Here is a 115,343-nt window from a genome sequence, read left to right on the forward strand (position 1 = left end):
CTCCAGAACGATCGATTCGATGCCGCTCAAATGCAGCAGATGTGATAGCAGCAGGCCCGCTGGGCCGGCGCCGATAATGGCTACCTGGGTACGCATGATGTCTCCGATATGGTGTTAGTGTGCCGCCATCGTAGCGCCGGGCCATCGCAAAAAAAATGGATGAAACGGCATAAAACTTGTACTATTTCGACACCCATCCACTTCCATCGGCGTCCGCCTCCATGACCCGCAACGCAAAACCGGCACCGCCAGACGTCCCGCAGTTCGCCCTGTACGGCGAGCAAACACGGGTGGAAAACGCCGAATTCGTGCATATCGAGCTGATAGAAACCCGCAGCCGCGTGCACCATTGGCACATCGAAAAGCACACCCACGCCGGCCTGTTTCAGGTACTTTTCCTCTACGGCGGCGAAGTGCGCGCCAGTGTCGACGGCGCCCTCTGGGAGTGCCGCGCGCCGGCCGTCATCACGCTGCATCCATCGGTGGTGCACGGCTTCGACTTCTCGGCCGAGGCGCATGGTTATGTGCTGACGGTGGACCAGAACGTGGTGTTCGCGGTGGCGGAGAACCACGGCGACCTGTATTCCCCGCTGTTCGTCGAACCGCTGATGATCGACCTGTCCGGCCAGCCGGAGCTGCGCGCGCGCCTGGAGTCACTGCTGCAAAACCTGCTGACGGAAGCGGCCTGGCCGCAATATGGCCACACGCTGATGCTGGAATGGCTGGCGCGCAGCGCCTTGCTGCTGCTGGTGCGCTTGCACGCCGAGCGGCGCCTGGCCGACCAGTCGGGACGCAGCGACTTCGAATTATTCAGCCGCTTCCGCGCCGAGGTGGAACGGCGCTACAAGGAACAATGGCAAATCAGCCAGTATGCCGAAGCCTTAAGGGCCACGCCGACGCGGCTCAATCGCCTGTGCCTCAAGCTGTCCGGCAAATCGGCGTTCGACATCACGCAGGACCGGCTGATGCTGGAGGCTTGCCGCAAGCTGACCTATCTGCCGTCCAGCATCGCCAGCATCGCCTACGAGCTGGGGTTCCAGGACCCGGCCTACTTCAGCCGCCTTTTCAAGAAGCGCATGGGCCGGACGCCGAAGGAATTCCGCGCCGGTTGATTCAAGCTTCGCCGCCGTCGAACACCACGCGGTTGCGGCCCTGCGCCTTGGCGCGGTACAGGGCGGCGTCGGCCTGGCCGATCAGTTCCAATGGCGTCAGCGGCTTGGCCGGATCGAATTCCTTCACGCCGAAGCTGGCCGTGACGTCGATGGCCTTGCCGTCGCCGATCGGCACCGGCGCTGCTTCGATCACGCGGCGCAGGCGCTCAAGCTGCGCCTTGCCGCGCGCCTGGTCGAGCTCCGGCAACAGCAGCAGGAACTCCTCGCCGCCATAACGTCCCACCAGATCGCTGGACCGCACCGCGCCACCGAGACGCGCCACCACCTCGCGCAGCACACTGTCGCCGGCCAGGTGGCCGTGGGTGTCGTTGATGCGCTTGAAGTGGTCCAGATCCAGCAGCACCACTAGGAAGGGCCGCCGCAGCTGGCTGGCGCGCAGCACCTCCTGCTCCAGGTATTCCATCATCGCGGCCCGGTTCCATGCCTTGGTCAGGCCGTCCTGCATGGCGCGCAGCCGCAGCGCATCCTGCGACTTCTCCAGCTCCCTCGTGCGTTCGCTCACCAGTTCCCGCACCAGTTTCTCCATCCGCGCCGTCCTGCGGGTCAGCGCGCGTATGCGGTAGCGATGGAAGGCCAGAACCGCGCCCGCCAGGGCCAGTGCGCACAACGCGTAGAACGTCGTGGTCCGCCACCAGGGCGGGGTGACTGTGAAGCCGATCTCGCGCAGCGCCGGCATTGCCCCCGTCTCCACATCCGTGATCCCGAACTGTAGGCGATAGCGTCCAGGCGCCAGCGACGCATAGCGGATATCGGGTGCCGAAGATTGAGACCATCCCTGCTCCAGCCCCTCCAACCGGTAGCGGAAGCGCAGTCCGGCGCGATGCTGGTATGTGAGACTGGCCAGGCTGAAATTGAGCGCCTCGTCGCTCCAACGCAAGGACGCGCCGTCCTGCAAGGCGATGTACTGGCCGCCGCGCATGACATTCTCCAGCACCGCGTCCACCGCCGGCAGCTGGAACAGGCGCTCAGGATGCAGAATATGTGAGACGCCGTTGCTGGTGGCGATCCACATCGAGCCGTCTGCGTCTTCATAAAATCCACGCCCGTTCACGTCACTCCAGACCAGGCCATCGTCCTGGTCCAGCCGCCGCAAGCGCTCGCCGTTGCGCACCACGATGCCCGCGTCGGTGCCCATCCACAGCCATCCACGCCGATCCATGTGCAAGGCCATGAGGGACAGCCCCGGCAAAGGCGCCGCCAGCCGCAGTTCGATCCCGCGCTTGCCGGGCGTCGCCCGCCATAAGCCGGTGCCCGAACTGCCTATCCAGAACGTGCCATCGGCCGCGCAGGCGATCGTCGAAAACGAGTCCGTGCCATCCGCCTCCAGCAGCTTGTGGCGTTCCCAGTGCCGCCCGTCATGGTGCAGCAAGAGATGCTCGCTGATGAACCACAAGTCGCCGTTGGCGCTTTGACAGCTGCTGTTGATGGATTCATCGGTCAGATCGCCCAAGGCGGCCGAACCGGGCGCCAGGTGTGGCTGGCCACCCAGCTCGGGATGCTCAAGCAGGTACACGCCGTTGCTGGTGCCGATCCAGAGCGCGCCATCGCGGTCCATGCGCAGGTGCAGGATGGGCGGCAGCGTCGCCACCTGAACCTCGGCGCCGGTCACCGGATCATGCCGGAACAGCAGGCCGAGATAGGTTCCCGCCCAGACCTTGCCGCTGTGGTCCACCGCCTGATCCGCCCACTGGTGATCGGCATGCGCGGCGATCGGGCGCAGCGCGCCCTGCTCCAGCAACGCCGGGCCGGATCGCGAGCCCACATGCATGCGTCCCTGCCCGTCGCGCGCGAACGACAGCACGACATCGTCCTGCAAGCCTTGGGCCGAGCTCCAGTTTTCCCATTGGCCGTAGCCGCGCCATTGAACCAATCCCCGGCCGCGCGTGCCGAGCCACAGGCCGCCGTCGCGGTCCACCAGCGTGGCGTTGACGCCGCCCGCGCTCTGCAAGCCGTTACCTGGACCGAAGAACTCCCAACGGCCGTCGCGCCAACGCGCCAGGCCGGTGTCGGTATTGGTGAACACAGCTCCCGCGCCATCATCGCCCAGCGCCGACAATTGGGAAGCCTTGTGCATCACGTCACTGGGCGGCGCGCGGTCGATAAACCGGGTGGCGCCAGGCGGCAGCGCGATGACGCGAAGTTCGCTTCGCGCCCAAAGCGTGCCGTCGGCGGCCGGCAGGATGGTCCTCCAATAATCGACAGGCACGCCGGCCGCCTCGCCCCAGACGGTGACGCCTGCAGCATTGGCGCGGCACACCGATCCGCCGCAGCCTAGCCAAAGGCCACCGCTATCCACAGCGACGCTGCTGATATCCTCCAGCTTGGGCTGGTCCTTGAGCTGGCGCGCTGAAAAATAAGGTTCGATGACAGCGCCACCCGGCCTGTCCGTGAGCCGGTACAGGTGCCGCGCGCTGACGAACAACAGCGCGCCATCGCGCGCCGTCGCGAACATCTGGCCGGGCCAGATCGACAGGTGCTTGCCCTGGTACTGCAGCGGCACCAGGCGTTCGCCCACCCGCCGGTACAAGCCTTCGCCAGTCCCCACCCACAGCTGGTCGCCTTGCGCCAGCAGCGCCGTGATCCCGGTTTGCTGTAATCCCTGATCCCGACCGTAACGCTCGAACCGCGCGCCGTTATAGCGGAACAGGCCATTCTCGGTGCCCAGCCAGAGGTAGCCCGCGCGGTCCTGCGCCAGCGCCATCACGCTCAGGTTCCCCAGGCCGTCCTGCTGGGTGAAGTACCGCAGCGGCAATTGCTGCGCGTGGGCCACGGCGACGCACACCACACAGGCAGCCAGCAGGCGAACAAACAAGCGGGCCAGCATTAGGGGATTCCAACGATTCGATATCATTTAGACATGTGTCGAGTGTGACGAGGCCGCTAATCGGGTCAGTATTGCCGATTTACAATGACTATGCAACCGTACCGCCTTACAACAGCGCGTTCAACTCCACCTGCATCTTGATCAGCGCCGGCAGGCAGCGCTCCACCATCTCCTCGCGCGGCATGCGGCCGGCGTGGACGCTGATGTTCATCGCCGCCACCACGTCGCCGCGAAAATTCTTGAGCGGGACTGCGATGGTGCGCAGGCCAAGTTCCAGCTCCTGGTCCACCAGCGCGTAGCCTTGCGCGCGGGCGCGTGCGATCTCCAGCGCCAGGCGCTCCTTGCTGACGATGGTGTGCTCGGTGATGCGCTCGGGCTGCGCGCGTTCCAGGAAGGCGTCGATCTGCGGCTGCGGCAGGTGCGCCAGCAGCACGCGGCCGTTGGCGGTGCAGTAGGCCGGCACGCGGGTGCCCGGCTGCAGCGTGACCGACACCAGCTGCCCGGCGCTGACGGCGGCCACGCACACCAGCTGGTCGTGATCGAGCACGCCGGCCGATGCCGCCTCGCCCAGCGCGTAGGCCAGCCGGTACAGCAAGGGCTGGACGATGCGCGGCAGCCGCGCCGAATGCAGGTACGATTGGCCCAGCCGCAGCACCATCGGCGTCAGCGCGAACAGCTTGTTCTCGTGCCGCATATAGCCCAGGTGCGTGAGCGTGATCAGGTAGCGGCGCGCGGCGGCGCGGGTCAGGCCGGTGCGCTCTGCCACCTCGGCGATGCTCAGGCGACTGCGCTCCTGGTCGAAGGCGGCGATCACCAGCAGGCCTTTTTCAAGGCCGGCCACCATGTCGCGTGCGGCGGGTGCGTCGTTTTCAGAGGTCATAAACGAGAAAATTGGCGATTTGTGCGAGTATCGCACAAAATGGGCGCATAGCGAATATCACCCGACGGCGGCGTATTGTGACGCTTGGGCGCTTTCCCTAACATGGTTGGCACACAAACCAGAACAACCAACAGGAGGCCCGTCTTGAAATTCGATGCCATTCCGTCCGGCGTCTACCCGGAACTGATCTACCCCTCGTACAAGTCCACGCTCAAGCGCGGGCCCGCCCAGCCGCTGCTGCGCATCCGCGCCGGCCTGCCGGTGGAGGACAACCTGGTCCCGTCGCCGCGCATCCTGCTGCCCAACGATATGGACCTGACGGCGCACGGCCACGGCGCGCCGCTGGGCGAGAAGATCGTCGTCACCGGCCGCGTGGTGGACGAAGACGGCAAGCCGGTTCGCAATTCGCTGCTGGAGGTCTGGCAGTGCAACGCCGCGGGCCGCTACTGGCACAAGAAGGACCAGCACGACGCGCCGCTCGATCCCAACTTCTACGGCATCGGCAAGATGATGACCGACGACGATGGCCGCTACCGCTTCATCACCATCAAGCCCGGTCCCTACCCGTGGGGGAATCACGACAAGGCCTGGCGCCCGGCGCACATACACTTTTCCCTGTTCGGCAACGTGTACGCGCAGCGCCTGGTCACGCAGATGTACTTCCCCAACGATCCGCTGTTCGCCTACGATCCGATCTTCCAGAGCATCCCGGACTTGGACGCGCGCCAGCGCCTGATTTCCCGTTTCAGCCTGGAGTACACCGACAGCGACAAGATGCTGGGCTATGAATTCGATATCGTGCTGCGCGGCCGCGACGCCACGCCGATGGGCATTTAAAGGAGCAAGCGTATGAGCCAAATTACCACGTCCCAAACCATCGGACCATTTTCGCACGCAGCCTGGCAGTGGGCGGTTGATGCCAGTGCCGCCGCCACGCTGGAAACCAGCGCCCCCACCATCACCATCAGCGGCACGATCTACGACGGCGACGGCACGCCGATCAACGACGCGCAGATCGAAGCCTGGCAGCCGGAAGCCGCCGGCGCCGAAGCCGCCCAGGCGCTGCCTGGTTTCCGCCGCGTGCCCAGCGGAGAAAAGGGAGAATTCAGCCTGCGGCTGTCGCAATGCGCGGCGCCCATGAGCGGCGCCCCGGCCACCTTCATCACCGTGTTCGCGCGCGGGCTGGTCAAGCACCAGTTCACCGCCGTGTTCCTGGAGGACGACAGCGGCCTGGCGCAATCGGAGATACTGGCGCAGGTGCCGGCCGAACGCCGCGCCACGCTGGTCGCCCGCAAAACCGCGCCGGGGGTCTATCATTGGGACATCTGGATGCAGTCCGACAAAGAGACCGCATTCTTCGACTATGTCTGACCTGCCAGCGGAGTTCAATTGAGCGTATCCATCTTCGACAGTTTCCTCACCACGCCGGACATGATCGCCGTCTTTGACGACGCCGCGATCGTGCAGGCCATGCTGCGCTTCGAACAGGCGCTGGCCGAAGCGCAGGCCAGGCAAGGCATGCTGCCGGCGCAGTCGGCGCGTGCCATCGCCGGCGTCTGCAACGCGCAGCTGTACGACATACCGGCCATCGTCAACGCCGGGCGCCGCGCCGGCAGCCTAGCCATTCCGCTGGTGCGCGAGCTGACGCGGACCGTGGCGCTGTACGACGCCGAGGCGGCGGCCCGCGTCCATTGGGGCAGCACCAGCCAGGACGTGATCGACACGGCCATGGTGCTCGCCACGCGCGACGCATTGCAGCTGCTGGACGACGGCCTGCACGACCTGACCGGCCATCTGCTGCAACTGGCGGACCGGCATGTCGCCACGCCGGTGCTGGCGCGCACGCTGATGCAACCGGCGCAGGTAAGCAGCTTCGGTTTCAAAGTGGCCGGCTGGCTGGCGCCGCTGGTGCGCGCCCGCGCGCGTCTGCGCGAATGCGCCGCCCGCGCGTTGCAGCTGCAACTGGGTGGCGCGGTGGGCACCTTGTCCGTGATGGGCGAGCATGGCGCGGCTGTGGCGGCGCTGGTGGCCTCGGACCTCGGCCTGAAAGTGGCCGATGCGGCCTGGCACACGCAGCGCGACGAGTGGGTGCGCCTGGGATTGGAAGTCGCGGTCCTCACCGGAAGCCTGGGCAAGATCGCCACCGACATCAGCCTGATGGCGCAAGGCGAAATCGCCGAACTGGCCGAACCGTCCGGCAATGGACGCGGTGGCTCCTCCGCCATGCCGCACAAGCGCAATCCGGTATCGGCCATGATCGCGCTGGCCGCCGCCACCCGCACGCCGCAGCACGCGGCCGCGCTACTGGCAAGCATGGGGCAACAGCATGAACGTGGCCTGGGTAACTGGCAGGCCGAACTCGCCGAATGGCCCACGCTGTTCCTCAGCGCGCACGGCGCGCTGCAGGCGCTCAACGACGCCCTCGCCGGCCTGAACGTCGACCCGGCGCGCATGCTGCGCAATATCGACGCCTTGCAGGGATTGGTGTTCGCCGAGGCGGCATCCGCCTGGCTGGCCGCCAGCATCGGCCGCCCAGCCGCCCACAGCCTGCTGGAAGCAATGAGCGCCGAGGCGCTAGCCAGCGGACACAATCTGGCCGACCTGCTGGCCGACGCGGTTCGGGCCGACGACCAATTGCGCAAGCAGGTCGACCCGGCCGCGTTGGCGACACTGTTCGATCCCGCCACCGCAGCGCTGCCGGCCCAGCGGCTGGCACAGCATCAGCTGCAAAGCCTGCGCGAGCAGATCGCGGCTTTGAACTCCACCCCATTTCATCACAGGACATCCGCATGAGCTTCGACCCCATCGACCACGATTTCGAACGTGGACTGAACAACCGCCGCGCCATCCTCGGCGACGCCTGGGTGGACAAGTCCCTAGCAAACGCCAACAGCTTCAACGCCGAGTTCCAGAACATGATCACGCGCTTTGCGTGGAACGACATCTGGGGCCGTCCTGGCCTGGAACAGAAGACCCGCCGCGCGATGGTCCTCGCCACCACCATCGCCCTGGGCCGCTGGGAGGAATTCGAGCTGCACGTGCGCGCCGCGCTGCTGGGCGACGCGGCAAACCGCCTGTCGCCGGACGAATTGAAGGAAGTGCTGATGCAGTCGGCGATCTACGCCGGCGTTCCCGCCGCCAACACCGCCTTCGGCCACGCGATGGCGATCCTGCGCGAAGTCGGCCCGCAAATCGGCTACACGCTGGAGCCGGCCGCCCCGGCCGCTACCAGCCATCCCGGCATCGGCCGCGAGGGCCGCAGCGCCGGCCAACCCTCGTTGCACTACACGGTACGCGAACCACGCAGCGGCAAGGCCCCACGCCATACGGTGGTACTGAGCCACGCCCTCGGCTGCGACCTGACCATGTGGGACAGCCTCGCCAACCAGCTGGCCGCCGACTGCCGCGTAATCGCCTACGATCATCGCGGCCACGGCGCCTCGTCCGCGCCGCAAGGCTTGTACAGCATGGCCGATCTGGCCGACGACGCCGCAGCCCTGCTGCGCGAACTAGATACCGGCCCGATGGTGTGGATAGGCTTGTCGATGGGCGGAATGGTCGGCCAGGAGCTGGCGCTGCGCCATCCTTCGCTGGTGCGCGCCCTGGTGCTGGGCAACACCACCTCCCGCTATCCCGAGGCGGCGCGCGAGGCATGGCAGCAGCGCATCGCCACCGTGCGCGAACATGGCATCGAGGTCATCGCCGATGCGGTGATGGGCCGCTACTTCCACGACGCCTTCCGCGCCGAGCACGCAGCCACTGTGGCGCGCTTCCGCCGCCGCCTGCTCAGCACAGACAGCACCGGCTACATCGGCTGCTGCAACGCGGTTGGCACTGTGGACACGACGGACCGGCTGGGCGCCATCGCCGTGCCCACGTTGTTGATCGCCGGTGAGTTGGACCAGGGCACGCCGGTCGCCATGTCGCAAATCGTGCAGCAAGCCATACCCGGTGCGGCGCTGGTCGTGCTGCCGGAGGCGTCGCATCTCGGCGCGGTTGAACAGCCGGCGCTGTTCGCGGCGGCGGTCACAGGCTTCCTGGCTGGCTTGTAAACGCGTTACACGCCCGGATCGCGCACCTTGTCGGTCTGGTCGAACTCGATGTTGAAGTAAGAGCCCGCGCTGGCTTCGGCCTTGCGGATGTACACGGTCTGCACGATGTCGCGCGTGGCGGCGTCGATGCTGACCGGGCCGCGCACGCTGTTCCACGCCATGCCCTTCATCGCCGCCAGCAGCTTGTCGCCGTCGCTGTCGCCGTTGGTCTGCTTGAGCGCCTGGTACAGCAGGTGCATGCCATCATACGCGCCGACCGAATGGAAGTTGGGCCGCATGCCGGGATTGGCCTTGCCGAATGCTTCCACATATGCCTTGTTCTCCGCCGACGGATGCGCCGCCGAGTAATGGTGGCTGCTGACCACACCGGCGGCGGCCTGGCCGATGCTCGCCATCAGGTCATCGTCCAGCACATCGCCAGTGCAGATCAGCCGTATGCCGGCGGCGGCCAGCCCGCGTTCGGTGAACTGCTTGAGCACCGCCGCGCCCTCGCCCGACGGCACGAACACGAACAACGCGTCCGGCTTCAAGTCCCGCACCCGCGCCAGGAATGGCGCGTAGTCCGGATTGCGCAGCGGCGCGCGCAGGCTGTCTGCCACCTTGCCGCCACCTTCGAGCAGGCCTTTGACGAACACCTTTTCCGCATCCAGCCCCGGGCCATAATCGCTGACCAGCGTCACCGCAGTCTTGATCTTGTTTTTGGATGCCCAATGCGCCATTGGCGCCGTCACCTGCGCCAGCGTGAAGCCGGTGCGCACGATGTACGGTGACCGCTGCGGCACAGCCGACGCGGCGGCGGCCATCACGATCATCGGCACCTTGGCTTGGGTAGCGACCGGCGCGGCGGCGAAGGCCAGCGGCGTGAGGCCGAAGCCGGCCAGCACCTGCACCTTGTCGCGCGAGACCAGCTCCTGCGCCAGCCGCTTGGTCACGTCCGGCGCCACGCCGCCGTCGTCCTTGAGAATAATCTCGATCGGACGCCCGGCCACGCTGGCGCCGTTCTGACGCATGTACAACTTGACCGCCGCCTCGATCTGGCGGCCGGTGGACGCGAAGGGGCCGGACATCGGCACGATCAGGCCGACCTTCAGCGACTCGGCGGCGCGGGAGAAAGTCGGCAGCGCTCCCGCAGACAAGGCGGCGGCACCCAACAGCAGGTGGCGGCGTCGGTGGTTGATACGGTCTGGCATGGTGTCTCCTCTTTTTTATAAGTCCAGCAGCAGCGTGGGGGTCTTGGAACGGGAACAGCAAGGGGTGAACTGGTCATTGGCGGCTTGCTCCGACTCTTCGAGATACAGGTCGCGGTGATCCGGCACGCCGTCCAGCACGCGCGTCAGGCAAGTGCCGCACACGCCCTGCTCGCACGAGGCGGGAATGAACACGCCGGCATCGTTCAACACGCGCAGCACGGTGGTGCCGGCCGGGATGGCGTACACCTTGCCGCTGGAGGCCAGCTTCACCTCGAACGGCTGGTCGCCATCGGCAGCCGGTGCGGCGGAGGCGCCGAAGTATTCAAGATGCAGTTGATCTTGCGGCCAGTCCTGCGCCTTGGCCGCTGCCTTGACGTGGTCGATGAACCCGGCGGGGCCGCACAGGTAGATGTGGGTCTTGCGGTCCAGTTGCGCCAGCAGCGCGGGGAGGTCCAGCTTCTGCGCGGCGTCGCCACTGTCGTAATGAAAGTGTACCTGCGCCGCGAACGGTGCGTCGGCGATCCGCTGGCGGAACGCGGTGCGCTCGGGCGAACGCGCGCAGTAGTGCATCTGGAACGCCGCGCCGCGCGCCGATAGCGCCTCCGCCATCGCCAGGATCGGCGTAACGCCGATGCCGCCCGCCAGCAGCAGGCTCTGTTCAGCGTCGGCCAGCGGGAAGTGATTTTTCGGTTCGCTGATTTGCAGCGTGGCGCCGGCCCGCACGTCGTCGTGCATGCCCTTCGAGCCGCCGCGCGACGACGGATCGCGCAGCACGCCGATCAGGTAGCGGTGACGTTCATGCGGCGGATTGCACAGCGAGTACTGCCGCACCAGACCCGGGCCGACATGCACGTCGATATGCGCGCCCGCCGTGAAAGCCGGCAGCTCGGCGCCGTCGACGCTGACCAGTTCATAGCTGCAGATATCCTCGGCCTCCGCATGCCGGCGCTCGATACGGACTTGCAGCAAGCCGCCGCTCATGCGCCCTGCTCCTTCTCCATCCACTGGTCCAGAATGCGGCGCGATTGCACGCCGCCGGCGTCGATGTTCAGCATCAGCAGCTTGCGCTCCGGATGACGCAGGATGTTGGCCTGCTGGAGCTCCAGCATCTCGCGGTCCTCGCCGAAGATCTTGCCCTGGCCGGTGCGGATGGAGTCCGTCAGTTCCTTGTCATCCGGCTTGAAGTTGCGGGCCATGCCCCAGAAGTACCAGTGCGAAGTCTCGGTTTCCGGCGTGATGAAATCGACCACGATGCTGGACGCCTTGTGCTCCGGCGCCGCGTCGTAGCCACCCTTGCCCGCGTGGGCCACGCCCACTTCGATCATCACATGGCTCGGTGGCGTGAAGCGGCAGATCTGCCAGCGGTCCACCGGCACGTCGTCCGCCAGGCCATTGCCGCGCAACGCGGCGCGCCAGAACGGCGGCGCCATGATGTTCTCCATGTAGCGGCTCGTGACCACCTGCTCGCCCTCGACCCTTGTGTTGACGGGCGCTTCGTCGATCTCCTTTTGGCCGATGCTCGACGCATGCACATAGGTTTCGTGCGTCAGGTCCATCAGGTTGTCGATCATCAGCCGGTATTCGCAGTTGATGTGATACAGGCCGCCGCCGTAGGCCCAAGCCGGATTGTCCGCCCATTCCAGATGATGGATCAAGGCCGGATCGGCCAGTTCATGGTCGCCGGTCCAGACCCAGATAAATCCGTAGCGTTCCTCCACCGGATAACTGCGGATGCATGGGAAGCCGCGCACGCGCTGACCCGGCATGCTGATCACCTTTCCGTCGCAGCCCATCTCCAGGCCGTGGTAGCCGCACACCAGCTGGCCGTCGCGCACAAAGCCCAGCGACAGCGGCGCGCCGCGGTGCGGGCAGAAGTCCTCCACCGCCGCGACCTTTCCTTCAGCGCCGCGATAGAACACGATCTTCTCGCCGCAGATCTGGCGCCCCAGCGGCTTAGTCTCGATTTCGTCCGGGCTACAGGCTACATACCAGGTATTTTTAGGGTACATCGCGTCTCCTTGTTTTGGTTATCATTCAGTGTACTGAATGCTGTAGAGTATAGTCCGTAAACCGGCGATGTAAACAGCCGGGATGAATTCTTTTTGCAGAGACCACGCCATGCCAGAAACAGAGAGTCAACTGACCAGCCTATTCGAACATCCGGGCCACTTGCTGCGGCGCGCGCAGCAAATCTCGGTGTCGATTTTTTACGATGAAATGGGCAGCGAGCTGACGCCGGTGCAGTACGCGATGCTGCGCAATCTTGAGAGCCACGGAGGCATCGACCAAGTGTCGCTGTCGGCCATCAGCGGCATCGATACTTCCACCGGCGCCACCGTCTGCGCGCGCCTGGAGGAAAAAGGCCTGCTGACGCGCACCGTGATTCCGACCAACCGCCGCCAGCGCGCCCTCACCATCACCGGCGCGGGCGAACAGCTGCTGAACGATTTGATCCCCGGCTCCCAGCGCTTGCGCCGCCGTTTGCTGGCGCCGTTGACCGGTGCGGAGCAGCTGCAGTTCATGGCGCTGCTGACCAAGCTTGTGCAGGAAAACAACGAGCAAAGCCGGGCGCCGTTGAGCAGCGCCTCACCCGCAACGCGCGAGGAAGGCTGAGAAAACATAGTGTGCGGTTGCCGCACAAAGGTATTTTAATCGCACACGGTTCAAGTATCATGGGATTGGCCGCCCGTCGTTCGGGTGGACCGATAACCACAACAGGAGACCCCATGAAACGCTATGCCATCGCAGGCCTGACCGCCATGCTGCTTATACCCGCCCTGCCCGCGCTCGCGCAAAACGCCGCCAGGACAGCCGCCACCGAACTCGCGGAAAAAGCGGTAGCCACCATCCAGAAAGTCGGCGTGGAGCAGGCCTGCAAACAGTTCGCCGATCCCAAGGCCGGCTACATCCAGGGCGACGTGTATGTCGTGGTGCAGGACATGCAATGCAAGATGGTGTGCCATCCGCTGCTGCCGAAAATGAACGGCAAGGACATGACCGAATTGAAGGACTCCAACGGCAAATACTTCACCCAGGAGATGAAGAAGGTCGCCCTATCCGGCAAGCCGGGATGGGTCGACTATGTCTGGCCCAACCCGACCTCCAAGGCGCTGGAACCCAAGTCCGCCTATATCCAGAGGGCGGATGAAAAATACATGGTCAGCGTCGGCATCTACGATAAAAAGTAAGCTGGCGCGCCAGCCGCGCGCGCGGTAAGCTGGTGGCGGCACCGCAGAATGCCGCTACCATCACAACAGGAGACGTCGTCATGAAACGTTACGCTATCGCCGGCCTGACCGCCGCGCTACTGGCCCCCGCCCTGCCCGTCCTCGCGCAAACCGCCACCAAGGCCGACGCCATCGCCCTGGTGGACAAGGCCGTGGCCAACATACAGAAAAAAGGGATAGAGCAGGCCTGCAAGGACTTCGCCGATCCCAAGGGTGGCTTTATACAAGGCGACTTGTATGTGTTCGTGCAGGATGCGCAGATGATGATGGTCTGCCACGCCGCCACGCCCAAGATGAACGGCAAGGACATGTCCCAGCTGAAGGACGCCAACGGCAAAAAGTTCGTGCAGGAGATGCGGGAAGTGGCGCAGTCGAAGAAACCCGGCTGGGTCGATTACGTCTGGGTCAATCCCGTCACCAAGGCGCTGGAGGACAAGACCTCCTATATCCGCCAGGCCGAGGATAAGTACACCGTCGGCGCAGGCATCTACAAGCCTAAATAAGCCGCCGCCTCAGGCCACGGCGACCAGGCGATCGAGCTTGTCGCCGTCGGCCAGCAGGCTGGCGCTGTCCGAGTCGTGCACGATGCGGCCGCGATCGAGCACGATGGCGCGCTGCGTCAGCGACAACGCCAGCCGCGCATGCTGCTCGACCACGATCACCGACATGCCCTCCTCCTTCACCAGCCGCCGTATCACCTTTACCAGCTCCTGCACGATGATGGGCGCCAGGCCTTCCATTGGCTCGTCCAACAGCAGGATGCGCGGATTGGTCATCAGCGCGCGGGCGATCGCCACCATCTGCTGCTCGCCGCCGGACAGCTGGTTGCCCATGTTGGTGCGGCGTTCAGCCAGCCGCGGGAAAATCTCGTAGATCTTCTGCAGGTTCCAGCGGCCGGGCCGCGCCACCACGGTCAGATGCTCCTCCACCGTCAGCGACGGGAACATATGCCGCTCCTGCGGCACCCAGCCCAGGCCCGCGCGCGAGCGCCGGTGCGTGGGCATGCGCGCGATGTCGCTGCCGGCCCAGCGGATGCCGCCGCCGTGCAGCCGCGTCAATCCCATCAGCGTCACCAGCAGGCTGGTTTTGCCGACGCCATTGCGGCCCAACAGCGCCAGACTGTCGCCTTCATTCAGCGCGAACGACACATCTTCCAGCACGATGGACTCGCCGTAACCGGCGGTGACTTTATCGAGCGCCAGCAATTCAGCCATGTTCGGCCTCCCCCAGATAAACTTCCTTCACACGCGGGTCGGCCGCGATCTCCGCCGGCGTACCCTCGGTCAGCACCTTGCCGCCAACGAGCACCGTGATGCGGTCGGCGAAGCGGAACACCAGTCCCATATCGTGTTCGATGAACAGCACCGTGACGTCGCGCGGCAGCTGCGCCAACACTTCGAACAGCTCCTTGCTCTCCGCTTGCGGAATGCCGGCCGCCGGTTCGTCCAGCAGCAGGATGCGCGGCTTGGTCGCCAGCGCCAGGGCGATTTCCACCAGCCGCTGCTTACCGTAAGCCATGCTGCGCGTTACGCTGTTGGCCTGGTCGGTCAGCTTGAGCGTGGCCAGCAAGGCCATCGCCTCGTCGATCACGTCGGCGTGTTTGGCGACCGTCTTGTACCACACCGATTGCAGGCCGCGCCGCTCGCACACCGCCAGCGCCACCGATTCCAACACCGTCATCCCGGCGAACAGGGTGTTGAGCTGGAAGGTGCGCGTCATGCCGCGCCGTACGCGCTGGTGCTGCGGCAGATGCGTGATGTCCTCGCCGCCCAGGTAGACCTTGCCGCTGCTGGGCATGAAGCCGCCCGTCAGCAGGTTGATGAAGGTGGTCTTGCCTGCGCCATTGGGGCCGATCAGCGCGTGGCGCGCGCCCGGCTCGAAAGTCAGGCTTACATCGCTGTTGGCGACGAATGGGCCCCAGCGCTTGGTCAAGCCTTCCGTGCGCAGTGTAATGTCCTGGCTCATGCCTGCTCCTTCCGTTTGAAACGCGACGCCAATTTTTCCAGGCCGCCCAGGATGCCGCCGCGCGCGAACAGCACGATCACCATCAGCAGCAGGCCGATATAAAACTGCCAGTAGGCCGGATTGAGGCCGGCGATGTAATCCTGCGCCAGCATGAACACGGCAGCGCCGACCAAGGCTCCGTACAAGCGACCCGTCCCGCCCAGCACCAGCATGATCAGCAACTCGGCCGAACGCGGGAAGCCCAGCGAATCGAGGCCGACGAACTGCGTCGTCTGCGCCAGCAGCGCGCCCGCCAGGCCGGCCACGGTGGCGGCCAGCGTGAATACGGCCACCAGGCGGCGGTTGACGTTCACGCCCAACGCCGGCATGCGCCGCACGCCTTCGCGAATGCCGACCAGGCTCAAACCGAACGGCGACTTCACCACCCGGCGCAGCACCACGAACACGATGAACAGCACGGCGAAGCTGTAGCAGAAAGCCACGTTGCCGTTCAAATCGAATTCGAAGGCGCCGAACAATTTACCGACCACCATGCCGGACAAGCCGTCCACGCCGCCGGTGAGGAAGGACGCCTTGTTGGCCGCCTCGAACAGCATCAGGCCTATGCCCAGCGTGACCATCAGGCGAGTCAGGTCCTGGCCGCGCACCACCAGGAAGGAGACGACGAAGCCGAACAGCCCCGCCACCACGGCGCCGGCCAGCAGGCCGCTGAATGGTTCGCTCCAGCCGTGCACCGACAGCAGCCCGGCGGTGTAGGCGCCCAGCCCGAAGAAGGCCGCGTGGCCCAGCGAGACGATGCCGGCATAGCCCAGCATCAGGTCCAGCGACAATGCGAACAGGCCGATGATCATGATCTGGCTGATCAGGACCAGATAGCCGGGGAAGGCGAAGTACGCGGCCACCGGCAGCAGCCAGAAGGCGATTTCCAGCGGCGACCAGCGGTCGTGCGGCAAACGGAGTTGGCTCATGCTCTGCACCTTGTTGACGGCGGCGGGCGCCGGTTTGACTTCCACTTCAGCGAAGGCGTTCATGCTTTCCTCCTGATCAGGCCAGCGGGGAACAGGATCAACAGCACCACCATCAACCCGTAGATGACGAAGGCGCCGACCTGCGGCACGTAGTATTTGCCGGCCACGTCGAACACGCCAAGGATCACTGCCGCCAGCAGCGGCCCCTTGATGGTGCCCGCACCGCCCACAGCAACGACCAGCAGGAAATAGACCATATATTTGATCGGGAAGGTCGGGTCCAGGCCCAGCACGTCGATGCCCAATCCGCCGCCCAGGCCAGCCAGGCCGGAACCCAGCGCGAAGGTCAGGCTGAACACCAGGCCCACGTTGATGCCCAGGCCTGCGGATGCGGTCTGGTTGTCCACCGAGGCGCGGATCTGCGCGCCGAAGCGGGTACGCTCGATCAGCAGGCCCAGTGCCACCGTGACCAGCACCACCACACCAATCAGGAACAGGCGATAAGCGCCCACCTCAAGACCAAACAACGGCACCTGCCCGCGCAGCCAGTCCGGCAGCGTCACCGGCTGCTGCGAGGGGCCGAACAGCCACGTCGCACCAGCCACCGACATGAAAGTCAGTCCGATCGAGAACAGCACCTGGTCCAGGTGACTAGCGCGGTACAGGCGGCGGTACAGCAGCCGCTCAAGCACCAATCCAGCAGCGGCCGAAGCCAGGAAGGCCAGCGGCAGCGACGCCAGGAACGGTACGCCGAGGCGCGACAGCACCGTCACGCTGACGTAGCCGCCCAACATGGCAAAGGCGCCGTGGGCCAGGTTAATGAAGTTCATCATGCCCATCGTGACCGACAGGCCGACACTGATGAGGAACAGCAAACTGCCGTAGGCGATGCCGTCGAACAGAACGCCGGCGAAGTTGGCTAGCATGTCCGCCTCCTCGTTTGAATAGTTTTATACATTTTTTTGTCTCCACTACTTCTCTACAAACTACATTGAATCACACTCTTTCGATGATCATCGCGATGCCCTGCCCCACGCCGATGCACATTGTGCACAGCGCATACCGGCCGCCGCTGCGATGCAGCTGGTAAGTCGCCGTGGTGACCAGGCGCGCGCCGCTCATGCCCAGCGGATGGCCCAGCGCGATGGCGCCGCCGTTGGGATTGACGCGCGCATCGTCGTCGCGCAGGCCAAGCTGGCGCAGCACCGCCAATCCCTGTGCGGCAAACGCTTCATTCAGTTCGATCACGTCCATCTGCTCCAGCGTCAGGCCGGTCTGGCGCAGCAGCTTTTGCACGGCGGGCACCGGGCCCATGCCCATCACACGGGGCGCCACACCGGCCGTCGCCATGCCGACGATGCGGGCCAGCGGCTCGAGGCCATGGCGTCCGGCCGCGTCGCCGCTGGCGATCAACAGCGCGCAGGCCCCGTCGTTGATGCCGGAGGCGTTGCCGGCGGTGACGCTGCCCTCGGGCCGCACCACGCCTTTCAGTTTGGCCAGCGCTTCGATGGTGGTGGCGCGTGGATGCTCGTCCTGCTTGAACAGCACCGGCTCCTCGCCCGCGGAGCGGCGGCTTTGCGGCAGCGTGACCGGCACGATCTCGCGCTCGAAGATGCCTTCGGCGATGGCGATCGCGGTCTTGTTCTGGCTTGCCAGCGCAAACGCATCCTGGTCGGCGCGGCTGATGCCGTAATCCTGCGCGACGTTTTCCGCAGTCTCCGGCATGGTCTCCACGCCGTAGGCTTCCTTCAACGCCTCGTTGATGAAGCGCCAGCCCATGGTGGTGTCCTGCAGCGATGCGTTGCGGCTGAACGCCGCATCGGGCTTGCCCATCACGAAAGGCGCGCGCGTCATCGATTCCACGCCGCCGGCGATCATCAGGCAGGCGTCGCCGGCCTGGATCGCGCGCGCCGCCGTGCCGATGGCGTCCATGCCCGAGCCGCACAGGCGGTTGACGGTGGAACCCGGAACGTCCTGCGGCAGCCCGGCCAGCAGCGCCGACATGCGCGCCACATTGCGATTGTCCTCGCCGGCCTGGTTGGCGCAGCCGTAGATCACATCGTCCACTTCCTCCCACTGCACACCGGGATTACGGCGCATCAGTTCACGTAGAGGCACGGCGCCCAGGTCGTCGGCGCGCACGTCCTTCAAGGCGCCGCCGTAGCGGCCTATCGGGGTGCGAACCGCATCGCAGATATATGCTTCGTTCATCTCGTACTCTCCTATTTCAACCGCAGCAAAGGCGCGCCCGTGGCGGCCTGCAGTTCTTCAAAACTCAAGCCCGGTGCCATCTCGCGCACGGCCAGGCCTTCCGGGGTCACGTCCAGCACGGCCAGGTCGGTGTAGATGCGGTTGACGCAGGCCACGCCGGTCAGCGGATAGCTGCACTGGCTGACGATCTTGCTGTCGCCGTTCTTGGTCTGGTGCTCCATCATCACGAACACCTGCTTGGCGCCTATCGCCAGGTCCATGGCGCCGCCAACGGCCGGTATCGCGTCCGGCGCGCCGGTGTGCCAGTTGGCCAGGTCGCCGTTGGCCGCCACCTGGAAGGCGCCCAGCACGCAGACGTCCAGGTGCCCGCCGCGCATCATGGCGAAGGAGTCGCCGTGGTGGAAGTAGGCGCCGCCCGTCAGCAGCGTGACCGGCTGCTTGCCGGCGTTGATCAGGTCTTCGTCCTCCTCGCCGGGCGCCGGGGCCGGGCCCATGCCGAGCAGGCCGTTCTCGCTATGCAGGAAGACTTCACGTTCGGCCGGCAGGTGGTCGGCCACCTTGGTCGGCAGGCCGATGCCCAGGTTGACGTAGGCGCCCTCGGGAATATCCTGCGCCACGCGGGCGGCCATCTGGTCGCGGGTGTATTTGCTGGTCATGCCGATTCCTTCACTACGCGCTGGACAAAAATGCCGGGGGTGACGATCACCTCGGGATCGAGCTCGCCCAGCGCCACCACCTGCTGTACCTGGGCGATGGTGGTCTTGGCGGCCATCGCCATGATGGGACCGAAGTTGCGGGCGGTCTTGCGGTACACCAGGTTGCCCCAGCGGTCGCCGCGCAGCGCCTTGATCAGCGCGAAGTCGGCGTGGATGGGCGACTCCAGCACGTAGTGGCGCCCGTCGATCAGGCGCGTCTCCTTGCCCTCGGCCAGCAGCGTGCCGTAGCCGGTGGGCGAGAAGAAGCCGCCGATGCCGGCGCCGGCGGCGCGTATGCGTTCGGCCAGGTTGCCCTGCGGGGTCAGTTCCAGTTCGATCTCGCCGGCGTGGTACAACGCGTCGAAGTGATGGGAGTCGGTCTGGCGCGGGAAGGAGCAGATGATCTTGCGCACCCGCTTGGCCTTGAGCAGCGCGGCCAGCCCGGTCTCGCCGTTGCCGGCGTTGTTGTTGACGATGGTGAGTTCGCGCGCGCCCTGCGCGATCAGCGCGTCGATCAGCGCGGACGGCATGCCGGCGTTGCCGAAGCCGCCGATCATGACCGTCGCGCCGTCGTGGATGTCAGCCACGGCGCGCTCCAGTGATGCAAATGTTTTATCGATCATATGCCTGCCTTTTCGTTTCGGTGTGCGATAATCGAACTAATGATTGATCACCGCACATCCAGTGTAGCAACGTAAACGCGGCACGGTCAACAAAAAAACACCTATCGAACGCGCCGCCTGCATTAAAATCACGCCATGTCCAAGACCACCAAACCCAAAACCCGCGTCGCCGAGGCCGAGCCGGAGCGCGAACCGAGCATCTCCGAACAGATCGACGCGCTGACCGATCCCAGTTTCATGACCTCGCTGGCGCGCGGCCTGGCCGTGGTGCGCGCCTTCAGCGATTCGCGCAAGCCGCAGACCATCGCCAACATCAGCCAGAAAACCGGCATCCCGCGCGCAGCCGTGCGGCGCTGCCTGCACACGCTGCGCGAGCTGGGATATGTGGATGCGGAGTTGAACAATTTTTCGCTGCGCCCGAAAGTACTCACGCTGGGTTATTCCTACCTGTCGTCGACGCCGTTGACGGTATCGGCCCAGCCCTACCTGAACAACATCAGCCGCGCCCTGAACGAATCGAGTTCGCTGGCGGTGCTGGATGACGACGAGGTGCTCTACGTGGCGCGTGCCGCCACATCGCGGGTGATGTCGGTGGCGCTGAACACCGGCAGCCGCCTGCCCGCCTACTGCACCTCGCTGGGCCGGGTGATGCTGGCGCACCTGCCGCCGGCGGAGCTGGACCAGTACCTGGCCCGCACCGCGCTGCGGCCGATGACGGAAAACACGGTGGTCAACCAGAAGCGCCTGCGCGAGATCCTGGCCGGCGTGCGCCAGGCCGGCTACGCCATCAACGACGAGGAGCTGGAGCTGGGCTTGCGCTCCATCGCCGTGCCGGTGCGCGGCGCCTCCGGCACGGTGCTGGCGGCGCTCAACGTTGGCGCGCAGGCTTCGCGCGTCAGCGTCAAGCAGTTGGAAAAAGAGTTCCTGCCCGTGCTGCTGCGCGGCGCACAGGAACTCTCGATACTGCTGCCTTAGAAGCTATGGCGCAGGCCGGCCATGACGCCGTTCTGCGTCAGGCCCGCGCCCACGGTGCCGCCGGCGTCCAGCGCCACGGCCGACGTGCCGGAGTTCTTCATGCGGCCCAAGGCGCCATACACGGCGGTGCGCTTGGACAGGTAGTAGGTCAAGCGGGCCACCACCATGTCGACGTCCGAGCTGCTGTTCTTGGTGTCGCGGCGCGCCACCTGTACATCCAGCGTGGAGAACGGCGTCACCGGATAGCTCACACCCAGGAAGTACAGATCCGATTCGGTCAGGCCGGTGACCGCGCGCGTGGTGCGGTCGACGATACCGGCGCCGATCTTGCCCGCACCGACCTTGGCGTAACCGTTGACGGTGATGCGCTTGTCGCTGTTGTCGCTGCTGGTGAGGCCACCGGCCGCGCCGACGTTACCGTACATGATGTCGTAGGAAGTGTTCAGTCCATAATCCGTAGTCTCGTAGCCTATCAAGCCGGTGATCTGGCGGCAGGCCTTGGAGTTGCCGGCCACTTCACCTGGGCAGCCCGTGGCGGCCGGACCGCCAGCAGCCGACGCATCGCGCCCGGTGCTGTAGGTGGCGCCCACCACGAAGTTGTTGAAGTTACCGAGGTAGCCGATGGCGTTGTCGCTGCGGGCGTTAGGCAGGTAGGGATCGATGCTGCCGATCGCGAACAGGTTAGGTCCCAGCACGTCCGCCTTCTGTCCGGCGATGTAGGTCATGTTGATCTGGCGGCCCAGCGTCACCGTACCGAAAGAGCCCTTCAATCCCACCGATGCCTGGCGACCGAACAGGCGATTGCCCTGTCCCATGTTACCGGTGTCCATCGACAGGCCCATCTCCAGCGTGAACACCGCCTGCAGGCCGTCGCCCAGGTCCTCGCTGCCGCGGAAGCCCAAGCGCGACGGGAAAGAGCCCGTCAGCGAAGGCATCTTGGTGATGCTGGCGCCGGCGGCGTTGGCGTTGGTCGTATAAACCAGCCCTGTATCTACAAGGCCGTACACCGTGACACTGCTTTGCGCCATGGCGCCGGATGCGCTGACCCCAGCCAGCAGCGCCGCAGCGCATCGGATTGCGTTCTTCATTCCAGTCTCCTGTTATCTGACAGTCGTTATTTTTAAGATGTGCGATAATCGAACATTAGGTTGTTAATCGCACATAGATTAGATACTATGCACGAAGCGCTGCGCTGTCAACAAGCGCCGCGTGGCAGAATTGAAGCCATCGCCGCCGTCACACCGCGCGCCGCGCCATTCTTCATAGAGAAAACAGAACGACACAGGAGACCAGCATGACGATTAAAAAATTTGTAGCAATTGCGACACTCGCCGCCGGCGCGTGGTCCGCGATGCCGTTGGCGCAGGCCGAAGACACCATCAAGGTCGGCGTGATCGCCGCCTTCTCCGGCCCCTTCGCCGACTACGGCAAGCAGATGGAGGGCGGCATCAAGGCGTGGATGGCGCAGAACGGCGCCAGCGTGGGCGGGAAGAAGATCGAAATCATCTACAAGGACACTACCGGTCCTTCGCCGGAAATCGCCAAGCGTCTCGCGCAGGAGCTGGTGGTGCGCGACAAGGTGGACTTCCTGGCCGGCTTCGGCCTGACGCCGGAAGCGCTGGCGGTGGCGCCCATCGCCGAGCAGGCGAAGAAGCCGATGATCATCATGAACGCAGCCACCTCGGTCATCACCACCAAGTCCAACTACATCGCGCGTTTTTCGATGACGCTGCCGCAGGTCTCCGCGCCGATGGCGACGTGGGCGGCCAAAAACAACATCAAGAAGGTGGTGACGCTGGTGGCGGACTATGGCCCCGGCATCGACGCCGAAGCCGCGTTCAAGAATGAACTGGTCAAGGGCGGTGGCGCGGTGACGGAAGCGATCCGCGTCCCGCTGCGCAATCCGGAGTTCGCGCCTTACATCCAGCGCATCAAGGACGCCAAGCCGGACGCGGTGTTCATCTTCGTGCCGGCCGGCGAACAAGGCATCGCCTTCATGAAAGGCTACCGCGAACGCGGCCTGGCGGCGGCGGGCATCAAGGTCATCGCCACCGGCGACCTGACCGACGACCACGTGCTGCCAGCCATGGGCGACGCCACGCTGGGTGTGATCACCACCTTCCACTATTCGGCCGCGCACAAGTCGCCGGAGAACGCCGCCTTCCTGAAGAGCTTTGAGTCGGCCAATCCAGGCGCGGGACGTCCAAACTTCATGGCCGTGGCGGCGTATGACGGCATGGCTGCGATCTACGAGGTGACGCGCAAATTGAACGGCAAGATCGACGGCGACCAGGCCATGGCCATCCTGAAGACCATGAAGCTCAATAGTCCACGCGGCCCGATCAGCATCGATCCGCAGACGCGCGACATCGTGCAGACGGTCTACGTGCGCAGGGTCGAAAAGGTCGGCAGCGAATTCTATAACGTCGAATTCGACCAGTTCACCAACCAGAAAGACCCGGGCAAGTAAGCCGTCCACCCTTCTATTTGCAGCTGAAGTTGGCGGCGTCCTCGATGCTGCCGCTGCCGTTGTACTTCGCCACCTGAGGATATGGGCACAGTGGCCGCGTGCGCGTCGCCGACCACGATGCCGGCACGTCGGCGTTGGCGCCGCCGGCGTTGCCCGGTCCACGCGCACTCGCCACCACGCGTTCCGGCGCCTGCCCTTTCTCGACCCAGTTCACCAGAGGCGTCAGCATGTCGAATTGGTCGGTGGCCGGGCCGCCGGAACAATGGTTCATACCTGGCACCTGGTAGTAACGCGCGAAGGCGGAAGCGTCGCCGCCGTTCGCGGTTCGCAGGTTGTCATACCATGCCTTGGTGTCGTCGCTGGAGAAGATAGGGTCGCTGGTGCCATGGTACAGCATCATCTTGGCGCCACGGTTCTTCACGGTGCTGTAGTCGGTCAGGTGCGGTGGCAGCATGAAGGACATCGCGCTTTCCGTGTAGGTGCCGTCGGTCGCCGCGACTTGCGTCAGCAAGGTGTCGATGCTGGACGTCAGCGCGAAGGTGGCGCCGTTGAAGGTGGCCGGATTCACCGGCGGTACCTTCCAGATCATCGCCACCGCGCCGGAATCCAGCTGCAGGGGGCTGAAGAACTTCCAGAACGCCCAGTTGCCGGTGCCCAGGCCTGCGTCGTACGGGAAGCTTGAGTAGAACTTGGTCTTGCTGCTGGTGACCGCACCCGTGAACAGCTGCCCGATCGATGTCTTCTGCGCCGCGCTGAGACAGGTCCCGTCGCGGCCTTGCGCGCCGCAGGACGGTACATCGCGATCCAGGTTGAATGCGGCCTGGCAGGCGCTCGTATCCTGCACTAGTCCATCCTTGGCGCCGTCGAGCGCATCGCATTTATCCAGCACCGCGTTCGATACCAGCGCGCGTTCGGCTGCCGTGAAGCCGGTCGACAGGTCGCCCGGCGTGCTTGCCAGCGCGGCGTAGGCCTGGCCGCCGGCGATATTGGCGATGGCCGCCAGCGGCAAGCGGAAGCCCGGATCGCCGACCAGATAGCCGTCGAACTGCTCGCCGTAGCGGGCCGCCGCCACCATCGTATGACGGCCGCCGTTGGAGCAGCCGCCGAAGTAGGAACGGTCAGGCCCCTTGCCATAGGCGGTCTGGATCACGCTCTTCGCCATCGGCGCCAGTTTGCCCGAGGCCTGGTAGCCGTAGTCCAGGCGCGCCTGCGGATCAAGGCCGAACAGCGGCGTCGCCGCGCCGTGGCCCGCGTCGGAGCTGATCACGGCGAAGCCCTGGTTCAGCGCATTGTCCAACTGCCCGCCACCGCCCACGTCGCCCGTCGCCGTGACGACAGCGCCGTCAAGGCCGCCGTTGGCCTGGTAGAAGAAGCGGCCGTTCCAGTCCACCGGCAGCCGCATCTCGAAGCCGATCGCATAGCTTTGCCCGTCGACCGTGCCGGTGCGCTGGAACATCGAGCCCTTCACCAGGCAGTGCGCGGGCACCGGCTTGCCGGCCACCGTCAGCACGCCGGCGGCCACCGAGGCCGCGCTGGCGATGGTCGTGTTGGGGTAGGAGATGCGGCTGGCCAGGTCGGTGCAGGAGCCGAGCTTACCGGCGCTGGCCGCTGTCAGCTGCGGCAGGGACACGGCTCCATCGGACTTGCTGCCACCGTCGCCACCGCAGGCGCTCAGCGTCACAGCCGACAGGCAAAGCGCCGCCAGCGGCGCGCCCTTCAAGACACGTCGTTCGATCTTCATGAGATATCTCCTTAGTTGGGGCTGACGTCGCGCAACACTGCGATCGGTTCGTTCACCAGTTTGCCGTTGACCTTCTTCACTTCGCGGATGTACATGTTCTGCACGATGTCGCGCGTGGCGGGGTCGATGCTGATCGGCCCGCGCGGGCTGTCGCGCTTCATGCCGGCCAGCGTCTGCATGGCCTTGTCGCCGGTGACGGCGCCACCCAACTTGCGGATGGTCTCGTAGATCATGCCCATGGTGTCGTAGGCCGCCACCGTGACGAAGGTGGCGGGCGGCCGGGTTGGATTGGCCTGTGCGTAGGCTTTCAGGAAGGCCTTGTTGACGTCATTGTCCAGGGTTGGCGCGTAGTTCAGCACCGTCACCGCGCCCAGCGCGCGATCGCCCAATGCTTCCAGCGTCGGCGTCTCGCTGGTCATGTCGCCTACGCCGAGGAACTTGATGCCCGCCTTGTCCAGGCCCTTGTCGCTGAAGGCTTTCAGCAGGCCGATGCCGTCCTCCACGCCGGGCGCGAAGAAGAACAGCGCATCCGGTTTTTCATCCTTGATGCGCTGGATGAACGGGGAGTAGTCGGGATTCGCGAGCGGCGCCCGCGCCGAGCCAACAACCTTGCCGCCGCCGGCGTTGAACTCCTTGGTGAAGCGCGCCTCCGCATCCAGCCCGGTGCTGTAGTCGCTGACCAGCGTGTAGACCTTGCCGATCTTGTTCTTCGCCGTCCAGGCGCCGAACGGCCCGGTCATCTGGTGCATCGTCATACTGGTGCGCAGCATGTACGGCGACTTGGCGGTGATGCCGTTGGTGACGGCGTTCATCACGATCATCGGCATCTTGGCCTGGGTGGCGATGGGCGCCACCGCCATGGCGCTAGGCGTCAGCGAGAAGCCGATCAGGAAGCTCACGCGTTCGCGCGTGATCAGCTCCTGCGCCGCCCGTTTGGACTGGTCGACATTGGTGCCGCCGTCGTCGCGGTAGATGATCTCGATCTTCCGGCCGGCCACCTGGTCGCCGAATTGCTGCATATAGGTCTTGATGCCGTCCTCGAACGGCTTGCCGGTATTGGCAAACGGCCCGGTGAGCGCGGCGATGACGCCGATGCGAATCGGCTCCTGGGCTTGGGCATGGGCTTGGGCGGCGGCCAATGCGGTAAACAGCACGGCGGTAATCACACTGCGTTTCATCGTGTCTCCTCGATGGATGGTGTTGAGATAATTAGTTATGTTTTATAATGATTATAGACTATACGCATTTTCAAGAGATTGCAAGCATCGGGATGGCCCGGAACGCGCATCTTTGCTAGAATCCGAACATGACAACGCAGCCCAAGAAAAAGAAGATTGAACTCATCGACGCCGTCCAGGAGGCGGCCGAGCAGCCGCTGGACCAGCGTGTGCTACAGGATCTGGTGGGCTATAACTGCCGGCGGGCCTACATCCGCATCATGCCGCTGTTCGAGAAGCGCATGGCGAAGTACGAGCTGCGGCCGGTCGATTTCAGCGTACTCAGTCTGCTCAAGGCCAATCCCAACATCAACCAGAAGCGCTTGTCGGCGGCGGTGAACGTGTCGCCGCCCAACCTTGCCATCCTGCTCGACAAGCTGCAGGACCGTGGGCTGCTGCTGCGCCAACGCAGTCCGCTGGACCGGCGCTCGCAAACGCTGGTGCTCACGCCCGCAGGCCTGAGCATGTGCACCAAGGCGGAAAAGACCGCCAGCGAACTGGAAGTGGATGCGACGGCCAGGCTGACCGACGCCGAGCGCGCGCAGCTCATCGAGCTGCTGCAGAAGATCTACCTGGAGTGAGCGGGCGTCAGCCCTGCTGCAGCTTCTTCATGCGGTAGGAAAGCTGCGGCCGCGTCAGGCCCAGCATGCGCGCCGCCGCCGACAGGTTGCCGTCCGCGCGCTTCACCGCCGCCAGTATCAGCGTGCTTTCCAGATGGTCCAGCGACCAGTTCTGCTCCTGGCCTTGTTCCGCGGCCTGCTGCCGAAGCATCCCGGGCAGCACGTCCAGCAAGGCGCCTGCGGGCTCAGTCGGCGCATCATGGCTGGTCAGGCGTCCGGTCTGCGCCAGCGAGAAGTATGAGGTCTGCGATTCCTCGCCACTGGTGAACAGGTGCGGCAGATCGATAGGACCATCCTCGTCGGCGTAGATCACTCCCCGCTCCACCAGGTTTTGCAGCTCGCGGATATTCCCCGGGAAGTGGTAATTGAGCAGCGCATCGACCGCGCGCGCCGTGAAACCGGTCACGCGGCGCTGGTGCTTTTGCCCGTAGTGGCGCATGAAGTAACCCATCAACAGCGGGATGTCGTCGCGCCGGTCGCGCAGCGGCGGCAGGCGGATGGGGAACACGTTCAGGCGGAAGAACAGGTCTTCGCGGAAGCGTCCCTGCCGGATCTCCTCGCGCAGATCGACATTGGTGGCCGCCACCAGCCGCACGTCCACCTTCACGCTGCGCACGCCCCCTACCCGTTCGATCTCGCCCTCCTGCAGGGCGCGCAGCAGCTTCCCTTGTGCCACCAGGCTAAGCGTGCCTATCTCGTCGAGGAACAGCGTGCCTCCGGAAGCGCGCTCGAAGCGGCCGGGCCGCGACTGGCTGGCGCCGGTGAAAGCTCCGCGCTCCACGCCAAACAGCTCGGACTCGATCAGCGTCTCCGGAATCGCCGCGCAGTTCACGGCCACGAAAGGCTGCTCCTTGCGGGCGCCGATCTGGTGCAGCATATACGCGAACAGCTCCTTGCCCACGCCCGATTCGCCGGTGAACAGCACCGTGGCGGCGGTCGGCGCCACGCGCTTGAGCATGTGGCAGGCCGCGTTGAAGGCCGACGACACGCCGACCATTTCCTTCTCGCCGTACGCTCGTCCATCGTCACCGGGCAGCGGCGCCGCCTGCTGATGCTGGCCCGGACCGCCGTAGGCCGTGGTGCTGACGAACGATTCCGCGTTCAGGAAGCGCAGGTCTTCCTCCACATTGTCCCACTCGTCGGCCGGCTTGCCGATCAGGCGGCAATGCTTGTGGCCCATCGACGTGCATTCGATTTCGCGGTAGATGGTCAGCCGTCCGATCATCGCGCTGGTGTAGCCGATGGCGTAGCCGGTCTGCATCCAGCACGCTGGCTCGGTGCCGATGCCGAAATCGGCCGCGTGCACCTCGGCCTCGCTGGAATGGTGCCACAGGAATTCACCGTGGTAGGTACCGCGTTCGAAGTCAAATTCGAAATGCAGCGGCTCCACCTTGACCGCGCCCTCCAGCGAATGCATGCGCGGACCTGCAGCGAACAGCGAACCCGGTTCGGCATCCGGCCAACGTTCGCGCAACAGCTGCGCGTCGCGCGCGCCGGCCGAATAGCCGACCCTCGTGAGCAGGCCGCGCGTGCGTTCGGGGCCTATGCTCTCCAACAGTTCGCGCCGCAGCGCGCCGAGCGAGGTGATATGCAGCAGCTGCATGCGCTGGCCATTGAGCCAGATGCGGCCATCGCCGGGCGAGAAGTGCAGGCTTTGCGTCAGGTCGTCCAGCGTGGGCGCGGCGCCAGCCTTCAGGTGCTGGCTGTCTCCATGCTGCAGCATCTTGCCGCTGACGCGCGACATCTCCGCCAGCGATACGCGAGGGGGTTTGCTCATGTCTCCACTTTCATCGTCTTTTACCAAATCATACATCGGCAGTTCTCCCATTTGATCATTTCATCAATCGCCGGCGTCTCTTCTTTTTTGCTGCACTGCGCTGCGCGCGGCCTTTCAAAACAGGCGCTGCGCCCAGCGAATGCACCGCATGGTGCGCCGCAATAGCGACGCCGCTCGGCGAGCTGGCACACAACTTGTAATAGCTAAGGCAAGAGCGGCAAGCAGACCTTCATGCAACTAGCGTGCTAACAGCGTGCATCGAGGCTGACTTCCCCACCACCCATCATTCAAAGGAGACAGCATGACCAACGCGAATGCGCTTTTACGTCCATCGATCTGGCAAGGCCGAATCTTCACCGGCGACTGGATCGCCAGCCATGGCGGCGTCCACACTTTCACTGAACCGGCGACGGGCGAACAACTGGGCCGCACCGGCCTGGCCGACGCCGACGACGTGGCGCGCTCCGCCACGCAGGCCCGCGCCGCGCAGGCCGCGTGGGCCGCCAGCGACTACAAGGAGCGCGCCGCTATCTTCCGCCGCGCCGCAGCCGTCATCGCCGAACACCACGACGAACTGGCGACATGGATCGTGCGCGAGACCGGCGCGATCCGCCCCAAGGCCGACCTGGAACTGCGCGAAGCCAGCGCCCACCTGCAGGAAGCCGCCTCCATGCTCACCCAGCCCAAGGGCCAGCTGCTGGCCTCCGCCAGCGGCCAGATGAGCATCGCCCGGCGCATGCCGCACGGCGTGGTCGGCGTGATCTCCCCGTTCAACTTCCCGCTGATCCTGTCGATCCGCTCGATCGCGCCGGCGCTGGCCACCGGTAACGCCGTGGTCCACAAGCCGGACCTGCAGACGCCCATCAGCGGCGGCGTGCTGATCGCCCGCATCTTCGAGGAAGCCGGCCTGCCCAAGGGCGTACTGCATGTGCTGCCCGGCGCCGCCGAGGCGGGACAGGCGATGTGCAGCCATCCCGACATCGCCATGATCGCCTTTACCGGATCGACCGCCGTGGGCCGCAGCATCGGCGAACTGGCGGGCCGCAACTTGAAGAAGATGTCACTGGAACTGGGCGGAAAAAACTCGCTGATCATCCTCGACGACGCAGATCCCGACATCGCCGCCGCCAACGTGGCATGGGGCGCCTACCTGCACCAAGGGCAGATCTGCATGGCCTCCGGCCGCATCCTGCTCCAGCGCGGCATCGCCGCAGCCGTCATCGAACGTCTGGTGGCCAAGGCCGGCCAGCTGCCGGTGGGCGATCCGATGAGCGGCAAGGTGGCGCTTGGACCGCTGATCAACGCCCGCCAGGTGCAGCGCGTGCACAGCATCGTGCAGGACAGCGTGGCCGCCGGCGCCACCCTGCTGGCCGGCGGCACCTATGAAAACCAGTTTTACCAGCCGACCGTGCTGACCGGCGTGCGCCCCGGCATGCGCTGCTTCGAGGAAGAGCTGTTCGGCCCCGTGGCCTCGGTCACCGTATTCGACACCGACCAGGAAGCCATCGCGCTGGCCTCCGCCACCAGCGGCTGCCTGGCGCTGGGCGTGATCACGCCGACGCTGGCGCGCGCCATGTTCATCGTCGACCGCGTACCGGCCGGCCACGCCCACATCAACGACCAGACGGTGCTGGCCGAAGCGCACGCGCCATTCGGCGGCGGCGGCACCTCGGGCAACGGCGGCCGCCACGGCGGCAGCGCCGACTGGGACGAGTTCACCCAATGGCAGTGGCTCACGGTGAAGACCGAAGCGCCGCGCTATCCCTTCTAACGACAACAAGGAGACCATATGAAGTTACGTAACAAGACCATCGTCGTCACCGGCGCAGCATCCGGCATCGGCGCCGAAGTGGCACGCCTGGCGCGCTTCGAAGGCGCCACCGTGATCGGCATGGACCGCACCGAGCCTGGCCTGACGCTGGACGGTTTCATCTCCGTCGACCTGGGCCTGACCGCCAGCATCGACGCCGCCGTCGCCCAGCTGCCGCAGCGCGTGGACGCGCTATGCAATATCGCCGGCGTGCCCGGCACCGCCGATCCCGCGCTGCTGGCACGGGTCAACTACCTCGGCCTGCGCCACTTGACCGAGGCCGTGCTGCCCCGTATGCCGGCCGGCGGCTCCATCGTCAACGTCGCCTCCATCCTGGGCGCGGAATGGCCGGAGCGGCTGGAGCTGCACAAACAGCTGGCCGCCGTACGCGGCTTCACCGAAGGCCAGGCATGGCTGGACGCGCATCCCGTCCCGGCGGAGACCTGCTACCAGTACTTCAAGGAGGCGCTGATCGTCTGGACCTATGCCCAGTCGCAGAAGTGGTTCATGCAGCACTCGGTACGCATGAACAGCGTGGCGCCGGGCCCGGTCTTCACGCCCATCCTGGGCGACTTCGTCTCCATGCTCGGCGAGGAGCGCGTGCAGCGCGACGCCCACCGCATGAAGCGCCCCGCCTACGCCGACGAAGTGGCCGCCGCCATCAGCTTCCTGTGCAGCGACGAATCGCGCTGGATCAGCGGCATCAACCTGCCCGTGGACGGAGGACTGGCCTCGACCTTTATCTGATGTCCGCATCCGCCCGGCCGCGCGTGAGCGGCCATACAACTATAACGAGGAGATAAACCATGCAAGCGAACAACCGCCTGAGTCCAACCCTGTTGGCATTGGCCGTGGCGGCCGCACTGCCGGCCGCCCACGCATATGAATTCGAGACCGCCAACCCCGAACTCAAGATCAGCTGGAACAACACCTTCAAGTACAGCGGCGCCTACCGCCTCAAGGACGCCGACGCGCGCCTGCTGGCGGGCGGCTATCCGGCATCCGGCCCCGCCGACTTCACCGGCTATAACATCGACGACGGCAACCAGAACTTCCGCCGCAAAGGCATCGTCTCCAGCCGCATCGACTGGCTGTCCGAGTTCGACGCCGGCACCCGCAACCTCGGCATGCGCATTAGCGCCGCCGCCTGGTACGACGCCTCCTACAACCGCAGCAACGACAACGCTTCCTACACCAGCAACGCCGCCACGCTCACCGGCAAGGCCGGCAACGAGTTCACCGACGGCACCCGCCTGCTCCACGGCCGCAACGCCGAGCTGCTCGACGCCTTCGTCTTCGCCAAGGGTTCTCTGGGCGAACTGCCCGGAACCGTGCGCGTGGGCCGCCACACGCTGCAATACGGTGAGAGCCTGTTCTTCGGCGCGAACGGCATCGCCAACGCGCAGGGACCGGTCGACCTGGTCAAGCTGCTCAGCGTTCCGGGCGCGCAGTTCAAGGAGATCCTGCGGCCGGTCAACCAGGTATCGGGCCAGCTGCAGGTGCTGCCGAATGTGTCGATCGGCGGCTACTACCAGTTCGAGTGGCGCCCCACGCAGATACCCGGCGTCGGCAGCTACCTAAGCTCCTACGACGCGGCGGGCGCCGGCAGCAGCGCCTTCCTCGTCGCGCCGACCAACAGCGGCGCGCCAGCCTTCTACACGCAGCCGGACATGAAGGCCAGGAACTCCGGCCAGGGCGGCGTGCAGGTCAAGTTCGCGCCTGCCGGCTCGGATGTCGAATACGGCTTCTACGCGGCGCGCTACCACGACAAGACGCCCTACTTCTACCTGGGCTTCGCGCCCGGCTTCCCGCCAGGCGCACCATCCACCGTGCGGGCCGTATACGCGGAAGGCATCCGCACCTTCGGCGCCAGCGCCAGCACCGTGCTGCTGGGCGCGAACGTGGCGGCCGAGGTTTCGGTGCGCCGCAATACACCGCTGGTCAGCGACCCGACGCCCAACTTCCTGTCGCGCGCCGGTGCCGGCGTCTTTGTCGATAACAGCGGCAATCCGGCCTACGCGGTCGGTAATACGGCCCACGTCAACCTGTCCGCGATCTATGTGATGCCGACCAACCCGTTCTTCCAGGGCGCCTCGCTGCTGGGCGAACTGGCCTGGAACCGCGCCACCAGCGTCACCTGGCAAGGCTCGCTCGATCCCAACACCACGCGCGACGCCACCTCGGCACGGATCATCTTCGAACCGTCCTACTACCAGGTGATCGATGGGCTCGACCTGTCGGTCCCCATCGGCGTGGGCTACAACATCGACGGCCGTTCGCGCGCCGTGTTCAACTTCAACGGCGGCAGCTCGCACGGGGGCGACTTCAATATCGGCGTCAACGCCACCTACCACCAGGACTGGAAGTTCGGCATCAGCTACGTGCGCTTCCTCGGCGGCAGCGGCACCTTCCTGAAGAATAATCCGGCCACCAACACGCCCATCCTGAGCTACGCCCAGTCGCTGGCGGACCGCGATTACATCTCCTTCAACATCAAACGCGCATTCTAAGGACAAAACTATAATGAAGACGACCCTGACTTTCGCCGCCGCCGCGCTGTCGCTGGCCTTCGCCCTGCCGCACGCCGGCGCCGCAGTCACCGCCGACGAAGCGGCCAAGCTGCACTCCACCCTGACCCCGCTGGGCGCCGAAAAGGCCGGCAACAAGGACGGCACGATTCCGGCCTGGGACGGCGTCTACGCCAAGGTGCCCGCCGGCTTCAAGCCCGGCGACTTCCGCGCCGATCCCTTCGCCGCCGAGAAGCCGACGCTGGCCATCACCGGCAAGAACGTCGACCAGTACGCGGCCAAGCTGTCCGCCGCCACCGTGGCGCTGCTGAAGAAGTATCCGGCCTACCGCATCGACGTGTATCCGACCCACCGCACCGGTGGCGCGCCGGCCTGGGTGTATGAGAACACCTTCAAGAACGCCACCCGCGCCAAATCCATCGACGGCGGCTTCGGGGTGGAAGGCGCGTTCGGCGGCATCCCGTTCCCGATTCCGAAGACCGGTTACGAGGCCATGATGAACCACCGGCTGGCGTGGACCGGCGAGACCACCGTGTTCCCGCTGCGGACCACCATCGTCACGCCGGACGGCAAGCGCGCCACCGCCACCGAGGCTGAACAGACCATCATGCGGCCTTACTACTTCAAGGACGGCAGCCTGGAAAAATTCGACGGCATCTACCAGTTCGGCCGCCTGATCACGCGCGCGCCGGCGTCCAAGGCCGGCGAAGGCATCCTGGTCCACGACGGCATCAGCGACGCGCAGCCGCGCGCCATCTGGCAGTACCTGGTGGGCCAGCGCCGCGTGCGGCGTGCTCCGTCCGTGTCCTACGACACGCCGGACTCGGTCACCTCCGGCATCGGCCTGTTCGACGAAGCGTTCATGCTGTTCGGTCCTATCGACCACCATGAGCTCAAGTTGATCGGCAAGAAGGAGATGTACATCCCGTATAACAACAACCGCGCCGCATCCGCCAAGATCAGCGACCTGGTTGGGCCGCAGTTCCTCAATCCCGACCTGGTGCGGTGGGAGCTGCATCGCGTGTGGGAAGTGGAAGCTAGTCTGATGCCGGGCAAACGCCACGTCGTCACCAAGCGCCGCTACTACCTGGACGAAGACACCTGGCAAATCATCATGGTGGACGGCTACGACGCGCAAGGCCAGATCTGGCGCGGCAACTACACGTTGACGCTGCTGGCGCCGGACGTGCCGGCCGTGGTGGGCAATGTCATGTGGGGCACGTACAACGTGCAGACCGGCGCGTACCTGCTGAACGAGGCTTCCAACGACCTCGCCACGCAGTACAAGACCATCCCGCGTCTGCCGGCCAGCTATTTCGGTCCCGAGGAACTGGCCAACCAAGGGTCGCGTTAAGTGAAGGGGCGTTCGATGAACATTCTGAATCCAAGCGCGGCCCGACGCGCGGCGCTGGCGGCGATGTTTGCCTCGTCGTGCGCGCTGGCGCCGGCCGTCAACGCTGCCGCAGCGGACGCCAATGGCGTTAGTGCCGCAGCTGCCGGCGCAGCTCGCGCCAATGCCACGGCAGCCGCTCCGGTAGCGCTGACGCAACCGGCCTTGGTCACGCCCAAGGCGCTGAACGCGGCCATGCTGGCCATCGCCGCCGCCGGACAGCGGCTCGTGGCGGCCGGCGAGCGGGGAACCATCCTGTATTCGGACGATGCCGGCGTCACCTGGCGCCAGGCCAGCGTGCCGGTCGGCGTCAGCCTGACGGCATTGCAGTTCGTCGACGCCAAGCAGGGATGGGCGGTCGGCCATCAGGGCGTGGTGCTGCACAGCGTCGATGGCGGCGCCACGTGGAGCAAGCAGCTGGACGGCATCCAGGCCGCTGCGCTGGCGTTGCGGGCAGCGGCCGATGTCGCCGGCCCTGAGCAGGCCCGCGCCTTGGCCGACGCCCAGCATCTGGTCGACGATGGGCCGGACAAGCCCTTCCTCGACCTGTACTTCGACAGCCCGCGCAGCGGCTATGTGCTGGGCGCCTACAACCTGTTGTTCAAGACCGTCGACGGCGGCGCCACTTGGCAACCGTGGCAACAGCACGTCGCCAATCCCAAGGGCCTGCACCTGTACGGCATGCGCGGCGCCGGCGGTGCGCTGTATCTCGTCGGCGAACAGGGGCTGCTGCTGCGCTCCACCGACCAGGGAGCCAGCTTCAACGCCCTCGCCACGCCGTACAAGGGCAGCTATTTCGGCCTGCTGGCCGCACGCGGCGGTGCACTGCTGGCCTACGGCTTGCGCGGAAACGCCTACTGGTCCGGCGACCAGGGCGCCAGCTGGAGCAAGGTTGAAACGGGCGTCCAGGCCTCGCTGGCCGGCGGCGCCGAACTGGCCGACGGCACACTGGTGCTGGTCAGCCAGGGCGGCGACGTGCTGCTCAGCCGCGACCAGGGCCGCAGCTTCGCCGCGCAAGCCGGCGGCGCACTGCCGCCCGCCCTGCCGCTGGCCGCTGTCGCGCAGGCCCGCGATGGCGCGCTGGTCGTGGCCGGGCTGCGCGGCCTGCGCCGGGTTACCTCGCCGGCCGCGCCGCGCTAGCGCCCTTCCCCTACATACGAATATGGCTGGAACATCATGCACACAGATCAAGACTTAGAACGACAGCCGGTGGTACAACGGCTGGAGGATTTCGACACCGGCTCGGGCAACCTTGGAGAACGCGCGCTGTTCAACCACCGGCCGCTGGTCATCCTGCTTTGCCTGCTGGCGACCATCCTGCTGGGCTACCAGGCCACGCGCATCAAGCTCAATGCCAGCTTCGAGAAGATGATCCCCAGCGCCCATCCCTACGTGGTCAACTACCTGGCCAACAAGGCCGACCTGAATGGGCTGGGCAACTCGGTGCGCATCGCCGTCGAAGCGGGCGGCGGCACCATCTACGACCGCGCCTACCTCGACACCCTGCAACGCCTGAACGATGAACTGTTCCTGCTGCCCGGCGTGGACCGTCCCTTCATGAAATCGCTGTGGACGCCCAGCACACGCTGGGCCGCCGTGACCGAGGAAGGCCTGGACGGCGGCACCGTCATCCCGGACGGCTACGACGGCTCCGCCGCCAGCCTGGCCCAGTTGCGTGCCAACGTCGCCCGCTCTGGCGAGATCGGCCAGCTGGTGGCGGCGGACTTCAAGTCCAGCATCGTCTTCGTGCCGCTGCTGGAGCAGAATCCGCAGACCGGCCAGGCGCTCGACTACGGTGCGCTGTCGGAACGGCTGGAACAGATCCGCGCCAAGTACCAGAAGGAAGGCGTACGCATACACATCACCGGTTTCGCCAAAATCGTCGGCGACCTGATCGAAGGCCTGCAGCAGGTGTTGATGTTCTTCCTGCTGGCGATCACCATCGCCGGCGGTGTGCTGTTCTGGTACACGCGCTGCTGGCGCAGCACCACGCTGGTGGTGGTCTGCTCGCTGATCGCGGTGCTGTGGCAGTGCGGCCTGCTGGCCACCCTGCACTACGAACTCGATCCGTATTCGGTGCTGGTGCCGTTCCTGGTGTTCGCCATCGGCATGAGCCACGGCGCCCAGAAAATGAACGGCATCATGCAGGACGTGGGCCGTGGTACGCACCGCGTGGTGGCGGCGCGCTACACCTTCCGCCGCCTGTTCGCGGCCGGCCTCACCGCGCTGCTGTGCGACGCGGTCGGCTTCGCGGTGCTGGTCAGCATTCGCATCAAGGTGATCCAGGATCTCGCCATCATCGCCAGCATCGGCGTGGCGGTGCTGATCTTCACCAACCTGGTGCTGCTGCCAGTGCTGCTGTCCTACACCGGCGTGAGCGCCAAGGCCGCCGCGCGCAGCCTGCAGGCCGACAGCGGCGAAGGCTCCGCCCAGCCCTGGCTGTGGGTCTTCCTCGACCGATTCACCCAGCGCCGCTGGGCCGCCATTACGGTAGCCGCCAGCGTGCTGCTGGGCAGCCTGGGCTACCTGTACAGCCTTAATCTGAAGGTGGGCGACCTCGATCCCGGCGCGCCGGAACTGCGCGCCGATTCGCGCTACAACCGCGACAACGGCTTCATGGTCGCCAACTATGCGGCCAGCTCCGACATCCTGGTAGTGATGATCAAGACCGCGCCCGACCAGTGCACTCGTTACGCCACGCTGGCCAGCGTGGACGCGCTGGCGTGGCAGCTGGAGCAGCTGCCCGGCGTCGACTCGACCAACTCGATGGCGGCGCTGAGCAAGCTCGCCACCACCGGCTACAACGAAGGCAACTTCAAATGGTATGACCTGATCCCCAACGCCGGCGCGCTGGGCGCGGTGCAGACCCGCGCGCCGCGTGAACTGTTCAACCAGAGCTGCTCGCTGCTGTCGCTATACGTCTACCTGAAGGACCACAAAGCCGCCACACTGACCCGCGTGGTCGACGCGGTCGAAGCCTTCGCCGCCGCCAACAACACGCCGGAAGTACAGTTCCAGCTGGCCGCCGGCAGCGCCGGCATTGAGGCCGCGACCAACATCGTCGTCAAGCAGGCCATGCACGACATGCTGTTCTGGGTCTACGGCGCGGTGATCCTGCTGTGCTACGCCACCTTCCGCAGCTGGCGCGCGGTGGTGGTGGCCATCCTGCCGCTGGTGCTCACCTCCATCCTGTGCGAAGTGTTGATGGTGGTGCTGGGCATGGGCGTCAAGGTGGCCACGCTGCCGGTGATCGCGCTCGGCGTGGGCATCGGCGTGGACTACGCGCTGTATGTGCTCAGCGTGATGCTGACCCGCATGCGGGCGGGCGCCAGCCTGTCCGACGCCTACCTGCACGCACTGCGCTTCACCGGCCGCGTGGTGATCCTGACCGGCGTGACGCTGGCCGTGGCGGTCGCCACCTGGCTGTTCTCGCCGATCAAATTCCAGGCCGACATGGGCATCCTGCTGGCCTTCATGTTCCTTTGGAATATGGTGGGCGCGCTGGTGCTGGTGCCGGCGCTGGCGCACTTCCTGATGCCGCAGAAGACCGCGCACAACGAAGCGCCGCAGCCCGACGCCGCGACGCCCGCCGCCGACTCCCTGCGCCAGACCGCGCTGGGCGACGTAGTCGGCATCGCGGACCGCCACCAGACCCACGCCTGGCTGGGCATCCCCTTCGCCCAACCGCCGGTCGGTCCGCTGCGCTGGAAGGCGCCGCGTCCGCCGCAGCCCTGGAAGGGGGTACGCGAAGCGCTGGCCTTCGGCCGCCCGGCGCTGCAACTGGGCGGCGTCACGCTCGAACTGCCGCCGGCGGTATGGGGCGAAGTGGCAGGCTCCGAGAACTGCCTTACGCTGAACGTGTTCGCGCCGCAGCTGACGCCTGAACAGGCGCGGGCCGCCGCGCTGCCGGTGATGTTCTGGATCCACGGCGGCGCCAACACCGCCGGCACCGCCGCCACCTACACCACGCTGCGCAACCTGGCCGGCCAGGATAAGGTGATCGTGGTCTCGGCCAATTACCGGCTCGGCATCCTCGGCTGGTTCAGCCTCGAAGAGCTGGCGCAAGGCGACGATACTCCCGCCGACCGCTCCGGCAATTTCGGCACGCTGGATCTGGTCGCGGCGTTGCAATGGGTGCGCGATCACATCGCGGCCTTCGGCGGCGATCCCGGTAACGTCACGGTATTCGGCGAATCGGCCGGCGGCCTGAATGCATACACCCTGCTGGCCAGCCCCCTCGCCAAGGGCCTGTTCCACCGCGCCATCCTGCAATCGCCGCTGGCGGTCAGCTACTCGCCGGCGCAGGCCCGCAACTACACGGACGACGCCCAAGCCGGCCACGCCCTCAGCTCGCGCGAGCTGCTGTGCCGATGGCTGCAGCGCGACGGCCGCGCCGCCGACCGCGATGCCGCGAAGGCGCTGATCGCGTCCATGCCGGCCGCCGACATCAACGCCTACGTGCGCGGCCTGTCCGCCGACGCATTGCTGGCGCCCATCACACCCGGTGCGCTCAGCTTCTACGACGCGCCCTGCGTGATCCAGGACGGCCACGTGCTGCCGGCCATGCCGCTAGCCGAGGTGTTCGCCGACCGTAGCCGCTACAACGCGGTGCCGGTCATCATCGGCACCAACCGCGACGAATACAAGCTGTTCATGTCCAACAATCCCGACTACGTGCGCATGCTGTTCGGCCAAATACCGTTGATGCGCGACCGCGCCCGCTATCAGCGCCACGCCGCCTACATGTCCGCCTTGTGGCAGGCCGCCGGCGCGCTGGAGCCGGCCAGCGCGATGGTGGCCTCGGGCCACCGCGACGTCTGGACCTACCGCTTCGACTGGGACGAGCAGCCCGCAGTGCCGTTCATCGCGCCGCGCGTGCTGCTGGGCGCCGCGCACGTGCTGGACGTGGCCTTCGTATTCCGCGACCTCGAAGGCGAATTCGATCCGTTCCGCTCCTTCACCGCCGCCAACCTGCCCGGCCGCAAGGAAGTCTCCGACGCCATGGCCGGCTACTGGACCCACTTCGCCCGCCACGGCGCCCCGGGCACCGGCCCGGCCGGCGCGCTGCCCGTATGGCAGCGCTGGAACGGCGACGCCAGCGCCCAACGCCTGATGGTGTTCGACACCAGCGCCGACGGCGGCACCCGCATGGTGGTCCACGAAAACAGCCTGGCCAAGCTGAAGGCCGCGCTGGAACGCGATCCCGCCCTTCGCGGCGATCCGCGCGAACGCTGTGAACTATACGGCCGCATGTTCCTGTGGTCGATCTTCGGTGGCTTCGAAACCCCGCACGCGCTGGAGGCCTACGGCCGCACCCACGGCTACACCGGCCCGACCGGCCAGCTGCGTCCCAGCTACTGGCCATGAGCATGAGCGCCAGCAAAGGCTTCTTCCAGGCCTACGACGACTTGTGGCTGATCGACGGCCTGCGCACGCCGATGGCCGACTACTGCGGCGCCTTCAGCCACATCTCGCCGACGGACCTCGGCATCAAGGCCGCACGCGCGGTGCTGCGGCGCAGCGGCGTGCCGGCCGCCGACATCGACTCCGTCATCAGCGGCAGCATGGCGCCGGGCGACTGCCACCAGTACATGCTGGCGCGTCATATCGGCCTGTACGCGGGCGTGCCGCTGACCGTGCCGGCGCTGAACGTGCAGCGCATCTGCGGCACCGGCTTCGAATTGTTCCGCCAGGCCGGCGACCAGATCGCGCTGGGGTACGCGGACACCGTGCTGGTGGTCGGCACCGAATCGATGACGCGCAACCCGATCGCCGCCTTCGGCCACCGCGCCGGCTTCAAGCTGGGCGCGCAGGTCGGCTTCGAGGACTTCCTGTGGGAGGCGCTGACCGATCCCGCCCCCGGCATCACCATGCCGCAGACCGCCGAGAACCTGGCGCGCCAATACGGCATCACCCGCGCGGAGGTGGATAAATTCGCCGCGCTGTCCCACGCCCGCGCGCTCGACGCCAGGAACGCCGGCTTCCACGCCGGCGAGACCGTCGCCATCGCCAACGAGACCTTCACCCTGGACGGCTATGCCGACCGCCGCATCCTGTTAAGCGGCGCGCTGACCGAACTGTCGCAAGACACCCATCCGCGCATCTCGCCACCGTCGGTGCTGGCCACCCTGCGCCCGCTGTATCCGCACGGCGTGCAGACCGGCGGCAACAGCTGCGCCCTGGCCGACGGCGCGGCGGCGGCCATCGTCAGCTCGGGCGCCTACGCGATGGCCGGCGGGCACCGGCCGCAGGCGCGCATCGTGGCCGCTGCGGTGGTCGGCGTGCCGCCGGAGGTGATGGGCATAGGTCCCGTGCCGGCGATCCGGCTGCTGCTCGACCGCTGCGGCCTGGGTGTGCCGCAAATCGGCCTATTTGAAATCAACGAAGCGCAGAGCGCGCAGATCATCGCGGTGGAGCGGGAGCTGAAACTGGACCGGGACCGCCTCAACGTCCACGGCGGCGCGATCGCGCTGGGCCACCCGCTGGCGGCGACCGGCGTGCGCCTGACGATCACGCTGGCGCGCGCGCTCGACCTGCGGCGCCAGCGCTACGGCGTGGCGGCGGCCTGCATCGGTGGCGGCCAAGGCATCGCCCTGCTGCTGGAAAATCCGCGCTGGCGGCAGTTACAGAACGATGGCGCTCAATGAACGCAGCAGCAGCCGCAATTGCGCATGCAGCTCGCCGCGCTGGTCCGGCCCCAGTTCGGCCAGCATGGCGCGCTCCAGTTCCGCCACGGCCGCATCGCCCTGGCGCAGCAAGGCGCTGCCCTCCGCGCTCAGGCGCAGATGGATGATGCGGCCGTGATTGGCGTCGGCCTGGCGTTCGATCCAGCCGCGCGCCTCCATCGCCTTGACCATCTCGTTGGCCGACTGCGGCGAGATCATCGAGCGCTCGGCCAGCTGCGCGTTGGACAGCTGCTGTTGCGTGTCCAGCACCGACAGCGCCGTGTACTGCGCGGCCGTCATGCCCAGCAATCCGAGGCTGTCGCGCAGGCGCCGGCTCAGCACATGGTCGATGCGGCCGATCAGGTAGGCGATGCCGCTGGGTTTATCGTGCGCGGCGGCGGGCGGTTGTTTTTTCATCGTGGTCCAGGTGTTCAAAAAAAGCGTTCGAAAAGCGCTTGCATTACAGGCCAAGCAGCATATATTATAAGACACGTATCAGGCAACCTGATATTAACCTAACATAGAGTGAGACCGAAATGAGCCAATACGACAAGCGCTGGACCACCGTCAAAGTCGACATCACCGGCGGCATCGCCTGGGTGACGCTGAACCGTCCGGAAAAGCGCAACGCCATGAGCCCGACGCTGAACCGCGAAATGATCGACGTGCTGGAGACCCTGGAGCAGGATCCGGAAGCCGAAGTGCTGGTGCTGACCGGCGCCGGCGACAGCTGGACCGCCGGCATGGACCTGAAGGAGTACTTCCGCGAGAACGACGGCAAGCCGGAGATCTACCAGGAGAAGCTGCGCCGCGATTGCTCGCAATGGCAATGGAAGCTGCTGCGCATGTACAGCAAGCCGACCATCGCCATGGTCAACGGCTGGTGCTTCGGTGGCGCCTTCTCGCCGCTGGTGGCCTGCGACCTGGCCATCTCCGCCGACGAAGCGGTGTACGGCCTCTCGGAGATCAACTGGGGCATCCCGCCGGGTAACCTGGTCAGCAAGGCGGTCGCCGACACCATGGGCCACCGTCAGGCGCTACACTACATCATGACCGGCGACACCTTCACCGGCAAGGAAGCGGCGGCCATGGGCCTGGTGAACAAGAGCGTGCCGCTGGCGCAGCTGCGCGAAGCCACCATCGAACTGGCCGGGAAGCTGCTGGCGAAATCGCCGACGGTGCTGCGCATCGCCAAGAACGGTTTCAAACGCTGCCGCGAACTGACCTGGGAGCAGAATGAGGACTACCTGTACGCCAAAGTCGACCAGTCCAACTACCGCGACCCGGAAAAAGGCCGCGCCCAGGGCCTCAAGCAGTTCCTGGACGATAAGACCATCAAACCAGGCCTGCAGACCTACAAGCGCGCATAAGACGCACACCGCAGCCGACGCCACAAAATAACACAGGAGATACGCCATGCTTGAAGCCCGTTTGCTGATCGGAGGCCTGGACCAGGCCTCATCCACCGGCGCCACTTACCAGCGCCTCAACCCGGCCACCGGCGACACCGCCTCGGTGGCCGCCGCCGCCACGCTGGACGACGCCGATGCCGCCGTCGCCGCCGCGCACGCGGCCTTCCCCGGCTGGTCCGCCACCGCGCCCAACGAACGCCGCCGCCTGCTGCTCAAGGCGGCCGACTGCCTGCAGGCGCGCGCGCCCGAGTTCATCGCGGCCGGCGTGGCCGAAGCGGGCGGCGTGGCCGGATGGTACGGCTTCAATGTGATGCTGGCGTCCTCCATGCTGCGCGAGGCGGCATCGCTCACCACCCAGATCGCCGGCGAGGTGATTCCGTCCGACGTGCCGGGCCTGATGGCCATGGGCATGCGCCAGGCCTGCGGCGTGGTGCTCGGCATCGCGCCGTGGAACGCGCCGGTGATCCTCGGCACGCGCGCCATCGCCACGCCCCTGGCCTGCGGCAACACGGTGGTGCTCAAGTCGTCCGAGATCTGCCCCGCCCTGCACCGCCTGATCGGCAAGGTGTTCGAGGATGCAGGCTTCCCGGCCGGCGTGGTCAACGTGATCAGCAACGCGCCGCAGGACGCCGCCGCCGTGGTGGCGCGCCTGATCGCCAATCCGGCCGTCAAGCGCATCAACTTCACCGGCTCCACCAAGGTGGGGCGCATCATCGCCCAGCAGGCGGCCCAGTATCTGAAGCCGGTGGTACTGGAATTGGGCGGCAAGAATCCGCTGCTGGTGCTGGACGATGCCGACCTCGATGAGGCGGTGCAAGCCGCGGCCTTCGGCTCCTTCTTCAACCAGGGCCAGATCTGCATGTCCACCGACCGCATCATCGTCGACAACAAGGTGGCCGACGCCTTCGTCGAAAAACTGCGCGTCAAGACCGCCGGCCTGCGCGCCGGCAAACCGGGCGAGGAAGGCGCGGTATTGGGCGGCATGGTCGATGCCTCGGCCGCCGGCCGCGTGGCCGGCATGATCGCCGACGCCGAAGCCAAGGGCGCGAAGCTGGTCTGCGGCAGCGCGGACCGCGACGGCAACGTGCTGCAAGCGGCCATCATCGACCACATCACGCCGGACATGGCGGTGTACCAGGAAGAGTCGTTCGGTCCCATCGTCGGCATCATCCGCGTCGACGGCGACGAAGCGGCGCTGGCCGAGGCCAACGCCAGCGAATACGGCCTGTCCGCCGCCATCTTCAGCCGCGACATCGGCCGCGCCATGGCGCTGGCGCGCCGCGTGGAATCGGGCATCTGCCACATCAATAGCTCCACCGTGGCCGACGAGGCGCAGATGCCGTTCGGCGGCGTCAAGGCCAGCGGCTACGGGCGCTTCGGCGGCAAGGCCGGCATCGCCGAATTCACCGACCTGCGCTGGATCACCATCCAGAGCGGCCACCGCCACTACCCGGTGTGATGGGGGAGCACGCGATGACGCAGCTCCCAATCCACTCCGCGCTGGACCTGTCGCGCTATCGCCCGGTGCGCGTCGGCGGCGCGCCGGTGCGGATCGAGGCCGGCGCCGACGGCGCCTGGCGCCTGGCGTCGCAGGAAACGCTGGACGCCTACCCCGACCGCCTCACCGATCGACTGGTGAGCGGCGCCGAGCGCCACCCGGACCGCACGCTGGTGGCGCAGCGCGGCGCCGACGGCGCCTGGCAGCGCATCAGCTACCGCGAGATGCTGGAACAGGCGCGCGCCGTCGGCCAGGCCTTGCTGGACCGGGGCCTGTCCGCAGAACGTCCGCTGATGATCCTGTCCGGGAACGACCTGCAGCACCTGCAGCTGGCGCTGGGCGCGCTGTACGCCGGCGTGCCGTATTGCCCGGTGTCGCCGGCCGCCTCCGGCCCCCACGCCGACCTCACCAAGCTGACCCACTTCGTGCGCCACCTGACGCCCGGCATGGTCTACGCCTCCGACGGCGCGGCCTGCGCGACGGCGCTGGCGATCACCGTGCCGGACGACGTGGAAATCGTCACCAGCCACGGGGACGCCGGCCGCGCCAGCACGCCGCTGGCGCAGCTGCTGGCGACCGTGCCGCGCACGGTGGACGCGGCCAACGCCGCCATCGGCCCGCACAGCATCGCCAAGTTCCTGTTCACGTCCGGTTCGACCAAGCTGCCCAAGGCCGTCACCACCACGCAGCGCATGTTGTGCGCCAACCAGCAGATGCTGCTGCAAACCTTCCCGGCCTTTGGCGACAAGCCGCCGGTGCTACTGGACTGGCTGCCGTGGAGCCACACCTTCGGCGGCAGCCATAACGTCGGCATCGCGCTGTACAACGGCGGCAGCTACTACATCGACGACGGCAAGCCCACCGCGCGCGACTTCGCCGCCACGGTGCGCAACCTGAAGGACATCGCGCCGACGGTGTTCTTCAACGTGCCCAAAGGCTGGGAGCTGCTCACCGCCGCGCTGGAGGCAGACCCGGAGCTGTGCCGCCACTTCTTCTCGCAGATGGAGCTGTTCTTCTTCGCCGGCGCCGGCCTGTCGCAGGCGGCGTGGGATGCGCTGGAGCGGGTCAGCGAGAACCGCTGCGGCCAGCGCATCCGCATCATGGCAGGCCTGGGCATGACCGAGACCGCGCCGTCGTGCACCTTCACCACCGGACCGGTGATGATGGCCGGTTATGTCGGGCTGCCGGCGCCGGCCTGCGAGGTCAAGCTGGTGCAAGTGGACGGCAAGTACGAGGCGCGCTTCCGCGGCCCGCACGTCATGCCCGGCTACTGGCGCGCGCAGCAAGCCACAGCCGAAGCCTTCGACGAGGAAGGCTACTACCGCAGCGGCGACGCGGTGCGCTTTGTCGATCCGGCGCGGCCGGAACTGGGCTTGATGTTCGACGGCCGCATCGCCGAGGACTTCAAGCTAAGCAGCGGCACCTTCGTCAGCGTGGGGCCGTTGCGGGCAAGGGTCATCAGCACCGGCGCGCCCTACATCCAGGACGTGGTGGTGGCCGGCATCGACCGCGACGCCATAGGTTTGCTGGTGTTCCCGCGCATGGACCAGTGCCAGATGCTGTCAGGGCTGGGCGAGGATGCAAGCGCCGCAGCCATCCTGTCCAGCGCTCCGGTGCGGCGCCACTTCCAGCAGTTGCTGGCGCAGTTGAACGCACTGGCCACGGGATCGGCCTCGCGCGTCGACCGCTTGCTGCTGTTGGAAGAAGCGCCGTCGGTGACGGCCGGCGAGCAGACCGACAAGGGCTCGATCAACCAGCGTGTGGTGCTGGAGCGGCGCGCCGCGCTGGTGGCGGCGATGTACGACGGCACCCACGCCGGCGTGCTAATCGCCGGCTGAACGCCCCCGCCGTAAAGGCTATTTGCCTTTGTAGATGCCGGCTTCGAGAATGATGTCGCCTTCCTTGACGAAGTAGGTCGACTTCTTCTCGATCTCGCCGGTGTTCGGGTTGTTGTAGCGGTAGTCCACCCAACCCTTGCCCTTGGCCTTGGCCTGGTCGATGATCTCCTTGCGGAACAGCTTTCCGTCGGCGTCGGGCAGCACGACCATGTTCTTGCCAACCAGCTTGGGGTTGGTGGGATGGGCAAGTTGGGTGCCGTCCAGCGCGCGCACCGTCAGGTAGGTGTGTTCGGTGACGAACTCGGGATTCTTGTTGTTGACTTCCTTGATCAGGGCGTCCTTGCCATTCTTTTGCAGGTAGGCGGCGCCCTTGTCCACCATCGCGACGGCGGCGGCGGATGCGTCGGCGGCAAGCGCCGGCACGGAGCTTAACGCGGTGGCTGACAGCAGCACCGCCAATATGGTATTTTTCATAATCTTACCCAGTCTCCGAAATTGGTCGAGCGCCGCTACATTGGCGGCAACACAACTATAGCAGTTCGACGCCACCCTCCGCAGACCACCCCGCTACGTGATTTCCCTTATTGGCGAATGCTTAACGCAGCCGCTCCAGCATCACATTGGCGCCGTGGACAAACCATATCGTGCCAGCCCTTGCGCAGCTGGCGCGGGCCATCCGCGCCTACCGCGAGCGAATCAGCTTTCGGCCTTGCGCGGCGGTTGGATGCAACGTTATTTCGGGTTCTCAAACTTGCCGCCTTCCGTCAGCTTCGCCATCGGCTTCGTGTTCGTCTCGTCCATGCAGATGTAGTTCCTGTTGAGGTGGCCCCCCTGGATCTGATCGACGATTTTGCCGTCCACGATGGAAAGGAAGACGCCCGTGCGGAATAATAGCGATCCAAGTCCAACGGCAGCTTGCTCAGCTTATACCCGGCAACCATTTTAGTCGCGGCGACATCAGCCGCGCCGGCGCTTGCGCCCAGCATCGACACGCCGATAAACAGGCACGCTTTTAAAAATCTCATTGTCATTTCCCTGGTGCTCGGCGTTATAAACATTGTTCATATTATATGATGCGGCCGCTTGTTTAGTTAAACAAATGAAACTGGCCCCTCCCGGGCAGCTGCCCCTGCCCCGCCCCGGCCAGCTGTGATTAAATCAGCACTTCATCGATTCTGGGACCGCCGTATGCATATCTCCACCGCCCTGCTGCTCGCGCTGGTTGCGCCGCTTGCCTGCGCCACCGACCTGAGCGTGCGCTCGCCCGATGGCGCCGTTATCGTCACCGTCAGCGACGACCGCGCCCATCCGAGCTACCGGGTCAGCTATCGCGGCAAGGACATCATCAACCATTCCCGCCTGGGCCTGGTGTTCAAGGACCAGCCATCGTTCGGCGACGGCTACCAGATCGTCGCCAGCGCGCCGGCCGCCGCCGATACGGAATGGACCCAGCCCTGGGGCGAGCGCAAGCTGGTGCATGACAAGCACAATGAACTGCGCGTCGACTTCGCCGCCAAGGATGCAACGGCCGGCCGCTTCACCGTGCGCTTCCGGGTGTTCGACGACGGCATCGGCTTCCGCTACGAGGCGCCCAAGCAGGCCGGCTTTGAACAGGCCGAGATCGTCGACGAATCGACCGAATTCAACCTGCCCGATGTCGACACCACCCGCGCCTGGTGGATCCCTGCGCGCGCCTGGCGCAGCCTGGAATACCTGTACCGCAGCACGTCGCTGCGCGACGCCGCGCACGTCGAGACGCCGTTCACGATGCGCACGGCCTCCGGCGTCCACCTGAGCATCCACGAGGCGGCGCTGACCGACTACGCGTCGATGACCCTGGCGCAGCAACGCGACGGCGTCTTCAAGGCCGACCTGACGCCTTGGTACGACGGCATCAAGGTCAAGACTCACGGCGAGTTCAAGTCGCCCTGGCGCACCGTGCAGATCTCGCCCGACGCGCCCGGCCTGCTCAACTCCGACCTGATCCTCAACCTGAACGAGCCGAACAAGCTGGGCGATGTCTCCTGGGTCAAGCCGGGCAAGTACATCGGCATCTGGTGGGCCATGCACCTGTGGCAGAAGACCTGGTCGTCCGGTCCCAAGCACGGCGCCACCACCGAGGAGACCAAGCGCTATATGGACTTCGCCGCCAGGTACGGCTTCTCCGGCGTGCTGGTCGAGGGCTGGAACGTGGGCTGGGACGGCGAATGGCCGGACAACGGCGACCTGTTCAAGTTCACCCAGCCCTACCCCGACTTCGACATGAAGGCGGTGGCCGCCTATGCCAAGAAAACCGGCGTGCAGCTGATCGGCCACCACGAGACCTCGGGCGCGGTCAGCCACTACGCCAGCCAGATGGGCGCCGCCTACGACTACTACCGCGACAACGGCGTCACCCAGGTGAAGACCGGCTACGTGGCCGACAACGCCAGGATCAAACGCATCGACGCGCAGGGACGCGTGCGCTACGAGTGGCACGACGGCCAGTTCATGGTCGGCGAATACCTGCGCTCGGTCGAGGAAGCGGCCAAGCGCCACATCAGCATCGACACCCACGAGCCGGTCAAGGACACCGGCCTGCGCCGCACCTACCCCAACTGGATCACCCGCGAAGGCGCGCGCGGCCAGGAGTACAACGCCTGGGGCTTCCCGCCCAATCCGCCCGAGCACACGGCCATCCTGCCGTTCACGCGCATGCTGTCCGGGCCGTTCGACTACACGCCGGGCATCTTCAACCTGAAGCCGAACGGCGAGCAATCCGAGAACCGCGTGCGCTCGACGCTGGCCAAGGAGCTGGCGCTGTACGTGGTGCTGTACAGCCCGATCCAGATGGCGGCCGACCTGCCGGAAAACTACGAGGCGCGGCGCGACGCCTTCCAGTTCATCGTCGACGTGCCGACCGACTGGGAGCAGAGCCGCGCCATCGCCGGCGAGGTCGGCCAGTACGTGGCGATGGCGCGCCAGCAGCGCGGCGGCGCGGACTGGTTCCTCGGTGCGCTCAGCAACGAGAAGCCTCGCTCGCTCTCGCTCAAGCTGGATTTCCTGGCGCCGCACAAGCGCTACCAGGCGCAGATCTACCGCGACGGCGCGTACGCCGACTGGGAAAGCAATCCCTACGACATCGTCATCGAACAGCGCGAGGTCGGCCGCGACGATGTGCTGCCGCTGTGGCTGGCGCCGGGCGGCGGCGCGGCGGTGCGCTTCAAGGCACTCGACTGAACACACATAACAATAATTTTTGGAGACACACATGAAGAACAAGATTTACGGCATCCTCGCCGGCGCGGCGTTTTGCCTGGGCACCCAGGCAGCGCCAGCGCCGGTCAACACCTTCATCGGCACGCAGGACGACGGCAACACCTTCCCCGGCGCGTCGGCGCCGTTCGGCATGCTGCAGGTGAGCCCGATCGGCGAGCACTACGCCGGCTGGCACTACACCGATCCCAAGATCCGCGGCTTCGGCCACTTCTTCCTGTCCGGCGCGGGCTGCTGGGAACAGGGCGGCCAGCTGTCGGTGCTGCCTGTCACCGGCAGCATCGGCAAGGGCGGCACCTTCGACACCAGCAAGGCCGACAGCTTCGATCACAAACGCTACGCATCCGAGTACACGCACGACGGCGAGGTGGGCGACGCCGGCTACTTCAAGGTCAAGCTGACCAGCTACGGCGGCATCACCGCCGAAACCACCGCCCTCACCCGCGCCGCCGCCGAGCGCTACACCTTCGCGCCCGGCACCGCGCAAGGCCACGTCCTGGTCAACCTGGGCCAGGCCAACGAGCGCCATTCCGTGGTCGGCAGCAGCCTGCGCGTGGTGGACGATCACAGCGTCGAAGGCAAGATCGTCACGCGCAGCTTCTGCGGCGGCGCGCAGTACGCCACCTGGTTCCGCATGGAGTTCGACCATCCCTTCACCGCGCATGGCATCTGGAACGAGACCGGCGGCACGCCCGGCTCGCGCCAGCCCAGCCTGCAAGGCGACAGCCGCCCGCACGGCGCCTGGTTCACCTTCGACGTCAAGGACAAGCAGGCGGTGACGGCCATCAGCGCCATCTCGCACGTGGACGCCGACGGCGCCCGCCGCAACCTGCTCGCCGACGCCTACGCGCAAGGCGCGCCGCGCAGCTTCGACAGCATGCGCGAGCAGGCGCAGCAGGCGTGGCAGAAGGAACTCAAGTCGGTCAACATCGAGGGCGCCGACCAGAACCAGCGCACCGTGTTCTACACCGCGCTGTACCATGCGCTGCTGCAGCCGCTGACCGGCAACGACGTTGACGGCCGCTATCGTGGCTACGACGACCGCATCCACTCGGCCGGCAATGCCACCTACTACGAATTCTTCTCGTTGTGGGACACCTACCGCGCGCAGAACCAGCTGATCGCGCTGCTGCGTCCCGAGCGCGCGCGCGACATCGCCGATTCGGTGCTGAAGATCCGTGAGCAAGGCGGCTGGCTGCCGCGCTGGGGCTACGCCAATTTCGAATCGAACGTGATGACGGGCGACCCGGTCACGCCGTTCCTGGTCGACCTGTGGCGCTACGGCGCGCTCAAGGGCCGCGAGCAGCAAGCCTACGCGGCGCTGCGCGAGAACGCTTTCGGCGTGCCGCCGTTCGGCAGCCGCAGCGAGGGCCGCGCCGGCAACCCGAGTTATCTGAGCAAGGGCTACGTGCAGTACGACCTGTCGTTCCGCGCCAAGGGCATGGATGTCGATCCGCACCACGGCGGCTCGGCCACGATGGAATACGCGCAGGCCGACGGCGCGCTGGCCTTCATGGCCGAGGCGCTGGGCAAGAAGGCCGACGCGGCGCTGCTGCGCCAGCGCGCCGGCAACTGGCGCAACGTGTGGGACAACACGGCGCAGGACAAGCAGTTGGGCTTCCAGGGCTTCCCGCGCGCGAAGACCGCCGACGGCCAGTGGTACACCGAGCTTGACGGCAGCTATACGCCGCGCGCCGAGCACGGCTTCCACGAGGGCACGGCCTGGCAATACCAGTGGCTGGTGCAGCAGGATGTGGGCGGCATGGTCAAGGCTATGGGCGGACGCGAGCAGACCGCGCGCCGGCTGGACGCCTTCTTCGCCTACGACGCGCTGCGCGCCGATCCGTTCCAGGCGGTGCGCAAGGAATGGGTGATGGGCGCGTACAACTACTACAACCAGTTCCGCTACAACCCGAACAACGAGCCCGACCTGCACGCGCCATGGATGTACACGCTGGTTGGCCAGCCGTGGAAGACCAGCGCCGTGCTGCGCGCGGCCGAAACGCTGTTCAGCAACGCGCCGAACGGCGTGACCGGCAACGACGACCTGGGCACGATGTCGGCGTGGTATGTGTTCAGCGCGCTGGGCATCTATCCATCGACGCCGGGCAGCGGCCGCTTCCTGCTGCATGAGCCGAAGTTCGCCAGGGCCCAGGTCGACCTGGGCAACGGCAAGCAACTCCTCATCGAGAAGGATGGGCCGGCCGCATCGTCCTCTTTCGTCACGCAGCTGAGCTGGAACGCCAAGCCGCACGACAAGGTCTGGCTGGACTGGGAGCAGTTGCAACGTGGCGGACAGCTGCGCATGCAATTGTCCACCGATCCGGCCGCCGCACACTGGGGCAGCAGCCCCGCCAGCGTGCCGCCTGACGCAAACTGATCACACGTGGCGCCGGCCTCGAAAAAACGATTGCGGTCCGTTGTCTTTTTTATTATTGTCATAAAAGCCAATACATAAAAAAGGAGCGCCATGATCCCCGCCGCCACGCTCGATCCCGCCGTCGACCTTGCCCGTTCAAAGTCCCGCACCGCGCGGGTGGATGCGTCCAAGGGCGGCATGCTGGGGGCCTTGCAGAATTGGGAAACCAACTCTCCCAATTTCGGCGCCAACCGCCGGGCCGATGGCCTGGCACCCATCGACACCGCCTGCGCGACGTTGAAGCTGAACTGGCGCCGCCAGGGCGGCGCGGGGATGGGGACCAACGATGCGACCACGACGACCCTGCTGAACGCCTGCGCGCAATGGCTGGCCGACCGCAAGATACTCTGCATGCGCGTCACCGGCTGGCGCGAGAAGGCCATCACGGAACTGTATTGGCAGGTGGCGTGGGCGTACGTCAGCGACCGCTATGTGCAGGATGCCCTGGCTCTGCTCGGGACCAACAACGCCGCGGGCGCCGTCACGTCCATCATCGCGCCGACAGCGGCGCACGCGCCGGGCGGCAATCCCTACGATTTCCTGAACAGCGGCTACGCGCACCAGACGGTTACCAGCCTCAACACCACGCTGGTGCGCGGCGATATGCGCAGCCCGGTGACCATCCTGGCCCAGGGCGGACTGATGCCGCAGCATTTGCTCAACCGCTGGGAGTACATTCCCTTCTTCGACGGCAGCACCGGCGGCGATACTCCGGGCCTGACCACCGACCGGCATTTGGCGATCAACGCGGTGGGCGGGGCAAAGGGATTGGGCTACCATCTCGATGATACGATGGACGCCTGGGTGGCAACGCTGGGGCGCGGCGATGCGCGCGGCTTCGTCTATGAATTGGGCAATCTGCCGGGGGCCACGAGTTGCATGCGGGTCCAGGAACAGGTACCGGGCCGCGAAGTGATCTTCCTCGCCATCCCGCATGCGATGATTTCCCAGTGGTGGGTCGTACATGGCGATAACACGACATCGGGGCCGTTCCCCTTCCCCGCGCCGGCCGTTCCGCCGCCAAATCCCGGCGGGCCGTCACAGCGCTACCACCTGGCCTGACCGGGCCCGCAAGACCCCGAGGCATTCTTGTTGGCCTGCTCTCCCCCTGCGTTTATAGCAAGTCAGAAGTCTAGGCTAACGGGCCTGGCCACCTGGTGTGTGGTAAAAAAGCGAATTTAGTAAACGATTTATCTAAATAACACTGTTTTTCTTTTGGCAAACGCCTCTTCCTTATGTGAGACTAATGTTCCCCCTGCAGCTGTCATCCAGCCGCAAGGGCGTAGCCGTCAACCACGACCGTCTAACGTCTTAGGAGCATACAAGTGAAATTAAAAGAAAAACAAGCAGTTCTCTCTGTCCGTCTGGCGCTTGGCGCGCTGGCGGGCGCCACCTTGCTGGCAGGCACCGCCCAGGCACAAATCGCCACCAGCGGCAATACCGGCGCTGAGCCGACCAAGGTCTTCATCACCGGCTCCAACATCGCCCGCATCGCCGGCGAAGGCGCGACCCCGGTGGGCGTCGTCACCCGCGCCCAGATCGACCGCAGCGGCGCCACCACCGTGGTGGAACTGCTCAGCAAGTTGCCGTCGATCGGCGTTCAACTGGACGGCAACAATAAAAGTTCCTTCGCCGGCGGCGCCGCCTCCGTCGGACTGCGCGGCCTCGACCCCAAATACACGCTGATCCTGCTCAACGGCCGCCGCCTGGCCAACTACGGCTTCGCCGATGGCGCGGAAAACAGCTTCGTCGACCTGAACAGCCTGCCGCTGGCGGCACTGGAATCGGTCGAGATCCTGCGCGACGGCGCGTCCGCCATCTACGGCTCGGACGCGGTGGCCGGCGTGATCAACTTCAAGACCCGCAACAACTACCAGGGCCTGGAAGTGGCGGGCAAGCTGGGCGCCAATGAGCAGGGCGACGGCTCGACCGGCAACATCAGCGCCACCAAGGGCTGGGGCGACATCGACCAGGACGGCTACAACGTGCTGATGTCGCTGGATGCGCTCAAGCGCAACTCGCTGCGCGCCAGCAAGCATTCGGCGCTGGCTTCGCACGACTACACCAAATACGGCGGCACCGACAAACGGCCGACCACGGCGTTCCAGGGCTATGTGCGCGACTACGACAACGGCGAGCCAGGCTATGCCATTCCGGGCTGCCTGGGCACGGTCGGCATCGCCAGCACGGGCGACCAGGTCTGCTTCACCAATCCGGAAGAAATCCTGACGCCCGCCATCTCGCGCATCGGCGTCTCGACCATCATCACCAAACGCCTGGGCGGCGGCGACGAGTTGTTTGCCGAGCTGGCTTTGAACCGCAACAAGTCGAGCTATCAGCAAGGCTATCCGCGCTTCAGCACCCAATTCCTGGCGCCGACCGACGGCACCACCAACCCCGGCGTGCTGGGCCTGCCCGGCCCGACCACCGACACCAACGGCTTCACGCCCGGCGACCGCCTGCAGGTGTTCCACGATATTACCGAGGTGGGCCATCAAATGCAGACCATCACCAACACCACCGCGCGCGTGGTGGCCGGCTGGCGCGGCAAGGTGCGCGGCTGGGACAGCGAGTTCGCCGTCAACCTGAACCAGAGCAAGCTGGTGGACGACACCACCAATGGCGTGCTGAAGGACGTGTCGACCGATTTGCTGGGCAAGGGCATCATGGGCACGGGCGGCTATGATCCGTTCAAGCCGGTCAATCCGCTCGACCTGGTGCAGTCGATGATGCACACCATCCACCACACCGCCACCTCCCGCCTGGGCACGGCGGACTGGAAGATGAGCACGCCGGAATTGTTCAAGCTGCAGGACCGTCCGGTCGGCTTCGCGTGGGGCGCGCAGGCCAGCCACGAGTCGATCAACGACGTCCCCGACGGGCAAACCCTGGCCGACAACATCGTCGACTACGGCACCACCGGCAGCGTGGCATCGCGCAACCTGTACTCGGTGTACGGCGAGCTGGCGGTGCCGCTGATGGCCAACCTGGACGCGCAAGTGGCCGCGCGCGCCGACCATTACAGCGACTTCGGCAACAGCTACAACCCCAAGCTGGCGCTGGCCTGGCGTCCGTCCGACAAGATCCTGGTGCGCGGTTCGGCCACCACCTCGTTCAAGGCCCCAACCCTGCCGGAAATCGGCGCCACCACCACCGGCTACGCCAGCGTGGCGGACTGGGCCCGCTGCGGTCCGCTGGGCTACGTGGGCGCGCAGTGCGCCTACAGCCCGCGCCAGTACCTGAAGGGCAATCCGGATCTGAAAGCGGAAAAGGCCAAGAACTATTCGGCCGGCATCGTGCTGCAGCCGACGAAGGAACTGATGGTGTCCCTGGATTGGTATGGCATCGATCAGCGCGACACGATTCAGCCGCTGGATCCGCAATACGTGCTGGACCACGAAGACAGCATTCCAGGCTACGCCGCACTGGTCGGCCGCGATCCGCGCAATCCGGCGCTGGAAGCGACCCATCCGGGCTTGAACAAGGGCCGCATCAAGAGCATCACCACGCCCTACAACAACGTCGGCAAGACCAAGATCTCCGGCTTCGACCTGAGCCTGAAATACGACCTGTCGCTGGGCGCGTACGGCAAGCTGCGCTTCGACGAGGCGCTCAACCGCACGCAGAAGTTCGACCAGAGCATCACGCCGAACGACGCGCCGGTCAGCCGCCTGGACAGCATCTATCATCCGCGCTGGGCCAACACGTTCAGCACCTCGTACGAGTACGGCATCCACCTGCTGACGTTGACGGCACGCACCCATGCCGGCACGCTCAACATCGACGATCCGACGCACGCCCAGGATCCGGCCGTCACCAACGCACGCATTCCTTCGTACACCGCCTGGGATATGAACTACAGCGTGAAGGCCAGCCCCAAGCTGACCGTGAACGTCGGCATCAACAACGTGTTCGACAAGGCCCTGATCTACGCCAACACGCCTAACTTCAACGACCGCGTGCAGGCCCTGGACGATGCCGTTGGCCGTTATATCTACGTGAACGCCCGTTACACGTTCTGATGTAACAAGCAGTTCCGCCGGACCGCGCCGCGCAACCCGCGGCGCCGGTCCGGCGTCACCGCGGCGCGCGCATGCCGGCTACAACTGACATGCGCTGTAGCCGTGCTCGTCCTCGAACAAGCAGCTCTTGCGCACGTACTTCGTGTCGACCAGGTTCAGGATGCGCGTGGTCTCGCCGTCCAGCTTGGCGATGCGCTCGACCAGCACCGCCTTGCCATCGACCTTGGCGTCCACCGCATACAGGTTCGGCGAAGCCCAGTCCGCAAAGGCCAGCTTGTAGCCGCCTTTCGGCTGCGACAGCATGACAAAATACACCGCTCCCTGATTGGCCGACAGGGCCTGGCAATAATAGCGGTCCGAGATGATGTAGTCCTTCACGCCGTCGCCGTTCAGGTCGCGGTGATCGGCCATCAGCGCCTGCCCCACCGTCTTCCGGCCATAGCCGTGCTGCTTGAAGCAAGCGGCCCCGTCGTCCAACCCATTCGCCTCCTGGCATGCGGACTTGTCGCCGAGCTGCGTCGACACCAGCTGTGCCGAGCAAGCATTGAGCGCATTGCCAAGCTCCGCTCCCGTCTTCGGCCATTGCTTGAGCTGCGCCAGCAGGGCCTGCGCCACCGGCTCCGGCACATAGTCCGGCTCGTTGGACTTGACCACCCGGACCTTCCCGATATTCCGCTCAGGGCCGCTGACGGCCAGCGGCTCCAGCTTCGCGATGCGGATATCCTCGGCGGCGACCTGCGGGGTCTCGGGCGTGCAAGCGGGCAGCAGCATCGAGCTTGCCAGGCCCAGGAGAATGGCGGGTGTGCCGTACTGTTTCATTTATTGGTCCTGAAAATGGATGACCGGCGCACGTCCCGGCGGTGAAATCATACTCATGGTCGGTGATTTTCATAATTGCGGTTGCACGGCGGCTCTGCAATGATGAAGCGCCCAAAATACCGGGATCAAAAGTATAACAAAGGAGATCACATCATGCGTTCATGGATACTGGCTTTGCTGCTCGTGGCCTCGGTCGGCGCCGGCGCTCAGGGCAATGTCGTCACCCTCTGGCCGAACGGCTTCCCCGGCCCGCATCCGCAGCTGGGCCCGGAGCGGCTGGACGACGAGCGGATCAGCAACGTCAGCGTCCCCACGCTGACCGTGTATCCGGCGTCCTACGACCGGCCGGCGCACACCGCCGTCATCATCTGCCCCGGTGGCGGCTATGAGATCCTGTCCTTCACCCGCGAGGGCCACCAGTACGCGCAGTGGCTGTCCAACCTGGGCATCACCGCCTTCGTGCTCAAGTCGCGCCTGTCCGGCTACGGCCACCCCGCGCCATTGCAGGACGTGCTGCGCGCGATCCGCCTGGTGCGCTCGCAGGCCGCGCAATACGGCGTGGCGCCGGACCGCATCGGCGTCATGGGCAGCTCGGCCGGCGGACACCTGGCCGCCAGCGCCTCCACCCTGTACAACCTGCCGGCCGGCCGCGGCGGCGACGCGCTCGACGCCGTCAGCGCGCGCCCGGACTTCGCGATGCTGATGTATCCGGTCATCTCGATGGAAGCGGGAGTCACGCACGCCGGCTCGCGCCGCGCCCTGCTCGGCACGTCGCCGTCCGCCGAGCTGGTGCGGCAGATGTCGCTCGAGCAGCAGGTCAACGCGCAGACCCCGCCGACGCTGCTGATGCATTCCCAGGACGACGGCGCGGTGCCGGTCGATAACAGCATCCTGTACTTCCAGGCCCTGACCCGCGCCCACGTGCCGGCCGAGATGATGCTGTTCGAGCACGGCGGCCACGGCATGGGCATGCGCGCAGGCCAGGGCACGGCGTCCAACTGGCCGCGCCGCGCCGAAGAGTGGCTGCGCGACCGCAAACTGATTCCATAACCATCCATGTACAACAATTCAGGAGACAACATGACTATGCATCACCGGCGCAAGACCCTGGCCGCCTCGATTTCCCTGATCGCGCTCGGCGCCGCCGCGTCGGCCCAGGCCGCGCCGATCGCCACGCTGGACCGCAACGGCGCCTGGGTCTCGGTCGAGGCCTACGGTCCGAACGTGGTCCGCGTCACGCTGGCCGCCGACAAGGCCGAGGCGCTGAAACCCGGCGGCTACGGCATCCTGGCCGGCGGCGCCGACAACACCGGCTTCCGCCACACCGGCGGCAAGGACGGCGACACCTTCAGCTCGTCCGCGCTGACCCTGCACGTGGCGCCGGCGCCCGCGCCGCATGTGCCGTCCATGAGCGAGAAGTATTTCGCCTCGACGCTGGCGCCGGTCGCGCTGCAGGTCAAAAACGCCAAGGGCGAAGTGGTGCTCGACATGACCGGCTGGGACATGGCGCCGCAAACCGTCAACACCGAGAAGACCTACCAGGCCAGCGCCACGTTCAGCGCGCCGGCCGACGAGCATTACTACGGCATGGGCCAGAACCAGGAATCGATGGGGCCGCTGGACCTGCGCGGCCGCGTCGTCGACTGCAAGCACTGGTACGACGCGCCGGCCGGCGAGACCGTGTGCGTGCCGTTCATGGTGTCGTCCAAGGGTTACGGCATCGTCTGGGACAATCCGTCGCCGACGCGCTTCATCGCCGGCATCAACGGCCGCACCGCGTTCCAGTCCAGCGTGGGCGAGCGCGTCAGCTTCTTCGTCATCACCGGCAACACGCCGGAGGAACTGTATTCCGGCTATGCGCGCGTGACCGGCAAGACGCCGATCCCGCCGAAGGCCGCGTTCGGCCTGATCCAGTCCAAGGCGCGCTACGAGAGCCAGCAGGAAGTGCTGCGCGTGGCCAACACCTACCGCCAGAAGAAATACCCGCTCGACATCATGGTGGTGGACTGGTTCTACTGGACCCGCATGGGCCAGCTGGACATCGATCCGGCGCAGTTCCCCGACCCGGACGCCATGAACAAGGAGCTGCACGGCCTCGGCATGCAGTCCATCATTTCGTTCTGGCCGCGCTTTGAGTCGTCGGGCCGCTACTTCAACGAGCTCGACGCGAAGGGCTACTTCCTCAAGGACAAGGACGGCAAGACCGTCGACGGCCTGCCGTCCCGCTCGGACCGCACCGGCGCGCTGATCGACTCGACCAACCCGGCGGCGCGCAAATGGTTCTGGGAACACGCGCGCGACAACGTGCTGTCGCACGGCTTCGATTACCCATGGCTGGACGAGACCGAACCCGACCTGGTACCGGACGGCTACTTCTATTCGATCGGCTCCGGCGACCGCTACCACAACGTCTACCCGCTGATGCACGTCGAAGGCTTTGCCGACAATATGCGCGCGTGGAAGCCGAACAAGCGCGCGCTGGTCCTGTCGCGCGCCGCCTACCTGGGCTCGCAGCGCACCGGCGCGCTGTTCTGGTCGTCCGACATCAATCCCTCGTGGGAAGCGCTGACGCGCCAGATCCCGACCGGCCTGAACATGACGGCCTCCGGCATCGCCTACTGGGGCAACGACATCGGCGGCTGGCAGTGGCTGCCGCAGTCGACCAAGGCCACCAAGGCGCCGCTGCTGGACCCGGCCGGCGGCACCGACACGGTCGGCCAGAACCACGACTATCCTGAACTGTTCACGCGCTGGTTCCAGTACGGCACCTTCCTGCCGACCTTGCGCGTGCACGGCGACCGCAAGCACACGGAACTGTGGGAATTCGGCACCCAGGCCGAGCCCATCCTGGCGCGCTACGACCGCCTGCGCTACCAGCTGCTGCCCTACATCTACAGCCAGGCCAAGGCCACCTACGACAGCGGCGCACCGTTCATGCGGCCGCTGTGGATGGACTTCCCGAACGATCCGAAGGTGGCCGACATCGGCACGCAGTACATGTTCGGGCCGGCGTTCCTGGTCGCGCCAGTGACCGAGCAGGGCCAGACGCAGAAGGATGTCTACCTGCCGGCCGGCGCCGACTGGTACAACTTCTGGACCAACGAGAAGCTGGCGGGCGGCAGCTGGGTCAAGGTGGCGGCGCCGATCGACCAGATCCCGGTGTTCGTGCGGGCCGGCGCCATCGTGCCGCTGGGCTCGGACATCCAGTCGACCGCCGAGCGCCAGCACGTCGCCGAGATCCGGGTCTATCCCGGCAAGGATGGCGACTTCGCGCTGTATGACGACGACGGCGTGTCCTACGATTATGAAAAAGGCAAGGGAACGACGGTCCGGCTGCACTGGAACGACGCTACCGGCCGCCTGAACGCCAGCGGCGACGGCGAAGTGGCCCGCAAGGCGCCGAGCCTGGTCAAAGTCGCAGGAAAATAAGCGCAAAAACGAATCTGCCCCCACCCAAACAGTATAGCTGCATGCAAAAGTGGTATTGGAAATTATAGGTGGAAATCGCCTAAGATCATCCATTGGCAGATTCATCAATAAAATGGGCACGGCCGCAGCTTGGGCCGTCAATCCGGAGACAATCTTTTTCGCGAGTACCGCATGAGCACTTTTTCCACCTTGGACGTGACCGTCTTTCTTGTATATTTTGTCCTGGTCGCTGGCTACGGCATCTGGGTCTACCGGCGCAAGCAGGCCGGCTCCGGCCTCGCCTCGCATGACTACTTCCTGGCCGAAGGCTCGCTGACCTGGTGGGCCATCGGCGCTTCGCTGATCGCCTCCAACATCTCGGCCGAGCAGTTCATCGGCATGAGCGGCTCCGGCTTCCGCATCGGCATGGCCATCGCGGTCTACGAGCTGATGGCCGCCGCCACGCTCGTCATCGTGGCCGTGTTCTTCATGCCGGTCTATTTGAAGAACCGCATCTACACGATGCCGCAATTCCTCGAACAACGCTACGGCAAGGCGGTCGCCACCACCATGGCGCTGTTCTGGCTGGGCCTGTACGTGGTGGTCAACCTGACCTCGATCCTGTACCTGGGCGCGCTGGCGATCAGCAGCCTGTCCGGCATCGCCCTGCTGCCTTGCATGCTGTTCCTGGCCGTGTTCGCCGCCATCATCACGCTGGGCGGCATGAAGGTCATCGGCTACACCGACGTGGTGCAGGTCACCTGCCTGGTGGTCGGCGGCCTGGTCACGACCTGGCTGGCACTGGACATGGTCGCCGCGCTGGGCAACAAGCACGGCGCGCTGCAGGGCTTCTCCGAACTGTACAACCACGCCCGCGGCCACTTCGACATGGTCCTCAAGCGCGACAACCCGAACTACATGGACCTGCCAGGCCTGTCGGTCCTGCTGGGCGGCATGTGGATCGTCAACCTGAACTACTGGGGCTGCAACCAGTACATCACCCAACGCGCACTGGGCGCCGACCTGCCGACCGCCCGCAAGGGTCTGCTGTTCGCGGCTTTCCTGAAGCTGCTGATGCCGGTCATCGTGGTGCTGCCAGGTATCGCCGCTTACGCACTGGACAAGTCCGGTGCGCTGGGCGACGCCATGAAGGTCGGCGGTGAAGTCAATCCCGACCGCGCCTACCCTATCCTGCTGGGCCTGCTGCCTTCGGGCTTGAAGGGCATCGCGTTCGCCGCGCTGACCGCCGCCGTGGTCGCTTCGCTGGCTGGTAAGGCCAATAGTATCGCCACCATCTTCACGCTGGACATCTACAAGAAAGCCTTCAACAAGGGCGCCAGCGAGCAACGCATGGTGTGGATCGGCCGCGTGAGCGTGGTTGTGGCAATGGCGCTGGCCGTGCTGATCGCGCCGATGCTGGGCATCGACAAGAAAGGCGGCTTCCAGTACATCCAGGAATACACCGGCTTCGTTTCGCCCGGCATCCTGGCCATGTTCCTGATGGGCTTCTTCTGGAAGAAAACCACCTCCGGCGCGGCCATGTTCGCCACGCTGGGTGGCCTGGCCGGTTCGATCCTGCTGAAGTTCCTGCCGACGATGATGGACCTGTCCTTCCTGGCGCCGATCGGCTTCTCCAAGGACAACGGCACCGGCGTGTTCGAGATCCCGTTCCTGGACCGCATGTTCATCGTGTTCTGGGTGGTCATCGCCGGCATGGTCGTGATGAGCAAGATGGCCGACGCCAAGCGCGACAACGTCAAGCACATGAACATCGACACCTCGCTGTTCCGCGTCGATGGCGCCTTCGCGCTGGGTTCGGCTGTGATCGGCATCGCACTGACGACGATCTACAGCCTCTGGTGGTAATCGCGGCTCAACGTCCTCGCCCGGCGTAAGCCGGCGGCGGGGAGCAATAAAAAAGGTTCATCCCGGTATTCCGCGATGAGCCTTTTTTTATTGGCCGCATCTCAGGCATGTGCATGTCGGGTCCGCTAATCGCCGCTAACGAATACAGGCCGAAAAAATTAGTTGCGATTAGCATTCAGCCGGGCATTTTTAGTACGAGATAGCGCCGTGTAGTACAGGTTAGCAGTGGTTAGCAGCGCTTAGTAAAACCCGATTTTAGAGAGCCCCCCCATGCCTACCTCCCCGCCCGCAGCGGCCATCCCCGCCAAACCCGGAAATCCTTGAACAACCATAAAAAAGGGCGCCCGCTGCGTTTGCAGCGAGCGCCCTTTTTATCGTCCGGCGATTAACGCGATGCCTTGCGCAACGGCTTGCCGTTCACGTCGTAGACCGCGGCATCCAGGTGAATCACGGTGCTCACTGCCTTGCCGTCCGCAGCGCTGGCCGCCAGGGTCAGCTTGTAATCGCCCTTGGCGACTTTCCACGTCTTCGATGCCGAGTCATACATCGCCAGCAGGCGCGGATCGACGGTTACGGAAGCCTGCACGCCGGCACCCGGCTGAACTTCGACCTTCTGGAAGCCGGCCAGGCGCTTCGGCGCTTCCCAGCGGCCGGTCAGCGGCGACACGTAGACCTGGGCCACCTGCTTGCCGGCCACCTTGCCGGTATTCTTCACCGTGAACGAAGCGCTAACCACGCCGCCCTTGACGCTGGCGGCCAGGTCCGAGAAGGCGAACTCGGTGTAGGACAAGCCATGACCGAACGGGAACAGCGGCGTCAGGCCCTTCAGGTCGAACCACTTGTAGCCGACCGCGGCGCCTTCGCTATAGTTGACGTCGAAGCGGCGGTCCGCCACTTCAGGGAAGCCGTCCAGCGCCGGGCGCGGCAATTGCGATTCCGACGCCGGGAAGGTCGCCGGCAAACGGCCCGACGGATTGACTTCGCCGACCAGCACGCCGGCGATCGCTTCGCCGCCGTCGCTGCCGGGATACCACGCCTCCAACACCGCCGACACCTTCGGCAGCCAAGGCATGGTCACCGGGCCACCGGTTTCCAGCACCACGACGGTGTTGGCGTTGGCCTCGGCCACCGTGGCGATCAGCTCGTCCTGCTTGTCGGTCAGCGACAGGTTCGGCATGTCGAAGCCCTCGCCCGCCCACTGGGTGGCGAACACCAGCACCACATCGCTCTCGCGCGCCAGCTTGGCGGCGGCGGCGCGGTCGCTGCCGTCGGCGTAGGCCACCGTTGCCGATGGCAGGCGGGCCTTGATGGCCTTCAACGGCGACGACGGATACACCATCACCGGGCCAGGCCAGGTCTTGGGCAGCAATTCAGGCGCGGCATTGCCGCCGGCCGGATACACCAGCGACGAACCGCCGCCAGCCAGCACGCCACGGTCGGCATAACCACCGATCACCGCAATCTTCTTGACCGAACGGCTCAGCGGCAAGGCGCCGGCGCTGTTTTTCAGCAGCACCATGCCCTCCTGGGCATCCTTGCGCGACACGGCCGCATGCGCTTTGAAGTCGATCGTTTCGGGCTTCGACGCCACCGGATGATCCACCACGCCATGCTCGAACATCGCGTGGAGGATGCGGCGCACCATGTCGTCCAGGCGGGACTGCGGCACCCAGCCATTCAACACGGCTTCCTTCAACGGCGGACCGAAATAGTCGGCCAGGTCGAAAGGCATGCCCGATTGCTGGTCCAGCCCGGCGTTGGCGGCCGGCACCGTGCTGTGCGTCGCGCCCCAGTCCGACATCACCCAGCCCTTGAAGCCCCAGTCCTTCTTCAGCACCTCGTTGAGCAGGTAGCTGTTCTCGCACGCATACACGCCGTTGACGCGGTTATACGAGCACATCACCGAGCCGGGATTGCCTTCCTCGTTGGCGATCTGCAGCGCCAGCAGGTCCGACATGCGGGCCGAGCGGTCGTCGATCTTGACGTTGAGCGTGGTGCGGTTGGTTTCCTGGTCGTTCAGCGCGTAGTGCTTGAGGGTGGACACGATGCGGTTCGACTGGATGCCCTTGATCTGCGCGCCGACGATCTTGCCGGCCAACAGAGGATCCTCGCCGGCGTATTCGAAGTTGCGGCCATTGCGCGGCTCGCGCATCAGGTTGACGCCGCCAGCCAGCAGCACGTTGAAGCCGTAGCTGCGCGCTTCCGAACCGATCATGGCGCCGCCCGCGTAGGCGGTGTTCAGATCCCAGGTGGCGGCCGTGTTCAGGCCGGACGGCAGCGCCGTGCCGGGGCGCGCATCCGGGCCGCCCTGGCTGGCCACGCCCACGCCCGCGTCGGTTTCCCACAGGTTGGGAATACCCAGGCGCGGCACGCCGTAGATGAAGCCCGCCGACTGCTTGTACGACGCCGCCGGACGCGTGGTCTTTTTCGATTCCATGTCGGCGCCCAGGTAGCCGTAGACCAGCTTGAGCTTCTCGTCCATGGTCATCGCCGCCACCGCCAGACGGGCGCGCTCCTCCGCGCCCAGCTGGGCGTTCATCCACGGCATGGACGCGGGTGCGGCCACTTCCCCGGCCGCGCCGGTTTGCGCACCGACGCTGCCGCAGCACAATGCCACGGCGGCCGACAGCAGGCTGATTTTTGTCTTCAATTTCATTGGGTCTCCATCACTTTCTTAAAGGTTCGCGGGCGATTGTGCCTGTGGGGCACAGACCGGGCAATTACGAAAATGACGAAACTTCGGAACAATATTCCGCAACACCTCCTTGTTGAAAGAATACGCCCAAGGTAATATACAGTATACGATTTCGGGATGATGGCAAATCATGAACCATACGGACACGCTCAAGGAAAGCTTCCGGCGCAGCGGGGCCACCGAGCCGCTGCGGGCCTGCATCGGGCCGCTGCCGCAGTCGGGCGCGGTGATCGTGCGCTGGACCGCCGACAGCGCCGACACCGCCGTCCGCGCCATCGTGCCGCATCCCGGCAGCTACCGCATCGCCCTCCAGCTGGAACCGGTGGAATCGGAAGTGTGGACCGACGCCGCCCGCGTCTGGAGCGGCCCGATCGGCGCCAACCGCTTCCGCGTCTGCATGCCCGGCGCCGTGGGGCGCTGGCGGCGCCTGAGCGGCTGCGACATCGTCAACATCTTCATCCCGACGGCGACGGTGCACGCCATGGCGTCCGCCTGCGGCCAAAGCCTGTCCACCCTGTCCAGCCACTGGATCGCGCCGGACCACGTGGTCATGGACCTGACCCTCAAGCTGCTCGACGCCGACACGCTGGCCGGCGGCTGGGCGCCGCAGTTCCGCGACCACCTGACATCGGCCCTGGTGGCCTATCTGCTGCAGCAGCATGCGCAGCTGCCCGCCGCCTCGGCCACCAGCAGCCTGGCCGGATCGCGCCTGCAGAAAATTCTGGCGTATATGACCGAGCGGCTGGCCGACGACATCCCGGTGGGCGACCTGGCCGGCGCCTGCGCGATGAGCGAGTCCCACTTCTCGCGCGAATTCCACAAGTCCGTCGGCGTCCCGCCGCACCAGTACCTGATGAAACTGCGCATCGAGCGCGCGCGGGAGATCCTGGCCGCCAGCGACGCCCGCATCATCGACGTCGCGCTCGACCTCGGGTTCTCCAACGCCAGCCATTTCTCGCGCGCCTTCGCGCGCCGCTACGGCATGGCGCCGGCGGCCTTCCGCCAGCTGGCGCGCGAAGTGCCGGCCGAGCTGTGTGCGATCGCAGTTTGAAAGCGTTTTTTTGCTACTTCCGCAGGATTTGACGCGCAGGCCGCGTCTGGACATCCCAAGATCCAGGGTGCCAGATTCCATAAGGCGTCAATAAAAAGGGAGACAAGAGACATGCTTCAAATGAAACGCATCCGGCTCACCATACTGCTCGCATTCGGCGGCGCGGCCATGACATCCGCCCTGCCCGCGCTGGCCGGCGGACAAATCCAGCAACAGGACAGCACGGACAAGGAGGCGGCCGAGGTCCAGCGCGTGACCATCACCGGTTCGTCCATCAAGCGCATCGCCGGCGAAGCGGCGCTGCCGGTCACGGTGATCAAGGCCGACGAATTCGTCGGCAAGGGCATGACCACCATCGAGGAGGTGCTGTCCTCGGTGTCGGCTAACCAGCAGACCACCGTCGGCAGCACCAGCATCGGCTTCGACGGCGGCGGCAAATCATCGGCCAACCTGCGCGGCCTGGGCGACGACCGCACGCTGGTGCTGCTCAACGGCCGGCGCCTGGCCAACCATCCGTTCGACGGCAGCAGCGTCGACCTGTACGCCATTCCGTTCGCGGCGCTGGACCGGGTGGAGATCCTGCGCGACGGCGCCTCCCACATCTACGGCACCGACGCCGTGGCCGGCGTGATCAACTTTATCACCAAGCGCTCGTTCACGGGCGTCTCGGCCACCGTCGAAGCGGTCGTGCCGCAGCAGACCGGCGGCCGCGAAAAGCGTGCCAACGTCACCGGCGGCTTCGGCGACCTGCAAAAGGATGGCTACAACGTTTTCGGCGTGGTTGACCAGCACGAGCAGCGCCGCGTGCGTTCGATCGACCGGCCCTACTCGTCGACCGGCATCCAACCGGCATACGGCATCAACAAGACCAGCGGCACCACCTTCCCGGCCAACTTCTTCTCCGCCAAGGGCATCACCGGCAATCCGCGCTACGCGAGCGGCTGCCTGGCGCCGGACACGGTGCCGCAAGCGGGCAACGGCACCACCGACATGGGCACCTGCCGCCAGGACTACGCGCGCCTGGTCGACGACATCCCCGACACCCGGCAGACCACCGCCTACGCCAAGGGCGCGCTGCGTTTCGGGGGCGACGGCCTGGCCACGCTGGACTACCTGCATTCCGAGAGCGAGAACATCAGCCGCATCGCGCCACCGCCGCTGACCGGCTTGAAGATGGGCGCGGATAACCGCTGGTATCCCGGCGGCGCCGGCGGCACACCGGCCGTCGCCGGCCTCACCGGCGAAGACCTGACCATCAACTGGCGTCCGCTGGAGGCGGGATCGCGGACGTCCAAGAATCTCGGCCTGTCCGACCGTGTGGTGCTCAACCTCGAAGGCTCGGCCTACGGCTGGGACCTGGCGGGAGGCGTCAGCTACGCGCAAACGCGGGTCACGCAGGACTTCACCGGCGGTTATGTGAAGGACGCGCTGATCCAGCCCGGTATCACCGCCGGCACACTCAATCCCTTCGCCGCGCAGGACGCGCAAGGCGTGGCCTACCTGCGCGACGCGCTATTGACCGGCAACGCTTTGACCGCCAAGGCCAGGAACGCCGGCATCGACGTGCGCGCGTCGCGCGACCTGATGGCGCTGCCCGGCGGCGCCCTGGCGCTTGCCATCGGCGCCGAGCACCGCAGCGAGAACTCCAGCTACACCGTCAACCACGCGGTGGTCGACCAGGCGGCGATCTACCGCGCCACCGCGCTGTTCGGCGTGAAGGACCAGGATGCGTCGCGCAAGCTCTCGGCGGTGTACGCAGAACTGGTCGCCCCGGTTCACAAGACGCTGGAGCTGCAGTTCGCCGCGCGTTCGGACCGGTACAGCGACGCCGGCAGCTCTTTCAATCCGAAGATCGGCATCCGCTACCAGCCGCTGAAGCAGCTCATGTTCCGCGCCTCGGCCAACACCGGCTTCCGCGCGCCGACCTTGTACGAGATGCACTCGCCGGTGTACGACACCTACACCGTGGGCGCCTACGACGATCCGCTGCTATGTCCCGGCGGCGTGGCCAAAGCCGGCGTCAATCCGCTCACCGCCTGCCATTCCATCCAGCCGGGCAAGAGCGGCGGCAATCCCGAACTGCATCCCGAGAAATCGCGCTCGTATTCGTTCGGCGTGGTGTTCGAGCCGGTGAAGGACCTGACCGCGTCGCTCGACTACTGGCACATCAAGGTGACCGACGGCATAGGCGCCGCGCTGACCGAGGCTGAGCTGTTCGCCGATCCCGACAAATACCGCGACCGCTTCCACTACAACGCCGGCGGCACGGCGCTCGACTACGTCAACCTGTCCTCGCTGGCCAACCTGGGCGTGCGCAAGGGCAGCGGCGTCGACGTGACGATGCAGTACCGCTTCCCGCAGACGTCGATCGGCAGCTTCGACGCCTGGTTCAACGGCACCTGGGTCACCAGCAATGTGTGGCAGCTGACGCCGGACGTGGAGCCGTTCGAAAGCATCGGCGTGTACAACGGCGCCACCCGCTGGAAGCACAATCTCTCGCTGCGCTGGATGAATGGCGCGTGGAGCGCGACGCTGTCGCAACGCTACACGTCCGGCTACACCGACCAGAACGCGGTGGCCGCGCAGTACCAGCGCGACGTGTCCGCGTATTCACTGTGGACGCTGTCCGGCGCCTACACCGGCTTCAAGGGCACCACCGTCACCGCCGGCGTCAAGAACCTGCTGAACAAAGACCCGTCGTTCTCCAACCAGAACGCCAATCCGCAGACCGGCTACGATCCGCGTTTCGCCGACCCGATCGGCCGCGCCGTCTATATTCGATTGACTCACAAATTCTGACCATGAAAAATTATCTGTTCAAAGCATCCGGGGCGCTCGCCGCCCTGGCCTGCGCGGCTTGCGCGCACGTGGACCCGATCAAGGCGCCGCCGTCGCGCCTCGGCTTCGATCCGTTCTACGCCCAATATGCCGACGCCCAGGGCATCCCCATCATCGGCTCGCGCCAGGTTCCGGAAGCGGCGATGCTGGCCGCGCGCGACATCGTGATCGAGATGCTGCAGTACCGCCCCGACGTGCGCGATGAACTGGTGCGCCAGGGCGCCCGCGTCGGCGTCATGGCGATCACCGAAAACACCACCGACCTGCCGGAACAACGCGACTGGAAGAAGCCCGCCATCGACGACCCAAGGCTGACCAAGTGCGAGGTGCGCGATTATGCGAAGACCATCGGCCTGCAGACGGACCGCCAGTACTGGGACGCGCGCTCGCGCGGCATGGGGGGCTTGTACACCACGGGCGCCGCCGAGAACATCATGGGCGTGCCGAAGACGCGCTACTACGGCGAGAACATCCTGGTGCACGAGTTCTCGCACAACATCATGGGCGCGCTGCGCACCACCGATCCGGCGCTCATCGCGCGCCTGGAAGCCGCCTACGCGCGGGCGAAGGAAAAGCGCCTGTGGCAAGGCGCCTACATGGCCAACACCCTGGCGGAGTACTGGGCCGAGGGCACGCAGTTCTGGTTCAATTCCAACAAGGCCTACATCACGGACACGCTGACCGTGGTCAATGACCAGGACCTGCGGGACCACGACCCCGAGCTTTACGCCATCCTGGCCGAGGTCTATGGAAGCAACCACCATATCGCGGCCGACGTGTTCTACATGCACCCGGCCCGCATGGACAGCGCGCGCGTGTCGTTGGACGCCAAGGGGAAAGCCAAGGACGATTGCTATTCCTAGTGCTTGAACTCCCGCCGCAGGTCCTCCAGCGTGGACGCGATATGATCATGCATCATCGCCGCGACCACGTTGGCCTTCCCCTGCGACCAAAGCTTCAGCATGGCCAGGTGCTCCTTGTGCGCGCGGTCCTCGCGCCCGGCGGGCTCCAGGTGTTTGCGGGCGTAGCGTTCGGAGATGATGTTCAGGCGCTCGATGATCTGGATGGTCAGCGGGCGGCCCAGCGGCCGCACCAGCGACATGTGGAAGTCGCGATTGCGGCCACCCACCTGGTCCTTGTTCGAGACCATCGCCTGATCAAGCGCATCCAGCGCGCGCTTGGCAGCCGCCTTGTCCTCCGGCGTGGCGAGCTTGCACGCCTCGCCGACCGCGTCGGGCTCCAGCTTCAGGCGCAGCGCGTACACCTCCTCCGCCTCGTCAGCGCTCAAGGGCCGCACGAAATAGCCGCGATTGGCGTGCGACACCAGCAGGCTTTCCTGTTCAAGCCGCGCCAGCGCCTCCCGCAGCGGGATCTTGCTCACGCCCAGTTCCGCGGCCAGCGCATCCTGTCGGATGGGCGCGTCCGGCGCAATCCGGCCGGCGACAATACGGTCACGCACCAGCACGAAAATCTGCTCGGACAGCGTCTGCACTACAAGGCTCATGCCATACCCCCGGATAAAGTATACGAATTAACGCATACTATCCCGGCAAAAGGCAAGTCGTCCGGGGCAAGCGCAAAAATCCGGCCGCCCCCGCGAGGAGGACGGCCGGATCAGCGGCACGGTTTGGCTGAAAGCTTACTTGAAGCTGTAGTCCAGGCTCACATACACATAGCGGCCGCGCGGATCGCCCCAGCTGTCGTTGTAGCCCAGCGGGGAACCCGGATCGAAGGCCGGATCGCGGTTGAACACGTTGTTGGCGCCGACGCGGATCACCGCGTTCTTGATGCCGGAGTAGCTCACCGACGCGTCCATCGTGGCGGTGGCCGGAATGCGGCGTCCCTTGGCATAGAAGTCATACCACTGGTTCTGCACCGCCGACGGCGAACGATCGACCTTGGTGCCGGCCACGTACTTGACGATGCCGGTGGCGCTCCACGATCCCAGGTCCCAGTTCACGCCGACGTTCGCCAGCACGCGCGGATTGCCATACTCGCCGGCGTCGCACGAGGTGTTGTTCGGGCAGTTGATGTAGACATTATCTGCCAGCAGCACCGTGTCGTAGCGGATCGTGTAGTTGGCGTCGCCGAACACCTTGAAGCGGCCCAGCCGGTCGGTGCGGAAGGTGTAGGACGCATCCAGGTCGATGCCCGAGGTGTGCGACTGGAAGCGGTTGACCCAGCCGGTCTTGATGTTGGACAGCTCGCCGCGCAGAGGTCCCAGCCGCGCCTTCTCGGCCGCCGACAGCGCCGCGTAGGCCGCGATGTCGTCGGCCGTGACGGCGTCGCGCGTCACATGCGACTTGTAGGCGCCGTCCTCGTTTTCCAGCACCGTCGTGTTATCCAGCACGTCGATCTTGTTCTTCCACTTGATGTCGTAGTAGGTCAGGCCGATGTTCAGGTCCTTGAGCGGCTCGATCACGAAGCCGATGTTGTACTGGTTCGACTTCTCCGGCTGCAGGTCCTTGGTGCCGACGTTGGACGCCTTCACGTAACGGGTGCAATAGGTATCGAAATACACGTTGCCCTCGATGCAGCGGTGCGGGTCCTTGGTCGCCGAGAACGAATCCCGGCCTTCGCTGAAGCGCTGCGGCAGCGACGGCGCCACCATGCCGGTGCTGTAGTTCGCGCGCAGCATGATCTCTTTGGTCGGCTTCCACTTCAGGCCGAACTTGGGATTGGTGGTCGAACCGGCCAGCTCGTATTTGTCGTAGCGCACGGCGGCCTGGGCCTCCAGCGTCTTCAGCAACGGCAGGCTCAGCTCCGCATACACGGCCGACAGCTTTTCCGAACCGGAGATCGCCGGCAGCACCGCGTACTGGCCCAGCAGGCCCTGCTGCCAGTCCATCGACGGCGTGTACGACAGCGAATTCTTGCGCAGCTCGGAGCCGACCGAGACGCCGACCTTCCCGCCCGGCAGCTCGCCGAATTCGGTCCCGGCCTGCAGCTTGATGGAATCGGTCTTGCTGCGGGTTTTCACATACATCTCGCCCGACAGCTCGCGGATCAGGGCGTCCGAATTGCTGTTGGCGCCGAAGGGATTGAAGCGGCCATCGTCGACCGCCTGATTCAGCTCCTCCAGCTTGTAGGCGCCCAGCGTGTCGGTGCGGCCGCGCTCCTCGCCGTGCGACAGCGTTACCGACCAGTCCCAGCCCGCCGCCTCGCCTTTCAGGCCGGTCAGCAGCCAGAGGTTGTCGACGTCGGTCTTGAGGCCGCCCTCGTAGACCGGGAAATCGCGCCGCACCGTCACCGGCTTGCCGTAGGTGTTGAAGGGATTCGAGGCCGGAATCACCAGGTTGTTGCGCGCGCGGTTCTGCAGCCAGGACGACTGCCCGACGATGCGCTTGTCGAAATTGGTGAAGAAGGCGTTGGCGAACAGCGTCATGTCCGGCGCGATATCCCAGTTCAGCGCGGCCGTGGCGCCGGCGCGGCGCGAGGGCTTGACCAGGTCGGTGAATTCCGCCGTGGCCGACAGGCAGCCGTTGCGGGTCGGCGAAGGGAACCATTCGGCGCCGCTCGGGTACGGCAGCTTGGAGCCCGGCAGGCAGCCCGGGTCGGGGAAGCGGTTGCCGCCGATCGACAGCGTGCCGGCGTCGGTGCCGTGCGCGCCGTACACGTTGGCGTATTGCAGGCCGCCGCTGGCGCCGAAGTCGATGTGGTTGGCCCAGTCGCGGTCGGTGCCCTTGATGCGCTTGGTGTCCTCGTACATCGCCGCGTAGGTCAGGTTGAATTTCTGCGTGGCGCGGTCGCCGTAGCCGCCGGCCACCGACAGCTTGCGCACGTCGCCGCCGCCCAGCGTGGTGGCGCCGTAGCTGGTGCTCAGGTCCGTACCCTGGTAGTTCTGGCGCATGATGAAGTTGATCACGCCGCCCACCGCGTCGGTGCCGTAGATCGCCGAGGCGCCGTCCTTGAGCACCTCGATGCGCTCGATCGCCGCCAGCGGCAGCATGTTCAAGTCCACCGAGGTGAAGCCATTGGAATCGTCCGAGCCCGACACCGGCAGGCGGTTGCCGTTCAACAGGATCAGGGTCGGCATGCCGCGCAGGCTGGCCGTGGTGGCGCCATTGCGGAAGTCGTTGCCGTTGCCGAATTCGCTGCCGTTGCCGCCCACGCCCGGCAGGTTGCGCAACACGTCCAGCACCGAGGTCGCGCCGGAACGCTTGATGTCCTCCTTGGTGATCAGGGTCATCGGCGAGACGCCCTCCTGCGCCACCCGCTTGATGTTACTGCCGGTGATTTCCACCCGCTCCATCTTGGGCTCCGCCTGCTCCTGCGCCATCGCCACTGTCGCGGCATGGGCCGACAACAACGCCAGCGCCAACTTCACCCAGCGCACACCTATTTTTTCCTGCAACATAATGCCTGTCTCCTAGTGATAACGTCCCACATCGAGCGTGCGGGATCGTAATAATCAAACTGCCGGTTTGCTTCGATCGCTTTCTCAACGAGGCTATCGAATCGCAACAGAGCTTACGTGGCCCGGATGGGCGCGTCTTGGCAGTCTTGACACTGGAAACGAACGAAATCGGCACAACCGGGGCCCAAACGAAACATGGCTCCCGAAGGAGCCATGCTTGAACACCACGCGCGGACGGCTGGAAACTAGACGATCCGCAGCGCGAAGGCGTAAGGCAGCGCCGGGGCCGCGGCGGGCAGCGTCACCCGCAGGCCGTCGGCCGCCTGCTCGAAGGCCAGCGCCTGGCCGCCCACCAGCTCGACCTTCGCGATGCCCCGCTTCAGGTGCGGACTGCCGGCGCGCATGGACTTGATCGTCACCTTGCCGTCGGCCGGCCAGCCCATGACGAAGGCGTACACCGCGTCGCCCTTGGCGGTGAAGCGCACGTCCGCCGCCGAGAACGGCTTGTTCTTGCCCTCGTTGAAGCCCGGGCCCGACATCGGCGCCGCGGCCTCCTCCATCACCGGCCCCTCGCCGAACACCGCCCACGGACGGCTGTCGTAAATGCCCTCGCTGCTGACCGCCATCCAGCGGCCGATTTCCTCGACGATGTCGCGCTCCAGCGGATCGATGGTGCCGTTGCCGCGCACGGGCACGCTGAGCAGCAGGTTGCCGTTCTTGCTGACCACGTCGATCAGCGTGTGCACCACCGTTTGCGCGCTCTTGTACGACTTGCTGTCGTACACGCGGCGGTCGTAGTGCCAGCTGCCGATGCAGGTGCAGGTCTGCCACGGCAGCGGCTCGATGGCGTTGCTCTGGCCGCGCTCGATGTCCCACACCATGGTCTTGCGCTGCTGCTCACTGAGGATCTTGCCGTTGACCACGGCCTCCAGCTTGCCCTTCTTCGCGATGCTGCGGTTGTACATATGCGCGGCCAGGCGCAGGCCGACGTCGCTGACCGGGTGCAGCGGCAGCACGGTATCGTCGAAGTAGACCAGGTCGGGGTCGTAGTTGTTGATCAGCTCCATGGTGCGGTCGTAGAACTTCTCGCAATAGGCCTGGTCGGGGGTGGACGCGCCGCCGCCCCAGTGCCACTGGTCGCCGACCACACTCCCGCCGCCGTTCTTGCTCAGCGGATGGTTCTGCGCGTACAGCGCCTGCGGATCGAGGCCATCCCACCACTTGCCCTTGCCATCGGCCTTGGTCAGGTGGCCATCGTAGGGCACGCCCGCGTAGGGGCCGGTCTTGTCGGCGCCCTGCGACGTCTCGTACCAGGTCCATGCGTGGGCCGCGTGCACGCTGACGCCGAAGCGCAGCCCCTGCTTGCGGGCCGCCTTGGCCCAGCCGCCGATCAGGTCCTTCTTCGGGCCGACCTTGGTCGAGTTCCACTGCGGTTGGTACTTGCTGGCGTACAGGTCCAGGTTGTCGTGGTGGTTGGCCAGGGCCACGAAGTATTTCGCGCCGGCCTTCTTGTACAGCGAGACCAGGGCGTCGGGATCCCAGCGCTCGGCCTTCCATTGGTGGATCACGTCCTTGAAGCCGACCTTGGACGGGTGGCCATACTTCTCCACGTGGTAGCGGTAGTGGTCGCTGCCCTCCTCGTACAGGCCGCGCGCGTACCAGTCGCCGTGCTCCGCTTCGCACTGAGGGCCCCAGTGCGCCCAGATGCCGAACTTGGCGTTGCGGAACCAGTCCGGGGTCTGGTAGGCCGCCAGCGAATCCCAGTCCGCCGTGAAGGGGCCTGTGGCCATCTTCTCATGGCCGCCGAACGGCGCCGCCTGGGCTGCAAAGGTAAAGGGTGAAAGCGCCAACGCCGGAATGGCCGCGCCCAGGTGCCGCAATAGTTCTCGTCTCTTCATTTTTGGTTCCATCGTGAATTCGGGAAGTCCTGCGCGCATTGTCCGAGCAAGCGCCGGGAGGCGCAATTATGAAATCCACCATTGCGGCTCATAAAATCAGGCAATCCAGACCGGCGCCCCGTCCGGAGCCGTTGACATGGCGCCCTACACAGATCAACGTACGGCTAGCGAAAGTGGCACAATAGCGATGAACTGGTCGCTATCGAACCAGATTACAGGAGGGATACCATGAAGAACCATTTCGTATTGCTGTTGATTGGAATGATGATGGTAAGCGGCGGCGCGTCTGCCGCCGGCTGCGTTAAAGGCGCGGCGGCAGGTGCGGTTGTCGGCCACGTCGCCGGACATCATGCGGTTGCGGGAGCAGTCGGAGGTTGCCTGGTTGGCCGTCATATGGCCAAGGAGAAGGCGAAAAAAGAGAAGGCGGAGGCTGACGCCAGGAAGGCGCAGCAAGCCCAACAGGCCCAGCAGAATCCTCAACAGGCTCCCGCGAAGTAAAACTGGACTTGGCATAAGCCAGAGCGGCGCCTCGCGCATCCGGGGCACTGAAAGAGAAAACGCATGCGTCTTATCATTGCCCTGATCCTCCCGTGGCTGACCTTCTTCACCATCGGCCGTCCGATGGCCGGAATCATTTGCCTGATTCTGCAACTGACACTCATCGGGTGGCTGCCCGCGACGATCTGGGCGGTCTATTCTTTGAGCCAATTTAAGACCGACCAGAAAATCGAACAAGCGCTCGGACGCCGAGGCTAGGCTTTAGCTGGCGCCGGGGCCGGCCGGGCGGAAGATGAGCTGCGCGTAGTGGTACAGGTTGTCCGCCCAAGTCTCGCGGTCATGCGCATGCTCGTCCACGTTCCAGATGTGCGCGATGCTGTGCTCCTTCAGGTAGCGGTGCAAGGTTTGGGAACCGGCGATCAGCCCGTCCCGGTTGCCGCAGGATAGGTACAGCAGCCGTGGCTGGCCATGTCCGCTCTCAGGCAGCAGCTCTGCCGCCGCCTTCAAGTTGGGCGCCGCAGAGAAGGCGCCGACCCAGCCAAAGATTTCGGGATGGCCCAGTCCGATGTTCAGCGACTGGCCGCCGCCCATCGACAACCCTGCAATCGCCCGCTGCGCCCCGCCGCCCAGGGTCGGGTACTTGGCGTCGATGGCCGGCACCAGCACCTCCGGCAGCTCGCGCTCGAACGCCGTGAAACCGGCGATGTGCGCCGGCGTGAAGGTGCGGTCGCCCGGCGGCGGACGGTCGTCGGCCAGCGCGCGGCCGTTGGGCATGACGACGATCATCGGCACCGCCTTGCCGTCGGCGATCAGGTTGTCGAGGATGGCCTGCGCGTGCACGTAGCCGGACCATTCGTGGTGATTGCCGCCGATGCCGTGCAACAGGTACAGCACCGGATAGCGCCGCTGCGCCGTGTAGCCGGCCGGCAGGTAGACGTTGGCCTTGCGCCGCGTGCCGGTGATGCTGGAGTCGTAGCTGAATTCCTCGATCCGTCCCTGCGCCACACCGGCCCGCACCTGGTCGAAGCCGGCCGGCGCGGCTGGGAAGGCACGCACGTCGTCGGCTGCCAGCACCACCGGCTGGGCCGGGCGCGGCTGGTTGAGCAGACGCTCGATGTCGGGCAGCATCGCGGCGGCCCAGATCCGGTAGCCCTTTTCTGACAGATGCAGGAAGTCCGGCTGGTTCTCGGCCGACAGCGTGCCGTCGGCGCCGATGAAGTGCGCGCCATAATCGTGGAAGAAGACGTGCTGGCCGTCGTCCAGCGTCGCCACCATCTTGTCGAGCGCGATGATGCGTTGGCGCACCGGCTCATCGGGCTTGGCGCCGGACGGCAGCACGGCGTTGAGCAGGATGCGCGCGGCCGGGTACTGCGCGCGCAACCGCCCGACCACAGCCTGGATGCCGCTGAACACCTGCTCCGGCGTTTCGCCGCACAGATTGAGGTTGTTCACGCCGATCAGCAGCACCACCAGCTTCGGCTGCAGGCGCGCGATGGCCGGGTCCTGCAGGCGCCACAGCACGTTGCCGGTGTGATCGCCGCCGATGCCGAAGTTGGCCGCCTTGAGCTGGCCGAAGTTGGCGTCCCACACCGGCTTGGACCACATCTCGGTGATCGAATCGCCGAGGAACATCACATCGACATCGCCCTTGGTGGCGCGCGCCACCTGTTCCGCGTGCATGCCGCGCCAGCGCTCGATCGACATCCACGGGTACTCGACTTTGCGCGGCGCCGCCGTCACGGCGCATGGCTGCACGGATTGCGTTGCGGGCGCATCGGCGGCGATGGCGCCGTGGACGGTCAAGGCGGTCATCAACAACAGGGCCAGGCGGCTGGGCATGGGGAGCTTCCTTTTCGATTCGGTGGGTGCAGCGATTTTGCAACCCGCGCCGCGCCGTATCAATTATGAAAATCACCAATGTGGACAGTGTTTCTTGTCAACCGCGCCACAGCGGCAAAGTTACCCGGCACAATAAGCGCCAGTAACTTCCGGCCACGCCCGGACACGACGGACAGCGACTTCAGCGCGACTTCCGCATTTGAGACTTAATCTTCCTACCGACTTCTTAATGAATACTTTCTCGGCACTAGATACCATTGTTTTCCTCGTTTACTTTGTCATGGTCGCTGGCTATGGCATCTGGGTCTACCGGCGCAAGCAGGCCGGCTCCGGCCTCGCCTCGCATGACTATTTCCTGGCCGAAGGCTCGCTGACCTGGTGGGCCATCGGCGCTTCGCTGATCGCCTCCAACATCTCGGCCGAGCAGTTCATCGGCATGAGCGGCTCGGGCTTCCGCATCGGCATGGCGGTGGCCGTGTATGAGCTGATGGCCGCCGCCACGCTGGTCATCGTGGCCGTGTTCTTCATGCCGGTCTATTTGAAGAACCGCATCTACACGATGCCCCAGTTCCTCGAACAACGCTACGGCAAGGCGGTCGCCACCACCATGGCGCTGTTCTGGCTGGGTCTGTACGTCGTGGTCAACCTGACCTCGATCCTGTACCTGGGCGCGCTGGCGATCAGCAGCCTGTCCGGCATCGCCCTGCTGCCTTGCATGCTGTTCCTGGCCGTGTTCGCCGCCATCATCACGCTGGGCGGCATGAAGGTCATCGGCTACACCGACGTGGTGCAGGTCACCTGCCTGGTGGTCGGCGGCCTGGTCACGACCTGGCTGGCGCTCGACATGGTCGCCGCGCTGGGCAGCAAGCACGGCGCGCTGCAAGGCTTCTCCGAGCTGTACAACCACGCCCGCGGCCACTTCGACATGGTCCTCAAGCGCGACAATCCTAACTACATGGACCTGCCAGGCCTGTCGGTCCTGCTGGGTGGCATGTGGATCGTCAACCTGAACTACTGGGGCTGCAACCAGTACATCACCCAACGCGCACTGGGCGCCGACCTGCCGACCGCCCGCAAGGGCCTGCTGTTCGCGGCCTTCCTGAAGCTGCTGATGCCGGTCATCGTGGTGCTGCCAGGTATCGCGGCCTATGCGCTGGACAAGTCCGGCGCGCTAGGCGACGCCATGAAGGTCGGCGGTGAAGTCAATCCGGACCGCGCCTACCCTATCCTGCTGGGTCTGCTGCCTTCGGGCCTGAAGGGCATCGCGTTTGCCGCCCTGACCGCCGCCGTGGTCGCTTCGCTGGCCGGCAAGGCCAATAGTATCGCCACCATCTTCACGCTGGACATCTACAAGAAGGCCTTCAACAAAACCGCCAGCGAGCAGCGCATGGTGTGGATCGGCCGCGTGAGCGTGGTCGTGGCCATGGCCCTGGCCGTGCTGATCGCGCCGATGCTGGGCATCGACAAAAAAGGCGGCTTCCAGTACATCCAGGAATACACCGGCTTCGTCTCGCCTGGCATCCTGGCCATGTTCCTGCTGGGCTTCTTCTGGAAGAAAACCACCTCCGGCGCCGCCATGTTCGCCACGCTGGGCGGCCTGGCCGGCTCGATCGTGCTGAAGTTCCTGCCGACGATGATGGACCTGTCCTTCCTGGCGCCGATCGGCTTCTCCAAGGACAACGGCAGCGGCGTGTTCGAGATCCCCTTCCTCGACCGCATGTTCATCGTGTTCTGGTTCGTGGTGGCCGGCATGGTCGTGATCAGCAAGATGGCCGAAGCGCGCCGCGACGCCAACACCCGCCACCTGCAAATCGACCACGGCCTGTTCCGCGTCGACGGCGCCTTCGCCTTCGGCTCGGCCGTGATCTGCGTGCTGCTGGCAACCATCTACACCGCCTGGTGGTAATCCCTATGTGAAAGGAGGTGCCCGCCCAGTCTGTGCAATGCCTGTTCTTGAAACACAAACATAACACTTAAATTTAAGGAGATATGTCTTGAGAACAAACACCATCCTGAGCACCTTCTTTCTGGCGCTGACCGCCGCCGGTTGCGGCGGTGGCGCGTCCGATACCGCGGGCGCCGGCGACAAGCAAGCCGGCCTCATGCAACTAAGCGGCAGGCAAGCCGCCAGCTACCCCAGCTACAACACCAGCCCGCAACCTCCCGACCTGAGCGGCATGTCCAGCGACGCGGTCACGCTAGCCACCCGCATCAAGGCCGGCTACAACATCGGAAACACGCTCGAAGCGATCGGCGGCGAGACCAACTGGGGCAACCCGGCGATCTCGCTGCAGCAGATCCAGCTGATCAAGCAAAGCGGCTTCACCGCCGTGCGCCTGCCCACTTCCTGGGACCAGTACGCCAACCAGACGACGGCCAAGATCAGCGACGCCTGGCTGGCCCGCGTCAAGCAGGTGGTGCAGTATTGCGTCGACAACGGCCTGTACGTCATCGTCAACATCCACTGGGACGGCGGCTGGCTCGACAACAACATCAACGCCTCCGCGCAAGCCTCGGTGAACGCCAAGCAGAAGGCGTATTGGGAACAGATCGCCACCGCGCTGCGCGGTTTCGACGAACACCTGATCTTCGCCAGCGCCAATGAACCGCCGGCCGGCGACGCCACGCAAATGGCCATCCTGCTGTCCTACCACCAGACCTTCATCAACGCGGTGCGCTCGACCGGCGGCAGGAACGCCTACCGGACGCTGGTGGTGCAAGGTCCGAAGACGGACATCGACACCACCTACAACCTGATGAACACCATGCCCAGCGACAGTGTGCAGCGCCGCATGATGGCCGAGGTCCATTACTACACGCCGTATCAGTTCACGCTGATGGATGCCGACCAGAGCTGGGGCAACCAGTTCTTCTACTGGGGCGGCGCCTATCACTCGACCACCGACACGGCCCACAACGCCACCTGGGGCGAGGAAGCCGACCTGAACGCCTACTACGGCAAGATGAAGACCAAGTTCGTCAACCAGGGCATACCGGTGGTGATCGGGGAATTCGGGGCGATGCGGCGCAGCGGCCTGACCGGCAGCAACCTGCAGCTGCACCTGAACTCGCGCGCCTACTTCCTCAACTACGCCAGCCGGCAGGCGGTGGCCAACGGCATGATGCCGTTCTATTGGGACAATGGGGCGACGGGCAACAACGGCTGGGCGATCTTCAACCGCTGGAACAACACCGTGGTTGACCAGCAATCGCTCAGCGCATTGATCCGCGGCGGAAACGGCCTGGGTCTCTGACCCCGCCGCTAGCGGATCTCGATCTGGTAGCGGAAGCCGCTGGCCGGACCGCGCGAGCGGCGCCATTCCAGCGGCTGACGGTCGTAGCCGAAAGCCAGCCGGTCGATCACCACCACCGGCTGGCCAGCCTTGACCGGCAGCGCCGCGGCATCGCGGGCGCTGGCCGCGTCAACGGTCAGCGTCTCCTGCGCCGAGGCGATCACGATGCCGCAGCGCTCTTCATACAAGGGATACAGCAAGTCGCCAAACTGCTCCAGCTCGAGCTTGAGCAAGGCGGCGAACGGCGCGCGCGGCAGCCAGATCTCCTCGGTCAGCACGGCCTTGCCGTCGAGCAGACGCAGACGGTCGAGGCGGATCGCCTGCGCCGATTTCGCCAGCCCCAGCGCGGCGGCCACGGCGGGCGGCGGCACCGCCAGCGCGCGCGCCAGGATACGCCCCTGCGGCACCTGCCCCGGCGCGCCGTCGATCTGGTGGCGGAAGAAGCGGAACAGCGAGGCGTCGAACTTCGGCCGCCGCACGAAAGTCCCCCGCCCCTGCGCGCGTTCCAGCAGGCCATCGGCCACCAGCGTCTCGACCGCCTTGCGCACCGTTCCGATCGCCACACCATACAGCTTGGTCAGCTCGGTCTCGGTCGGGATCGGCACCCCGACCTGCCATTCGCGGCGCGTGATCCGCTCCACCATGTCGTCGCGCAGGCGCTGGTAGAGGGGCAGGCGGTCATCGATGTGCGGCTTGATGGTATTCATGGGGTGCTATATATGACTGGAGATAATGACAACCATACTTTAGCCTGATATCGAACGGACGTCCACGCCGATTCCGGTTGACATCCGGCCCAGCCAGCCCTAAGATTCATCCAAACATATAGATGTTTAAATGAATATAACCAAGGAGACAATCATGTTTAGCTGGTATCGCCAGGTGTCCGGGCTGGAGCGCAAGACGTTCTGGGCCTGTTTTAGCGGCTGGGGGCTGGACGCCCTGGACGTGCAGATGTTCACGCTCGCCATCCCCGCGCTGATCGCCGCGTTCGGCCTGGACAAGACCGAAGCCGGCCTGATCAGCGGCGTCACGCTGGTCTCGTCGGCGCTGGGCGGCTGGCTGTGCGGCGCGGTGTCCGACCGCCTGGGCCGGGTGCGCACGCTGCAACTGACGATCCTGTGGTTCTCGCTGTTCACCTTCCTGTGCTCGTTCGCCCAGACCTTTCCGCAGCTGCTGGTGCTCAAGGCGCTGCAAGGCTTCGGCTTCGGCGGCGAGTGGGCGGCCGGCGCGGTGCTGATGGCGGAAACCGTGCGCGACGAGCATCGCGGCAAGGCCATGGGCACGGTGCAGAGCGCGTGGGCGGTCGGCTGGGGCGCGGCGGTGATCGTCTACACCGCCCTGTTCTCTTGGCTGACGCCGGACATGGCTTGGCGCGTGATGTTTGGCGTCGGCCTGCTGCCGGCCCTGCTGGTGGTCTATGTGCGGCGCTCCATCCCCGAACCGGCGCGCCGCGCGCCCGCGCCTGCCGCCGCCGGCGTGCCGCTGGCCGGCATCTTCGCGCCGGGGCTGCTCAAGACCACCCTGCTGGGCAGCCTGCTGGGCATGGGCGCGCACGGCGGCTATTATGCGCTGATGACCTGGCTGCCCACCTACCTCAAGACCGAACGCCAGCTCTCCGTGCTCAGCACGGGCGGCTACCTGGCGGTGATCATCGTCGCCTTCTGGTTCGGCTGCATCGCCAGCGCGCAACTGCTGGACCGCATCGGCCGCCGCCGCAACGTCGCCCTGTTCGCCGTCTGTTCGACCGTCACGGTGCTGGTCTACCTGATGATCCCGCTGACCAACACCGAGATGCTGGTGCTGGGCTTCCCGCTGGGCTTTTTCGCCGCCGGCATACCGGCCAGCCTGGGCGCGCTGTTCAACGAGCTGTTCCCGGCCCACATTCGCGGCGCCGGCGTCGGCTTCTGCTACAACTTTGGCCGCATCGCCTCGGCCGGCTTTCCGGTGCTGGTCGGCTACATGAGCAAGTCGATGCCGCTCGGCCAGGCGATCGGCATCGACGCCGCCATCGCCTACGGCCTGGTGGTAGCGACGGTGCTACTGCTGCCCGAGACACGCGGCCGCCGGCTCGACGGCGTGCCGGCATGAGGGGCGGATGATGAACCGCCGCCAGTTTCAGTGCGCCCTGGCCGGGCTTGCCGGCCTCGGCCCCCTCGCCGCCTGCTCCACCATCAAACCTTCGACCGCCATGAACGCCATCGACAGCCACACCCACGTCTTCCTGCGCACGCTGCCCATGCCGGACCGGCGGCGCGCGCCCTCCGGCTACGACGCCACGCCGGAGCAGCTGCTCGCGCTGTTCGACGCCAGCGCCGTCACCCACGGCGTCATCGTGCAGCCGAGCTTTCTCGGCACCGACAACAGCTACCTGCTGGATGTGTTGGGCCGCCATCCGCAGCGCCTGCGCGGCATCGCCGTCGTCCAGCCCGGCATCGCCGACGAGCAGCTCGACGCGCTGCAGCAGGCCGGCGTGGCCGGTATCCGGCTCAACCAGGTGGGCCTGGCCGCGCCCGACTTCAGCGACCCGGCCTGGCGCCGGCTGCTGCCGCGGCTGCAACAGCGCGGCATGCAGGTCGAGGTGCACCAGCTGGCGCGCGAACTGCCGCCGCTGCTGGCGCCGCTGCTGGATGCCGGCGTCAACGTGGTGGTGGACCATTTCGGCCGTCCCGATCCGGCGCTCGGCGTCGACGATCCCGGCTACCGCTACCTGCTGGCGCAGGGCGCGTCGCGGCGCCTGTGGGTCAAGCTGTCGGGTGCGTACCGCAACGGCGCCGGCGGACGCGGCGAGGCCGTCGCGAGGCAAGCGTTGCCGCTGCTGCGCGCACACCTGGGCACGGACCGCCTGATGTGGGGCAGCGACTGGCCGCACACCTTGTTCGAGACCGCCACCAGCCACGCCCGGCAACGGGCGCTGCTGAACGAGTGGCTGCCCGACGACGGCGAGCGCCAGCGCGCGCTGTGGGATACACCGGCGGCCCTGTTCGGCTTCACGCCGCGCCGGGCCTGAAGCCGGACGGGTCCGCTAGCCGTTGGCGGACAACAGCTCCGGCACCTCGAAGTCGCGGTCGCGGTAGGCGCGCGGCGTGCAGCCCAGCTCCCGTTTGAACACCAGGTGCATGTACTGGGTCGAGCCGAAACCGCAGCCCAGCGCCACCTCGGCGATGCTGCGCTCGCCGCTGTCCAGGCCGGCCTTGGCCGCCTCCAGCTTGTAGCGCAGCACCACGTCGTGCACGCTGCACCCCAGCTCCTGCCGGAAATACGCCTCCAGCGAGGAACGCGACACGCCCAGGTACATCGCCACCTGGTGGCTCTTGAGGCTTTCGCAGGCATGCTGGCGGATGTAGTAGCAGGCCCGCATCACCAGCGGATGCCCGGCCGGCTGGTGCAGGCTGGATGCCAGCACCTTGATGCCGGCCGGCGGCACCAGCACCGGCGCGTTGGCCACCCGCACCCGGTGCAGCTTCTGGCTCAGCAGATGCGCGGCCGTGCGCCCCATCTCGCGCGCGCCGTGCATGACCGAGGTCAGCGGGATGGGCGTGAGCAGGCGCACCAGCGGGTCGTTGTCGATGCCGACCAGCGCCACCTCCCCTGGCACGGCGATGCCGGCCATGCTGCAGGCCTGCAGCAGCTGGCGGGCGCGGGCGTCGGTCACGGCGATGATGCCGATCGGCTTGGGCAGGCTGCGCAGCCATTCGACCTGGCCTTGCAGCGCCTCGTCCCAGGAACACGGGGCGGTCGCGCAGCCGCGGAAGACCTCGGCTTCGCTGCGGTCGTTCCACATCAGCCGGCGGAACGCGTGTTCGCGCTCCTGGGCCCAGCGGTTCTCGGGCGCCTCGGGCAGGCTGAACATGGCGAAGCGCTGCAGGCCGACGTCGATCAGGTGCTCGCGGGCCTGCTTGACCAGTTGGAAATTGTCGGTGGCCACATAGGGCACATTGGGCGGATATTGGTCCTCGGCGGCGTAGGAGCCGCCCACCGCCACCACCGGAAGTTGACAATCGGCTAACGCCGCCGCCACGTCCGGGTCGTCGAAGTCGGCAATGATGCCGTCCCCCTGCCAGTTGCCGATGCCGGCCAGCCGCAGGCAAAAGTCTTCCTCCAGAAAAACTTCCCAGGCTACCCGCGTGCTGCCCAGATAGTCGGCGATGCCTCCCAATACCTCCCTGTCAAATGTTTTGTTGGCGTTGAACAGCAGTGCGATCCGGTATGCTTTCGTCGCGCCCATATCACGCCGGCGCCTTCATTGGTGTCCAGGTCATAGTCTCCTCCTTCGTTATTTTTCTGTGCAACGTACCCTCTCGGCTTTGCCGGAGCGTTGCGTAGAGAATAGAAATTTCCCCACTGCGGCAGGTAGAGCTCAGTGGGAAATTCCTAGCAAAACGAAGGAAGTTGAAGAATTAATGACGATATTGTTAGGCTTCGGCGACCGGGCAGGCGCTGCGGAAGGCCTTGGGCGTGCAGCCGTATTCCTCCTTGAACAGCTTGTTGAAATAGGAAACGTTGGCGTAGCCGACCAGATAGGCGATTTCCGCCACCGTTGCGGTGTCTTTCTCGGCCAGCAGCCGCGCCGCCTCGGTCAGCCGCAGCTTATTTAAATAGCCACTGAAGGTGTAGCCGAACTCGGTCTTGAGGATCTCGTACACCTTGTTCCGGTTGACGCCGGTTTCCTCGACCACCCGGTCCAGGTCCAGCTCCGCCTCGGCGTAGTGGCTGGCGATGAATTGCAGGATGGACGTCTTTTCCTTGTCGCGGTGCGGCTCCAGCGAGAGTTGCTGATATGCAACGAATGGCATATCCTTTTGCAGCTTGACTTTGACATCGCCGATCACCGCCTGCGCGTGTTGCCTGAAGAACCACACGCCGAAGCCGCTCCAGACCACGATCAGCAACACCCCGAACAGCACCAGGTAGCTGCGGTCGCGGCCTTTCAGGTTCAGCTCGCGGATCTGCACCTCCAGGTTGACCTCGCGCGGACTCTGCGGCGTGCTCCCGATGACGATCTTGGGCACCTTGTCGAGTTTATAAGCATGCTTCGACAAGGCTTGTTGCGCCAGCAAAAACCACCATTGCGGCGTTTCCAGGCGCGTCAGGTCCAGCTCGATACGTGATTCGTTCTCGTCGCAGGAAAAATAGGACAAGGGGGTGCGGTAGCTCAGGAAGTCCTGCTGGTCGGGGCGCTTGCCGACAAAGGTCGGCATACCAAGCACCAGCGTATTGGCCGGCGAGCATTTCACCAGCAGCGAAATCGACGAATAACGCGACAGGTCGAGGTGGACCGGCTGTCCCTTGCTGTCCATGAAATTGAGCTCGGCGCCGGCGAAGCCCTCGTCCGTTTTGGCGAGGCGGAAGTCGAACCGCAGCCGCTGCGCGGCCTCGTACAGGTGCATGGTGGCCTTGCCGCCGGGGCGGGTGTCCCAGCTCTGCTCGCCTTTCCATGCCAGCGGGCTGTCGGCCGCGGGCAGCAGGGGCACCTGCAAATAACTCTGTTTAACGCAAATGTAGCCGAGAAGGACGCACGCCGCGATAAGGCCAAAGCACCCGACTAGTGCCCTTTTATAAAATTCATGCATTGAAAGCCTGGATCAGAGAAGATGACTGTCGCGCACGAAACGCTGGCTGCCGGTACGCGATGTTACCCGGCCACTGATCATCTGGCAATGCGAGCACGGCTGGATGGCAACACTCCCAAAAAAAAACGGGCGGCCTGAGCCGCCCGAAAATACTACCGGAGAGGTAGTTGGAGAGCACTAAACGGGGACTGCCCGGCGCGCCCGGCATCGCGGCGCCTCCTCGCAGTCCTTGAGATACATTGTGGGAGTTGCGTCCGCCCGCCGCAATTGTTAAAACCACCAACACGAGAGTGAAATTGCGCAGCGGCCGACAGGTAACAATAAATCATTGAGTCCATTGGCAATTTTCGTAATTGCGCGGCCGTGCCGCGAGTCTCCACAATGGCTTGCTAACTATCATGGAGACTTAGTATGCTAAAACGAACCCTGCTCTCGCTGGCGCTGTCGTACGCGACCGCCGCCGCCTGCGCGCCGGCCACCGCGCCGCCGCCCTTCCCCACCGTCCTGTACGGCGCCGCCTACTACCACGAGTACATGCCCTATGAGCGGCTCGACAAGGACGTGCAGATGATGAAGGAGGCCGGCTTCAACGTGGTGCGCCTGGGCGAATCGACCTGGAGCCTGTGGGAGCCGGAGGACGGCCGCTTCGAATACGCGTGGATGGACCGCGTGATCGACGCCATGGGCAAGGCCGGCATCAAGGTCATCATGGGCACGCCGACCTACTCGATCCCGGCCTGGATGGCGCGCCAGAATCCCGAAATCCTGGCCCGCAAGTTCAACGGCGCGCAGAACACCTACGGCATGCGCCAGAACATGAACACCGACTCGGCCGCCTACCGCTTCTACGCCGAACGCCTGATCCGCAAGATCGCCGCGCGCTACAAGGACAATCCCAACGTCATCGGCTGGCAGGTCGACAACGAGACCGGCAGCTACGGCGCCGCCAACGACGACGTCTTCATCCGCTTCCAGCACTATCTGGAAAAGAAATTCGGCACGCCGGAAAACCTCAGCAAGGCCTGGTTCCTGAACTACTGGGGCCAGGACCTGCACAGCTGGACCGACCTGCCGCGCCCGGACGGCGCGCAGAGCACCGGCTACAAACTGGAATGGACGCGCTGGAGCCAGATGCGCGTCACCGACTTCCTCACCTGGCAGGCCGCGCTGATCCGCGAATGCGCGTCGCCGCGCCAGTTCGTCACGCACGACTTCGCCGGCGCCATGCACGCCGACGTCAACGAGCAGGAGGTGGCGCGCGCGCTCGACACGCCGGCCGTCAACATCTACCACTGGGGCTCGAGCGAGTGGTACAACGGTGCCGACCAGACGCTGCAGGCGGACTTCATCCGCTCGCTCAAGCGCAACAACTTCCTGGTCACCGAGACCAACGCCCAGAGCACCGACTGGTCCTCGTCGTTCCAGTATCCGCCGTACGACGGCCAGTTCCGCGAGGACGTCTACACCCACCTGTCCAACGGCGCCAACATGGTCGAGTACTGGCACTGGGCCTCGATCCACGCCAACCAGGAGACCTACTGGAAAGGCGTGCTGTCGCACGACCTTGAACCGAACCGCGCCTACGCCGAGATGAGCCGCACCGGCCGCGAGCTGCGGAAGATCGGCCCGCGCCTGGTCAACCTGAAGCTGCACAACGACGTGGCCATTTTGTGGAGCCGCGATTCGCTCAACGCCCTCAACGACATGCCCTTCGCCAAGGACAGCCAGTGGGGCGGCGGCGGCACCAAGGCCGACTACGGCGGGCTGGTGCGCCAGATGCACCGCGCGCTGTACGACCTGAACGTCGGCACCGACTTCGTGTTCGCGGACACGCAGGACTTCTCGGGCTACAAGCTGCTGATCGTGCCGTCGCTGTACGTGGCGGACGAGGCCCTGCTCAAGCGCATCTCCGAGTATGTGCGCAAGGGCGGCCGCGTGGTGATGACCTTCAAGAGCGGCTTCGCCAACGAGAACGCCGCCGTGCGCTGGACCATGGCGCCCGGCCCGCTGCGCGAGGCGCTCGGCTTCCACTACCAGGAATTCTCCAACCTGGCGCAGCCGCTGGCCCTGAAGGGCGATCCCTTCCAGACCGGCGCCGACAACCAGGTGCGGCATTGGGCCGAGTTCCTGCAGCTGGACACGGCCAAGGCGCTGGCGTGGTACGACCATCCGTTCTTCGGCCGCTGGCCCGCCATCACGGCCAACCAGTACGGTTCCGGCAAGGTGGTCTACGAGGGCACCTATCTGTCGGATAAATTGCAGAAGGCGGTGCTGCTGTCGTCGCTGCAGGAGCTGGGAATGGTGACGCCGGAGCGGCAGTTGCCGGACCATGTGCATGAGCGCTCGGGCGTCAACGGCTTCGGCCGCGCGGTGCGCTACTACTTCAACTATTCCGGCACGGCGGTCAATTTCAATTACCGTCACCAGGCCGGCGTCGACCTGCTGAGTGCGCGCCACGTGAAGCCGGACGAGGCGATGACGCTGGGTCCGTGGGAACTGGCCATCGTCGAGGAAGACGGCCAGGCCGCCCGTTCCGATACCGCGAAATAAACGCGGCCGCCCCGCGCCGGCATTGCACCGGCGCGGGGCTATTCATCAAGCCTTTTTACGGCGGCGCAGGAAGGCCAGCAGGCCCAGGCCCGCGCCCAGCATCGCATACGTGTCCGGTTCCGGCACGGCGCTGACATTGATGTTGTCGAGCTGGTTGTAGGCGCCCGAGCTCAGGCGCAATTCGCTGATCCCGTTCTGCGCCATGTTCCAGCTGCCCTCCCCTTGCAGCATGCCGATCTGCTTGCCGTCGGCCGACAAGGTGCTGGCGTCAAGGTTGTAGTCGAAGCCGGCCAGGCTGAATTTGCCGCCGCCCTTGCGGGTCAGGGTCACGTAGGTGTCCGTCCCGTTCTCGATGCCGTCGTGCCAGTTGTAGGTCTGCGGCTCGAAGGTGCCGTCGCCGATGTGCGCCATGCCGGACGCGGCGTTCGGCGCGACCAAGGTCAGCAGGAAGCCGGCCTCCTCGTAGACCAGGTTGTTGCCGCTGTAGCTCATGTTGGCCGGCAGCTCGCCGGTGTTCCCGTACATGACCAGCTCGGCGATACCGTCAAAGGTCAGCACGGCCGCGCCCGCGCTGCCGGCCAGCGTGCTCAGGCCCGCGCCCAGGACCAGGGCGCCAACCAGCTTGTTCAATTTCATGCGATTCATTGTTTTCTCCAATTATGCATTGCCGGGCCCGGCGCTTGCGGAAGCGCCGGGCCCCAAGGGTTTAGTAGCTGAACAGCACACCACGGCCGCTGCCGCTGATGTACAGGCGTCCCGGCACGTTCTGGTCGGCCGCCAGGGTGCTGATGCCGCCGTACTGGTGCTTGTCGTCGTTGAAGCGGGTCCAGGTGACGCCAGCGTCATCCGAGCGGTACACGCCCCACACGCTGTTGATCACGCCAACCACGTAGACCGAGGCCGAGTACTTGGCGCCGGCCGGCGCCTTGCCCAGCGCGATGGAGGTGGCGCCGTACACGTCAGGCTGGTACGGGGACTGTCCCCAGATCGGCGCGGCCGCGCTCAGCTTGGTCCAGGTCGCGCCCGCATCGAGCGAGTGCAGGATGCTCTTGCCGTCCGTGACCCAGACGTCGCCTTCCACGTTCGGATTGACCGCGATCGAGGTCGCGCCGAAATCGGCCGTCCACGAATTGGCCGCGAACGTGCTGCTCTCGGTGAAGGTATGGCCGCCGTCGGTCGAGGTGTAGAAGTGCGGCGTTTCCGACCATTGCGTCCACCACGCGCCGCCCGAGTTGTAGGCATAGACCTTGTTCGGGTTCTTGCGGTCGGCCGCCAGGCGGTAGGCGCGATCGATGCCCATCGGCGCCAGGGCCGGCAGGTTGGTATAGGTCCAGGTGGCCCCGCTGTCGGTCGTGTAGGCCGGCGTCGACAGGGACGGCGCCCAGACGATGTTGTCCGGCTTGGTGACGATCAGATTGCTCGCACCGCCGTTGTTCGCCAGCGCGTCCGGATGGTTGGTCGCGAACGCTTTCCAGGTCACGCCGGAATCGGCGGAATAGGCGCCGACCACGGTGCTGCCCCAACCGTGGGAACCGGTGGTGGCCATATAGGCCGGAGCGGACCACGCCAGGTCCGCGCTGTAGGTGGTGCCGAACAAGCTGTTCGACGTGCGCACCGGCGCCTTGAGCAGTTCGGTCTGGACCCAGGTGCTGATGTCGCCCGCGCTGCGCAGCAGCGTGTAGTTGGCGCCCGGCGGCGGCGCCGTCAGCGAGCTGGTGGCGGTTTCCTCGATGCCGACCGCCGCATCGGTCCAGGTCGGCTTGGCCGCCGACGCGTTGTGGGTTTCCCACACGCCGCCGCCGTGCACATGCAGGATGTGCTCGGGATTGTTCGGGTCGATCTCGACGTCGTCGGTCCAGCCCGAGAAGCCATCGCTGGCGGGCAGGTGCGGCGCCGTCGAGGCGATCTCGCGCCAGGTCGCGCCGGCGTCGTCCGACAGCTGTATCACAGGCTGTCCTTCCCAGTTGCCCCAGGAGTTGGTCACGCCCAGCGCGATGCGGGTGCTGGCGCCGCTGCCGGACACCGACAAGCCGCCCATGCCGAAGTTGACCCACTGTTGCGCGTCATACTTCTTCAGCAGGGTCCAGTTGGTGCCGTCGAACTTGTACAGGCGCGACGGGCCGCTGGCGCCGGGGCCGTTGCTCTGGGTGAAGGCCACGTACATCATGCCGTCCTTGGCGCGCACCATGTGCGGCACGATGAAGCCGGCCACGTCGGCCGGCGTGGCGATGCCGGTCCAGGTCGCGCCGCCGTCGGTGGTCTTGTACATGGCGTAGCTCAGCCCCGCCGTGTCGGCGTAGTCCTTGGCGACGGCCGTGTAGATGGTCTGGGTGGCGCTGCCGGTGCCCTTGGTGTTGGTGTCGAAGATCACCTGCTCGAAGCCGGTCACGCCGTTCGACTGGATGGCGTTGATCTCGCTCTTGGTCATCACGTGCGTGGACAGCGACGTGACCTGGCTCCAGGTCTGGCCGTAGTCGCTGCTCTTCCACATGCCGCTGGCGCGGGTGGCGTAGAACAGGATGGATGGCTTGTTCGGGTCGACCATCAGGCGCTCGCCGATGGCGCGGCCCGGGCTGTTGCTGCCCGCCGAGAACGGCAGCTTGACGTATTGCCAGGTGTCGCCGCGGTTGGTGGAGATGTACAGTCGCGCGTCGGCGTTTTCCGACAGGTACATGCCGGTGCCCATGTAGACGCGCTGGTCGTCGTTGGGGTCGAGCGCCATGGTTTCGCTGCCGTGGTGGTAGCCGTCGATGGCGCCGAAGCCGTCGGTGATCGGCAGCCAGGCCTTGGTGGCCGCGTCCCAGCGGTAGGCGCCGCCCATGTCGGTGCGGGCGTACAGCACGTCGGGGCTGGTCGGATGATAAATCAGGCCGGGCACGTAGCCGCCGCCGCCGAACTTCACGGCGCCCCAACGGGTCGCCGTCTTGGCGACGCCGCTGGTGGTGAGGCTGGCCAGCGTCTGCCCCGCCTTGGTGCTGCCGCTGTCGGTGCCGCTGCCGCCGCAGGCCGCCAGCAAGGCCGCCAGCAGGCCGGTGACGGCCGCGATGTGTCTCTTCTTCATATTTTTATACTCCAGGATAGTGATGTAACGACGAACAAAGGTCGCGCCACGTCTGGCGCGGTACCGGTACTAATTTGAATTGGCCAGCGGTCCGGGTGCGGGCGGCTAGCTCACCAGTTGCCGCACATAGTGCGTATGGTCCGGCATGGCGTTGACGGTCTGCGCGATGACCTGGCGCAGCTGGTAGTAATGCGCGTGCAATTTGCGCAGGTCCATGAGATGGATGAGCGGATCGTCCGCCTTGGGCGCGACGCCGAGCCCGGCCAGGATGGAGATATACGACGAGGCCGAGAATCCTTCCTTGTCGTAGACCACCACGCGCCCGGTTTCGCGGAACAGCTCGATCTGGTGCCTGAGCGTGTCCGGGATCGCCATGTTGGCGCAGTAGCGCCAGAACTCGGAATCGGTACGGTTGGTCAGCTTGTAGTGCAGGACGATGAAGTCGCGCACGTTCTCATAGCCGCGGGCGACCCGGCGGTTGAACTCGTCGGCCAGCTCGGGCCGGAAGTCGCGGTCGGGGAAGCATTCCAGCAACCAGCCGACCGCGTTTTCGATCATGTTGATGCTGGTCGATTCCAGCGGTTCCAGGAAGCCGCCCGACAGGCCGATGGCGACGCAGTTCCTGATCCAGGTCTTGCGGCGGCGGCCGGTGGTGAAGCGCAGCTGGCGCGGATCGTCCAGCGCGCGGCCGTCCAGGCCGTCGAGCAGCACGCGCGCGGCTTCGGCGTCGGTGGTGAAGCCGTCGCAGTAGACGTGGCCGTTGCCGGTGCGGTGCTGCAGCGGGATGCGCCAGGTCCAGCCGGCGCTCCTGGCGGTCGACACGGTGTACGGGGTGTAGCGCTCGACGCTGGCGCACGGCACGGCCTGCGCGCTGTTACAGGGCAGCATGGCGCTCCAGTCGTCATAGCCGGCCTGGTAGACGCCCTCGATCAGCAGGCCGCGGAAGCCCGAGCAATCGACGAACAGGTCGCCCTCGATGCGGCGGCCGTCGCGCAGCTTGACGGCGGCGATGTTGCCGGTTTGCGGATGCTGCTCGACCTCGTTGATGTAGCCCTCGATCCGCGCCACGCCGCGCGCCATGGCGTAGTCGCGCAGGTAGGCCGCGTACAGGCCGGCGTCGAAATGGTAGGCGTAGGAATAGGCGTTGCTGGCGGACGGCTGGTCGCCGGTGGGCGGCGTGAAGCGGTGGTTGCGCGCCATGACCGCCGCCACCGACCAGTCCTCGTACGGCGGCATGTCGTGGATCTCGCGCGCCAGCCGCTGCCAGTACTGGTAGGAGCTGCGGTATTCGATGTCCGGGCCGAAATCGCCGAAGCCGTGGAAGAAGCGGTTGCCGAGGTGGCCCCAGTCCTTGAATTCGATGCCCAGCTTGAAGGTGGCCTGGGTCTTGGCCACGAAATCGGACGGGCTCAGGCCCAGCGCCTGGTTGTAGTAGCGGATGGTCGGCAGCGTCGCCTCCCCCACGCCGACGGTGCCGATTTCCGGCGACTCCACCAGCACGATCTCGCAGGCCCTGCCCAGCTTGAGCGCCAGCGGCGCGGCGGTCATCCAGCCCGCGGTGCCGCCGCCGACGATGACGATTTTTCGAATAGCCTTGTCAGCCATTTCGTCCCCTTATAGTTATGATAATTCCGGACGTCTGTGGTCCATGCCAACATCTTATGCATAAAAGCGCGCCGCACAAATTATGAAAACCGCCAACGGCGGACATCATTTATCGCAACCGGCGGTCCGGAAACTCAGGCTTGAAGGGAAGGAAACGAGGACAAGGGGACGCGGCCGGACCGGCGGCCGTGCGGCCGCCGTCCGCCGTGGAGGGACTAGAAGCGGGTGAAGCGCTGCTCGCTCGGTGCGCCATTCGTCTTGGCCGCCCCCTTGGCGAGCAGCCTGCGCACTTCGGGCTTGGCGACGGCCTCCCAGGCCGGCGGCGCCGGCGCGAACACCGGTGCGCCCGCCCGTTTCGTCGTCGCCAGCTTGAAGAACGACATGGTCTGCGTCAGCTGCTCGGCCTGGCTGCTCATCTCCTCGGCAGTGGCGGCCAGCTCCTCCGAACTCGAGGCGTTCTGCTGCGTGGACTGGCTCAACTGCCCGACCGCCGAATTGATCTGGTCCACGCCGGTGGCCTGCTCCTCCGAGGCCGCCGTGATTTCCTGCACCAGGTCCGAGGTCCGCTTGATGTTCGGCACCATCTCGTCGAGCAGCAGGCCGGCCTTCTCCGCCAGCTTCACGCTGTTGATCGCCACCTCGCCGATCTCCTGCGCCGCCACCTGGCTGCGCTCGGCCAGCTTGCGCACCTCGGCCGCCACCACCGCGAAGCCCTTGCCGTGCTCGCCGGCGCGCGCCGCTTCGATCGCCGCGTTCAGGGCCAGCAGGTTGGTCTGGTAGGCGATGTCGTCGATGATGCTGATCTTCTTGGCGATCTGGTTCATCGCCGACACGGTCTCCTTGACCGCCATGCCGCCCTGCGCCGCCTCCACCGCGGCCTTGGTGGCGATGCCGTCGGTGACCTTGGCGTTGTCGGTGTTTTGCGAGATCGAGGCGGTGATCTGCTCGATCGACGCGCTGGTCTGCTCGACGCCGGCGGCTTGCTCGCTGGCCGCCTGCGCCAGCATCTGCGCGGTGGAGCTGACCTCCTCCGACGCATTGGCCAGCGCGGCGGCGCCGCTGGACACCTCGTGCACCACCTCGGCCAGCTTGGCGGCCATGCTGTTGACGGCGCCCTTGAGCTCGGCGAACGCGCCCTGGTATTCGCCACGGATGGTCTTGGACAGGTCGCCCGTCTCCATGCCCGCCAGCACCTGCTGGACCTCGCGCAGCGGGGTGACGATGGCGTCGAGCGCGCCGTTCACGCCCTGCACGATGCGCCGGAAGTCGCCGGCATGCCGGGTGGCGTCGGCGCGCGTGTCGAGCTCGCCGGCCTGTGCCGCCCGGGCCAGCGTGCCGGTGTCCTCGATCAGGGCCAGCAGGTTGGCGCGCACCTGCTCGATGGTCTGGTTGATGAACGCCTTCTTGCCAGGGAAAGTCTCCAGCGGCGCGCTGAAGTCGCCCTCGCCAAAGGCCTTCACGCAGGCCATGGCTTTCTTCTTGACCGCGATGTGTCCCGCCACCATGGTGTTGATGCCCTGCGCCATGTGGCGGAAATCGCCCTCGAATTTCTGGGTGTCGATCATCACGTCGATGTCGCCCTTGTCGTGCTCGGACGACATCCGGTTCATCTCGGCGATCAGGCCCTTGAGGTTGCCGCGCACCTGCTCGATGGTGTCGTTGATGAAGACCTTCTTGCCGGGCAGCTTGGCCATCGTGGCGTCGAAATTGCCGCGCCCGAACTCCCTGAACACGTCCATGGCGGTCTTTTTGGTGGCGATGTGCGACTCGACCATCGCGTTGATGCCTTGCGCCATGGTGCGGAATTCGCCCTCGAAGCGGTGCGCGTCGATCGCCACATCGATGTCGCCCCGCTCGTGCTCGGCGCTCATCCGGGCCATCTCGGCGCGCACCGCCTGCAGGTTGTCCAGCAGGCGATTGACGGCGACGCCCGCCTTGGCCAGGCCGGGCGGCAAGGCGTCGCTGTCCACCCGCTGGGAGAAGTCGCCGCCCGCCGCCGCGACCAGCACGCGGGTGAGGTTTTTATCGGTGGCGGCCTCGAACACGTCCCGCTCAAGCTGCAATTGCCGTGATGTCTTTACCTGAATCATAAGCACTCCTTGATCAGTATGAACGACGGCGTCTCCACGCCGGGGGAAGGCGATTTTTGTTCAAATAGTACTTGATTGTATGAGCCAAATTGATTTGGCGCAGGGAATTTCGTTAGCCTGTTGTAAATCGATACTTAATGATTTTCAAGCTAAATTTCCAAGGATCAATAGCTCCCCATCCGGACCTTCAGCGTCACCGGCTGGCCGGTGAAGTTGAGGCCGTGGTCGGTCTGGTCGCCGTTCCAGTTGCGCTCCATGACCCACTGGCCCTGGGCGTCGAAATGCCCCTCCTCGACGCGGGCGTACATGTAGGGCTTGCCGGCGTTGGCGCCGGTGCCTTCAAGATGGATGCGGACATGCTGGCCAAACAGGATGAACTCGTTGTCGCCGATCTGCGCCACCGCCACGCCACCCGACGGCGACTCCGTGCCCGGCGGCGCGTCCGTGATGTGCGCCGGATCGGGCTGGCCGCCCAGTTGCCACTCGCGGAACGAGGCCTTGATGTTCCAGCCCTTGAACTTCAGGCTCTGCGGCGTGCGCGCCTCGGTCTCGGCCAGGCCGTCGGTGCGCCCTTCCAGCGCCCAGCGCGCCCACTGCCGCGCCATCGGGCGGAAGGCTTCGTAGATCCTGCCGAACGGTTCGGCCATGGTCTTGTCCTTCAGCTTGGAGCCCAGCGGATAGTTGCTGTAGTCCGCATAGTCGACGCCAAACGGCGACACGCCGATCGCGCCGCGTCCCAGGATCTGGTAGACGTAGCGCGCATAGTGCTGCGCGTTGCCCATCTCCGGCACGAACAGCGCGTTGTCGCGGCGCTTGAACTGCTCCAGGGTGGCCGCCACCTTGTTCGACTCGGGCAGGTAGATGTCCGGCGCCACCACGTCGATATGCGGCGCGGCGGCCTTGTAGATGTCGATCACGTCATAGCCCGGGCCGCCGCTGGCGAAGTTGCCCTTCCACGGCGCCATCGGCTCGACCGGGTCGCGCAGCGCGTTGTTGACGTACATTGGCAAGTCGTACACCGCGCGCCCCGCCTTGGCCACCTGCTCGATATGGCTGGCGATCGCATAGGCGTGGAAATACTCGTCGGCATACGGGCCGTACACCTCGGACCAGCTGCCGCTGGCCGCGCCGGGCACAGGCGGCTTCTTGCGCGCCAACACCGCCGCCGGCACCGGCTGGCGGAACGCGGCCTCGGCCTGCGGGCTGAAGTCGCGCACGGTGCCGTAGGTGCCGGCCTCGTTTTCAACCTGCACCATGATCACGGTACGCTCGGCCGCGTCGATCTGCTTCAGGTGGCCCATCAGCGCGGCGAAGGCCTTGCTGTCGGCCTTGACCGTCTGCGCGCCCAGCGGCGACAGGCAGTAGCTGTTCTTGCCGTCCTTGTCTATCATGCGCGGGAAGCGCTGGTTGTCGAACTTGACCCACTCGGGCGTGTAGGCCGGCCCGGTGTTCTTCCAGGTGCCGAACCACAGCAGCACCAGCCGCACCTGGTTCTGGCGCGCCTCGGCCACCAGCGTGTCGACGTAGCTGAAGTCGAACTTGCCCTCGACCGGCTCGATCTGCTCCCACGCCACCGGGATTTCCAGCGTGTTGGCGTGCGCGTCCTTGACGGCCGCCCAGACCTTGCCCAGCGCCGCCGGATAATTGCTGGAGTTGTGCGCCTGCACGCCCAGCATGATGAAGGGCTGGCCGTCGACGATGAGCGCATGGCGGCCATCCTTTTGCACCAGGCGTGGCAGCTCGCCGGCTTGCGCACAGGCGAAGGACACGGCAAGCGCGCACAGGGCGAGTAGTGGTTTCGTCATCATTTGCTTGCCTTTACAATAGCTGCGATCACATCGGGGTCCAGCTGGGCGCCGGTCTTGCGGTCGATCAGGCCGCCGGTGTCCCAGTAGACCGGCACCAGCCCGTGGCGGAAGGCCGACTGCGTGATGTACTGGTCCCAGGCCTTGCGGTACACGTCCATGCCGGGATACGCGGCCTTCATGCCGGCGCCGTACTCGCCCAGCAACACCGGCACGCCCTTGTCGCCGAACGCGGTCTTCATCTTCTGGAACTCGGCGTCCACCCATGGCTCATTGGCCCAGGCCTCGACGGCGGCGGGATCGGTCGCCTGCGCGCCCCACTGCCAGATCTTGCTCTTGTCGTCGAGCGTGAAATGGAAGGGGTCGTAGTAGTGCACTTCCATGAACAGGCGGTTGGCGACGGTATCCTTGGGCATGGTGTTGGTGGCGGCCGTGCTGTCGATGTTGGTGAAGTAGCCCTGCACCACCAGGTGCCGCAGCGCGTTGTTGCCGCCGGTGGCGCGCACCGCGTTCACGAAGGTCTGGTTGAAGCTGTTCTGCACGGCCGCGTATTCGGCGGTCGGCGCACCGTAGGTGTTGTCCTGGCCGACCTCGTTGGTGCCGGCGAACAGCAGGGTGTCGTCGTCGTTCTTGAAATTGTTGGCGATCTGCGTCCAGAAGCGCGTCAGCTTGTCGTTGATCGCGGCCTGCCGGTCGTAGGTGGTGTGATTCATCCAGCCGCCGTCCCAGTGGATGTTGATGACCGTGTACAGGCCGGCGCTGTGCGCGTAGTCCACCACTTGGCGGATATGGGCCAGCCACGCCGCGCTGATGTTGTTGTCGGCGTCGGCGTACTGGGTCCACGATATCGGCAGGCGCACGGTGTTGAAGCCGGCCGCCTTGTAGGCGTTCATCAGCGCCTGCGTCGGCACCGGATTGCCCCACGCGGTTTCATTGGGCAGCGCCTCGAGCGTGTTGCCCAGGTTGATGCCGGGTGACATCAGCTTCGCCAGTTCCGTGCTGGTCAGGGCGCGCATGCCGTTCGCGGCCGGCGCCGGAGCGGGCGCCACGATCACCGTTGGCGCGGCGGCCGGGTCCGACGTGGCGGCGCCGCCGCTGCACGCGGTCACGCCGGCGGCCAACAGCAGCGAAGTGGCCATCGCGATCGCGCAGGAATATTGTTTCATCGAATTGCATCTCCATCGTTTCAGTGATCGCATTCTGCAAGCGCCGCCTTGATGCGGCAATTACAAAAAGGATCAAAGCCGGGACTGAAATTGGACAAAACTTACCTGCGCAAGACTCACGGGCTCACGCCTCCCGCCGCGGCGGCGGGCCGCTGCCAGCGAACGGCAATCCGCGCCTGGTCGCGCACCACCAGCAGCTCTGTTTCGCCACCTGCGCCAAGCAGCGCTTGCAATGAAGCGAACTCCAGCGCCGGGGTGACCTCGCCCTGCCCGCCGTGCCGGACGCCGATGATGACGTCGCGCGGACGCAGGCCGGCCACTTCGCCACGGCTGCCCGCTTGCACCGCCAGCACCCACAGGCCGCTGGCCGAGCCCAGCCCGGCGGCCGACTGTTCGCCCAGCGTCTCGACCGGCTTGAGCAGCAAGCCTTCCAGCGTCTGCGCGCCCTGCCGCGGCGCGGCCGCCGTTGCCGTGGCGTTCGGCGAAGGAAAGGCCGGTGTGGCGGCCAGCGCCCTCAGCCGCGCGGGACGCACGCCGAAATCGTCCATCGGAAAATTGACGAAGCCGATACGCGCCGCCAGCGCGGCGTTGGTGACGGTGTAGTCGCCCACGGCCGGCGCGGCGAAGCGCGGATCGCCGGCCACCGAGCCGGCGTCGGTGCCGCGCGCCTGCGCCTCGGCCAGGCCGCCGGTGTTGGCGAACAGGTTGCGGTCGACGCCGCGGCCCCAGTGCGCTATCCCGATCGGCTGGTACGGCGCCATGACAACGTTGGACTCGAACACGTCGCCGCTGCCGGCGAACCACACGTGCGGGTGGAAGGTGCCGTTGACCATGATGTTGTTGCGCACGACGCGGGCGAAGCCCTCGCGCAGCTTGAGGCCGCCCGCCAGCAGCAGGTTCTGCTCGATCACGTAGTTGGAGGAGCCGTCGTCGAGGTCGACATCCCAGCCGTGGTCGCAGCGGAAGCGGTTGCGGCGCATGATGATGGGCTCGACCGCGTCCAGCAGCGGCAGGCGCGGATCGGACGCCACGCGGCGGTCCATCTCCTTGCGGTCCGGGTCCCAGTAGCGGTCGCGGCCCCAGCTGTTGAAGGCGCCGTGGTCGCCCGATTCGCGCACCGTGTCGAACACGTCGTTGTTGCTGAGGACGTGGCCGCCCCAGTTGCCGTCGCCGATGTTGATGCCGGCGCGCGGCACGTGGTAGATGGAATTGTGGTCCACCGTGATGCGCGCCGCCATGGCGATCTGCACGCCGGCGGCCTGGCGGTCGATCTGGCCGATGTCGTGGATCAGGTTGTCCACGGCGGCCGAGTCGCGCGGGTAGGCGTCCGAGCGCGGGCCGGGCGCCGGGTCCAGCGCGGCCTGGTCGAGGTGCTGGTGGTATTCGTACAGCGGCGAGCGCACCGCCTCCGGACGCCCGACAAAGGCCAGCGCCGTGCCGCCGATCGCGTGGATGTGGTTGCCGCTCAGGCGCACCTGCCGCGCGCGCCCGCTGACGACGATGGCGTGGCCGCCCAGCGCGGTGAAGTCGCCATCCTCGACGCGCACGTCGCTGGCGTTCTCGATGGTCACCGCGCCCACGCGGTAGAAACTCCAGTCCGAGCGCAGCAGCGGTTCCACCGCTTTCAGGAAGGTCGGTTCGGTGTCCTGGAAGCCCAGGTTGCGGATGCGTACGTGGTCCACCTGCGCGTGGCGGCCTTCAATGCGGATCAACGCTTCGTGCGCGCCGGCGCGGAAGCCCAGCGCCGGCGGGCGTTCACCGTCGAGCGGCTTGAAGTACAGCCAGCCTTCGCGGCGATCGTCGTACCATTCGCCCGGCGCGTCCAGCTCCTCGAACACGTTCTCGACGTAGCGGTCGCGCTCGCTCGGCGGCATGATGCGGTTGTTGCCGACCTGGGCGCCGTAGGCCAGGCTGCCGTCGGCGTTCTTGCCCAGTATCGGCACCTGCAGGCCGCCCCAGCTGTTGCCATGCAGCGCGTGCAGCACCGCGCCGGCGGGATCGTGCCAGCGTGCCACGCGTTCGGCGCTGGTGGCGTCGGCCGCGCCGCCGAAGCCAGCCTGCGTGGGATCGGCGTTCGGATAGCGGGCCCGCACCAGCGCTTGCTTGCCCAGCCACAGGCGCTGGAACGCCGGGCCGGCATAGCGGGCGCGCCAGATGCCGTCGCGCCAGGGTTCCCAGCGCAGCGCCGGCAGATGGGTCGCGCCGCTCAGCACCACCTGCGCGTGCGGCGCGGCGGAGAGCTCGAACGGCGCGCCGGCGCTGCCGGACAGGCGTTCGTCGATCAGCAGCGGCGCGGCCAGCTCGTAGGTGCCGGCCGCCAGTTCGATGTGGCGGATGCGTCGGTCGCCGCGCGCGCGCTGCAGCGCCGCCTCCAGCGACTTGCCGTCGCGGACGGTGATGGTGGCGCGCGCAGGCGCCCCGGCGTAAGCGGCGGCCGGTCCGAGCGCCAGCGCCAACAGCAAAGCCTCCGCCTTCACGGCGCGTCCGCAGCGGCCGGGATCACCGACAATTCCGCCGCGTTGGTCGCGCCGCCCCGCCACACCTCGTCCAGCGCGGTGAAGCGGAAGTAGCGCGCGCTGACCGGCGCGAAGCGCGCCTGCTGGCTGTCCGGGTTGTTGCGGATGTTGGCGAAGGCGCCGCGCTCGATGGCGGCGGTCCAATGCACGCCATCCTCGCTGGTGTCGAAGCGGTAGTTCTCGACGGTGCCGCCGAGCTGCCCGTCCTGGCGCGGCAGGTAGACCAGGCCGGCGATACGGTGCGACTGGCCCATGTCGACCGTGATCGTATGCGGCAGCTTCGCGTCGGCGCCCCAGCGGGTGTCCCAGTACGTGGCCGGATCGCCGTCGATGGCGTACGTGGCCGGGTGGCCGGCGTCCTCGTTGTCGACCGCCACCACCTTCCAGCCGCGCGGCGACAGGCCGATGAAGTCGCGCCGCCCGACCACGCCCAGGCGGCCATCCGGCAGCAGCCGCGCGGCCCGCACCGCGCCGCTGGCCGCCAGCGCCAACGGCGCGCTGTACACCGGCGAGCCGGCCACCGGGGCCGAGCCGTCGGTGGTGTAGACGATGGTGCCGCCGCCCGGATGGCTGATGGCCACCTTGCCGTCGGCGTCGCGGTCGGCGATGACCGGCGGCAGCAGCTCGGTCGATTGCAGGTACAAGCCCACCTCCGCCAAGGTCGGCGCCAGCCGCGCGCCGGTGATCCGCACCCGCACGCGGTCGGTGGTCACGGGCGATGTCAGCCGCACCAGCCGGCGGTGGCCGACCGTGGTCTGCTCGTCCGACGCGATGGCCTGGGCCGCGATCCAGGCCGCGCCATCCCAGGTTTCGATGGCGAACGACTCGATGCGCTGGCCGCGCTGGTCCACCGCCTCCTGCAGCGACACCACGTCAAAGCGCGCCGGCTTGCGCAGCGCCAGCGTCAGCGTGCCGCCGGTGCGGCCGGGGGCGGCCTCCCACCAGGTGTCGAGCTTGCCGTCCAGCGCGGCGCCGGCCGCGTGGCGCGACGCGGCGTGGTCGGCCGAGGCCGCAGCGCCGGCCGCCAGGTTGGTGGCGAAGGTGGCGCGCACGATCTCGCCCACCTGGCCCAGCGCGGCGACCTGGTCGTCCGGCAGCAGGCCGCGCCGGTCGGGCGACAGGTTCAGGATCAGGTTGCCGTTGCGGCCGATCGACGAGTAAAAGATGTCCACCAGCTGCGTGACCGGACGCGGACGCTTGTCGCGGGCCCAGAACCACTGGCCGTTGGCCAGCATGGTGACGTTGGTCTCGGCCGGATACCACCACAGGTGCGAACCCGGCTTGAGCTGGGCTCGCCCGCCGAGGTCGCCGCCCTGCATGTCGGGCCAGCGGAATTGCGCGGGCGCGGTGGGCAGCGGAATCACGCTCCATTCGGTGGTGCGGCCATAGCCGCTCTCGGTGCCGACCCAGCGCACGTCCGGGCCCTTGCCCATGATGACGGCCTGCGGCTGCAGCTTGCGGATCAGGTCATACCACGCCTCGTAGTCGTAGGTCTCCGCCACGCTGGGGTCGGGGTTGGCGCCGTCGAACCACACCTCGTGCACCGGGCCGTATTGGGTCAGCAGCTCGTACAGCTGGTTGAGGAAGTAGCGGTTGTAGTCGTTGACCCGGTAGCGGTAGGACTGGAAGCCCGGCGTGGGCGCGCGGCCCCTGGACGGATCGCTCTGGAAGCTGGCCGGGTCGGTGGGGATGGCCGACATCACGGCCAGGCTGCCGTTGCCGTAGTAGCCGGCCGGGTTGGACGGGTTGGTCTTGAGCTGGTACAGGTCGGCCGGCGACAGGTAGATGCCCAGCTTGACGTCGGCCGCGCGGGCGGCGTCGGCCACCTCGCGCACCAGGTCGCCCTTGCCGCCGCGCCACGGGCTGGCGGCCGACGAGTGCGCGGTGTAGCGGCTGGGCCACATGGCAAAGCCATCGTGGTGCTTGGCCACCAGCACGATCATCTTGCCGTCGAACTGCTTGACCGCGCCCAGCCACTGGCGCGCGTCCAGCGCGCTGGGGTTGAACAGCGACGGCGTCTCGTGGCCGCTACCCCACTCCACTTCGTTGAAGGTGTTGACGCCGAAGTGCAGGAAGAAGGTGCGCTCCATCCGCATCCAGGCGCTCTGGTTGGCGCGCGGCAGCACCTTGGCCGCCTTCTCGGCGATCACGGCGGCGCTGTCGCCGGCGGCGATCACGTGCTCCGTCGCGTAGGGAACCGGTTCGGCCGCGAACGCCGCCAGGCAGACGGACGCGAGCGCGCCCAGGCACAGGTGCTGGAAATATCGCATGAGTATGAAGTCCTCTTTTTGATGTTGGCGGCGATGCTAGCACCGACCGCGCACCCGCGGCACCGTGGCCGAGGCGGCTGTGCAATATTATTCGGCCACTTGGTGATTTGCTTAATATCCAGCCACGCCGGGGCCGCTCAATTTCGCTGAGCGATTTGGCGGTTTTCATTATTGCGGCGCCCGCACGGTTTGATCACACTGAATTCCCGCTTGGCCAACTGGAGAATAGAGGAGACACCCCGTACACCAGACGCCGGGCTTTCATCGTTGTAATCCTTGAAAGCGACATACCCATGAAAAGACCATTGCTACTCAACGCATTACTGCTCTCGCTGTGCGCCGCCAACATCGTCGCCCTGCCGGCGCAGGCGGCCGGGCCGGCCTACAGCTGGAACAACGTCAAGATCGGCGGCAGCGGCTATGTGCCCGGCATCATCGCCCACCCCGGCCAGCAGGGCTTGTTCTACGCGCGCACCGACGTCGGCGGCGCCTACCGCTACAACGCAGGCACCCGCACCTGGACCCCGCTCAACGACTGGATCTCGTCGGCGCAATTCAATATGAGCGGCATCGACTCGATCGCCGTCGATCCGCGCGATCCGAACAAGCTGTACGTGGTCGGCGGCATCTACTACAGCGGCGGCAACGCCACGCTGATGATCTCCAACAACCAGGGCAACACGTTCACGCAGGTGCCGCTGGGCTTCACAGCCGGCGGCAACGAGCGCGGCAGGCAGGTTGGCGAGCGCCTGATGGTCGATCCCAACCAGGGCTCGGTACTGTTCTACGGCACCGGCAACTACGCGGGCAGCGGCAACAGCAACGGGCTGTGGAAAAGCAGTAACGGCGGCGCCAACTGGTCCCGGGTGAGCGGCTTCCCTGCCCTGTCCAACGATGGCAGCGGCGCCGGCATCTCCTTCATCGCCTTCCACAAGGGCTCAGGCAGCGCCGGCCAGGCCACGCCGGTGCTGTTCGCCGGCATCAACACCAAGACCGCCGAGCAGACCGGCTCCAAGCTGTACAAGAGCACCGACGGCGGCAACAGCTGGTCGCCGGTCTGGGGCGGGCCGGGCGGTGTGCAACCGCAGCGCGGCCAGATCGGGCCGGACGGCAATCTCTACATCACCTTCGCGGCCTGGACCAGCAGCACGGACGGCAACGGCAAGGTGTGGGAACACTACGGCCCCGACGGCCTGACCAAGGGCCAGGTGTGGAAGTACGACATCGCCAACAACCAGTGGGCGTACATCACGCCGTGGAGCAGCAACAACACCAACGGCGAGTACAGCTGGGGCTTCTCCGGGCTGTCGGTCGATCCCGGCCATCCGGGCCGGCTGATGGTCAACACCATCGACCGCTACGACTCGCAGGGCGAGACTGCCTACGTGTCCAACGACGGCGGCGCGCACTGGACCGACCTGGTGGCCAACGCCACCTTCGACAGCAGCGCTGCGCCATGGAACACGGTGTACGGCCCCATCCACAACCTGGGCAACTGGAGCGCCTCGGTGCTGGATCCGTTCAACACCAACCACGCCTTCGTCACGTCCGGCGGCGGCATCATGGAGAGCAACAACCTGACCGCCGCCAATCCGGCCTGGGCCTATGGCGAGAACGGCATCGAGGAGACCGTGCTCAACGCGCTGATCTCGCCGCCGCCGAACCAGTACGGCGCGACGCCATTGATCAGCGGCGGCGGCGACGTGTGCGGCTTCGTCCACAACAGCGTGACCACGGCGCCGAGCCAGCCGTTCTCCAACCCGACCTGCAACAACGTCACCGGCATGGACTACAAGAAGACCGACTCCACCTTCGTGGTGCGGGTCGGGAACGATGCCTACAGCGCCGTCAAGCACTTCGGCGCCATCTCGTGGAACGGCGGCTACAGCTGGAGCGCGTTCAACAGCAACGGCACCGCCGTCGACGGTGGCGGCAGTGTCGCGGTCAACGCTGATGGTTCGTCCATCCTGTGGGCGCCCAAGGACGCGCCGCCGGCCTACTCCAACAACAACGCCTATTCGTGGAACTCGCTCAACGGCGCGCTGCCGAACAACGTGAAGATCGTCGCCGACGGCTACAACGCCAACCTGTTCTACGCCTACGACCGCAACGTCGGCACGTTCTACGCCAGCAGCGACAAGGGTGCGACCTGGGCCGCCACCAACGCCGGCCTGATCGCATGGGGCGACCAGCTGGTGGCGCCGGCCGGCCAGGGTGGCGATGTGTGGCTGGTCACCTACACCGGCCTGTACCACACCACCACCTCGGGCTGGGGCGCGTGGGTCAAGGCGCCTGGCGTGACGCAGGCGGGCGCGCTGGGCTTCGGCAAGGCGGCGCCGGGCGCCAGCTATCCGGCCATGTATGTGGAAGGCACGGCCAACGGCGTCTGGGGCATCCACCGCTCCACCGACGGCGGCAACACGTGGGTGCGCATCAATGACGACCAGCACCAGTGGTACGGCACCAACCACGTGATCACCGGCGATCCGAAGACCTTCGGCACCGTGTACATCGGCACCAACGGCCGCGGCATCCTGTACGGCACTTCGGCCAACTAACGGCCATCCGGCGCAAGCGCCGCGCCATTGCGGCGCGGTGCTTGCCGCCGGGCTTACTTGGCCAGCAGTTCCACGCCCAGCGGTTCCAGCCGCAGGGTGCCGGTCCACTGTTTGCCTCCCAATACACCCGTCATGGCGCCGTCGATGGCCACGTCCTTGGCCTCGCCGGTGGTGTTGACGTACAGCGTGCGGCCCTCGACCGTGCGGGCGTAGACGCCGTCCGGCGTCTTCGGCCCCGGCGCGATGCCCAGGCTGGCGTACAGCTGGCGGTACAGCGGCCGCATGATCTGCGGCTGGGCCGCCGTGGCGACGTAGATCGCCCTGCCCTTGCCGTAGTTGTTGACGGTGATCGACGGCGGCGTGCCGTCGACGTTGCTGAAGCGCGCCAGCACCTGCGCGGTGGACGGTTCCAGCACCTCGTAGTGGCCGATGCTGCCCTTGACTTCCTCGTCGCCGATCTTGGTCAGCAGCGTGCCGCCGTTGTAGAACTCGTTGGTGCGCAACCCGAACACGTCGGTCAGACGCCCCGGCAGCGGCGTGTTGAACCACTGATTATGCTCGTTGACCTTGTCCGACAGCGCGGTCATGATCACCGTGCCGCCGTCGCCCACGAACTTGCGGATGGCGTCGGCGCTGGCCTGGTCCATCAGGTACAGGCCCGGCACCACCAGCAGGCTGTAGCGGCTCAGGTCCTCGTGCGCGATGTTGATAACGGCGACGTCGATGTTGTCCTTGAACAGCGGCTCGAAGGCATTGTGCGCCTGCGTCAGGTACGGCGTGGTGATGTAGGGCCGCACGGTGTTGTTGTCCGCCGGGGGCGGGTTGGTGGCCTGCATGTTGTCGAACGAATAGGCGAACGCCACTTTCGGCTGCGTCATGCGCGGGAAGCCGAGCTTTTGCAGCTTGTCGAAATCGGCCGCGATGGTGGCGAACTCGCCCAGCTTCCACGATGGCCGGTCGTCGTGGTCCAGCAGGCCGAACAGCGCCTGCTCCTCGCCGCCCAGGTGGCTGTTGTACGTCCACGCCAGCACCGACTGCGCGCCCAGCAGCAGGCCGAAGTGCGCCCACATGCGCGAGCGTCCCTTGGTGCCGTAGTAGCCCGGACCGCCTGCGGTGAATTCGTTGAACCAGATCGGCGTCGACATCGCGCCCTTCATCATCAGCGCCTCGAAGCCGGAGCCGACCGGCGAGCCGGGGTAGAAGCCCATGGCGCCATAGTTGGCGTACTGGCGGTAGGTCGACAGGTAGTCGAAGCCCTTGCGGCCGGCGCTGTCCCACAGGTTGGAGATGGCCGGCTTGTCCGGCGTGTTCTTCTGGCGGATCGCGTCCAGGTCCTTGAGCGCGCCGACGGTGACGTCGGACCAGTAGCGGCGCAGGTCGATCAGGCGCTCGTAGGCGCCGGGGCCGTCCGCGTACGGCAGGCGCACCTCGTCCCAGTCGCCGATGTGGCGCGACCAGCGCTGCGTGGCCCAGGCCCGGTTGAGCGCGTCGAGACTGCCGTACTTGTTCTTCAGCCAGCCGATGAAGCGCTTGCGGTCGGCCTCGGAGTACGACATGTAGCCGTTGCCGATCTCGTTGTCGAAGCCGATGGCCAGCAGCGCCGGATGCCTGGCGTAGCGCTTGGTGAGCTTGTCGGCGAAACGCGCCACCAGGCGCTTGTAGTCCGGGTCGCTGATGTTGTCCATGTAGCGCTCGGCCGCGTCCAGGCGGTTGCCCTGCTGCGTGACCAGGTTGACGCCCGGGTATTTGTGGTGCAGCCAAAGCGGCGCCGGCAGGCCCGCGATGTCGACGATGACGCGGATGCCGGCTGCGTGCATCTGGTCCATGATCCAGTCGAAGGTGGCGAATTCGAACTTGCCCTCGGAAGGTTCGAAATAGTCCCACGACAGGTCGCCCATGCGCACCACCTTGAAGCCGGACTGCTTCATCAGCGCGATGTCTTGCGTGATCTGTTCGCGGCTGCGGTCGACCGGCTGGTAGCAGGTGCCGACGAACAGCTGGCCGGCGCCCGGCCAGTCCGGGTGGCCCGGTGCGCCCTGGGCCGCGGCAAGGCCGGGGCCGAGCGTGGCCAGTGCCAGCGTACAGGCGGCGGCGATCTTCAGCAGGCGATGCGTCATGCTCAATCCTCCCGCGTCAGCGTCACCAGGGCCACGTCGTTGCTGCGCATCGGCAGTTTGACGTCGACGGCGCCGCTCTTGCCGACCTTGACCACGCGGTCGGTCTCGGGCAGGTCGCGGGTGAGCGCGTGCAGCTGCTCGACTTGGGCCGGCGTCAGCGTCTTCGGCGCGCCCATCTCGATGTAGGCCGAGTAGGCGTCGTTGGCGCGGAAGCCGCTGCGGTGTACCTGCAGGCGGTACTTGCCGGCCTTGACGTGATCGATGCGCACGGCCAATGGGGCCGATGGCGACGACGGCACCAGGCGGCCATAGAACGGCCGGTTGCTGACCTTCTGTTCCGGCTGCTGGAAGTCCCACACCACGGCCGTCACCTTGCGGCCGTCCGAGGAGGCCATCACCTGCGCGTCGGCGACCGGGATCTCGTTGCCGCTCAGCGCGTGCAGGTACTTGTAGGCGAAATACGCGGGCTTGCGGATGCCCTGCGGATTGAGCAAGCCGAAGCCGCCCTCGAACGGCTTGGTTGGCGGACCCGGCTCTTCGAACAGATCGGTGTAGGTCCAGTAGCTCATGCCCTGCACCAGGCCCTTGCTGGCCTTGAGCTTGCTGAGGATGTAGCTCGAGCTGATGTAGGAATCGTGCACCAGGTCGCGCGGCGTGTAGCTGGTGCTCCACTCGGTGAAGTACAGCGGCAGGTTGGGGAACTTCGACGCCGAGATCTGGTCGCGCACGCGCCGCACGTCGCCAACGATGGCATCCGGCGCCGGCGACAGCTTGGTGTCGCCCTCGCCTTTCTCGTCGAGGAAGCCGCCGTCCACGCCGTAGGTGTGGGTGGTGACGAAATCGACCGCGGCGCCGCTCTTGGCCACGTGGTCGAGGAATTCCGGCACCCACGCGGCGCCGGCGGTGGACGGGCCGCCCACGCGCAGCGCCGGGTCGATGGACTTGATGGTGTTGGCGGTCAGGTCGTACAGCTCGAAATACGCCTTCTGGTCGGCGCCTTCCCAGAAGCCGTCCAGGTTGGGCTCGTTCCACACTTCGAAGAACCAGCTGCGCACTTCCTCCTGGCCGTAGCGCTGCTCGATGTGGCGCACGAAGGCCGCGATCAGGTCCTTCCATTTGGCCGGGTCGGGATGGGAGGTGTTGCCCTGCCAGTAGAAGATCTTGTTCTGCGAAGTCGCCATGGCCTGCGGCGTGAAGCCCAGTTCGACGAAGGGCTTGATGTGACGCGCCAGCATCTTGTCGTACAGCTGGTCCAGCTTGGTCCAGTCGTAGACGGTCTTGCCGTCCTCGATACGCACCGTGCCCAGCACGTCGTGGAAGATGGCGTGGAAGCGCAGGTAGCGGAAGCCCAGTTCGTCGACCGTGGTTTGCAGCTGCGCCATGCTGTCGTCACGCTGCAGCGTGCCGGGATAGTCGGAGCCCACCGACAGGTCGTAGAAGCGGTCGAGCGGCTTGAGCGCCTGGGCGGCGTCGACCACGATGCGGCGCGGCGCGGGCTGGCCGGCGTTGGCCGACAGCGGAAGGCAAATCGAGGCGATGGCTGCCAGGCAAATGGGGCGGAAGTGCTGCATTGAGACGATCTCCTAGTCTGATTATTGCCGGGATGCTAGCACCTGCACTGCGTATCCGACATAGGAGAAGTAACCGTTAGTACATTTCATTAGGCCGGTTGGTGATTTGCGTAATTCCGGCCGGCGCCCGGCAATTTTGTTGGCGACGTTGATATTTTTTGCAATTGCGGCGGCCCGACGGCAAGGACAGAATGAACGGCTAAACTGAGCCTTATTCTTGATCGGGAAAATATGAAACGCAAATACCTGCAGTTGCTGGCCGCCCTCGCCTCCTGCATGGCGGCCCATCCGCCCCAGCCCGCATACGCCCAGGCCGGGCTCACCGACGAGCAACGCTCGGCCGCCAAGTCGCTGGCCGACTCCGGCACGCTGGCGCCGGAGCTGCGCCTGTCCGCGCAGGACATGGCCTGGTGGCGCGACGCCAAGCTCGGCATCTTCATCCACTGGGGCCTGTACGCGCTGCCCGGCAAGGGCGAATGGCATATGTACAACGACAAGGTGCCGGCGGCCGAGTACGCGAAGCTGGCCAAGGACTTCCACCCGGCGCACTTCCGTCCGGAGGGCTGGGCCGCGCTGGCCAAGGACGCGGGCGCGCGCTACATGGTGATGACGGCGCGCCATCACGACGGCTTCGCGATGTTCGACAGCCCATCCAGCTACGGCAACTACGACTCCATGCACGCGGCGGCGCATACGGATTTCATCGCCGGCTATACGCGCGCGGCGCGGGCGCAGGGCCTCAAGGTCGGCATCTATTATTCGCCGATGGACTGGCGCTTCCCCGGCTATTTCGCACCACGCGAGCTGGCCGACAACGCGGCGCTAATGAAGCAGCAGGGTTATGGCCAGGTGCGTGAGCTGATGTCCAATTACGGCCAGGTCGATATCCTGTGGTACGACGGCGGCTGGCTGGCGCACCAGGGCACGGATGCCGACGCGGCCTGGTTCTGGCAGCCGCAGATTCTTAACAAGATGGTGCGTGGCTACCAGCCCAAGGTGGTGATCAATCCGCGCTCCGGCTGGCAGGGGGACTTCGACACCGAGGAAGGCGACGCGCCGATCACCGGCCCGGTGCGCGCCAAGCCTTGGGAGAAGACCTTCTCGCTGTCGTTCCGCGCATGGGGCTACACGCCGGGCGGCGGCGCGATGGCGCCGGAACGCGCGATCCGGCTGATCGTGGACGCGGTCACCCGCAACGGCAATGTGCTCGCCAACATGAGCCCCGACCCGGACGGCGACATTCCCGTCGACCAGGTGGCGACCCTGCGTGCGCTGGGCGCCTGGATGAGCCGCAACGGCGCCAGCCTGCAGGACACGCGTCCCGGCCCGTATCAGCCGGTGGATGGCGTGTACGGTTCAACCGTCAAAGGCCGCGACGTCTACCTGCACGTGCTGGCGTGGCCACAGCAGCGCCTGAACCTGCCGCCGCTGGCGCAGCGCATCGTCTCGGCCACCCGCATGGACGGCCGCAAGGTGCGGTTCGAGCAGACCGCCGCTGGCGTGTCGGTCGAAGTGCCGGCGGATCAGCGCGACCCGGTCGACACCGTGATCCGGCTTGAGATGGCGGCCGCCGTGCCGTCGCTGGCGCCGTAACGGCGGCGCCGGATCAGGCGCGCCGCCAATAAAGGCTATAGCGTTCGTGCGCGATCCGGTGGAACGGGATCAGCTCAAGCCCCGCCGAACCGGCCGGCGCCTGCTGCCGGAACGACAGCGCGGGGCCGGGTTGACGCCGGATCGCGTCCTCCACGCCGTTGGCGCCAAGCGTCAGCGCCGGCACATCTACCGGGCGGTCGAGCACCTTGACGTAGGCCACGTTGGCCGCGACCATGTCGTCGCCCGCGCGCATGCCGTCGCTGCCCAGACGCGCCGCCAGCACCACCGGCCCGTACATCACCGCGACAAGATCGTCCGCGCCCGGCAGCGGCAGCAGGTGCAGATGCATGGGCAGCTCGATATCGACCACGTCGCCGGGGCGCCAGAGGCGCCGCAAGTCCAGATAGCGCCCCGGCTCCACGCTCTCCAACACATTCTCCCCGTTGACCCGCGCCACCAGATGGCGGCACCAGCCGGGATGGCGCAGGCGCAGCGAGAAAGTGGCCGGCTGCTCGACATGCACCGTCAGCCGCGTCGCCCCGCGTTCCGGGAACGCGGTGGTCTGCCTGATACGCGCACGCTGTTCGCGCCAATGCAGCTCGGACGCGATGAACAGGCTGACGACCAATACATCATCATCGTGGAAGTAAATCGAATCGCCGTATTTGGCGTGGTTCTCCATCCCCGTTCCGGTGCAGCACCAGAACGAATGCTCGGGCGTGCAGTACAGCTTGGGGAAGCCCGGCCTGGTCGGCTGAAAATACGTGACCATCCCGGTGTCGGGGTCCTGGGAGCCAAGGATGCCGTTGAACATGGCCCGCTCGTGGAAGTCGGCCAGTGACGCCGAGGGCTGCGCGCAGAACAGCGCCCGCGTCAGCCGCAGCATATTGTAGGTGCCGCATGTCTCCATGGTCTTGGCCGACGACAGGTGCGCGCGGACCTGCGCCGGCGGGAAGAAGTGCTCGTCGTCGCCATGGCCGCCGGTCGCGAACGAGCGGCGCTCGGCCACCGTCCGCCAAAAATACTGCGCCGCCTGGCGGTATGGCGCGGCGCCGGTCACGTCGTGCAGGCGCATGAAGCCGATCACCTTGGGAATCGTCGTGTTGGCGTGTTCCCCATCCAGCACGTCACGGCCCTCGGCCAGTGGCGCCAGCACGGCGCGATGGCTGAAACGTTCGGCCAGCGCCAGGTAGCGCCGCTCCCCCGTCAACCGGTAAAGGTCGGCGAGGACTTCGCTCATGCCGCCGTGCTCCAGGTTCAGCATGCGCTGGAAGCCGGCGTCGTCGCAATCGCGCGAGGTCTCGCCGATCCAGTCGGCGATCCCGGACAGCACGGCCACGGCCTGCGGCTGCGCCGCGTGCAGATGGGCGTCGCGCAGCCCTGCCATGATCTTGTGCATCGTGTACCACGGCACGCCGGTCACGGGCCGCCCCGCGAGCGCGTTGCGCGGCTGCGCGTCGCCGTCGGGGAAGCCGCACACCAGGCCGCGCCCCGCCGCCTTCTGGCAAGCCTGCAGTTCCAGCACCACGTGCTGCACGCGCGCGGCAAACGCCGCGTCGCCGGTGGCGCCGGCCATCATCGAACAGGCACTCAGATAGTGGCCCAGCGTATGGCCCGGACATAGTTCCTGCGATTCCCAGCCGCCGTAGACCGGCGCGGCCGGAACCAGGCCTGCGTTGGCGCGGAAGTTGTGCAGCAAGCGGTCGGGATTCAGCGACAGCAGGTAGCGGCCGTTCAGGTCCTGCGCCGTCTTGAAGGGACCGGGCAACAGCACGACGTCCCGCAGCGCGAACGGCCGCACCGGCCGCACCGGCCGCGCGCCAGCCTCGCCGGCCGTGGCCAGCAGAGGACTGGCCAGCAACGGCGCCGAGGCCAGCACGCGCAGCAGGTCGCGCCGGCCCGCGTTCATGCGCGCCGCCCGCTGACGGCGCCGCAGGATGGTTGAGAGTGTATTCATCAGTCGACGTGAAACACTGGTTGCATCATGGCCCAATGCTCGCCTTCCGCGCGGCTTGCCAAGGGGCGCTGGCACGGGCCGCAGAAGGTCCACCAGCGCTGAGTCTCCGGATCTTCCGCCACGGCGCGCATGTCGGCGTCGAAGTCGCTGCCGTGGTATTCCCAGTAGCCGAACAGCAGATTCTCCGGCTCGCGCAGGAAAATCGAGTAGTTGCGCACGTTCGCCGCGGCCAGCGTGGCCAGCACCTGCGGCCACACCGCCGCGTGCAGGGCCTTGTATTCGTCGATCTTTTCGGGGACGATTCCGATCACCATGCCCATGCGTTCCATCACTTCTCCTTTATTTGATTGGATAAAAAGGTAAAATGCCACTTTTACTTTGTTCGCCGCCACCATGGCCAAGCTTCCCATCACCACCCGGCGCAGCATCAACCTGCTGCTCGATCACGCCGCCCAGCACCTGAAGGTGGGCGACGCCCTGCCGACCGAAATGCGGATGACCGAGATCGTCGAGAGCAGCCGCACTGCGGTGCGCAGCGCATTGGCCCACCTGGTCGAACATGGCCTGATCGCCGGCATGAAGCAGCGCTACCTGCTGCGCAAGCCCAAGCCCAGCGACTACTTCGACGTGGCCGAACTGCACAGCGCCACCGAACAGCTGCAGCAGGTGCTGATGGAGCGCATCTACGAGCGCGACCTGCCGCCCGGCGCCGAGTTCACCGAGGTCGAGCTGTCGCGCGCGGCCGGCGTCAGCACCATCGCCGTGCGCGAGTTCCTGATCGGCTTCTCGCGCAACGGCTTGATCGAGAAAACCCCGCGCGGCAGCTGGCGCCTGTGCGCCTTCGACACCAAGTTCGCCGAGGAACTGGGCGAGGTGCGCGAGATGTTCGAGCTGAAGGCCATCGAACGCTTCGCCGCCTTGCCGCCGGACGACCCGGCCTTCGCCCGCCTGCGCGAACTGCTGGAGCGCCACGAAGCGCTGGGCAAGGAATCGGCCGAGAGCCACGTCGAATTCCCCGCGCTCGACCGCGAGTTCCACACTTTCCTGATCGGCCTCCTGGACAACCGCTTCGCGGAGAACCTGAACGAGGCGGTGTCGATGGTCTATCACTACCACTACCAGTGGGACAAGCGCGACGAGCTGCCGCGCAACCAGCACGCGGTGCAGGAGCACCTGGCCATCATGCGCCCGCTGGTGCGGGGCGACGTGCCTGCGGCGATGGCGGCGATGCGCGAGCACCTGCACTCGTCGCGCTCCACCATGCTCAACGCGCTGCACCACCGCGAGAGCCACGCCCACCCGCATTAAGACCGCGCCGGATCAGGCGTTGAGCGTGATGAAGCCGCCGTCGATCGGATAATCGCTGCCGGTGATGAAGGACGCCGCGTCGCTGCACAGGTACAGCGCCAGCGCCGCCACCTCGTCCGGGCGCGCCATGCGGCCGATCGGCTGCGTCTTCGACAGGCGTTCGAACATCTCCGCCTCCTGGCCGGGGTAGTTCTTGGCCAGGAAGCCGTCGACGAACGGCGTGTGGACGCGGCCCGGCGAGATCGAGTTGCAGCGTATGCCGTCCGCCAGGTAGTCCTTGGCCACCGACAGCGTCATCGCCATCACCGCGCCCTTGGCGGTTGAATAGGCGAAGCGCTCCGGCACCGCCACCCACGCCGCCACCGACGCCATGTTGAGTATCACCCCGCCGCCATTCTTGCGCAGCTGCGGGATGGCCGCGTGCAGGCAGTTGTAGACGCCCTTGACGTTGACATTGATGACGCGGTCGAAGTCCTCCTCGCCGGTGGTGTCGGCCTTGCCGACGTGGGCGATGCCGGCGTTGTTGATCAGGATGTCGATGGCGCCGATCTCCTCGAACAGCGCCCGCACCTGCGCCTGGCGCGTGACGTCGCAGCCGTGCGCCGTCGCCTGGCCGCCCTCCTCGCGGATGGCGTGCGCCACGCCGGCGCCGGCGGCCTCGCTGACGTCGAGGATGTGCACCACGGCGCCGTTGCGCGCGAACAGCGTGGCGATGGCCGCGCCGATGCCGCTGCCGCCGCCGGTGACGACCGCCCGTTTACCCGTTAATTCAAACATGTTTCGATACTCCCAGTCGAGGTGATGACGGCTGGCTGCCGCGCCTCGCGCAGCGCCGCCCACGCGAACCACGCGATCACGAGGAAGCACAGCAGGGGCGCGGCGTAGCCGAATTGAAGGTTATGCGTGATGTCGCTGATCGCGCCGAACATCAGCGGCAGCACCGCGCCGCCGACGATGGACATGATGATCAAGCTGCTGCCCATCTCGGTGTCGGCGCCGGCGTTGCCGATGCCGAGCGAGAAAATGGTGGGGAACATGATGGACATGAAGAAGGCGATGCCGATCACCGCCGCCAGGCTGGCCGCTCCGCTGGCGAACATCGCAAACGCGGACAGCGCCACGCTGGCCAGCGCGTACACCAGCAGCAGGCGCGCCGGGGCGATGTACTTCATCAGCCAGGTGCCGGCGAAGCGGCCAACCACGAAGGCGGCGCCGCAACCCCAGCCCAGGTAGTCCGCGGCCTTGATCTGCGAGATGCCGGCCGCCTTGGACGCGTACAGGATGAAGAAGCTGAACACGCACACCTGGGCGCCGACGTAGAAGAACTGGGCGATGACTGCGCGCCGGATCGGCGCGCGGCGCAGCGCCCGCAGGATGGTGCCGCTGGCGGGCGCGTTGTGAGCAGCGGCCGTGGTGGCCGGCAGCTTGAGGAAGTAGAACACCAGCGCGATGGCCATGATCACCAGCGCGATCACCAGGTACGGGCCCTTGACGCTGGCCGCCTCCGCCGCCAGCACCGCTTGGCGCGCGCCGTCGGACATGGTCTGCAGCTCGGCGTCGCTGGTGCCGCCCACCAGGATGGCACGGGCGCCGGCGA

General features: G+C 66.1%; 84 protein-coding genes (2 of these 84 only partly in view). 41 read left to right on the forward strand and 43 right to left on the reverse strand.

The genetic code is table 11. The features are described 5' to 3' along the window. Positions 1-96, reverse strand: partial view of a 4-hydroxybenzoate 3-monooxygenase gene (locus ACUJB0_RS03225; protein ID WP_444843964.1) — the 5' portion only. It extends 1,071 nt beyond the left edge of the window; only the first 96 of its 1,167 coding nucleotides appear in the window; the start codon lies at positions 94-96; its stop codon lies beyond the left edge, outside the window. 125 nt (positions 97-221) lie between these two features. Here ACUJB0_RS03225 and ACUJB0_RS03230 point away from each other — a divergent pair, with 125 nt between their 5' ends. Next, positions 222-1,112 carry a helix-turn-helix domain-containing protein gene (locus ACUJB0_RS03230; RefSeq protein ID WP_444843965.1) on the forward strand — a complete coding sequence of 297 codons (891 nt, stop codon included), beginning with the start codon at positions 222-224 and terminating at the stop codon, positions 1,110-1,112. 1 nt (position 1,113) lies between these two features. On the opposite strand, the gene ACUJB0_RS03235 is transcribed toward ACUJB0_RS03230, so the two are convergent. Both ACUJB0_RS03235 and ACUJB0_RS03240 read right to left on the reverse strand, forming a co-directional pair. After that, entirely contained in the window at positions 1,114-3,996 is a 2,883-nt protein-coding gene (locus ACUJB0_RS03235; protein ID WP_444843966.1) for a ligand-binding sensor domain-containing protein, read from the reverse strand. A 106-nt stretch (positions 3,997-4,102) separates the two neighbouring features. After that, positions 4,103-4,876, reverse strand: coding sequence for an IclR family transcriptional regulator domain-containing protein (locus ACUJB0_RS03240; RefSeq protein ID WP_444843967.1), 774 nt, complete (start codon positions 4,874-4,876; stop codon positions 4,103-4,105). Positions 4,877-5,020: 144 nt separating this feature from the next. On the opposite strand from ACUJB0_RS03240, the gene pcaH reads away from it, so the two are divergent. From pcaH to pcaCD, 4 genes are read left to right on the forward strand one after another with little or no spacing between them, the layout of a single operon-like run. Next, positions 5,021-5,713, forward strand: a complete 693-nt coding sequence (pcaH, locus tag ACUJB0_RS03245; RefSeq protein WP_444843968.1) for a protocatechuate 3,4-dioxygenase subunit beta — start codon at positions 5,021-5,023, stop codon at positions 5,711-5,713. 12 nt (positions 5,714-5,725) lie between these two features. After that, positions 5,726-6,247, forward strand: a complete 522-nt coding sequence (locus ACUJB0_RS03250; RefSeq protein WP_444843969.1) for a peptidase associated/transthyretin-like domain-containing protein — start codon at positions 5,726-5,728, stop codon at positions 6,245-6,247. 18 nt (positions 6,248-6,265) lie between these two features. Next, on the forward strand, positions 6,266-7,669 hold the full coding sequence (pcaB, locus tag ACUJB0_RS03255) for a 3-carboxy-cis,cis-muconate cycloisomerase (protein WP_444843970.1): 1,404 nt from the start codon (positions 6,266-6,268) through the stop codon (positions 7,667-7,669). Beyond that, positions 7,666-8,928: a bifunctional 4-carboxymuconolactone decarboxylase/3-oxoadipate enol-lactonase PcaCD gene (gene pcaCD, locus ACUJB0_RS03260; protein ID WP_444843971.1), complete on the forward strand. Its 1,263-nt coding sequence runs from the start codon at positions 7,666-7,668 to the stop codon at positions 8,926-8,928. Before pcaB ends, pcaCD begins: the two co-directional genes overlap by 4 nt. A gap of 5 nt (positions 8,929-8,933) precedes the next feature. Here pcaCD and ACUJB0_RS03265 read toward each other — a convergent pair whose 3' ends face one another. The 3 genes from ACUJB0_RS03265 to ACUJB0_RS03275 are packed head-to-tail and all read right to left on the reverse strand — an operon-like array spanning position 8,934 to position 12,127. Continuing rightward, a complete protein-coding gene (locus ACUJB0_RS03265) occupies positions 8,934-10,118 on the reverse strand; it encodes an ABC transporter substrate-binding protein (protein ID WP_444843972.1) in 1,185 nt (394 codons plus the stop codon). 15 nt (positions 10,119-10,133) lie between these two features. Continuing rightward, positions 10,134-11,099, reverse strand: a complete 966-nt coding sequence (locus ACUJB0_RS03270) for a PDR/VanB family oxidoreductase (protein WP_444843973.1) — start codon at positions 11,097-11,099, stop codon at positions 10,134-10,136. Then, a complete protein-coding gene (locus ACUJB0_RS03275) occupies positions 11,096-12,127 on the reverse strand; it encodes an aromatic ring-hydroxylating dioxygenase subunit alpha (protein WP_444843974.1) in 1,032 nt (343 codons plus the stop codon). The genes ACUJB0_RS03270 and ACUJB0_RS03275 overlap by 4 nt, the downstream gene beginning before the upstream one ends. 109 nt (positions 12,128-12,236) lie before the next feature. Here ACUJB0_RS03275 and ACUJB0_RS03280 point away from each other — a divergent pair, with 109 nt between their 5' ends. The 3 genes from ACUJB0_RS03280 to ACUJB0_RS03290 all read left to right on the forward strand — a co-directional run bounded on the left by ACUJB0_RS03280 (position 12,237) and on the right by ACUJB0_RS03290 (position 13,848). Beyond that, a complete protein-coding gene (locus ACUJB0_RS03280; protein ID WP_444843975.1) occupies positions 12,237-12,731 on the forward strand; it encodes a MarR family winged helix-turn-helix transcriptional regulator in 495 nt (164 codons plus the stop codon). Between the two features lie 113 nt (positions 12,732-12,844). Continuing rightward, complete coding sequence (locus ACUJB0_RS03285) at positions 12,845-13,306, forward strand: cache domain-containing protein (RefSeq protein ID WP_444843976.1); 462 nt, start codon at positions 12,845-12,847, stop codon at positions 13,304-13,306. A gap of 80 nt (positions 13,307-13,386) precedes the next feature. Beyond that, entirely contained in the window at positions 13,387-13,848 is a 462-nt protein-coding gene (locus ACUJB0_RS03290; protein WP_444843977.1) for a cache domain-containing protein, read from the forward strand. A gap of 9 nt (positions 13,849-13,857) precedes the next feature. On the opposite strand, the gene ACUJB0_RS03295 is transcribed toward ACUJB0_RS03290, so the two are convergent. The 7 genes from ACUJB0_RS03295 to ACUJB0_RS03325 all read right to left on the reverse strand — a co-directional run bounded on the left by ACUJB0_RS03295 (position 13,858) and on the right by ACUJB0_RS03325 (position 19,807). Beyond that, complete coding sequence (locus ACUJB0_RS03295) at positions 13,858-14,559, reverse strand: ABC transporter ATP-binding protein (RefSeq protein ID WP_444843978.1); 702 nt, start codon at positions 14,557-14,559, stop codon at positions 13,858-13,860. Beyond that, on the reverse strand, positions 14,552-15,310 hold the full coding sequence (locus ACUJB0_RS03300; protein WP_117011121.1) for an ABC transporter ATP-binding protein: 759 nt from the start codon (positions 15,308-15,310) through the stop codon (positions 14,552-14,554). The genes ACUJB0_RS03295 and ACUJB0_RS03300 overlap by 8 nt, the downstream gene beginning before the upstream one ends. Next, a complete protein-coding gene (locus ACUJB0_RS03305) occupies positions 15,307-16,278 on the reverse strand; it encodes a branched-chain amino acid ABC transporter permease (RefSeq protein WP_254504325.1) in 972 nt (323 codons plus the stop codon). The genes ACUJB0_RS03300 and ACUJB0_RS03305 overlap by 4 nt, the downstream gene beginning before the upstream one ends. A 59-nt stretch (positions 16,279-16,337) precedes the next feature. Then, entirely contained in the window at positions 16,338-17,204 is an 867-nt protein-coding gene (locus ACUJB0_RS03310) for a branched-chain amino acid ABC transporter permease (protein ID WP_444843979.1), read from the reverse strand. Between the two features lie 70 nt (positions 17,205-17,274). Then, entirely contained in the window at positions 17,275-18,489 is a 1,215-nt protein-coding gene (gene pcaF / locus ACUJB0_RS03315) for a 3-oxoadipyl-CoA thiolase (RefSeq protein ID WP_444843980.1), read from the reverse strand. 11 nt (positions 18,490-18,500) lie between these two features. Next, a complete protein-coding gene (locus ACUJB0_RS03320) occupies positions 18,501-19,145 on the reverse strand; it encodes a CoA transferase subunit B (protein WP_161097691.1) in 645 nt (214 codons plus the stop codon). Then, complete coding sequence (locus tag ACUJB0_RS03325) at positions 19,142-19,807, reverse strand: 3-oxoacid CoA-transferase subunit A (RefSeq protein WP_444843981.1); 666 nt, start codon at positions 19,805-19,807, stop codon at positions 19,142-19,144. Before ACUJB0_RS03325 ends, ACUJB0_RS03320 begins: the two co-directional genes overlap by 4 nt. 135 nt (positions 19,808-19,942) lie before the next feature. On the opposite strand from ACUJB0_RS03325, the gene ACUJB0_RS03330 reads away from it, so the two are divergent. Beyond that, complete coding sequence (locus tag ACUJB0_RS03330) at positions 19,943-20,782, forward strand: IclR family transcriptional regulator domain-containing protein (RefSeq protein WP_161097690.1); 840 nt, start codon at positions 19,943-19,945, stop codon at positions 20,780-20,782. On the opposite strand, the gene ACUJB0_RS03335 is transcribed toward ACUJB0_RS03330, so the two are convergent. Further along, the gene (locus ACUJB0_RS03335) at positions 20,779-21,870 is read right to left on the reverse strand and encodes a porin (protein ID WP_444843982.1); all 1,092 of its coding nucleotides are present in this window, start codon (positions 21,868-21,870) and stop codon (positions 20,779-20,781) included. The two genes, ACUJB0_RS03330 and ACUJB0_RS03335, sit on opposite strands and share 4 nt — an antisense overlap. Before the next feature lie 206 nt (positions 21,871-22,076). On the opposite strand from ACUJB0_RS03335, the gene ACUJB0_RS03340 reads away from it, so the two are divergent. Further along, positions 22,077-23,252, forward strand: coding sequence for an ABC transporter substrate-binding protein (locus ACUJB0_RS03340; RefSeq protein ID WP_444843983.1), 1,176 nt, complete (start codon positions 22,077-22,079; stop codon positions 23,250-23,252). 13 nt (positions 23,253-23,265) lie between these two features. Here ACUJB0_RS03340 and ACUJB0_RS03345 read toward each other — a convergent pair whose 3' ends face one another. Both ACUJB0_RS03345 and ACUJB0_RS03350 read right to left on the reverse strand, forming a co-directional pair. Then, positions 23,266-24,993: a tannase/feruloyl esterase family alpha/beta hydrolase gene (locus ACUJB0_RS03345; protein ID WP_444843984.1), complete on the reverse strand. Its 1,728-nt coding sequence runs from the start codon at positions 24,991-24,993 to the stop codon at positions 23,266-23,268. 11 nt (positions 24,994-25,004) lie between these two features. After that, positions 25,005-26,171, reverse strand: a complete 1,167-nt coding sequence (locus tag ACUJB0_RS03350) for an ABC transporter substrate-binding protein (RefSeq protein ID WP_444843985.1) — start codon at positions 26,169-26,171, stop codon at positions 25,005-25,007. Positions 26,172-26,299: 128 nt separating this feature from the next. Here ACUJB0_RS03350 and ACUJB0_RS03355 point away from each other — a divergent pair, with 128 nt between their 5' ends. Further along, on the forward strand, positions 26,300-26,791 hold the full coding sequence (locus ACUJB0_RS03355) for a MarR family winged helix-turn-helix transcriptional regulator (RefSeq protein ID WP_161084143.1): 492 nt from the start codon (positions 26,300-26,302) through the stop codon (positions 26,789-26,791). 7 nt (positions 26,792-26,798) lie between these two features. Here the strand turns inward: ACUJB0_RS03355 and ACUJB0_RS03360 are convergent, their stop codons facing one another. Next, a complete protein-coding gene (locus ACUJB0_RS03360; protein ID WP_444843986.1) occupies positions 26,799-28,607 on the reverse strand; it encodes a sigma 54-interacting transcriptional regulator in 1,809 nt (602 codons plus the stop codon). Between the two features lie 301 nt (positions 28,608-28,908). Here ACUJB0_RS03360 and ACUJB0_RS03365 point away from each other — a divergent pair, with 301 nt between their 5' ends. The 7 genes from ACUJB0_RS03365 to ACUJB0_RS03395 are packed head-to-tail and all read left to right on the forward strand — an operon-like array spanning position 28,909 to position 40,982. After that, complete coding sequence (locus tag ACUJB0_RS03365; RefSeq protein ID WP_444843987.1) at positions 28,909-30,378, forward strand: benzaldehyde dehydrogenase; 1,470 nt, start codon at positions 28,909-28,911, stop codon at positions 30,376-30,378. A gap of 18 nt (positions 30,379-30,396) precedes the next feature. Then, positions 30,397-31,164: a coniferyl-alcohol dehydrogenase gene (locus tag ACUJB0_RS03370; RefSeq protein ID WP_444843988.1), complete on the forward strand. Its 768-nt coding sequence runs from the start codon at positions 30,397-30,399 to the stop codon at positions 31,162-31,164. A gap of 59 nt (positions 31,165-31,223) precedes the next feature. Further along, positions 31,224-32,927, forward strand: coding sequence for a DUF1302 domain-containing protein (locus ACUJB0_RS03375; protein ID WP_444843989.1), 1,704 nt, complete (start codon positions 31,224-31,226; stop codon positions 32,925-32,927). Positions 32,928-32,940: 13 nt separating this feature from the next. Beyond that, entirely contained in the window at positions 32,941-34,299 is a 1,359-nt protein-coding gene (locus ACUJB0_RS03380) for a DUF1329 domain-containing protein (RefSeq protein ID WP_444843990.1), read from the forward strand. A 15-nt stretch (positions 34,300-34,314) separates the two neighbouring features. Then, complete coding sequence (locus ACUJB0_RS03385) at positions 34,315-35,475, forward strand: YCF48-related protein (protein ID WP_444843991.1); 1,161 nt, start codon at positions 34,315-34,317, stop codon at positions 35,473-35,475. 36 nt (positions 35,476-35,511) lie between these two features. Continuing rightward, positions 35,512-39,702, forward strand: a complete 4,191-nt coding sequence (locus ACUJB0_RS03390; protein WP_444843992.1) for a carboxylesterase family protein — start codon at positions 35,512-35,514, stop codon at positions 39,700-39,702. After that, positions 39,699-40,982 carry a thiolase family protein gene (locus ACUJB0_RS03395; protein WP_444843993.1) on the forward strand — a complete coding sequence of 428 codons (1,284 nt, stop codon included), beginning with the start codon at positions 39,699-39,701 and terminating at the stop codon, positions 40,980-40,982. Before ACUJB0_RS03390 ends, ACUJB0_RS03395 begins: the two co-directional genes overlap by 4 nt. Here the strand turns inward: ACUJB0_RS03395 and ACUJB0_RS03400 are convergent. Beyond that, positions 40,959-41,417 carry a MarR family winged helix-turn-helix transcriptional regulator gene (locus ACUJB0_RS03400; RefSeq protein ID WP_117011484.1) on the reverse strand — a complete coding sequence of 153 codons (459 nt, stop codon included), beginning with the start codon at positions 41,415-41,417 and terminating at the stop codon, positions 40,959-40,961. The two genes, ACUJB0_RS03395 and ACUJB0_RS03400, sit on opposite strands and share 24 nt — an antisense overlap. 119 nt (positions 41,418-41,536) lie before the next feature. Here ACUJB0_RS03400 and ACUJB0_RS03405 point away from each other — a divergent pair, with 119 nt between their 5' ends. The 3 genes from ACUJB0_RS03405 to ACUJB0_RS03415 are packed head-to-tail and all read left to right on the forward strand — an operon-like array spanning position 41,537 to position 45,748. Then, positions 41,537-42,370 (forward strand): p-hydroxycinnamoyl CoA hydratase/lyase, encoded by an 834-nt coding sequence (locus ACUJB0_RS03405; protein WP_444843994.1) that lies wholly within the window; start codon positions 41,537-41,539, stop codon positions 42,368-42,370. 46 nt (positions 42,371-42,416) lie between these two features. Beyond that, entirely contained in the window at positions 42,417-43,871 is a 1,455-nt protein-coding gene (locus ACUJB0_RS03410) for an aldehyde dehydrogenase (RefSeq protein WP_444843995.1), read from the forward strand. Positions 43,872-43,885: 14 nt separating this feature from the next. After that, positions 43,886-45,748, forward strand: a complete 1,863-nt coding sequence (locus ACUJB0_RS03415; RefSeq protein ID WP_444843996.1) for a feruloyl-CoA synthase — start codon at positions 43,886-43,888, stop codon at positions 45,746-45,748. An 18-nt stretch (positions 45,749-45,766) separates the two neighbouring features. Here the strand turns inward: ACUJB0_RS03415 and ACUJB0_RS03420 are convergent, their stop codons facing one another. Together ACUJB0_RS03420 and ACUJB0_RS03425 are read right to left on the reverse strand one after the other, a co-directional pair. Next, complete coding sequence (locus ACUJB0_RS03420) at positions 45,767-46,222, reverse strand: cache domain-containing protein (RefSeq protein ID WP_444843997.1); 456 nt, start codon at positions 46,220-46,222, stop codon at positions 45,767-45,769. Positions 46,223-46,480: 258 nt separating this feature from the next. Further along, entirely contained in the window at positions 46,481-46,609 is a 129-nt protein-coding gene (locus ACUJB0_RS03425; protein WP_444843998.1) for a hypothetical protein, read from the reverse strand. 327 nt (positions 46,610-46,936) lie between these two features. Here ACUJB0_RS03425 and ACUJB0_RS03430 point away from each other — a divergent pair, with 327 nt between their 5' ends. From ACUJB0_RS03430 to ACUJB0_RS03445, 4 genes are all read left to right on the forward strand, one after another. Then, on the forward strand, positions 46,937-48,967 hold the full coding sequence (locus ACUJB0_RS03430; RefSeq protein WP_444843999.1) for a glycoside hydrolase family 97 protein: 2,031 nt from the start codon (positions 46,937-46,939) through the stop codon (positions 48,965-48,967). Positions 48,968-48,998: 31 nt separating this feature from the next. After that, positions 48,999-51,383, forward strand: coding sequence for a GH92 family glycosyl hydrolase (locus ACUJB0_RS03435; protein ID WP_444844000.1), 2,385 nt, complete (start codon positions 48,999-49,001; stop codon positions 51,381-51,383). A gap of 156 nt (positions 51,384-51,539) precedes the next feature. Continuing rightward, the gene (locus ACUJB0_RS03440) at positions 51,540-52,484 is read left to right on the forward strand and encodes a hypothetical protein (RefSeq protein WP_444844001.1); all 945 of its coding nucleotides are present in this window, start codon (positions 51,540-51,542) and stop codon (positions 52,482-52,484) included. A gap of 263 nt (positions 52,485-52,747) precedes the next feature. After that, complete coding sequence (locus tag ACUJB0_RS03445; RefSeq protein ID WP_444844002.1) at positions 52,748-55,444, forward strand: TonB-dependent receptor; 2,697 nt, start codon at positions 52,748-52,750, stop codon at positions 55,442-55,444. Between the two features lie 78 nt (positions 55,445-55,522). Here the strand turns inward: ACUJB0_RS03445 and ACUJB0_RS03450 are convergent, their stop codons facing one another. Next, positions 55,523-56,263, reverse strand: a complete 741-nt coding sequence (locus tag ACUJB0_RS03450) for a hypothetical protein (RefSeq protein WP_444844003.1) — start codon at positions 56,261-56,263, stop codon at positions 55,523-55,525. Between the two features lie 153 nt (positions 56,264-56,416). Between ACUJB0_RS03450 and ACUJB0_RS03455 the strand changes: the two genes are divergently transcribed. The 3 genes from ACUJB0_RS03455 to ACUJB0_RS03465 all read left to right on the forward strand — a co-directional run bounded on the left by ACUJB0_RS03455 (position 56,417) and on the right by ACUJB0_RS03465 (position 61,537). After that, on the forward strand, positions 56,417-57,313 hold the full coding sequence (locus tag ACUJB0_RS03455) for an alpha/beta hydrolase (RefSeq protein WP_444844004.1): 897 nt from the start codon (positions 56,417-56,419) through the stop codon (positions 57,311-57,313). A 30-nt stretch (positions 57,314-57,343) separates the two neighbouring features. After that, positions 57,344-59,692 (forward strand): glycoside hydrolase family 31 protein, encoded by a 2,349-nt coding sequence (locus ACUJB0_RS03460; RefSeq protein WP_444844005.1) that lies wholly within the window; start codon positions 57,344-57,346, stop codon positions 59,690-59,692. Positions 59,693-59,863: 171 nt separating this feature from the next. Continuing rightward, positions 59,864-61,537: a sodium:solute symporter family transporter gene (locus tag ACUJB0_RS03465; RefSeq protein ID WP_444844006.1), complete on the forward strand. Its 1,674-nt coding sequence runs from the start codon at positions 59,864-59,866 to the stop codon at positions 61,535-61,537. Between the two features lie 385 nt (positions 61,538-61,922). On the opposite strand, the gene ACUJB0_RS03470 is transcribed toward ACUJB0_RS03465, so the two are convergent. Beyond that, positions 61,923-64,193, reverse strand: a complete 2,271-nt coding sequence (locus tag ACUJB0_RS03470; protein WP_444844007.1) for a glycoside hydrolase family 3 C-terminal domain-containing protein — start codon at positions 64,191-64,193, stop codon at positions 61,923-61,925. A gap of 169 nt (positions 64,194-64,362) precedes the next feature. On the opposite strand from ACUJB0_RS03470, the gene ACUJB0_RS03475 reads away from it, so the two are divergent. The 3 genes from ACUJB0_RS03475 to ACUJB0_RS03485 all read left to right on the forward strand — a co-directional run bounded on the left by ACUJB0_RS03475 (position 64,363) and on the right by ACUJB0_RS03485 (position 68,984). Beyond that, positions 64,363-65,283, forward strand: coding sequence for an AraC family transcriptional regulator (locus tag ACUJB0_RS03475; RefSeq protein ID WP_444844008.1), 921 nt, complete (start codon positions 64,363-64,365; stop codon positions 65,281-65,283). A 111-nt stretch (positions 65,284-65,394) separates the two neighbouring features. Then, entirely contained in the window at positions 65,395-68,082 is a 2,688-nt protein-coding gene (locus ACUJB0_RS03480) for a TonB-dependent receptor (RefSeq protein ID WP_444844009.1), read from the forward strand. Positions 68,083-68,084: 2 nt separating this feature from the next. Beyond that, positions 68,085-68,984, forward strand: coding sequence for a hypothetical protein (locus ACUJB0_RS03485; protein WP_444844010.1), 900 nt, complete (start codon positions 68,085-68,087; stop codon positions 68,982-68,984). Here ACUJB0_RS03485 and ACUJB0_RS03490 read toward each other — a convergent pair. From ACUJB0_RS03490 to ACUJB0_RS03500, 3 genes are all read right to left on the reverse strand, one after another. Further along, positions 68,981-69,625: a GntR family transcriptional regulator gene (locus ACUJB0_RS03490; protein WP_444844011.1), complete on the reverse strand. Its 645-nt coding sequence runs from the start codon at positions 69,623-69,625 to the stop codon at positions 68,981-68,983. The genes ACUJB0_RS03485 and ACUJB0_RS03490 overlap by 4 nt on opposite strands. Positions 69,626-69,760: 135 nt before the next feature. Next, complete coding sequence (locus ACUJB0_RS03495; RefSeq protein ID WP_444844012.1) at positions 69,761-72,478, reverse strand: TonB-dependent receptor; 2,718 nt, start codon at positions 72,476-72,478, stop codon at positions 69,761-69,763. Between the two features lie 245 nt (positions 72,479-72,723). Beyond that, complete coding sequence (locus ACUJB0_RS03500; RefSeq protein WP_444844013.1) at positions 72,724-74,376, reverse strand: alpha-L-fucosidase; 1,653 nt, start codon at positions 74,374-74,376, stop codon at positions 72,724-72,726. Between the two features lie 228 nt (positions 74,377-74,604). On the opposite strand from ACUJB0_RS03500, the gene ACUJB0_RS03505 reads away from it, so the two are divergent. Both ACUJB0_RS03505 and ACUJB0_RS03510 read left to right on the forward strand, forming a co-directional pair. Then, on the forward strand, positions 74,605-74,874 hold the full coding sequence (locus tag ACUJB0_RS03505) for a hypothetical protein (RefSeq protein WP_444844014.1): 270 nt from the start codon (positions 74,605-74,607) through the stop codon (positions 74,872-74,874). Between the two features lie 63 nt (positions 74,875-74,937). Continuing rightward, positions 74,938-75,132, forward strand: coding sequence for a YqaE/Pmp3 family membrane protein (locus tag ACUJB0_RS03510; RefSeq protein ID WP_161089096.1), 195 nt, complete (start codon positions 74,938-74,940; stop codon positions 75,130-75,132). Between the two features lie 3 nt (positions 75,133-75,135). Here ACUJB0_RS03510 and ACUJB0_RS03515 read toward each other — a convergent pair whose 3' ends face one another. Next, positions 75,136-76,713 (reverse strand): alpha/beta hydrolase-fold protein, encoded by a 1,578-nt coding sequence (locus ACUJB0_RS03515; RefSeq protein ID WP_444844015.1) that lies wholly within the window; start codon positions 76,711-76,713, stop codon positions 75,136-75,138. 280 nt (positions 76,714-76,993) lie between these two features. Here ACUJB0_RS03515 and ACUJB0_RS03520 point away from each other — a divergent pair, with 280 nt between their 5' ends. Next, positions 76,994-78,619, forward strand: coding sequence for a sodium:solute symporter family transporter (locus ACUJB0_RS03520; protein ID WP_444844016.1), 1,626 nt, complete (start codon positions 76,994-76,996; stop codon positions 78,617-78,619). Positions 78,620-78,707: 88 nt separating this feature from the next. Next, positions 78,708-79,967 (forward strand): glycoside hydrolase family 5 protein, encoded by a 1,260-nt coding sequence (locus ACUJB0_RS03525; protein WP_444844017.1) that lies wholly within the window; start codon positions 78,708-78,710, stop codon positions 79,965-79,967. An 8-nt stretch (positions 79,968-79,975) separates the two neighbouring features. Here ACUJB0_RS03525 and ACUJB0_RS03530 read toward each other — a convergent pair whose 3' ends face one another. Continuing rightward, complete coding sequence (locus tag ACUJB0_RS03530) at positions 79,976-80,713, reverse strand: GntR family transcriptional regulator (RefSeq protein WP_444844018.1); 738 nt, start codon at positions 80,711-80,713, stop codon at positions 79,976-79,978. Between the two features lie 154 nt (positions 80,714-80,867). On the opposite strand from ACUJB0_RS03530, the gene ACUJB0_RS03535 reads away from it, so the two are divergent. Then, positions 80,868-82,097, forward strand: coding sequence for an MFS transporter (locus ACUJB0_RS03535; protein ID WP_444844019.1), 1,230 nt, complete (start codon positions 80,868-80,870; stop codon positions 82,095-82,097). A gap of 7 nt (positions 82,098-82,104) precedes the next feature. Continuing rightward, positions 82,105-83,016: an amidohydrolase family protein gene (locus tag ACUJB0_RS03540; RefSeq protein WP_444844020.1), complete on the forward strand. Its 912-nt coding sequence runs from the start codon at positions 82,105-82,107 to the stop codon at positions 83,014-83,016. A 15-nt stretch (positions 83,017-83,031) separates the two neighbouring features. Here the strand turns inward: ACUJB0_RS03540 and ACUJB0_RS03545 are convergent, their stop codons facing one another. Beyond that, on the reverse strand, positions 83,032-84,234 hold the full coding sequence (locus ACUJB0_RS03545; RefSeq protein ID WP_444844021.1) for a XylR family transcriptional regulator: 1,203 nt from the start codon (positions 84,232-84,234) through the stop codon (positions 83,032-83,034). Positions 84,235-84,421: 187 nt separating this feature from the next. Next, positions 84,422-85,480, reverse strand: coding sequence for a helix-turn-helix domain-containing protein (locus ACUJB0_RS03550; RefSeq protein ID WP_444844022.1), 1,059 nt, complete (start codon positions 85,478-85,480; stop codon positions 84,422-84,424). Between the two features lie 510 nt (positions 85,481-85,990). Here ACUJB0_RS03550 and ACUJB0_RS03555 point away from each other — a divergent pair. After that, complete coding sequence (locus ACUJB0_RS03555; RefSeq protein WP_444844023.1) at positions 85,991-88,129, forward strand: beta-galactosidase; 2,139 nt, start codon at positions 85,991-85,993, stop codon at positions 88,127-88,129. A gap of 45 nt (positions 88,130-88,174) precedes the next feature. On the opposite strand, the gene ACUJB0_RS03560 is transcribed toward ACUJB0_RS03555, so the two are convergent. The 8 genes from ACUJB0_RS03560 to ACUJB0_RS03595 all read right to left on the reverse strand — a co-directional run bounded on the left by ACUJB0_RS03560 (position 88,175) and on the right by ACUJB0_RS03595 (position 102,642). Beyond that, positions 88,175-88,774: a PEP-CTERM sorting domain-containing protein gene (locus tag ACUJB0_RS03560; RefSeq protein ID WP_444844024.1), complete on the reverse strand. Its 600-nt coding sequence runs from the start codon at positions 88,772-88,774 to the stop codon at positions 88,175-88,177. Positions 88,775-88,835: 61 nt separating this feature from the next. After that, complete coding sequence (locus ACUJB0_RS03565) at positions 88,836-91,190, reverse strand: dockerin (RefSeq protein WP_444844025.1); 2,355 nt, start codon at positions 91,188-91,190, stop codon at positions 88,836-88,838. Between the two features lie 105 nt (positions 91,191-91,295). Continuing rightward, positions 91,296-92,795 (reverse strand): tryptophan halogenase family protein, encoded by a 1,500-nt coding sequence (locus tag ACUJB0_RS03570; RefSeq protein ID WP_444844026.1) that lies wholly within the window; start codon positions 92,793-92,795, stop codon positions 91,296-91,298. 215 nt (positions 92,796-93,010) lie between these two features. Next, a complete protein-coding gene (locus ACUJB0_RS03575; protein ID WP_444844027.1) occupies positions 93,011-94,885 on the reverse strand; it encodes a methyl-accepting chemotaxis protein in 1,875 nt (624 codons plus the stop codon). Between the two features lie 164 nt (positions 94,886-95,049). Then, the gene (locus tag ACUJB0_RS03580; RefSeq protein WP_444844028.1) at positions 95,050-96,693 is read right to left on the reverse strand and encodes a GH35 family beta-galactosidase; all 1,644 of its coding nucleotides are present in this window, start codon (positions 96,691-96,693) and stop codon (positions 95,050-95,052) included. Then, positions 96,690-97,856 (reverse strand): glycoside hydrolase family 5 protein, encoded by a 1,167-nt coding sequence (locus ACUJB0_RS03585; protein WP_444844029.1) that lies wholly within the window; start codon positions 97,854-97,856, stop codon positions 96,690-96,692. The genes ACUJB0_RS03580 and ACUJB0_RS03585 overlap by 4 nt, the downstream gene beginning before the upstream one ends. Before the next feature lie 116 nt (positions 97,857-97,972). After that, on the reverse strand, positions 97,973-100,333 hold the full coding sequence (locus ACUJB0_RS03590; protein ID WP_444844030.1) for a serine protease family protein: 2,361 nt from the start codon (positions 100,331-100,333) through the stop codon (positions 97,973-97,975). Continuing rightward, on the reverse strand, positions 100,330-102,642 hold the full coding sequence (locus ACUJB0_RS03595) for a discoidin domain-containing protein (RefSeq protein WP_444844031.1): 2,313 nt from the start codon (positions 102,640-102,642) through the stop codon (positions 100,330-100,332). Before ACUJB0_RS03595 ends, ACUJB0_RS03590 begins: the two co-directional genes overlap by 4 nt. A 293-nt stretch (positions 102,643-102,935) precedes the next feature. Between ACUJB0_RS03595 and ACUJB0_RS03600 the strand changes: the two genes are divergently transcribed. Continuing rightward, positions 102,936-105,200 carry a beta propeller repeat protein gene (locus ACUJB0_RS03600; RefSeq protein WP_444844032.1) on the forward strand — a complete coding sequence of 755 codons (2,265 nt, stop codon included), beginning with the start codon at positions 102,936-102,938 and terminating at the stop codon, positions 105,198-105,200. A 53-nt stretch (positions 105,201-105,253) separates the two neighbouring features. Here ACUJB0_RS03600 and ACUJB0_RS03605 read toward each other — a convergent pair whose 3' ends face one another. Together ACUJB0_RS03605 and ACUJB0_RS03610 are read right to left on the reverse strand one after the other, a co-directional pair. Beyond that, a complete protein-coding gene (locus ACUJB0_RS03605; protein ID WP_444844033.1) occupies positions 105,254-107,317 on the reverse strand; it encodes a beta-galactosidase in 2,064 nt (687 codons plus the stop codon). A 2-nt stretch (positions 107,318-107,319) separates the two neighbouring features. Then, entirely contained in the window at positions 107,320-108,888 is a 1,569-nt protein-coding gene (locus ACUJB0_RS03610; protein WP_444844034.1) for a GH39 family glycosyl hydrolase, read from the reverse strand. A gap of 231 nt (positions 108,889-109,119) precedes the next feature. On the opposite strand from ACUJB0_RS03610, the gene ACUJB0_RS03615 reads away from it, so the two are divergent. Beyond that, complete coding sequence (locus ACUJB0_RS03615) at positions 109,120-110,481, forward strand: alpha-L-fucosidase (RefSeq protein WP_444844035.1); 1,362 nt, start codon at positions 109,120-109,122, stop codon at positions 110,479-110,481. Positions 110,482-110,494: 13 nt separating this feature from the next. Here the strand turns inward: ACUJB0_RS03615 and ACUJB0_RS03620 are convergent, their stop codons facing one another. Then, complete coding sequence (locus tag ACUJB0_RS03620; protein WP_444844036.1) at positions 110,495-112,438, reverse strand: glycoside hydrolase family 127 protein; 1,944 nt, start codon at positions 112,436-112,438, stop codon at positions 110,495-110,497. Beyond that, on the reverse strand, positions 112,438-112,767 hold the full coding sequence (locus ACUJB0_RS03625) for an L-rhamnose mutarotase (RefSeq protein ID WP_444844037.1): 330 nt from the start codon (positions 112,765-112,767) through the stop codon (positions 112,438-112,440). The genes ACUJB0_RS03620 and ACUJB0_RS03625 overlap by 1 nt, the downstream gene beginning before the upstream one ends. A gap of 64 nt (positions 112,768-112,831) precedes the next feature. On the opposite strand from ACUJB0_RS03625, the gene ACUJB0_RS03630 reads away from it, so the two are divergent. Continuing rightward, positions 112,832-113,746, forward strand: a complete 915-nt coding sequence (locus tag ACUJB0_RS03630; protein ID WP_444844038.1) for a GntR family transcriptional regulator — start codon at positions 112,832-112,834, stop codon at positions 113,744-113,746. 12 nt (positions 113,747-113,758) lie between these two features. On the opposite strand, the gene ACUJB0_RS03635 is transcribed toward ACUJB0_RS03630, so the two are convergent. Then, positions 113,759-114,523, reverse strand: a complete 765-nt coding sequence (locus ACUJB0_RS03635; RefSeq protein ID WP_444844039.1) for an SDR family NAD(P)-dependent oxidoreductase — start codon at positions 114,521-114,523, stop codon at positions 113,759-113,761. Then, positions 114,511-115,343 carry the 3' portion of an L-fucose:H+ symporter permease gene (gene fucP, locus ACUJB0_RS03640; RefSeq protein WP_444844040.1) on the reverse strand. Its footprint extends 475 nt past the window's final position, so the window shows 833 of its 1,308 coding nt (coding positions 476-1,308); the start codon falls outside the window, past its right edge; its stop codon occupies positions 114,511-114,513. The genes ACUJB0_RS03635 and fucP overlap by 13 nt, the downstream gene beginning before the upstream one ends.

Source organism: Duganella caerulea (assembly GCF_040362985.1).
GTDB lineage: Bacteria > Pseudomonadota > Gammaproteobacteria > Burkholderiales > Burkholderiaceae_D > Rugamonas > Rugamonas vulcania.

What these genes read in the sequence shown, in the direction of transcription:
- ACUJB0_RS03230 (WP_444843965.1), top strand. Translation starts at nt 222, where the DNA reads ATGACCCGCAACGCAAAACCGGCACCGCCAGACGTCCCGCAGTTCGCC.
- ACUJB0_RS03235 (WP_444843966.1), bottom strand. Translation starts at nt 3,996, where the DNA reads ATGCTGGCCCGCTTGTTTGTTCGCCTGCTGGCTGCCTGTGTGGTGTGC.
- ACUJB0_RS03240 (WP_444843967.1), bottom strand. Translation starts at nt 4,876, where the DNA reads ATGACCTCTGAAAACGACGCACCCGCCGCACGCGACATGGTGGCCGGC.
- ACUJB0_RS03250 (WP_444843969.1), top strand. Translation starts at nt 5,726, where the DNA reads ATGAGCCAAATTACCACGTCCCAAACCATCGGACCATTTTCGCACGCA.
- pcaCD (WP_444843971.1), top strand. Translation starts at nt 7,666, where the DNA reads ATGAGCTTCGACCCCATCGACCACGATTTCGAACGTGGACTGAACAAC.
- ACUJB0_RS03265 (WP_444843972.1), bottom strand. Translation starts at nt 10,118, where the DNA reads ATGCCAGACCGTATCAACCACCGACGCCGCCACCTGCTGTTGGGTGCC.
- ACUJB0_RS03270 (WP_444843973.1), bottom strand. Translation starts at nt 11,099, where the DNA reads ATGAGCGGCGGCTTGCTGCAAGTCCGTATCGAGCGCCGGCATGCGGAG.
- ACUJB0_RS03275 (WP_444843974.1), bottom strand. Translation starts at nt 12,127, where the DNA reads ATGTACCCTAAAAATACCTGGTATGTAGCCTGTAGCCCGGACGAAATC.
- ACUJB0_RS03280 (WP_444843975.1), top strand. Translation starts at nt 12,237, where the DNA reads ATGCCAGAAACAGAGAGTCAACTGACCAGCCTATTCGAACATCCGGGC.
- ACUJB0_RS03285 (WP_444843976.1), top strand. Translation starts at nt 12,845, where the DNA reads ATGAAACGCTATGCCATCGCAGGCCTGACCGCCATGCTGCTTATACCC.
- ACUJB0_RS03290 (WP_444843977.1), top strand. Translation starts at nt 13,387, where the DNA reads ATGAAACGTTACGCTATCGCCGGCCTGACCGCCGCGCTACTGGCCCCC.
- ACUJB0_RS03295 (WP_444843978.1), bottom strand. Translation starts at nt 14,559, where the DNA reads ATGGCTGAATTGCTGGCGCTCGATAAAGTCACCGCCGGTTACGGCGAG.
- ACUJB0_RS03300 (WP_117011121.1), bottom strand. Translation starts at nt 15,310, where the DNA reads ATGAGCCAGGACATTACACTGCGCACGGAAGGCTTGACCAAGCGCTGG.
- ACUJB0_RS03305 (WP_254504325.1), bottom strand. Translation starts at nt 16,278, where the DNA reads ATGAGCCAACTCCGTTTGCCGCACGACCGCTGGTCGCCGCTGGAAATC.
- ACUJB0_RS03310 (WP_444843979.1), bottom strand. Translation starts at nt 17,204, where the DNA reads ATGCTAGCCAACTTCGCCGGCGTTCTGTTCGACGGCATCGCCTACGGC.
- pcaF (WP_444843980.1), bottom strand. Translation starts at nt 18,489, where the DNA reads ATGAACGAAGCATATATCTGCGATGCGGTTCGCACCCCGATAGGCCGC.
- ACUJB0_RS03320 (WP_161097691.1), bottom strand. Translation starts at nt 19,145, where the DNA reads ATGACCAGCAAATACACCCGCGACCAGATGGCCGCCCGCGTGGCGCAG.
- ACUJB0_RS03325 (WP_444843981.1), bottom strand. Translation starts at nt 19,807, where the DNA reads ATGATCGATAAAACATTTGCATCACTGGAGCGCGCCGTGGCTGACATC.
- ACUJB0_RS03330 (WP_161097690.1), top strand. Translation starts at nt 19,943, where the DNA reads ATGTCCAAGACCACCAAACCCAAAACCCGCGTCGCCGAGGCCGAGCCG.
- ACUJB0_RS03335 (WP_444843982.1), bottom strand. Translation starts at nt 21,870, where the DNA reads ATGAAGAACGCAATCCGATGCGCTGCGGCGCTGCTGGCTGGGGTCAGC.
- ACUJB0_RS03340 (WP_444843983.1), top strand. Translation starts at nt 22,077, where the DNA reads ATGACGATTAAAAAATTTGTAGCAATTGCGACACTCGCCGCCGGCGCG.
- ACUJB0_RS03345 (WP_444843984.1), bottom strand. Translation starts at nt 24,993, where the DNA reads ATGAAGATCGAACGACGTGTCTTGAAGGGCGCGCCGCTGGCGGCGCTT.
- ACUJB0_RS03350 (WP_444843985.1), bottom strand. Translation starts at nt 26,171, where the DNA reads ATGAAACGCAGTGTGATTACCGCCGTGCTGTTTACCGCATTGGCCGCC.
- ACUJB0_RS03355 (WP_161084143.1), top strand. Translation starts at nt 26,300, where the DNA reads ATGACAACGCAGCCCAAGAAAAAGAAGATTGAACTCATCGACGCCGTC.
- ACUJB0_RS03360 (WP_444843986.1), bottom strand. Translation starts at nt 28,607, where the DNA reads ATGAGCAAACCCCCTCGCGTATCGCTGGCGGAGATGTCGCGCGTCAGC.
- ACUJB0_RS03365 (WP_444843987.1), top strand. Translation starts at nt 28,909, where the DNA reads ATGACCAACGCGAATGCGCTTTTACGTCCATCGATCTGGCAAGGCCGA.
- ACUJB0_RS03370 (WP_444843988.1), top strand. Translation starts at nt 30,397, where the DNA reads ATGAAGTTACGTAACAAGACCATCGTCGTCACCGGCGCAGCATCCGGC.
- ACUJB0_RS03375 (WP_444843989.1), top strand. Translation starts at nt 31,224, where the DNA reads ATGCAAGCGAACAACCGCCTGAGTCCAACCCTGTTGGCATTGGCCGTG.
- ACUJB0_RS03380 (WP_444843990.1), top strand. Translation starts at nt 32,941, where the DNA reads ATGAAGACGACCCTGACTTTCGCCGCCGCCGCGCTGTCGCTGGCCTTC.
- ACUJB0_RS03385 (WP_444843991.1), top strand. Translation starts at nt 34,315, where the DNA reads ATGAACATTCTGAATCCAAGCGCGGCCCGACGCGCGGCGCTGGCGGCG.
- ACUJB0_RS03390 (WP_444843992.1), top strand. Translation starts at nt 35,512, where the DNA reads ATGCACACAGATCAAGACTTAGAACGACAGCCGGTGGTACAACGGCTG.
- ACUJB0_RS03395 (WP_444843993.1), top strand. Translation starts at nt 39,699, where the DNA reads ATGAGCATGAGCGCCAGCAAAGGCTTCTTCCAGGCCTACGACGACTTG.
- ACUJB0_RS03400 (WP_117011484.1), bottom strand. Translation starts at nt 41,417, where the DNA reads ATGAAAAAACAACCGCCCGCCGCCGCGCACGATAAACCCAGCGGCATC.
- ACUJB0_RS03405 (WP_444843994.1), top strand. Translation starts at nt 41,537, where the DNA reads ATGAGCCAATACGACAAGCGCTGGACCACCGTCAAAGTCGACATCACC.
- ACUJB0_RS03410 (WP_444843995.1), top strand. Translation starts at nt 42,417, where the DNA reads ATGCTTGAAGCCCGTTTGCTGATCGGAGGCCTGGACCAGGCCTCATCC.
- ACUJB0_RS03415 (WP_444843996.1), top strand. Translation starts at nt 43,886, where the DNA reads ATGACGCAGCTCCCAATCCACTCCGCGCTGGACCTGTCGCGCTATCGC.
- ACUJB0_RS03420 (WP_444843997.1), bottom strand. Translation starts at nt 46,222, where the DNA reads ATGAAAAATACCATATTGGCGGTGCTGCTGTCAGCCACCGCGTTAAGC.
- ACUJB0_RS03430 (WP_444843999.1), top strand. Translation starts at nt 46,937, where the DNA reads ATGCATATCTCCACCGCCCTGCTGCTCGCGCTGGTTGCGCCGCTTGCC.
- ACUJB0_RS03435 (WP_444844000.1), top strand. Translation starts at nt 48,999, where the DNA reads ATGAAGAACAAGATTTACGGCATCCTCGCCGGCGCGGCGTTTTGCCTG.
- ACUJB0_RS03450 (WP_444844003.1), bottom strand. Translation starts at nt 56,263, where the DNA reads ATGAAACAGTACGGCACACCCGCCATTCTCCTGGGCCTGGCAAGCTCG.
- ACUJB0_RS03455 (WP_444844004.1), top strand. Translation starts at nt 56,417, where the DNA reads ATGCGTTCATGGATACTGGCTTTGCTGCTCGTGGCCTCGGTCGGCGCC.
- ACUJB0_RS03460 (WP_444844005.1), top strand. Translation starts at nt 57,344, where the DNA reads ATGACTATGCATCACCGGCGCAAGACCCTGGCCGCCTCGATTTCCCTG.
- ACUJB0_RS03465 (WP_444844006.1), top strand. Translation starts at nt 59,864, where the DNA reads ATGAGCACTTTTTCCACCTTGGACGTGACCGTCTTTCTTGTATATTTT.
- ACUJB0_RS03470 (WP_444844007.1), bottom strand. Translation starts at nt 64,193, where the DNA reads ATGAAATTGAAGACAAAAATCAGCCTGCTGTCGGCCGCCGTGGCATTG.
- ACUJB0_RS03475 (WP_444844008.1), top strand. Translation starts at nt 64,363, where the DNA reads ATGAACCATACGGACACGCTCAAGGAAAGCTTCCGGCGCAGCGGGGCC.
- ACUJB0_RS03480 (WP_444844009.1), top strand. Translation starts at nt 65,395, where the DNA reads ATGCTTCAAATGAAACGCATCCGGCTCACCATACTGCTCGCATTCGGC.
- ACUJB0_RS03485 (WP_444844010.1), top strand. Translation starts at nt 68,085, where the DNA reads ATGAAAAATTATCTGTTCAAAGCATCCGGGGCGCTCGCCGCCCTGGCC.
- ACUJB0_RS03490 (WP_444844011.1), bottom strand. Translation starts at nt 69,625, where the DNA reads ATGAGCCTTGTAGTGCAGACGCTGTCCGAGCAGATTTTCGTGCTGGTG.
- ACUJB0_RS03495 (WP_444844012.1), bottom strand. Translation starts at nt 72,478, where the DNA reads ATGTTGCAGGAAAAAATAGGTGTGCGCTGGGTGAAGTTGGCGCTGGCG.
- ACUJB0_RS03500 (WP_444844013.1), bottom strand. Translation starts at nt 74,376, where the DNA reads ATGAAGAGACGAGAACTATTGCGGCACCTGGGCGCGGCCATTCCGGCG.
- ACUJB0_RS03505 (WP_444844014.1), top strand. Translation starts at nt 74,605, where the DNA reads ATGAAGAACCATTTCGTATTGCTGTTGATTGGAATGATGATGGTAAGC.
- ACUJB0_RS03510 (WP_161089096.1), top strand. Translation starts at nt 74,938, where the DNA reads ATGCGTCTTATCATTGCCCTGATCCTCCCGTGGCTGACCTTCTTCACC.
- ACUJB0_RS03515 (WP_444844015.1), bottom strand. Translation starts at nt 76,713, where the DNA reads ATGCCCAGCCGCCTGGCCCTGTTGTTGATGACCGCCTTGACCGTCCAC.
- ACUJB0_RS03520 (WP_444844016.1), top strand. Translation starts at nt 76,994, where the DNA reads ATGGTCGCTGGCTATGGCATCTGGGTCTACCGGCGCAAGCAGGCCGGC.
- ACUJB0_RS03530 (WP_444844018.1), bottom strand. Translation starts at nt 80,713, where the DNA reads ATGAATACCATCAAGCCGCACATCGATGACCGCCTGCCCCTCTACCAG.
- ACUJB0_RS03535 (WP_444844019.1), top strand. Translation starts at nt 80,868, where the DNA reads ATGTTTAGCTGGTATCGCCAGGTGTCCGGGCTGGAGCGCAAGACGTTC.
- ACUJB0_RS03540 (WP_444844020.1), top strand. Translation starts at nt 82,105, where the DNA reads ATGATGAACCGCCGCCAGTTTCAGTGCGCCCTGGCCGGGCTTGCCGGC.
- ACUJB0_RS03545 (WP_444844021.1), bottom strand. Translation starts at nt 84,234, where the DNA reads ATGGGCGCGACGAAAGCATACCGGATCGCACTGCTGTTCAACGCCAAC.
- ACUJB0_RS03555 (WP_444844023.1), top strand. Translation starts at nt 85,991, where the DNA reads ATGCTAAAACGAACCCTGCTCTCGCTGGCGCTGTCGTACGCGACCGCC.
- ACUJB0_RS03560 (WP_444844024.1), bottom strand. Translation starts at nt 88,774, where the DNA reads ATGAATCGCATGAAATTGAACAAGCTGGTTGGCGCCCTGGTCCTGGGC.
- ACUJB0_RS03565 (WP_444844025.1), bottom strand. Translation starts at nt 91,190, where the DNA reads ATGAAGAAGAGACACATCGCGGCCGTCACCGGCCTGCTGGCGGCCTTG.
- ACUJB0_RS03570 (WP_444844026.1), bottom strand. Translation starts at nt 92,795, where the DNA reads ATGGCTGACAAGGCTATTCGAAAAATCGTCATCGTCGGCGGCGGCACC.
- ACUJB0_RS03575 (WP_444844027.1), bottom strand. Translation starts at nt 94,885, where the DNA reads ATGATTCAGGTAAAGACATCACGGCAATTGCAGCTTGAGCGGGACGTG.
- ACUJB0_RS03580 (WP_444844028.1), bottom strand. Translation starts at nt 96,693, where the DNA reads ATGATGACGAAACCACTACTCGCCCTGTGCGCGCTTGCCGTGTCCTTC.
- ACUJB0_RS03585 (WP_444844029.1), bottom strand. Translation starts at nt 97,856, where the DNA reads ATGAAACAATATTCCTGCGCGATCGCGATGGCCACTTCGCTGCTGTTG.
- ACUJB0_RS03595 (WP_444844031.1), bottom strand. Translation starts at nt 102,642, where the DNA reads ATGCGATATTTCCAGCACCTGTGCCTGGGCGCGCTCGCGTCCGTCTGC.
- ACUJB0_RS03600 (WP_444844032.1), top strand. Translation starts at nt 102,936, where the DNA reads ATGAAAAGACCATTGCTACTCAACGCATTACTGCTCTCGCTGTGCGCC.
- ACUJB0_RS03605 (WP_444844033.1), bottom strand. Translation starts at nt 107,317, where the DNA reads ATGACGCATCGCCTGCTGAAGATCGCCGCCGCCTGTACGCTGGCACTG.
- ACUJB0_RS03610 (WP_444844034.1), bottom strand. Translation starts at nt 108,888, where the DNA reads ATGCAGCACTTCCGCCCCATTTGCCTGGCAGCCATCGCCTCGATTTGC.
- ACUJB0_RS03615 (WP_444844035.1), top strand. Translation starts at nt 109,120, where the DNA reads ATGAAACGCAAATACCTGCAGTTGCTGGCCGCCCTCGCCTCCTGCATG.
- ACUJB0_RS03620 (WP_444844036.1), bottom strand. Translation starts at nt 112,438, where the DNA reads ATGAATACACTCTCAACCATCCTGCGGCGCCGTCAGCGGGCGGCGCGC.
- ACUJB0_RS03625 (WP_444844037.1), bottom strand. Translation starts at nt 112,767, where the DNA reads ATGGAACGCATGGGCATGGTGATCGGAATCGTCCCCGAAAAGATCGAC.
- ACUJB0_RS03630 (WP_444844038.1), top strand. Translation starts at nt 112,832, where the DNA reads ATGGCCAAGCTTCCCATCACCACCCGGCGCAGCATCAACCTGCTGCTC.
- ACUJB0_RS03635 (WP_444844039.1), bottom strand. Translation starts at nt 114,523, where the DNA reads ATGTTTGAATTAACGGGTAAACGGGCGGTCGTCACCGGCGGCGGCAGC.